Genomic DNA, 114,932 nt, shown 5'->3' on the forward strand with positions numbered 1-114,932 from the left:
CTTGGTGCCTTTCTTCTCGAGGGTCGATTTCACAGCGGTGGCGATGCCTTCACCGTACTGCTGTTTGTCGTGCAGCACGCCAACGATTTTCGGTTTGACGTGATCGGCAATGTAGTTACCGGCGGCAGGGCCCTGGGCGCTGTCGAGACCGATGGTGCGGAAGATCATTTTGTAACCACGGGCGGTGATGTCCGGGCTGGTGGCAGCCGGGGTGATCATGATCACGCCTTCGTCTTCGTAGATGTCCGAAGCCGGTTGAGTGGAGCTGGAGCACAGGTGACCAACCACGAACTTGACGCCGTCGTTGACGACCTTGTTCGCGACCGCTACCGCTTGTTTCGGATCGCAGGCATCGTCGTATTCAACGGCTTCGAGCTTCTTGCCGTCGACGCCGCCCTTGGCGTTGATTTGCTCGATGGCCATTTTCGCGCCACTGAACTGCATGTCGCCGTACTGGGCTACAGGACCGGTTTTAGGACCGGCGATACCGATTTTGATGGTGTCAGCTGCGAACGAATGGCTGGCAACCCCGGCCAGAACCATAGCGGCAAACAGTTTGGAAATCTGCTTAGTAGCCTTAGTCATAGTGCTCCACTCTTACTGTTGTAATTTTTTTGAGTTCTGGCGCCGTAGCAGCAGAACCGGGTCAGATATCTTTGCGATACCCTCCGGAAATGCCCCCGGCAACTGTACCGGTACAGTGTAGAGCGCCGGTTGTCAGCCTGGGAAGCGGGCGCCGAGGGGCAAAACTTCGGGGTGTCGCATTTTTGAATGAAAAAGACAGAATTGCGGCGGGGCGTTCGTGGGCATATATCCCAATCAGCAGCATTCCCTGGCGTTCCTGCTCTTTTCGTTCGGTGCAGCCATTTGCAACCGGGTTTTGCTGACGGACCACCGACGTTATTATTCGCGTCGATTTCTTTTCCGGACAGCACCCATGAATCAAGAACCTAGCACCCTCTATGCCAAGCTGCTTGGTGAAACCGCATCTATTACCTGGAAAGAGTTGGAGCCGTTCTTCGCCAAGGGTGCCCTATTGTGGGTCGACCCTGCGCTGGATTTGATCGCCGCTGCCGAGGCCGTGGCGTCGGATGATGGCGAGAAAGTGGCTGCCTGGCTGGCCGAAGACAAGGTCGCCAAGCTCTCTGAAACGCGGGCGCTGGATCTTTTCGAGCGCGATCCGTCGTTGTGGGCGGTGGTGGTTTCGCCGTGGATTATGATCCAGGAAAGGGCAGTCGCTGCTGACGTCGCACCGTGATAGTGCGACCAGCCATCAGCGAAAAGTGTGTAGCGGAGTAGCGTGATGGCACGTTGCCGTAGAGAAACACCACAAGCGCAGGCGGGCTCACGGTGACGTAAACGTAACGGGAACAGTTTAGTAAGCAGCCTAACGGCTGCTTAATTGTTTCTGGATATTGGAAAGGCCGAAATCTTCAGTGAATTTGAAGGCCTCTTCGCGAGCAGGCTCGCTCCCACATTTGGAATGTATTCCCCTGTGGGAGCGAGCCTGCTCGCGAATGGGGCGACTCGTTCTCAGATCAGACCGAAAACGACTTGCCGGTATGGTTATTGAGAGAAATAACCTTGGTCTTGCCAATCCGGTGACGGTAAATCTCGCGCAGGTACTTGATCGACTTCTTCACGCAATCACGCGACAAACGAATGTCGTTGATCGAGACAAACTTCTCTTTGTCGTTGATCAACTCGCGGTACTTCTTCTCGTACATCGGTTTTATTGCATACCAGTTAGTGTCGAGGATCTTCGCCGGGTTCTCGAATTCGTTGAGCAGGTCGTCGATGCGGTCTTCGTCGAACTCTTCGTTGATGATGAAATCGAGGATCGAGTTGTCCAGGGTCTCGTCGAAACGGTACGGGTTCTTCGCGAAGCAGCGCTTGATGAACGCCACGATCAAGGTCAGGAAGTCATCCGACAGGCACGGGCTCTTGGCGATCAACGTGGTCAGCGAGAGGTTGGCCGAGGCGCCGATCACCAGCGCGTAACGCTTGAGCGTGGTATTCGGGAACAGGCTGTTGAGGTGAGTCTTCAACCGGTTCAGGTCCATGTACGACAGCTTGTAGTCTTTCGGCAACGAGACAATCGAGACCACCGACGAGCAGTTCTTGAAGAAGTGCAGGTCGTGCAGTGCGGCGGCGTCGTAGCCGGAATTCTTGTACTGCTCCAGCGAAGCGCGATAACGCTTGGACTCGATCGGCAACAGACTGATGCCTTCAATCGCCTGGGTCACTTTGTTGAAGTGCGGCAGGTCGATCGAGCGGAAGAACAGGTCGTCGATGTTCAGGCGCTGCGGCTCTTTGTCGAACACCTTGAACTTGTCGCTGCTCGGCGGCGGGGTTTCCGGCACCACCGATTCGGCGTAGGCAATTGCCACCGGGCCGGCCAGACTCATGAACAGGTCGTTGGCGTCGAGACGAATGGTTTCGCCGATGTCGATGCCGGCGCGGCGGAAGTAGTTCTGGTCGTAGTCCGTGGTGACGGCCTGCGCTGTCAGAATGTTGAAGATCTGCTGCGAGATGTACTGGTTGGCGTGCTTCTCCATCGCATTGACATCAATGTTCTGGATGTTGCCGTCATCGCTTTCTTCGGCGTAACGCATGATGTCGTTGGAGATCAGCATCATCGCGTTCCAAGGGCGGATACGGCCCATGACGCTGGCTTCGCTGCTGTCTTCATTGGCGAAGTTGTAGGAGAAATCCCACTCCTCCGAAAGATATTTGCACAGCAGGCGACCGGCGTTGATGTGCAGCGCCTCGGACATTTCGCTGCGGTGATCGGAAATGTTCGGCAGCACGCAGATGCCGCTGGTGAAGATCGGTTCGAACACGAACGAATGCCCGCTCTTGCCGTCATGCTCATCCATCGGCTTGGTGTCGAACGTCTTGTTCATGTACGAGTGCTGCTGCGCCAGGCCGAATTCCGAGGCCATGCCGGAACCGGTACCGCCGCCGGCACTGAAGATCGAGAAATACAGGCGCGACTGGTTGGCCTTGATGCCGCAGCTGTCGATCAGGTACGAATGGATCATTTTCCAGTCAGGGCTGGAGAAGCGCTGGGTGTCCTTGTTGAGGATGATCTTCGCCAGATACTGGCCGAGGATCGGCGCGTTACCGGCGCCACCGGCGTGGACTTCGGACAAGTCCATGATCTTCATTTTGCTGTAGTCGCGCAGGAAGCCGCTTTTCTCGCCCTTGCGCGAGAAACGGATGCGCCCGGCGATGTCCTTGTCGAGGTCGCCGAGCATCACCAGCGGTTCGACCAGGAACACCGGTTTGGTCGATTTGTTCGGGCCGATCCGCAGGTTGTTCTTGATCCACTGGGCCGGGCTGTAGCCCTTGTCGGCCAGTCGGCGATCTGCCGCGCGGTCTTCGTTGTTGAATTCGTTGAGGTAGAACTTGCGCGCGTTGTACACCAGCTCCGCGACATCGAGCGCGATGTTGGAGCCGCAGCGACCGAGGCCGATCAGGCACACCGACGGGAATTCCTGATCGTTGTGCTGTTCGTTATCGCCTTCCAGGTGCGGCGGGCGCGGGAACACCAGATCACGCAAACCGTCGAGATTGTCGAGGATGCGGTCGGTATTGGTTTCGGTGAAGTACAGGTATTGCTGAGTCGACAGCGGGCGCGACGGCAGCAATGGCTTCGACGGTGACGGGCTGTTGGCGGCGGGGCTCAAAGTCAGATCGGATACCGCAGTGGCGGGATTGTTTTTAGAAGTCATTGTGCGCCATATACCTGGACTGGGTTGGCTCGCGGGCTTTTGCCTGCGAACCTCACGGAATAAGATCTCGCGTCTTTGTGCGCGAATTGAGCCCGAGCATCAGGTTTTTGGCCTGACTGTCGCTGGGGGGAATCCTTTCCTGATCGTTGATGAATCGGCCATTATTCGGCGATCTTTAATCGAAAAGAGGCAAAATGATGTCAACGCTACCTTCGTTGGGGTTCGCCGGAATCGGTCTGATGGGCCTGCCCATGTGCCGGCGTCTGTTGGCGGCGGGTTATCCGCTGACCGTGTGGAACCGCAACCCGGCCAAGTGCGGGCCATTGGTCGAGGCCGGCGCGCGACAGGTAGCGAGCCCCGCTGAACTGTGCGAACACGCCGACGTGGTGATGCTGTGTCTGGCCGACACGGCGGTGGTTCGCCAGGTGGTTTTTGGTGCTGAAGGTATCGCCGAAGGCGCGAAAAACGGCCAGTTGCTGGTGGACTTTTCCAGCCTTGAGCCGACCGCCACGCGCGAGATGGCCACAGAACTGGCGGAGAAAACCGGCATGGCCTGGCTGGATTCACCGGTGTCCGGCGGCGTGGTCGGTGCCGAGGTGGGCAGTCTGGCAATCATGGTCGGTGGTAACGCTGCGGATCTTGAGCGGGTGCGCTCGGTGTTGCTCAATCTCGGTCAGCGCGTCACGCACATGGGCGGAATTGGCGCAGGGCAGGTGACCAAGGCCTGCAATCAGATGATCGTCGCCTGCAATGCTTTGGTCATCGCTGAAGTGGTGGCACTTGCCGAACAGGCTGGAGTCGACGCGAGCCTGATCGCTGAAGCGTTGGCCGGCGGTTTTGCCGATTCGAAACCGCTGCAGATCCTCGCCCCGCAAATGGCTGACAGCCGTTTCGAACCGATCAAATGGCACGTGCGCACATTGCTCAAGGATCTCGACACCGCCGTCAAATTCTCCCGCGAACAGGGTTCGGCGACGCCGATCAGCGGATTGGCCGCACAACTGATGCGCCTGCATGGGGCGCAAGGCTATTTGGCGCAGGATCCAGCGACACTGGTGCAAATGTACCGCGCGCCAGAATCAGCGGATTGACGGTGTGTGAATGCTTGCGCTGATTGATTTCTTCCAGCACCGGGCGCAACTCGTCCAGCGGCACGGGGCGACTGAGCAGGTAACCCTGGATGAAATCGCAGCCCGAGCGTTCAAGGAATTCGTACTGCTCCAGACTTTCCACGCCTTCGGTCACCACCTGTAAATGCAGGGTGTGCGCCATAACGATGATCGCCTGGACGATCTCCATGTCGGCGGTCGCCGTGGGAATGTCGAGGATAAACGAGCGGTCGATTTTCAGTGTGTTGAGCGGCAGGCGTTTGAGGTAGGCCAGCGAGGAATAACCGGTGCCGAAGTCGTCGATCGACAGTGAGACGCCAAGCGCGCGGATCTGTCTCAGCAATACCAGGGTGTTGGCAATGTTGCCCATCAACGCGTTTTCGGTGACTTCCAGTTCCAGCCGTCCCGGCGCCACCCCGGCGGTGCGTAATGCGCTTTCGATTTCCGTGGCCAGTTCTTCCCGGGCGAGGTTGAGCGGTGAGCAGTTCCAGGCAATTTTCAGTTCTTCGCAGCCATGCCGCGAGAGTTCGCCCAGATCCTTGCAGGCCCGGCGCAGCACCCAATTATCCAGCTCGGCAATCAGGCCGTTATTTTCAGCGATGGAGATAAAGCGATCCGGGGTCAGCAACCCGTGCAGTGGATGCTGCCAGCGGATCAGTGCTTCAAGCTTGGTGACGCGGCCGGTCTTCAGTTCGAAGATTGGTTGGTAATACAGCGTCAGGCCGTTTTCTTCGCGCAAGGCGTGGCGCAATTCTTCTTCCAGTTGCAGCTCGAAGCTGGCGCGGGTCTTGAGGTTGCAACTGAAAAAATGCAGGCCGTTGCGCCCCGCGCCTTTGGATTGATACAGCGCCAGATCTGCGTGTTTGAGCAATTCTTCGCAGGTGCTGCCATCCTCCGGAAACAGACTGATGCCGATGCTGGTGGTCATCACCATGCGGCGTCCGGCCAGTTCGATCGGCTCCTTCATCTTGAGCATGATGCGCTGGGCCATGTTGCGGGCTTCTTCGCGATCACGCAGGTTGATGAGGATGCAGAACTCGTCGCCGCCGAAACGCGCGACCACGTCTTCATGGCTGCGCACCGAGCCTTTGATGTGCTGGGCGATGACTTTGAGCAGTTCGTCACCGGCGTCATGGCCGAGGCTGTCGTTGATCCGCTTGAAGTGGTCGATGTCGAGAAACATCACCGCGAGCATGCCGCCTTCGCTGGTTTTCTGGCTGAGTTTCTCGGCGAAGATCTGGTTGAAACCGCGCCGGTTGATCAGGTTGGTCAGTGCGTCGTAGTTGGCCGCTTGTTGCAGCGACATGCGCGCCTGATCGAGCTGGCTGAGCAGGGCGTTGACGCGGCGAAGGTCCTCTTCTTTGTTCTGCAGTTTCTTGTCGGCCAGCGCCGCACTGATCGCACTGCCAAGGATCAGCAGGATGATCAGCGCCACGGTCAGGCCCAGTTGCAGATGCCCGTTATCGCCGCCGCTCGCTATCAGGCCTCCCTCGGGAAGAACCAGATCCAGCGCAGCCATGCCGGTGAAATGCATGCTGATGATGCCGGCGCCGAGAATCAGCGCAGCGCCGTACTTGAGCAAATGATGCGCCACGCCGCTGCCTTCGCTCAGATAGCGGGCCACCCACAGCGCGGCGAAACTGGCGCCGATGGCGATCGCCACAGACAGCGCGAACAGTCCTGGCTGATAGTAGGCGGTGGCGCTCGACTTCATCGCCGCCATGCCAACGTAATGCATGCCGGCGATGCCCAGGCCGATGACAAACGCGGTTTTCAAGCAATGCAACGCACTCGGCTGCGCTTCGCTCAAAGTTTGCATGGCCAGCCAAGAGGCGAGCAGGGCGATCAGCAACGAGAAAAGGGTGATGCCAAGGTCGTACTGAATGTCGATCGGTGTCTGGAAAGCCAGCATGCCGATAAAATGCATGGCCCAGATGCCGCCGGCCAGGCAGGTCGCGCCTATCCAGCGCCAGCTCCGCCGCGATCCCGGATCTTCGGCATTTACAACGCGCTCAGCCATATCCAGGGTGGCGAAACTGGCTGCGCAGGCGACCAGATACGCAACCATCACCAGGAGAGGGTTGTGACTGCAATCGAGGATGACCTGCCCGCTCTCCGGCAGCTCGGCAACAAACTGCAAACCAAGCCACTCCATAGCATGCCCCGTCTCTGAAGTCGTCCCGAGTGCGCGTTGAACGCAGTTGAATGTCAGGAGTATAGAGGCCGATTTCGGCGTGCAAGCGGTAGTGGCACATTGGCGCTAATGATTTTGGCATTAGCGTCATAGCGATTGGCGCTAAAAGCTTAAGCGATCTGTTCGAAAGGGATTTGCGCCCAATCGGGTTGCAGGGGCGGCAAGCCGAAACGCGCGCGGGCCTTATCGCAATCGACATTCTGCTCGCCGTTTTCCCATGACGACTCGAATTCGCGGCAGGGGCTGGAGCGCAGTTCATAAATCGAGCACTTCACCTCGCTGCCGACTTCACCGACCAACGCCGTGCAACGCGGCGATTTGCAGTCGGTGCCGTTCATCGCCACCCGGCTGGGGCTGATCTGTGTGACCAGTTCATCAGGCACCGTGCCGCCGGAAGATGCGCACTCACCCCAAAAGAAAGACACGCGAAAATGGGAACAGCAGGCACCGCAATTCAGACACGGACTGACTTCAGACATGGGCGAGGGTATCAAAGGGATTGATCGGGAGATCCGGACGGATCCGGCGGCCATTCTAGGCTTTGCCGCAGACTTGGGAAGGGGGGCAGGAAACTATTTTTTTGTGGCAAGGTTTTGCCGCAAAAGCCCCGGTTTTCGGGGGATTGCAGACTTATCAAAGGCTTACGTTTCGTTACAGTGCCATGGGTCGATATCAGGCAGACGAATGATCACAGACAGCCTTTGCGCGGCTGACTAGATTGCAGGTTCCGGGCTCGGATGCGGTGGCAGTGAAGCCCTATAACAATAAAGAGACGGACCCATGCAGAACTCGACCCAAGCGGCGAATGCCTGGCGCATTCTGTTCCTGCTGTTCCTCGCCAACCTGTTCAACTTTTTCGACCGCACCATTCCGGCGATCATCATCGAGCCGATCCGCATGGAATGGCACCTCAGTGACTTTCAACTGGGCATCGTCGGAACCGCATTCACCATTGTTTACGCGATTGCCGGTCTGCCGCTGGGGCGGATGGCCGATACCGGTTCGCGCAGCAAGCTGATGGGCTGGGGCCTTGCGACGTGGAGTGCGCTGACGGCAGTCAATGGCCTGGTCGGCAGTTTCTGGAGCTTCCTGATCGTGCGCATGGGCATCGGCATCGGTGAAGCCAGTTATGCGCCGGCGGCCAATTCGCTGATCGGTGATTTGTTTCCGGCTCATCGTCGGGCGCGGGCGATGGGCATTTTCATGCTCGGTTTGCCGTTAGGGCTGTTGCTGGCGTTTTTCACCATCGGGGCGATGGTCAAGGCGTTCGACAGCTGGCGTGCGCCGTTCTTTATTGCCGCAGTACCAGGGCTGATCCTGGCGATTTTCATGTTCTTCATTAAAGAGCCAAAGCGCGGGGCGGCGGAAACCGTGCAGGTTTCGCAAGAAAAGGTCGACAAGCCGATCCGGCGGATTCTCGCAGTGCCGACCTTTCTCTGGCTGGTGATGGCCGGGTTGTGCTTCAACTTTGCCACGTATGCCTGTAACTCGTTTCTGGTGCCGATGCTGCAACGCTATTTCCTCATGCCGTTGCAGGAAGCGGCGGTGGCCACCGGAGTTATCGTTGGCGTGACCGGGCTGGTCGGCTTGACCCTGGGCGGCTGGATTGCCGACAAGATTCACCAGCGTGTGGCCAACGGGAGACTGTTGTTTGCCGCGTTCAGCCTGATCATTTCAACGCTGTGCACGGCGTGGGCGCTGCACGCCGGGCGTATCGAGATCGGTGTATTCGTGGCGGTGTTCAGTGTCGGCTGGCTGTTCGCCTACAACTTCTACACCTGCGTTTATACGGCGATTCAGGACGTGGTCGAACCGCGTCTGCGAGCGACGGCGATGGCGTTGTTCTTCGCCGGGTTGTATCTGCTGGGCGGCGGTCTGGGGCCGGTGGTGGTGGGGGGCTTGTCGGATCATTTTGCGCACACGGCGATGCTGGCGGCGGGGGCGGAGCAGATGACCGAAGGATTCAAGGCAGTCGGGCTGCATGATGCGATGTACCTGATTCCGGTGGCGCTGTTTTTGACCATGGTGTTTCTGTTTCTGGCGGCGCGGTGTTTTGTGCGCGATGCGCAGCGGATGAAGGAGGGGCTGGTTGCGGTGGTTGAGCCAGAAGTGGCTGCGGCGACTGCATAACCGCTATCGCGAGCAGGCTCACTCCTACAGGGGAACGCATTCCAACTGTAGGAGTGAGCCTGCTCGCGATAGAGCCATCAGCATCAACTAACAAATAACAGACAAACAATAAGGCCCGCATCACTGCGGGCCTTGTTGTTTTCAGCGATGGAGCAGGGCGGTTTAACCCGCCACCAACACCCGAATCGCTTCCAGTCGCAACGCCGCTTTATCCAGCATCGCCAGACCCTGCTCACGTTGCGTGCGCAACGCATCCAGTTCGCTGTCACGTACGGTCGGGTTGACCGCTTGCAACGCGGTCAGGCGCGCCAGTTCTTCGTCGGTGTCGGCGGCCAGACGGCGGCGGGCCTCGGCCACGCGCTCGGCGTGACGCGGAGCAATCTTGTCTTCACCGGCGTTGATCCGTGGCGTCAACTGATCGCGCTGGGCCTGGATGAACTTGTTGGCGCTGGCACGCGGCACGCTTTCCAGCTGATCGTTCAGGGTTTCAAACGAGACGCGAGCCGAGAGGTCGTTGCCGTTGGCGTCGAGCAGGCAGCGCAGGGCGGCCGGCGGCAGGTAACGACCCAGTTGCAGCGAACGCGGCGCGACCACTTCGCTGACGTAGAGCAGTTCCAGCAGCACGGTGCCCGGTTTCAACGCCTTGTTCTTGATCAACGCGACAGCGGTGTTGCCCATCGAACCGGACAGCACCAGATCCATGCCACCCTGCACCATCGGGTGTTCCCAAGTGATGAACTGCATGTCTTCGCGCGAGAGCGCCTGGTTGCGGTCGTAGGTGATGGTCACGCCTTCGTCGTCGCCCAGCGGGAAACTGGCGTCGAGCATTTTTTCGCTCGGCTTGAGGATAAGGGCGTTTTCCGAATGGTCTTCGCTGTCGATGCCGAACGCGTCGAACAGGGTTTCCATGTAGATCGGCAGGGCAAACTGATCGTCTTGCTCAAGGATCGCCTCGACCAGCGCTTCACCTTCGCCCGCACCGCCGGAGTTCAGCTCCAGCAGACGGTCGCGACCGGTGTGCAGCTCGGCTTCCAGACGCTCGCGCTCGGTGCGTGCTTCGTCGATCAGCGCTTGCCACTCGCTGTCGTCGGCTTCTTCGAGCAGCGGCAGCAGGCGCGGGCCGAACTGGTGCTGCAAGGCGTTGCCAGTCGGGCAGGTGTTGAGGAACGCGTTGAGCGCTTCGTGGTACCACTGGAACAGGCGCTCTTGCGGGCTGGTTTCCAGGTACGGCACGTGCAGTTCGATGATGTGTTTCTGGCCGATCCGGTCGAGACGACCGATACGCTGCTCGAGCAGGTCCGGGTGCGACGGCAGATCGAACAGCACCAGGTGGTGCGCGAACTGGAAGTTGCGACCTTCACTGCCGATTTCCGAGCAGATCAGCACTTGTGCGCCGAATTCTTCGTCGGCGAAGTAGGCGGCGGCGCGGTCACGCTCAAGGATGTTCATGCCTTCATGGAACACCGTGGCCGGGATGCCGGAACGCACGCGCAAGGCGTCTTCCAGGTCCATCGCGGTTTCGGCGTGGGCGCAGATCACCAGCACTTTGGTGCGCTTGAGCATTTTCAGCTGATCGATCAGCCATTCGACGCGCGGGTCGAATTTCCACCAGCGTTCTTCTTCGCTGGCGTCCGGCTGGGCCTGGAAGCTGACTTCCGGGTACAGCTCGGCGTGTTCGCCCAGCGGCAGTTCGAGGTATTCGTCCGGGCATGGCAGCGGGTACGGGTGCAGTTTGCGCTCCGGGAAACCCTGCACGGCGGCGCGGGTATTACGGAACAGCACGCGGCCGGTGCCGTGGCGATCGAGCAGTTCACGCACGAGGCGCGCGCTGGCTTCGCTGTCGCCATCGTTGACCGCGGTCAGCAAGGCTTCGCCTTCGTTGCCGAGGAAACCCTGAATGGTTTTGTGCGCTTTGGCCGAGAGACGGCCCTTGTCGAGCAGTTCCTGCACGGCTTCGGCCACCGGGCGATAGTTCTCGCTCTCGGCGCGGAAGGCAGCCAGGTCATGGAAACGGTTCGGGTCGAGCAGGCGCAGACGGGCGAAGTGGCTGTCCTGGCCGAGTTGTTCCGGGGTGGCGGTGAGCAGCAGCACGCCCGGAATGACTTCGGCGAGTTGCTCGACCAGCGAATATTCCGCGCTGGCTTTCTCTTCGTGCCAGACCAGGTGGTGCGCTTCGTCGACCACCAGCAAATCCCAACCGGCCGCGAACAGTGCGTCCTGGGCCTTCTCGTCGTCGACCAGCCACTCCAGCGCAACCAGCGCCAGTTGGGTGTCTTCGAACGGGTTGGTGGCATCGCTTTCGATGAAACGCTCTTCGTCGAACAGCGCAACTTGCAGGTTGAAGCGGCGGCGCATTTCAACCAGCCACTGGTGCTGGAGGTTTTCCGGGACGAGGATCAGCACGCGGTTGGCGCGGCCCGAGAGCAGTTGGCGATGGATCACCAGACCGGCTTCGATGGTTTTACCCAGACCCACTTCGTCCGCCAGCAATACGCGCGGCGCGATACGGTCGGCGACTTCGCGAGCAATGTGCAATTGGTGCGCGATTGGCTGAGCGCGAACGCCACCCAGGCCCCAGAGCGACGATTGCAGCTGGCGGCTGGTGTGTTCGAGGGTGTTGTAACGCAGCGAGAACCACGCCAGCGGATCGATCTGGCCGGCGAACAGACGGTCGCTGGCCAGACGGAACTGAATGAAGTTCGACAGCTGGGTTTCCGGCAGGGTGACGGCTTCGTTCTGCCCGTTGAGACCGTGATAGACCATCAGCCCGTCGACGTCGTCGACTTGCTGCACGGTCATTTTCCAGCCTTCGAAGTGGGTGATGCTGTCACCCGGCGAGAACCGCACGCGGGTCAGGGGCGCATTCCGTAGCGCGTACTGGCGGGTTTCGCCAGTGGCCGGGTAAAGCACGGTCAACAAGCGGCCGTCCTGTGCCAGAACGGTGCCTAAACCAAGCTCTGCTTCGCTGTCACTGATCCAGCGTTGCCCCGGTTGATACTGCTGCGCCATGCTGCCTGACTCCCACCTTGAAAAAGCGGGCTATCTTAACGGAATGCAGGCTTCAGGGCCAAAGATTACTGGCGTAGGCGCTGGCGTAGGCTGCGATCTTTTGATCTTTGAGAACCCTTGAGGTTTGAGCTGTCTGATGAAGATCGCAGCCTTCGGCAGCTCCTGCACGTGCCAAGTGCGTCACAGATTTTCGACCAGTGGCTCAAGGCGCCTTTGCCGCAGCCGATAGCCTGCAGACAGGAGACCCTATATATGTTGCCACCGATGCTCCCTCTGAGCGCTGTGCCGATCACTTCCCAGCAGGATCCGATCCGCCAGCGGCCGGACATTCCTCCGGTGGTGCCGGTGCAGGAAAGCTCCAACGAAAGCACGATCGATCTGCAAAAGCGCGATCCGGAAGAGGATCGCCTGCTGGCGCGTGAAGAACAACGCCGTCAGCAGGAGCGTGACCGACGCCGTCGCGAAGCCGACGAAGACCCGGAAGAACACCTCGCCGTGCCCGGCACCGAGCTCAACGCCGACAACACCGTGCCGGTGGTGCCACTGATGGAAGATCAGCCGCGTCAGGGCTTGTGGGTCGATATCGAGATCTGAGTCGTTGTACCGCGTGGGGCTCGCCGGCTGGTCAGCGCGCGGCTGAGGCTGCATTATTGGCGCAGTCCTGCCGCTGATGTGGCAGTTGTGATTCTTTCAAGTGATGTACTGACGCCATGAGCCAAGACGACAAACTGATTGACCTCAGCACTGAGCGCGCCAAGCGTGTGCATGACATTAAAGAGAAGCGCCTGAACGAGGTGCGCCAAGCGTTCGAGCAGGCGATGCCGTTGGGAAAAGCCAAGAAAAAGTCGAAAAACAAGCCGAAAAAGCGTTGATCTCCCCCTGCATCCGTTGATGCAGGTCATTTAATTTCCCTCCTTTATCCCCCTTCGTTGCTGGTATTGATCCCGGTCAATTTGTGCGCCTGTGTGTTTGGTAACTTAGTCCCATCGCAGCAGAGCAGGGGCCAGGAGGCCAGTCATGTTTTTCGATAACGTGGTGTTTGCCGGGGTCCTGACTGTAGGGCTGATGGTTCTGTTTTTTGCAGGGTTTGGATTTTTTATCTGGAAGGATGCGAATAAGCGCAAGAAGTGATTCTTCTGGATTGATGAGCACGCAAGGCATTTTGGGGCGACTTCGGTTGCCCCTTTTTTTTTGTGTCTTGGCGGCCTTTGGGCCGACCATGTTCTTGGGGTTTTGGGTGTATATCCGTTGCTTCGGGTGTTGCTGATTAGGGTTCCGCCCTTACGGCGGGTCACCTTTTTCAAACGCCAAAAAGGTAACCCAAAAGGCTTGCTCCTGCGTTCGGCCCTCGCAGGCTCGGGTTCCTTCGCTCCGGGATCGATCCGGGCGCAGCGGCTCCGGTTTGCTTCGCTGCACCTCCTTCCGCTGTGTTTGGCTTCGCCAAACGGTCGCTGCGCTCCCACGCCCGGATCAATCCCTCCACTCAGCCTTCCGACGTCGCTTTATAGATCAAGATCAAGAGCAGCAGCCGAGCTAACGCTCATCCTGTTGAGTGGTGAAGAGCGGGTGTTCGGCTTTGGTTTTGTGTTGGATTCGCTCCTCACCCCCAGCTCTCTCCCGGTGGGAGAGGGGGCCGATTTGTGTGCTTTTCAAAGCCTGAGTTCGACGCGGTACCGCACGTCGGCGTACCTCCCCCAAACACCTCGATCAGTCCCCTCTCCCTACCGGCGGTCCGACGTTTCGGGAGGGCCAGGGTGAGGGGCTTTTGATCTGTTTCAAAACCTGAGTTCAACACGGTATCGCACGTCGGCGTAGCTATGCCAAACACCACGGTCAGTCCCCTCTCCCTACGGGCGGTCCGACGTTTCGGGAGGGCTAGGGTGAGGGGCTTTTGATCTGTTTCATAATCTGAGTTCGGCTCGGTATTTCACGTCGGCGTACTTCGCCCAAACACCTCAATCAGTCCCCTCTCCCTCCGGGAGAGGGCTAGGGTGAGGGGCTCTTGATCTTGCTTTGGCTTTTGCTTTGGCTTTTGATCTTTTGCCCCATCGGCAGGCCGAGCGAAGGTGTTCATCCGGGGGTAGGCGCGTAGCGCCGTGCGGCGCAGCCGCATACATCGAGAGGAGGTGCAGCGAAGCAAACCGTAGGCGATGCCCCCGGATGGACACCGTAGCGAGGGAACACTGAGCCTCAGCGAAGTGCCGTACGCCAGGGGCAAAGCCTTTTGGTTCCTTTTTGGCGTTTGAAAAAGGGACTCGCTGTAAGAGCGAAACCGCCAGCGGCAACACCCGCAGCAACGGATATGCCCCCAATCCCAATCCCAATCCCAAAGCCCCAAACAAAAAAAAGGCGCGATCCTCTCGAATCGCGCCTTTCTCAAGTACCGCTATCTATCAACTACCCAACGCCTTCGACGCCAGCCAGAACAACCCGGCCGACAGCGCAACCGTCGCCGGCAAGGTCAACACCCAAGCCAACAGAATGGTGCGAACCGTGCCGCCCTGCAGGCCGCTCTTGTTAGCAACCATGGTGCCCGCCACGCCCGAAGACAGAACGTGAGTGGTCGACACCGGCAGGCTGAAAATATTGGCCATACCGATCAAGCTGGCAGTAGTGATCTGCGCCGACATGCCCTGGGAATAGGTCATGCCCTGCTTGCCGATCTTCTCACCGATGGTCAGTACCACGCGTTTCCAGCCAACCATGGTGCCCAGGCCCAGGGCCAGTGCAACCGCCAGAATCACCCAGAACGGCGCGTATTCGGTGGTGGTGGTCAGGTCTTTGCGCAGCTTGTCGAGGTCAGCCTTTTCACGGGCTTCCAGGCCAGGCAGCTTGCCAACCTTCTTCGCGGTGTCGTCCAGGCAGAGCAGGTAACGACGCACTTCGATGCGGCTGTCGGACGACAGCGAATGGTAGTCCGCTACGCCTTTAAGCGTGTGCAGCAGGGCGCTGATGGTCGGTTCGGTCTGCTGCGGGTTGCAGCGGAATTTCTCCGGCAGGTCGCCTTCCACGCTTTTGCCCAAGGCCAGGAATTCACCCAGCGAATCGGCGTTGCGCTGGTAGAACTGGCTCAGGTGCAGGGTCGCATCGCGAGTGCGTTCGATCTGGTACGTGGTGCTGTTCAGGTCAAGAACAAACTGCGCAGGCACGATACCGATCAACACCAGCATGATCAGGCCGATGCCTTTCTGGCCATCGTTGGAACCGTGCACGAAGCTCACAGCCATGGCCGAGATCACCAGGACCAAGCGGTTCCAGAACGGCGGGTGCTTCTTATCGTCGATCTTGCGGCGTTGTTCCGGTGTCTTGTGCATCTTCGACAGCGGGCGCCACCACTTCAGGCCGATCAGGATCAGCGCGGCGATCAGGAAGCCGGCCATTGGCGAGAACACCAGCGAGGCGCCGATGTCGATCGCTTTTTGCCAGTTCACGCCGTCGGCCAACGGAATGTCGTTGATCAGGGCGTTGGCCAGGCCGACACCGAGGATCGAACCGATCAGGGTGTGCGAGCTGGAAGCCGGGATACCGAAGTACCAGGTGCCCAGGTTCCAGGCGATTGCCGCGGCGAGCAACGAGAACACCATCGCCAGGCCATGGCCGGTGTTCACATTGATCAGCAGCTCAACCGGCAGCAAATGGACAATGGCATACGCCACGCCAACGCCGCCCAGCAGCACGCCGAGGAAATTGAACACACCGGAGAAGAACACCGCCAGGTGGGGCGGCATGGCTTTGGTGTAGATAACAGTGGCTACCGCGTTAGCGGTGTCATGAAATCCATTGATGAACTCGAAGGCGAGGACAAACGTCAGGGCGAGCAAGAGGCTCACAAGCACCCAAGCATCCAGTCCGCTGAATAAATCGATCATGAAGGTTTTCTGACCCGGTCGTAAGGGGGCGCGATTATGCCAGAAAAGACTGGAAATCGATCCCCTACCTGCTCATCGGTTACACACTTCTTCCATTTAATTTGTTGCAGCGCATGAAAACCAAGCGTGCCGCAGGGTTTTACAAGTGATTGATTTGCTTGATAAAAAGCTCTTTTCACAAGCGGATTTACCGATGCGCAGACGTCTCAAACGCTTGTCTGAAATATCTCTGAAACCTGTAGGACGCCCGCCCTCAGTCAGCCAGACCAGGTGATGGCCGCTGCCCGCGGGTAGCGGGCGCGCAAGGCATCGTCGCTCCACCGCGCTTGTAACCGGTGTGGACGCAAACCTTCAGAAGATCCGAAAAACGTCGCTCAAGGCTCTTCGGCTTTGAGTTCCTTTTCGATCTTTTCGATTTCTTGCTTGAAGACCTGATCCTGAACGGTAGGGCGTTTACGCCATGCTTTGCGTTCCGGTTCGGGCTGAGCGGCGTAGGTGGTGACTTCCCCGCCGTAAACTTCCTTGTAACGTTGTTCCTGGCGCTCAAGTTCCGCGCGCAGTTCGTCTTTCGTCACAGTGCTACCTGTATGAGTTGAGTTAAGTGTCTGGTGAAACGCACTGCAACGAATCGGTTGAACGGAGCCACCGCGAGTTCAACGCCCGGACAGGCATTGGTGTAAACGGTGGGGCGATCAAGACTTCCGTGTTACAGGCGGCTACGGCACCAGATAAAAACTGACGCAGCATCAGTTTCCTGTTTCAGCGAGCGCAGGCGTTGCATGAGTGATTCGCGTCAGGCGCTGGCCGGGCTGTTGGCGATGGACATCGCCGCAGCGGGTGACGACCTCCGCGATTAAAAACGAGGTGCCACTGAGCTGCATTATAGCGGTCGATTCAGGAATGACTATCTTTGCCAAGTTAAAAACGGTTCCGGATGTGTGATTGTTTTGTGACTCGCAACTTTTGTTACTAGTTGAAGTGCGTGTTGGCCCTTATTGGGTGGGTGATCTGTTTTTGGCGCCATTTAGTCGGACAACTAAAGCTGTGATTCTGATAATCGCAAAGTTTGGCTTGCCCTATAAATAGCTAGACGCCATCCCAACAGCTGATTGCGATTATCGGTCGACGGTTCGATAATCGCCCAATCTTGCAGCCCGACGCTTGTGCATTTGTCGGCGAGCCGCTTGTATAGCCCATTGATCCGTGCCGGATAAAAGGACAAGAAATGAACGATCAAATGCGCAACTCCTTCACCTCTGTGGCGCCGCCGATCGTCGCCTCGCCGGCCAAACGCATCCAGGCGCTGACCGGTGATCCGGACTTCATGACTTCGCTGGCTCGTGGTCTGGCGGTGGTGCAGGCGTTTCAGGAGCGCAAGCGCCATCTGACTATCGCCCAGATCAGCCACCGCACCGAGATTCCCCGCGCCGCCGTGCGCCGTTGCCTGCATACGCTGATCAAACTCGGCTACGCCACCACGGACGGTCGCACCTATTCCTTGCTGCCCAAAGTGCTGACCCTCGGCCACGCCTATCTGTCGTCGACGCCGTTGGCAGTGTCCGCTCAGCCGTACCTCGACCGCATGAGCGAGCAACTGCATGAAGCCTGCAACATGGCCACGCTGGAGGGCGACGACATCCTCTACATCGCGCGCTCGGCGACCACCCAGCGGCTGATTTCGGTGGACCTGTCGGTGGGCGGTCGCCTGCCAGCGTATTGCACGTCGATGGGGCGGATTCTGCTGGCAGCACTTGATGACACCTCGCTGCGTGAATACCTCGATCACGCCGAATTGGTCGCCAAGACCAGCCGCACGATTCACACCCCCGACGCGTTGCTCGAATGCCTGCAGGAAGTGCGGCAGCAAGGCTGGTGCATCGTCGATCAGGAACTGGAACAAGGCCTGCGCTCGATTGCCGTGCCGGTCTACGACGCGTCTGGCCAAGTGGTGGCGGCCCTCAACGTCAGCACCCACGCCGGTCGCGTCAGTCGTACCGAGCTGGAGCAGCGCTTCCTGCCGGGCCTGCTCAGCGCCAGTCGCGACCTCAGTGCGCAGTTGTTTGCCTGATGAAGTGTTCGATAAACGCACAGTGTTGCGTTTATCGAATTGACGCTAAAACCCTCGGATCATTAATGTCGCGGCAGCGTCATCCGGCGCTGATGTGAATGAGCCCGCCGGACTGCCGACTCCCATAATAATGACAAGAGGCAACTCACCATGCGCATGCTCTCCGACTGTCTCCGCCCCATCCGCTGTTGCCGGGTTCACCGCAACGCCTGATCCAGACCTTCTATTCTTGTGACCGTGCCGCTCTCTGGCCGGCCGCCGTTCGACTGCGTTTTTTGCGTGGAATAAAAATAATGAACCAGCCTCAGTCCGCTGTGGGTAACTGCCTCGACGTGCAGACCTTCATCAATGCCCAACCGATCTCGCGCTATCAGTGGCGCGTGGTGATCCTGTGTTTCCTGATTGTCTTTCTCGATGGCCTCGACACCGCCGCGATGGGGTTTATTGCCCCGGCGCTGTCGCAGGATTGGGGCATCGACCGGGCCAGCCTTGGCCCGGTGATGAGTGCCGCGCTGATTGGCATGGTCTTCGGTGCACTCGGCTCTGGCCCTTTGGCTGACCGCTTCGGGCGCAAAGTCGTGCTCGTCGGCGCTGTGGTGCTGTTTGGCGCCTTCAGCCTGGCGTCGGCGTATAGCAGCAACGTTGAACAGCTGCTGGTGCTGCGCTTCCTGACCGGTCTGGGACTGGGGGCGGGGATGCCGAATGCCACCACACTGCTCTCGGAATACACCCCGGAGCGCAAGAAATCGCTGCTGGTAACCAGCATGTTCTGCGGTTTCAACCTCGGCATGGCCGGCGGCGGATTCATTTCCGCCAAGCTGATTCCGGCGTTCGGCTGGCACAGTCTGCTGCTGATCGGCGGGATCCTGCCGTTGATCCTCGCTGTGGTGCTGCTGTTCTGGTTGCCGGAGTCGGCGCGTTATCTGGTGGTGCGCAATCGTGGCACGGACAAAGTGCGCAAGACCCTGGCGCCGATCGACCCGGTCACCGTCGCTCAGGCCTCGAGCTTCAGCGTACCGGAACAGAAAACCGTCAAGGCGCGCAACGTGTTCGCGGTGATCTTCTCCGGCACTTACAGCACCGGCACCTTGCTGCTGTGGCTAACCTACTTCATGGGGCTGGTGATTGTTTATCTGCTGACCAGTTGGTTGCCGACGCTGATGCGTGACAGCGGTGCGAGCATGGAGCAAGCCGCATTTATTGGCGCGTTGTTCCAGTTCGGCGGGGTGTTGAGCGCGGTCGCTGTGGGATGGGCGATGGACCGCTTCAATCCGCACAAGGTCATCGGCATTTTCTACCTGTTGGCCGGGGTGTTTGCCTACGCGGTCGGGCAGAGCCTGGGCAACATCACGTTGCTGGCGACTTTGGTGCTGGTGGCGGGGATGTGCGTGAACGGCGCGCAATCGGCGATGCCGTCACTGGCGGCGCGGTTTTATCCGACCCAAGGGCGGGCAACCGGGGTCTCGTGGATGCTGGGCATCGGCCGCTTTGGCGCGATTCTCGGGGCGTGGATGGGCGCAACGTTGCTGGGCCTGGGCTGGAATTTCGAGCAGGTGTTGACGGCGTTGGTGATTCCGGCGGCGTTGGCCACCACGGCGGTGGTGATTAAAGGCATGGTCAGTCATGCGGATGCGACCTGAGTTTCATGCGTAGGAATGTTCGTCGAATGTTCCGGCCCCTTCGCGAGCAGGCTCGCTCCCACATTTTGAAATGCATTCCAATGTGGGAGCGAGCCTGCTCGCGAATGAGGTGATAGTTAGGGGAGTAACAATCTGTTCGATAAACGAACACTCAGTCGATTATCGGATTGTTTGGCCATTTCCCCAGGCTTAATCTGCAGTGACTCCGGCGCTGAACCTCGCGCCTTTTTATCACTGGCGATTCATTACAAAAACAGGAGCCCGCTCCATGGCTGAGATCCTTTCGCTGCACGACGCGGTGAAGCAATTCGTCAACGACGGTGACACCGTCGCACTCGAAGGCTTCACTCACCTGATCCCTACGGCAGCGGGTCATGAAATCATTCGTCAGGGCAAGAAAGATCTGACGCTGGTGCGGATGACACCTGACCTGATCTACGACCAACTGATCGGCGCCGGTTGCGCACGCAAACTGATTTTCTCCTGGGGCGGCAACCCGGGTGTCGGTTCGCTGCACCGCCTGCGTGACGCGGTCGAGAAACAATGGCCACATGCTCTCGAAATCGAAGAGCACAGCCATGCCGACCTGGCCAATGCCTACGTCGCTGGCGCATCCGGCCTGCCGTTCGCGGTGCTGCGTGCCTATGCCGGTTCCGACCTGCCTAAGGTCAATCCACTGATCAAAACCGTGACCTGCCCGTTCACCGGTGAAGTGCTGGCGGCGGTGCCGTCGGTGCGCCCGGACGTGACCGTGATCCACGCCCAGAAAGCCGACCGCCAGGGCAACGTGCTGCTGTGGGGCATCCTCGGTGTGCAGAAAGAAGCGGCACTGGCGGCTAAACGCTGCATCGTCACCGTGGAAGAGATTGTCGACAACCTCAACGCGCCAATGAATGCCTGCGTCCTGCCGACCTGGGCCTTGAGCGCAGTCTGCCACGTACCCGGAGGCGCACATCCGTCCTACGCCCACGGTTACACCGAGCGTGACAATCGTTTCTACCAGGCGTGGGATCCGATCGCCCGTGACCGTGAGACGTTTACCGCGTGGATCAACGAATACATCCATGGCTGCGCTGACTTCAGCGCGTTCCAGGCCAAGCTGGCCGCTGCTTCGGAGGCCAAGTAATGACTTACACCACCAATGAAATGATGACCGTCGCGGCGGCCCGTCGCCTGAAGAACGGCTCGGTGTGCTTCGTCGGTATCGGCCTGCCGTCGAAAGCCGCCAACCTCGCGCGCCTGACCTCGTCGCCGGACGTGGTACTGATCTACGAGTCGGGCCCGATTGGCGCCAAGCCAAGCGTATTGCCGCTGTCGATCGGCGATGGCGAGTTGGCGGAAACCGCTGACACTGTCGTGCCGACCGGTGAGATTTTTCGCTATTGGTTGCAGGGCGGGCGCATCGACGTCGGTTTTCTCGGCGCCGCGCAGGTCGACCGTTTCGGCAACATCAACACCACCGTGGTTGGCGATTACTTCTCGCCGAAAGTGCGTCTGCCGGGTGCCGGTGGCGCGCCGGAAATTGCCGGTTCGGCAAAAAGCGTGTTGATCATCCTTAAACAGTCGGCGCGCTCGTTTGTCGACAAGCTCGACTTCATCACCTCGGTCGGTCACGGCGAAGGCGGCGACTCGCGTAAACGTCTGGGCCTGCCGGGCGCCGGACCGGTCGGGATCATCACCGACCTGTGCATCATGGAACCGGAAGAAGGCACCCACGAATTCGTGGTCACCGCACTGCACCCGGGCGTGACCCGCGAGCAAGTCATCGCGGCCACCGGTTGGGCGATTCGTTTTGCCGAGCAGGTTGAAGCGACGGCCGAGCCGACCGAAGTCGAACTGAGCGCGCTGCGCGATCTCGAAACACGTACTGCCGCCGCCCACGGCCAGGCACCGGGAGAAGCATGATGCGTGACGTTTATATCTGCGACGCGATTCGCACCCCGATCGGCCGTTTCGGCGGCGGTTTGTCCGCCGTCCGCGCCGATGACCTGGCCGCTGTGCCGATCAAGGCCCTGATGGAACGCAATCCATCGGTGGACTGGAATGCCATCGACGAAGTCTTCCTCGGTTGCGCCAACCAGGCCGGTGAAGACAACCGCAACGTCGCGCGCATGGCGCTGCTGCTGGCGGGCCTGCCGGAAAGCGTACCGGGCGTGACCCTCAATCGTCTTTGCGCTTCGGGCATGGACGCGATCGGCACCGCATTCCGCGCCATCGCCAGCGGCGAGATGGAGTTGGCAATTGCCGGCGGTGTCGAGTCGATGTCCCGCGCGCCGTTCGTGATGGGCAAGGCGGACGCCGCGTTTTCGCGCAACATGAAGCTGGAAGACACCACCATCGGCTGGCGTTTCATCAACCCGTTGATGAAGGCGCAGTATGGCGTCGATGCGATGCCACAGACCGCTGACAACGTCGCCGACGACTATAAAGTGTCGCGCGCCGATCAGGACGCTTTTGCCCTGCGCAGCCAGCAACGCACTGCTGTCGCGCAGGCTGCTGGTTACTTCGCCGAAGAAATTGTTGAAGTACGGATTGCCCACAAGAAGGGCGAAACCGTAGTCAGCCAGGACGAACATCCTCGTGCCGATACCACGATCGAAGCACTGACCAAGCTGAAGCCAGTCAACGGCCCGGACAAAACTGTTACCGCCGGTAATGCTTCCGGGGTCAACGACGGTGCTGCTGCACTGATTCTCGCCTCCGCCGACGCGGTGAAAAAACATGGCCTGACCGCCCGCGCCAAAGTGCTCGGCATGGCCAGCGCTGGTGTCGCACCTCGGGTGATGGGCATCGGCCCGGTGCCGGCGGTGCGCAAATTGATCGAGCGCCTGGGCGTCGCGGTCAGCGATTTCGACGTTATCGAACTCAACGAAGCGTTTGCCAGCCAGGGTTTGGCGGTGCTGCGCGAACTGGGTCTGGCGGATGACGCTGCGCAGGTCAACCCGAACGGCGGCGCGATTGCCCTTGGTCACCCGTTGGGCATGAGCGGTGCGCGTCTGGTGCTGACCGCACTGCATCAGTTGGAAAAGACCGGTGGCAAGAAAGGTCTGGCGACCATGTGTGTCGGTGTCGGCCAAGGTCTGGCCCTGGCCATCGAACGCGTCTGACGCAAGCCGTGACGAAATAGAACAGAGGAAAGCGACATGTCTGACAAGCCTGGTTACCGTCGTCCGCAGGAAGGCACTCAGCCTGAGTACCTGCACCCGACGTATCAATCCACCAACCTGCGCTCGCCGTCCAAGCCATTGGTGTTTCTGCCGCACTCGCTGTCGGAAATCACCGGGCCGACCATCGGCGCCGAGCGCGTGGGCGACACCGATAACGACCTGACCGCCCAGCATGAAGGCGAGCCGCAGGGCGAACGCATCATCATTCACGGCCGCGTGCTCGACGAAAACGGTCTGCCGGTGCCGGGGATTCTGGTGGAGATCTGGCAGGCCAACGCCGCCGGCCGCTATAACCACAAGCGCGACCTGCACGACGCGCCGCTGGACCCGAACTTCACCGGTACTGGCCGCACCGTCACCGACGCCGATGGCTGGTATCAGTTCCAGACCATCAAGCCCGGCGCCTACCCTTGGGGTAACCATCACAACGCCTGGCGCCCGGCGCATATCCACTTCTCGCTGTTCGGGCCGAGCATCCTCACGCGTCTGGTCACGCAAATGTATTTCCCGGGCGATCCGCTGCTGGCGTACGACCCGATCTACAACTGCGTGCCGGACACTTCGGCCAAGGAGCGCCTGATCGCCAGTTTCGATCTGGAAAAAACCATTCCGTCCTACGCCCTCGGTTATCGCTGGGACATCGTGCTGCGCGGGCGTGAAGCCACGCCGATGGAGAAATAAGATGACGCTGACTGCGACCACGTCCCACACCGTCGGGCCGTACTACCACATCGGCCTGACCTGGCTGAATCGCGAAAACCTCACCGTCGAGCAAACCCTTGGCGAGCGCGTCGCAATCACCGGTCAGGTGGTGGATGGCAACGGCGATGTCGTCAACGACGCCATGCTCGAAGTCTGGCAGGCCAACGCTGCCGGCAAATACGACCACCCGGAAGACGAGCAGGACAAACCGCTCGATCCGCACTTTGAAGGTTTTGGCCGGGTGCCGGTGGACGCTGAAGGGCGCTTCCGTTTCACCACGATCAAACCGGGCACGGTTGAGGGCCTGAAAGGTTCGACCCAGGCGCCGCATCTGGTGGTGCTGGTGTTTGCCCGCGGGTTGGTGAAGCACTTGCTGACGCGGATCTACTTTGAGGGCGAGCCGGCCAACGTTGATGATCCATTGCTGGAATGTGTGCCGGCTGAACGTCGTAGTACGTTGCTGGCCAAGCAGGATGCCTCGGGTGTTTACCAGTGGAATGTGATTCTGCAGGGCACCGACGCCGAGACGGTGTTCTTCGATTATTAAAAGAACACCACCAATTCCCTGTGGGAGCGAGCCTGCTCGCGAAAGCGGTGGGTCAGCCAACATAAATGTCGACTGACACTCCCTCTTCGCGAGCAGGCTCGCTCCCACAGGGGAGAACTGTGTTGCTGATGGAACTGTGGAACGGGACTGTTGCAAAGTATGTCTAGACTCTCACTGTCCCTATCGAGTGAAAAACAATGACAACGACCACCTCCCATTACACCGGCGAAGAGCGCAGCAAGCGCATCTTTGCCATTGTCGGCGCCTCGTCCGGCAACCTCGTCGAATGGTTCGACTTCTACGTCTACGCCTTCTGCGCGATTTATTTCGCCCCGGCGTTCTTCCCCTCCGACAACCCGACGGTGCAACTGGTCAATACCGCTGGCGTGTTCGCCGCCGGCTTCCTGATGCGCCCGATTGGTGGCTGGATTTTCGGCCGGGTCGCCGACAAGCACGGGCGCAAGAACTCGATGCTCATCTCGATTCTGATGATGTGCTTCGGCTCGTTGCTGATTGCCTGCCTGCCGACCTATAAGGACATCGGCGTCTGGGCACCGGTCCTGCTGTTGTTCGCACGCTTGCTGCAAGGCCTGTCGGTCGGCGGCGAGTACGGCACGACCGCCACCTACATGAGCGAAGTCGCCCTCAAGGGCCAGCGCGGATTTTTCGCCTCGTTCCAGTACGTGACGCTGATCGGCGGGCAATTGCTGGCCGTGTCGCTGGTAGTAGTGCTGCAGCAATTTCTCACTGAAGACGATCTGCGTGCCTACGGCTGGCGGATTCCGTTTGTGGTCGGTGCGGTGGCGGCGCTGATTTCGCTGTTCCTGCGTCGCAGCTTGAAAGAAACCACCAACAAGGAAACCCGCGCGCACAAAGACGCTGGCAGCATCAGCGCACTGTTCCGCGATCACAAAGCCGCGTTCATCACCGTGCTCGGTTACACGGCCGGTGGTTCGCTGATTTTCTACACCTTCACTACCTACATGCAGAAGTACCTGGTCAACACCGCCGGCATGCACGCCAAGACCGCCAGCTACATCATGACCGGCGCACTGTTCCTTTATATGTGCATGCAGCCGCTGTTCGGCATGCTTGCCGACAAGATCGGCCGACGTAACTCGATGCTCTGGTTCGGCGCGCTCGGTACGCTGTTCACCGTGCCGATTCTGTTGAGCCTGAAAAGCGTCAGCAGCCCGTTCCTCGCATTTGTGCTGATCACCGTGGCGCTGGCGATTGTCAGTTTCTACACCTCGATCAGCGGCCTGGTAAAAGCCGAAATGTTCCCGCCGGAAGTCCGTGCACTTGGCGTTGGTCTGGCCTATGCGGTGGCGAACGCGATCTTCGGCGGTTCGGCGGAATTCGTCGCCCTGAGCCTGAAGAACATCGGCATGGAAAACTCCTTCTACTGGTACGTTACGGCCATGATGGCGATCGCCTTCCTGTTCAGTCTGCGCTTGCCGAAACAGGCGGCGTATTTGCACCACGATCTCTAACCCGATGCGCGCGGGCCGTGATGGCCCGCGCCGGCAAGGACTTTTATGACTCAGCGACCGGGCAATCAATTGTTCGATGCCTATTTCACTGCCCGCGATATGCGTGAGGTGTTCTGCGATCAGGGCCGCGTGCAGGCCATGCTCGACTTCGAAGCCGCGTTGGCCCGGGCCGAGGCGCGGGTCGGGTTGATTCCAGCCTCCGCTGTGGCACCGATTGCGGCGGCATGCAGCGCTGGTCTGTATGACTTCGCGGCGCTGGGCGAGGCGATCGCCACGGCCGGCAATTCGGCGATTCCGCTGGTCAAGGCATTGGGCAAGCAGATTGCTGCCCGCGACGCTGAAGCCGAACGTTATGTGCATTTGGGCGCGACCAGTCAGGACGTGATGGATTCCGGGCTGGTGTTGCAATTGCGTCAGGCGCTTGAGTTGATCGAGAACGATCTCGCGCAACTCGCTGATTCCCTCGCGATCCAGGCGCAACGTCATGCGGCGACGCCGTTGGCCGGGCGCACGTGGCTGCAACATGCGACACCGGTAACCCTCGGCATGAAAATCGCCGGATGGCTGGGCGCTGTGACTCGCAGCCGTCAGCGCTTGCGTGAACTCAAGCCGCGTTTGCTGGTGCTGCAATTCGGTGGCGCTTCCGGAACCCTCGCCGCGTTGGGCGAACAGGCCTTGCCGATTGCCGAAGCGCTGGCTGAAGAACTGCAACTGACCTTGCCGGAACAGCCGTGGCACACCCAGCGTGATCGCGTGGTCGAGTTCGGCGCGGTGCTGGGTTTGATCGCCGGCAGCCTGGGCAAATTCGGCCGCGACATCAGCCTGTTGATGCAGACTGAAGCGGCTGAGGTGTTCGAGCCATCGGCGCCGGGCAAGGGTGGTTCGTCAACCATGCCGCACAAGCGCAATCCGGTCGGCGCAGCGGTGTTGATCGGCGCAGCGACGCGCGTTCCGGGTCTGGTCTCGACGCTGTTCAGCGCGATGCCGCAGGAGCACGAACGCAGCCTCGGTCTGTGGCATGCCGAATGGGAAACGTTGCCGGAAATCTGCTGCCTCGTTTCCGGTTCGCTGCAACAGGCGCGATTGCTTGCCGACGGTCTGGAAGTCGACGCCGCACGCATGGCCCGCAACCTCGAATTGACTCAGGGGCTGGTGTTGGCCGAAGCCGTCAGCATTGTCCTCGCCCAGCGTGTTGGCCGCGACGCCGCGCATCACCTGCTCGAACAATGCTGCAAACGCGCGGTGGCCGAGCAGCGCCATTTACGCGCCGTGCTCGGTGACGAACCGCAAGTCACCGCCGAGTTGAGCAGCGCTGAACTCGATCAACTTTTGAACCCCGCCCATTACCTCGGCCAGGCGAAAACCTGGGTCGAGCGCGCGGTGGCCGAACACAACGCATTGTCTGACTGAAAGGAGAGGGCTGTGGCTTTCGTTCAACTCGCCGATGGCGAACTGCATTATCAAATCGAGGGCCCGGTCGATGCGCCGGTGCTGGTGCTCTCCAACTCGCTAGGCACTGATCTGCACATGTGGGACGCGCAGATGCCGGCGTTTGCCGAGCATTTTCGCGTGCTGCGTTTCGATACCCGTGGCCACGGCGAATCGCTGGTTACGCCGGGTCCTTACAGCATCGAGCAACTGGGTCATGACGTGCTCGGTTTGCTGGATGCACTGCACATTGAGCGTGCGCATTTCTGCGGCCTGTCGATGGGAGGCCTGATCGGTCAGTGGCTGGGGATCAATGCCGGGCATCGGCTGCATAAGCTGATCGTCTGCAACACCGCGGCAAAGATCGGCGATCCGTCGGTGTGGAATCCACGCATCGAAACCGTGCTGCGTGACGGTGCGGCAGCGATGGTGGCCCTGCGTGATGCTTCGATTGCCCGCTGGTTTACCCCGGACTTTTCGGCTGCTCATCCGGCAGCGGCCAAGCAGATTACCGACATGCTCGCGGCCACCTCGCCGCAAGGTTATGCGGCTAACTGCGCAGCGGTGCGTGATGCCGATTTCCGCGAGCAACTGGCTTCGATCAACGTGCCGTTGCTAGTGATTGCCGGCACTGAAGATGCGGTGACGCCGCCGTCCGGTGGGCACTTTATTCAGGAACATGTACGCGGCGCCCAGTACGCTGAGTTCTACGCGGCGCATCTGTCAAACGTGCAGGCTGGCGCGGACTTCAGTGATCGTGTGTTGGCGTTTTTGCGGGCTAAGTGAGGAAGTTTTTGTGGACGAGAAACAACGTTACGACGACGGCATGCAAGTGCGTCGCGCGGTGCTGGGCGATGCCCATGTCGATCGCAGCCTGACCACGCTGACCGAGTTCAACTCGGAGTTTCAGGAAATGATCACCCGGCATGCGTGGGGCGATATCTGGACGCGACCGGGCTTGCCACGTCATACGCGCAGTCTGATCACCATCGCCATGCTGATCGGCATGAACCGCGAAGGCGAACTGAAACTGCACTTGCGCGCGGCGGCCAATAACGGCGTGAGCCGGGGTGAGATCAAGGAAGTGATCATGCAGAGCGCGATCTATTGCGGGATTCCGGCGGCGAATGCGACGTTTCATCTGGCCGAGTCGGTGTGGGATGAGCTGGGTGTTGAATCCAGGGATTGATGGTGCCTGAGCTGACGTCTTCGCGAGCAGGCTCGCTCCCACATTTGGAATGCGTTCCCCTGTAGGAGTGAGCCTGCTCGCGATAGCGATAGTGGCCGCGACAAATCAGACGGTGGCAACGATGAATATCCGCTTGAACGCAAACAACGTATGCCCGTCCGCCTCCTGCGGATAATGCTTATGCACCCGCATCAGGTAGTGATAGATAAACCGCGTCTGTTCCGCTGAATCCAGCGCCTGCATCACCGGCCGCAGCGCCGAGACCTTCACCCAGTCATAAATTGGCGATTTGCCGTCAACCACCTGCAACTGCTCGGTCTCCCAGATATCCAGCGACGTGGTCATGGGCGCGAGCAAACGGTAGTAATCCTCCAGCGCCAACAACGGCCGCGCGGCCATGCGCTGGCGCAGTTCAGGTGTGCCCATCGGCGTGCCATCGGGGCCGCCATTTTCGAGAGTGTCGAGCATCAGCCGATACCACAGCGCATCGCGCCAGTCCGGCATGTGCGCCGCCAGACAGCCGCCGGGATTCAGATAACCGAGCAGGTGCAGCAACAGCGTTTCATGGCCCTCGATAAAGTGCAGCACGGCGGCGGCGAGCAGTAGATCTGCCGGTTGCTCCGGTTGCCAATCGAGCAGATCGCAGTGTTTCCACGATGCCCTGAGCGGCAGACAGCGCGCTTCTGCGAGCATCTGTGCCGAGCTGTCGATCCCCTGCAACTGCGCGCGCGGCCAGCGTTTGGCCAACAACTGCGTGGCAATGCCGGTGCCGCAGCCCAGGTCGTAAATGCGTTGAGGATTTGGCAGGTCAACACGGTCGAGCAATTCATTGACCGGGCGTTGCCTGAGACGGGAAAACTGCTGGTACGCCTTGGCGTCCCAGTCGGGTGTTGCAAGACGAGAGATCATTGAGGTGGTCCTCCGGTGATCGTTGGTGTCTTCCGATGACAACCTGGCTCCCAGCTTGAGGACCGACTACGACGACGGAAGCGGAAAGGTGAAGCACCTGAGTCCTTCAGGTTTTGTCGCTTTATCTGTCGGCCGGCAAAGTGCCACTTCTCCTGACCAGTGGCGCAGATTCAAATGTAGGAGTGAGCCTGCTCGCGATAGCAGTGTGTCAGTCACCTTAAATGTCACTGACACACCGCTATCGCGAGCAGGCTCACTCCTACAGTTTGAAAGCGGTGTTTAGAGGAGGCTGATCGGGTAGCTAACGATGAGGCGGTTCTCGTCGAACTCGTTATTGCTGAAATCCCGGCGCATGGTCGAGTTGCGCCATCTGACGTTCAGATCCTTCAGCGCGCCGCTCTGCACGGTGTAGCCCAGTTCCGATTCGCGGCCCCACTCCTTGCCGTCGGTGATGGTCCCGGTGTGCACGTTGTCGCCGCTGATGTAGCGGTTCATCAGCGTCAGGCCGGGCACGCCCATGGCGGCGAAGTTGTAGTCGTGACGCAACTGCCATGAGCGTTCCTGCGCGTTGTCGTAGCTGGCGTTGTAGCTGTCGTTGGCCAACGTGCCGCCGCTGGTGCCGTTGACGCGCATCCACGCGCTGTCGCCGGTGAGTTTCTGCAGGCCGACGTAGAAGGTGTTGCCGCCGTACTTCGCCGAGAACATCCCCGACCAGGTTTTGTTGTCGAGATCGCCGGCACGGGCGCTGCCATCGTCCTTGCCGTAGAAGAAGCCGAGGTTGGCGCCCAGCGTCCAGTCGCCCAGCGGCTGGCTGTGGATCAGATTGACGTATTGCTGGCTGTAGATGTCCTTGAGTTCGGCGTTCCACAGGCCGATCTGTGTGCGTTTTTCGTTGAAAACGTATTCACCGCCCTGAAAGTTGAAGCGATCAGAGGTGAACGCCGCTTTGCCGGTCATCGACATGTCGCTCATGCTGCTGTCATCGCGCGGGCTATTGGCGCGGAACTGGCCGCCGTAGAGGGTCAGGCCGTCGATTTCTTTGGACGTGATCTGCCCGCCACGGAAGGTCTGTGGCAATGAGCGGCCATCGTCCGAACGCAGGATCGGCAGCACCGGCATCCACTCGCCGACCTTCACTTCGGTCTGCGAAAGCTTGGCTTTGAAAGCGACGTTGGTGCGGCCGAAGTTGTCCGCCGGACGACCGTCATGGTCCAGCGGCAACAACTGGGTGCCGCCCGTGCCTTTACCGCCATCAAGCTTTACCGAATACAGGCCCAGTACGTCCATGCCGAAGCCGACGGTGCCTTGGGTGAAGCCGGACTTGGCGTCGAGGATAAAGCTCTGCGTCCACTCTTCAGCCTTGCCCTGAGCCTTGGTCGGGTTGGTGAAGTTACGGTTGATGTAGAAGTTGCGCAGGTTGAGGTTGACCTTGGCGCCCTCGATGAAGCCGGCTTCTTCAGCCGCTGCGGGCAGCGCCGCGCCGGCCAGGGCCAGGGCGATCAGGCCGGGAATTGCGTAAGGCGCAGGGGAGGTTGTCATGGGCTCGGGTCTCTCTTGTTTTTTTCAGGCGAACAGGTGCGCTGACACCGGTTTTCGGGGTGCAGACATGAAAAGTGTTCAGAGGTGAAACGACGGCAATCAGCCGGACGGGGCAGGGCGCGGGAGCATGGTGTCGAACCTGTTGTTATTGGTTTTGTGGAGCGAATGGTGCGGGGGGCGGATGTTCGGATTCAATTGGGTAAAGCGGGTTTTGGGCGATTATCGAACGCAAGATTCAGTTGGGTTTTATGGTGTCTGTGAGGGCCTCTTCGCGAGCAAGCTCGCTCCCACATTTGGAATGCGTTCCCCTGTGGGAGCGAGCTTGCTCGCGAAGGGGCCAGCCCAGACAACACACCTTTCTGCCAGGCAACAAAAAGCCCACCAATCGGTGGGCTCCTTGTATTCAGCCGATGATCAGAACAACTTCATCTTCGGTGCTTCTTCTTTCAGCGGTTCGTTCTGCGCGGTTTGCGCATTCCAGCCACCGCCCAAGGCCTTGTACAGGTTGACCGCACTGGTCAACTGCGCGAGGCGGTCGGTGATCAGCGCTTGTTGCGCGCTGAACAGCTGACGCTGGGCATCGAGGAACGTCAGGTTGCTGTCGACGCCGATGCGGTAGCGACGTTCGGCCAGGCGGTAGTAATCCTGGTTGGCCGCGACGAAGTCACGCTGCGCTTGCAGCTGCTCGGTGTAGGTCTGGCGGGCGGCGAGGCCGTCGGCGACTTCCTGGAAGGCCGTTTGAATGGACTTCTCGTAGTTCGCCACGCCAATGTCCTTCTGGATCTTGGCGTAGTCGAGGCTGGCGCGCAGGCTGCCGGCGTTGAAGATCGGCAGGTTGATCTGCGGCTGGAACAACCACGTCCCCGAACCACCCTTGAACAGGCCGGACAGGTCCGGACTCAGGCTGCCCGCGTTGGCGGTCAGGCTGATGCTCGGGAAGAACGCGGCACGGGCCGCGCCAATGTTGGCGTTGGCCGCTTTCAGGTTGTACTCGGCTTGCAGAATGTCCGGACGACGTTGCAGCAGATCCGAAGGCAGACCGGCCGGGACGTCGCTGAGCAGGTCATCGGACAGCGGTTTGGCCGTTTGCAGATTGGCCGGGATACCAGTGCCGAGCAGCAGGGTCAGACTGTTTTCGTCCTGCGCGACCTGGCGGGTGTAACGCGCCAGTTGTGCACGAGCGTTCTCGACCGAGGTGCGCGACTGGGCCAGGTCCAGTGCCGAAGCCACACCGACTTCGTTGCTGCGGCTGGTCAGCTTGTAGCTTTCTTCAAAGGCACCGAGGGTGTCCTGGGTCAGCTTGAGCAGTTCCTTGTCCGCTTGCCAGGTCAGGTAAGCATTGGCGACGCTGGCGACCAGACTGATCTGGGTGCTGCGGCGTGCTTCTTCAGTGGCGAAGTATTGTTGCAGCGCTTGTTCGCTCAGGCTGCGAACGCGACCGAACAGGTCGAGTTCGTAGGCGCTGATGCCGACAGTGGCGGAGTAGGAGCTGGTGATGCTCGACTCGCCGGTTTGCGAGGCACGGGCCGGAACACGCTGACGGCTGCCGCTGGCATTGGCCGATACCGCCGGGAACAGATCGGCACGCTGGATGCGGTATTGAGCCGCGTAAGCGTCGATGTTCAGCGCCGCGACACGCAGGTCGCGGTTGTTTTCCAGGGAGACCTGGATCAGCTGTTGCAGCGCCGGGTCATGGAAAAACTGCTTCCAGCCTTGCTCGGCAGCGGCTTGCGCCGGTGCCTGGGCCGGCGAATAGGCCGGCCCCTGCGGGTACTGACCTGCGACCGGAGCCTCAGGCTGCTGATAATCAGGTATCAGCGAGCAACCGCTCAGCACGAAGGCGGCGACTGCGATGGAGAGTAGCGACTTGCTCATTGGCCAGCCTCTTTAGGAGTTTCTTTAGTGTCATCCGGATCGGCGATTTTACGCTGGCCCATGGACGAAACCGTAACGAAGAACAGGGGTACCCAGAAAATCGCGAGTACGGTGGCGGTGATCATACCGCCAATTACCACGGTGCCAATGGCGTGCTGGCTGCCTGAGCCGGCGCCTGTGGAAATTGCCAGAGGCACTACGCCGAGGATGAACGCCAGGGACGTCATGATGATCGGACGCAGACGCATGCGGCAAGCTTCGATGGCGGCGTCGCGCAGACTGGCGCCCTGTTCATGCAATTCCTTGGCGAACTCGACGATCAGAATGGCGTTTTTCGCTGCCAGACCGATGGTCGTCAACAGCCCCACCAGGAAGTACACGTCGTTGGACAGCCCGCGCAGACTGGTCGCCAGCAAGGCACCGATGATCCCCAGCGGAACCACGAGCACCACGGCAATCGGAATCGACCAGCTCTCATACAGAGCCGCCAGACACAGAAATACCATCAGCAGCGACAGCGCAAACAATGCCGGCGCCTGCGAACCCGCCAGACGTTCTTCATAGGACAGCCCCGTCCAGGAGATGCCTACGCCTTTCGGCAGTTTTGCGGCAATGGCTTCGACCTCGGCCATGGCTTCACCCGTGGAGTAACCTGGAGCCGGGGCCCCGAGGATTTCCACCGCTTCCACACCGTTGTAGCGCGAGAGCTTCGGCGAACCGTAGATCCATTCGCCCTTGGCGAATGCCGAGAACGGAACCATGGTGCCGGTGGCGTTGCGTACGTACCACTTCTTCAAGTCTTCCGGTTTCATGCGCGAATCCGGCTGGCCTTGCACGTACACCTTCTTCACCCGACCACGGTCGATGAAGTCGTTGACGTAGCTACTGCCCAAAGCAATCGACAAGGTGTTGTTGATGTCGCTGATGGTAACGCCCAGGGCGCTGGCCTTCTCGTCATCGATTTCGAGCTGGAATTGCGGCTCGTCATTCAGACCGTTCGGACGTACCTGCGACAACACTTTGCTTTGCGCCGCCATGCCGAGGAACTGGTTGCGTGCCTCCATCAGTTTTTCATGACCGATACCGGCGCGGTCCTGCAGGAACACGTCGAACCCCGTGGCGTTACCCAACTCCAGCACTGCCGGCGGGGCGAAGGCGAACACCATCGCGTCGCGGAAGGTAAAGAAGTGCTGCTGGGCGCGAGCCGCCAGCTTGAACACGCTGTTGTCGGCGTTACGCTCATCCCATGGCTTGAGCATGATGAATGCCATACCCGAGCTCTGACCACGGCCGGCGAAGTTGAAACCGGTCACGGTGAACACCGAGGCGACGGTGTCACCTTCACCGCCATCCTTGGTCGGACGCAGCAGGTATTCACGCATTTCATCCACGACTACCTGGGTGCGCTGGGCGCTGGAACCAGCCGGGGTCTGCACTTGAGCGAACAGTACGCCCTGGTCTTCTTCCGGCAGGAAGGAGGAGGGGATGCGCATGAACAACCAGATCATGCCGATCAGAATCAGCGCGTAGGCCAGCAGGTAAGGCACCTTCTGGCGCAGGATATTGCCGACGCCGCGCTCGTAGCTTTTGACACTGCGATCGAAGTTGCGGTTGAACCAGCCGAAGAAGCCTTTCTTCGGAACGCCGTGCTCACCATGGGGAATAGGCTTGAGCATGGTCGCGCAAAGTGCCGGGGTGAAGATCAGCGCGACCAGCACCGACAGGGCCATGGCCGAGACGATGGTGATCGAGAACTGCTTGTAGATCACACCGGTCGAGCCACCGAAGAACGCCATTGGCAGCAGAACCGCCGACAGTACCAAGGCGATACCGACCAGTGCGCCCTGGATCTGGCCCATGGATTTCTTGGTCGCTTCCTTCGGAGACAGGCCCTCCTCAGCCATGACTCGCTCGACGTTTTCCACCACGACGATGGCATCGTCCACCAGCAAACCGATGGCCAGTACCATGCCGAACATGGTCAGGGTGTTGATGCTGAAACCGGCGGCGGCGAGGATGCCGAACGTACCGAGCAATACCACCGGCACGGTCATCGTGGTGATGACGGTGGCGCGGAAGTTCTGCAGGAACAGGAACATCACCAGGAACACCAGCGCGATCGCTTCGACCAGCGTGTGAACCACACCTTTGATCGACTCGGTCACTACGGGGGTCGTGTCGTACGGGAACACCACTTCCATGCCAGGCGGGAAGAACGGCTTGAGGCTGTCGATAGTGGTGCGCAAGGCTTTGGCAGTATCGAGGGCGTTGGCGCCGTTGGCCAGTTTCACTGCCAGACCGGATGCCGGGCTGCCGTTGAACTGGGCACTGATGGCGTAGTTTTCGCCACCCAGGCCAACATCAGCCACGTCTTTGAGGCGAACCTGCGAACCGTCCTTGTTGACCTTGAGCAGGATTTCCTTGAACTGCTCGGCTGTCTGCAGACGGGTCTTGCCGATGATCGTCGCGTTCAGCTGCTGGCCCTGTACGGCCGGCAAGCCGCCGAGCTGGCCGGACGAGACCTGGACGTTCTGCGCCGCGATGGCAGTCTTCACGTCGATCGGGGTCAGGTTGAAGTTGTTCAGCTTGGCCGGGTCGAGCCAGATGCGCATCGCATACTGGGCACCGAAAACCTGGAAGTCACCGACGCCAGCAGTCCGCGAAATCGGATCCTGCATGTTCGACACGATGTAGTTGGACAAGTCGTCCTTGGTCATGCTGCCGTCACGCGAGACCACGCCGATGACCAACAGGAAGTTTTTCACTGCCTTGGTCACGCGGATACCTTGTTGCTGCACTTCCTGCGGCAACAGCGGGGTGGCGAGGTTCAGCTTGTTCTGAACCTGCACCTGCGCGGTGTCGGAGTTGGTGCCTTGCTCGAAGGTCGCGGTGATGGTCATGCTGCCGTCGGAGTTACTTTCCGAGGACACATAACGCAAGTTGTCGATACCGTTGAGCTGTTGCTCGATCACCTGGACCACGGTGTCCTGCACGGTTTGCGCCGAAGCGCCCGGGTAGGTCACGGAGATCGCAATGGCCGGTGGCGCAATGCTTGGGTACTGGTTGATCGGCAATTTCAGGATCGAAAGTGCCCCGACCAGCATGATCACCAGGGCAATTACCCAGGCGAAAATCGGACGGTCGATGAAGAATTTTGACATGGATTACTCCCCTTTGCCGCCGGCGGCTTTGTCAGCTGCCTGAGCGGGGGCCGGGTTCTTGGTGCCGACGTTGGTCGCTTCGGTCGGTTTGACCTCGACGCCCGGTTTGACGAATTGCAGCCCTTCGGTGATCAGGCGATCGCCGGACTTCAAGCCGTCTTCGATCAGCCATTGGCTGCCGACGGTGCGGCTGGCCTTCAACTGACGCAACTCGACTTTGTTGTCCGGGCCGACGACCAGTGCGGTCGGCGTGCCTTTGAGGTCACGGGTCACGCCTTGCTGCGGGGCGAGGATCGCGGCGCTGTTGACACCGGCCTGCAGCTGCGCGTGGACGAACATGCCTGGCAACAGGGTGTGATCCGGGTTCGGGAACACGGCGCGCAGGGTTACCGAACCGGTGGTCTGGTCGACCGACACTTCGGAGAATTCCAGCTTACCGTCGAGCTTGTATTGGCTGCCGTCTTCCAGAGTCAGCTTGACTGCGGCGGCGTTGTCACCAGCTTTCTGCAGACGACCGCTTTCCAGTTCGCGGCGCAGCTCCAGCAGTTCCACCGAGGACTGGGTGACATCAACGTAGATCGGGTCCAGTTGCTGGATCACGGCCATGGCGTCGGTTTGACCATTGCTCACCAAGGCACCTTCGGTCACCGAAGAACGGCCGATACGACCGGAGATCGGCGCGTACACCTTGGTGTAACGCACGTTGATCTGCGCGCTCTGCAGCGACGCTTCCGATTCCATGCGGTTGGACACGGCGGTGTCGTATTCCTGGCGGCTCACGGCCTGCTCATCGACCAGTTGCTTGTAGCGGTCAGAGATCGACTTGGTCGAACGCAGGTTGGCTTCGGCGCTTTTCAGGGTCGCTTCATAGACCGACGGATCGATCTGATACAGCTGCTGGCCGGCTTTGACATCGCCGCCTTCCTTGAACAGACGCTTGAGAATGATGCCGTTGACCTGCGGTCGAACTTCCGCGATGCGGTACGCACTGGTGCGGCCCGGCAGTTCGGAGGTGAGGGTAAACGCTTGTGGTTGCAGGGTGACGACGCCGACCTGAGGCGGTGGAGCGGCCGGTGCCGCTTCTTCCTTTTTACATCCGCTGAGCAGCGATGCCAGGGCGACGGCAGTGACCAGAGCGGTAACAGCTGGCTTGAATTGCATGAAGATCCTCGGGTCAGGCGCGCGAAAAGCGCACAAGAAGTGTGGAAGGGTAAAAATTGGGTACCGGGTGGATAAGTAGCTTGCTAAGGAATATACTTACGTTCATGGTTGTTTGTAAACACCTTTGCCACGTACCCACCCTGTTACAAAACTCGTCGCAAGGTTTGAAATTGTAGGCCGGGGAGCAGATCCGTGAGAGATCGCCCCCTCTTTATTCAGCGGATATTCAGCCATCCCTGAAACATCCTGTTTGAGGTTTTACTGTCATGGTCCGTCGTACCAAAGAGGAAGCTCAAGAAACCCGTAGCCAGATCCTGGAAGCGGCGGAGAAAGCCTTTTATGAAAGGGGCGTCGCTCGTACGACGCTGGCCGATATCGCGACAATGGCCGGGGTCACACGCGGTGCTATTTACTGGCATTTCAGTAACAAGGCCGATCTGGTCCAGGCCATGCTGGATTCGCTGCGTGAGCCGCTGGATGAATTGGCCAGGGCCAGCGAAAGTGAAGATGAACTCGATCCGTTGGGCTGCATGCGCCAACTGCTGATTCATTTGTTTCATCAAGTTGCGCTGGACCCGAAAACCCGGCGGATCAACGAAATTCTGTTTCATAAGTGCGAGTTCACCGATGAAATGTGCGATTTGCGCCAGCAGCGCCGGGACGTCAGTCTCGATTGCAACGAGCGCATCGCTCTGACGTTGCGTAATGCGGTCAATCGCGGCCAGTTGCCGGAAGATCTCGACACCGCCCGCGCGGCCATCAGTATTCACAGCTATATCGATGGCCTTCTGTATGGATGGCTTCTGGCGCCGGACAGCTTTGAGCTGCATGCCGAGGCCGAGCGTTGGGTCGATACAGGGTTGGATATGCTGCGCCTGAGCCCCAGCCTGCGCAAATGAAACAAAATGCGTAATTGACACCGCTTATGTCAATTGGCCTGCCTTTAAATAGCTTCGCAGCGGGGGAGTTTAAACGTAGCGAGCTAGGCATTTTGTAGGGAATTTGTGTCTTCTGTGTGAATGAGTGTGAGCCGCTTGCCCTCACCCTAACCCTCTCCCAGAGGTAGAGGGGACTGACCGAGGGGTTCTTTCGAGATACGCCGACCTGAGATATCCCGCCGAACTCAGGTTTCGAACATCCCCCAATCGGCTCCCTCTCCCTCGGGAGAGGGCTGGGCGGGCGGCGTTCCGATGAGGGGCTACATACTCAGCCGCACAATCACTTTCCAGGCGAACACAAAAAAGCCCCCAACTCTCACAAGTCGGGGGCTTTCGCGTTTCTGGGTGATGCCTTACAGCGCCGGATAGTCGATATAACCGACCGGCCCTTTAGCGTAAAACAACTCCGGACGCGCATCATTCAACGGCGCATCCGCCTTCAAACGAGCCGGCAGATCCGGGTTGGCAATGAACGGCACACCAAATGCCACGGCATCAGCCTTGCCGCTGGCCAGCCATTCATTGGCGCTGTCCTTGGTGAATTTTTCGTTGGCAATGTACGGGCCGCCGAACGCTTCTTTCAATTGCGGGCCGAGGCTGTCGGCGCCTTCTTTCTCACGGGAGCAGATGAACGCGATGCCGCGCTTGCCCAGTTCACGTGCGACGTAGGTGAAGGTTTCCGCCAGGTTGTCATCGCCCATGTCATGGGAGTCAGCGCGCGGTGCCAAGTGCACACCAACGCGACCAGCGCCCCAGACTTCGATCGCCGCATCTGTCACTTCCAGCAGCAGACGTGCACGGTTTTCCAGTGAGCCACCGTAGTTGTCGGTGCGCTGGTTGGTGCTGCTTTGCAGGAACTGGTCGAGCAGGTAACCGTTGGCGCCGTGGATTTCCACGCCGTCGAAACCGGCGGCTTTGGCGTTCTCGGCACCGGTGCGGTAAGCGTCGACGATGTCGGCGATTTCAGCGGTTTCCAGTGCACGCGGGGTTGGGTAGTCGGCCAGTGGGCGCACCAGGCTGACGTGACCTTTAGGCTGGATCGCGCTCGGTGCCACCGGCGCTTCACCGTTGAGGTACGACTCGTGGGAGATACGGCCCACGTGCCACAGCTGCAGGAATATCTTGCCGCCAGCAGCGTGAATCGCTTTGGTCACGTTGGCCCATCCACGCACTTGATCGTTGGACCAGATGCCCGGGGTGTCCGGGTAGCCGACGCCCATTGGCGTTACCGAAGTGGCTTCGCTGAGGATCAGGCCAGCGGACGCGCGTTGTACGTAGTATTCAGCCATCAGCGCGTTCGGTACGCGGCCTTCGTCGGCGCGGCAGCGGGTCAGTGGGGCCATGATGATGCGGTTGGCCAGCTCGACGTCGCCGAGTTTGATCGGATCAAAAATAGTTGCCATGTCTACAACCCTCGTAAGTGAAAGTTAATCAGTTGGTAGCAGGGGCCAGATCGGCATTGCCGTTCTGACGGAAAGTAATCAGGGTCACCAGCAAGGCGAGCACTGCCAGTGCGGCGGCTGCGAGCGGCACACTGGTCAGGCCGTAGCCGTGGGCGATGACGCTGCCGCCGACCCAGGCGCCGAGGGCGTTGCCGACGTTGAAGGCGCCGATGTTCAGGGTCGAAACCAGGTTCGGTGCGGCTTTGCCGAAGGTCACCACGTTGACTTGCAGCGCCGGCACGGCGGCGAAACACGCGGTAGCCCAGAGGAACAAGGTGATTTCAGTCGGGATCAGCGCAACGCTGGTCCAGGTCAGCACGGTGGAAACCACGGCCATGGCGATGAACACGCCGATCAGCGTGGCGGCCATGCCCTTGTCGGCGAGTTTGCCGCCGATAATGTTGCCGACGGTCAGGCCCAGGCCAATCAGCATCAGCGTCCAGGTCACGCCACGCGGCGACACGCCGGTGACCTCGCCGAGCAGCGGGGCGACGTAGGTGAATAGAGTGAATACGGACGCGGCGAACAGCGCGGTCATGCTCAGCGACAGCCAGATACCCGCACCTTTGAGGGCAGCGAGTTCGGCGCGCATGTCGAGTTTTTCTTCGTCACGCTTGGCCGGCAGGAAGCGGATCAAGCCGATCAGTGCGATCACGCCGATGACGGTCACCGCCCAGAAGGTCGAGCGCCAGCCGTATTGCTGACCCAGCGCAGTGCCCAGCGGCACACCGAGGACGTTGGCCAGGGTCAGACCGGTGAACATCAAGGCCACGGCTGAAGCGCGTTTGTTGGCTGGCACCAGATTGGCCGCTACCACCGAACCGATACCGAAGAAGGCACCGTGGCACAGCGCGGTGATCACCCGAGCGAACATCAGCACGTTGTAATCGCTGGCAATCGCACACAGCAGGTTGCCGACAATAAAAATGCCCATCAACGCCACCAGTGCTGCTTTTCGCGGCAGTTTGGCGGTGGCCATGGCCATGAACGGCGCACCGATGGCCACGCCGAGGGCGTAACCGGTCACCAGCCAACCGGCGCCGGGGATCGACACACCGAGGTCGGCCGCCACATTGGGCAGCAGGCCCATGATGACGAATTCGGTTGTGCCGATGGCGAAGGCGCTCAAGGCGAGGATGAGTAGCGAGAGGGGCATGCAGGTTTCCTTGTCGGCTGGCTGACGTTAAGGGTCAGAGCTCTTTACTGAGGGTGCTGAGGAACGCCTGGATCACGTCCTCGTTACGTTTGAAAAAGTGCCATTGACCGGCCTTCTGGCTGCTGATCAGGCCGGCGCGTTGCAACGTTGCGAGGTGTGCCGAAACAGTCGACTGCGACAGGCCGCAGCGCTGATCGATCTGCCCGGCGCAAATGCCGTACTCGTGGTTGTGCAACTGTTCCGGAAATTCGTTCTTCGGGTCTTTCAGCCAGTTGAGGATGTCTCGCCGTACTGGGTGCGCCAGGGCTTTTATTATTTCGTCGAGGTCGAGGTTCATGGCAGGGTGCTCACAATGTGTACAACGCTATATCGCGATGTGGCGAAATATAAATCGTTAGATCGCGATACACCAATATGATTTTGATCTGACGTCAGCATAAATTGGTATATCGCGTTATAACGATACGATGGTGTATGGATTGCGGGTCGCAGTGCTAAGCTGCGCCCATGAACTATCTCGCACATTTACACCTCGGTGGCCAGCGCCCCGGGCAACTGCTCGGCAGTCTGTATGGCGATTTCGTCAAAGGTCGGCTGCAAGGGCAGTTTGCGCCGGAGGTGGAAGCGGCCATTCAACTGCATCGGCGGATTGACGTGTTCACCGACCGCCATCCGCTGGTGGACATCGCGCTAGGGCGGTTTTCCGACACGCGTCGGCGTTACGCCGGGATCGTGCTTGATGTGTTTTTCGATCATTGCCTGGCGCGGGACTGGTCGCAGTATGCCGATCAGCCGCTGGAGCACTTCACCGCTGACGTGTATCGGGTGCTGTCCGGTGAACCGCAATTGCCCGAACGGCTGGCGAAGATCGCCCCGCACATGGTTGCCAATGACTGGTTGGGCTCGTATCAGGAATTTGAAGTGCTGGAGCAGGTGTTGCGCGGGATCTCGCGGCGGCTGACCCGGCCGGAAGAGCTGGCGGGGGCGATGCAGGAGTTGCGGCGGTTGTATGAGCCGCTCAGTGAAGACTTCCGCTTGTTCTACCCGCAACTCCAGGACTTCGCACAAAACCCGTCAATGACATAAAACCAATGTGGGAGCGAGCTTGCTCGCGAAGGCGGCGTGTCATTCAGCATCTATATTGGCTGAGACTCCGCTTTCGCGAGCAGGCTCGCTCCCACAGGGGAATGTATTTCAGGCGGCAATCAATTCGCCTGCACGACGCGGTTCGGCCGGTTTCGCCACCTCACCAAACAACGCCTTCTGCACTGCCTGCTGCGCTTCAAACGCCAATGCCGCCCGTTCACGACCCTGGCAGGCAAGCGGCTTGAGCAGATGCACTTCGACATCGCCGCAATCATTGCTGAACAGACGCATCAGGTGCGAGAGCAGATCATCGTCACCAATGAACGGCGCCAGCGCATCGATCTCGCCATCACGCAGATAACGGATCGCCACCGGTTGCAGCATCACCTCGGAATCAATCGCCGCCGCCAGCAAGCGACCATGAAAGGTACGCAGCGAGCGCCCATCGGTGGTGGTGCCTTCCGGGAACATCAGCAGGGCGTGGTCTGTTTGCAGGTGACGGGTCATCTGCTTGCGGATCAACTGGCTGTCGCCCGAACCGCGACGGATGAACAGGCTGCCAGCCTTCGCCGCGAGCCAACCGGCCACCGGCCAGGTGCGCACTTCGGCCTTGGACAGAAACGACAGCGGCGTGAGCATGCCGAGCAGCGGAATGTCGGTCCACGACACATGATTGCTGACCCACAGCATCGGCTGTTTCGGCAGCTCACCGTGAACCGTCACGCGAAAGGGCAGGGCATTGCTCAGACGCGCCATGAAGAAGCGCGACCAGCGCTGACGCCGTTCCATCGAATGCGCCAGACCAATCCGTTCAAATACGCCAAAGACAGTGGCCATGGTCAACCCCAGCGCCACCACCAGCAGCACCCGCGCGATCCGCGCGTACACGCGCAGCCGGCTCATCACACGGCCGCCTTGAAGTGCTTGGCGTAGCGCGGGCAGAGTTCGTCGCGCTTGAGCAGGATGAACACGTCGGCGACCTGGAAGTCTTCGTCCCAGCACGGCTCACCGCAGATCTTCGCGCCCAGGCGCATATAGGCCTTGAGCAGCGGCGGCATTTCGGCGATCACGTTGGAAGGAATATCCAGCGTCGGCAGCGGATTTTTCGGCTCGGCGCGCAGGTGTTCGGTGCACAGATAACGTTCGCGCAGGCGCTGCATGATCGCGTGGGCCTGAATGCCGCCGTCTTGCATCGGAATGCTCGCGCAACCCATCAAGTAGCTGTAGCCGCCCTGATTCAACACTTCGGCCAACTCGCCCCACAACACCGCAATGGTGCCGCCGTTGCGGTACGCCGGGTCGACGCAGGTGCGACCGATTTCGAGGATCGGGCCTTGTAGATGCGTCAGGCCGTGCAGGCTGAATTCTTCTTCGCTGTAGAACTTGCCGAGGCTGCTGGCGGCGGTGTGATCGAGCAGACGCGTGGTCGCCACCAGGCGCCCGGTGTTCAAGTCACGCACGCCGATGTGGCTGCAGTGAACATCATAATCATCCATGTCCAGACCCAGTTCCGCGCCTTTCAGTTTGGCGTTGAACTCGCCGCTGAAGACGTTGAAGCGCAAGGCCTGGGCTTGCTGCAAGGCCTCGGCGCCGATCAGGCGTTCGGCTTGCAGGCGGCGTTCATTGCCGGTGTCGCTGATGCGGGCGATCTGAGTCATGTGAATCTCCGTACGGGCCTTTAACCCGTCGTGGGTTGCAGCCGATCGACTTTCTTTATGCAGCCGTGTTGTGCAAAGTCAGGCTATGTAGCCCCGGTGTCATCGCCATGAACGTTCGGTGATGCTTATATGACAGCCCACAAGGAGCCTCTTATGCCCTGGCCAGATCTGCTGCACCGCCGTGACCGATTGCCCGCCGTTGCTGACCTGGCCGAGGGTTTTGCGACGTTGTTGCAGCAACTGGGCAACGTCACCCCATTCGAATTGGCGGTCGCGGGCGGGCGGCGGATGGCGACGCCGGGGCTGGCGTTTCTGGTCGGTTATCAGGCGGCATTGCGCATGTTGTGGCCGAGTGCACCGCTGAGCCTCGGTGCGTTGTGTGCGACCGAACAGCGCAGTTTGCGTCCGGCGGACATGCAGACACGGCTGACGGATTTGCGTCTGAGCGGACGCAAGGATTTTGTCACCGCCGGCGATGCGGCGGACTGGTTGCTGATCGCCGCGCGCAGTGAAGAATCCGGCGAAACGCCGCGCCTGAGTCTGGCGGTGGTGTATCCCGGCGAACCCGGCGTGACCGTGGAGAAGCTGCCGGCGCTGCCGTTGATGCCTGACATCAGCCATGGTCGGCTGCAGCTTGATAACGCGTTGTGCGAGTTGTTGGCCGGCGATGGTTGGGACGCTTACGTCAAACCGTTCCGCACCCTGGAGGACGTCTATGTGCTGAGCGCGATGACCGCGTGGCTGTTTGGCGTCGGCCAGGACAGTGACTGGCCGCAGGCGCTGCAATTGCGCTTGCTGGCGCTGTTGGCCGGGTGTGCGGAGGCGAGTCGGCAACCGCCGAACAATCCCGCCGGGCATGTGTTGTTGGGCGGGTTGTTTGCGCAGTTTGAAGCGTTGGAGGGGGAGGTGAGTCAGGCGTTGACTTACGGGCCGGCAGAATGGGCGCAGATGTGGCAACGCGATCAAGGCGTGATGCAGTTGGCCTCCGGCGCTCGGGCAAAGCGTCTGGCCAAGGCTTTGGCTGCGGGCTGAAGGGCCTCATCGCGAGCAGGCTCACTCCTACAGTTGATCGAGTTTCGTCAGTTGAAATGCGATCCCCTGTAGGAGTGAGCCTGCTCGCGATAGCAATCTAAATAACACCGCATACTTGTCATCAACCCCAACTAGTCTCACCAGGTTCATTCCCAGAGCCCTCATCATGTACAAAGGCCTGTCGCTGTTTCTGCTGCTGATCAGCTTCTCCGTCCACGCCGAACAATGGCCCGCTGAACAATGGTCAACCGGCCCGAAGGTCACCGGTCCGGCCGTCGAGGCGCTGGAGAATTACGCCTTCCCACCCCGCGATGACAACACCCGCCAAGGCATCCGCACCGACGCACTGCTGATCATCCGCGACGGCCAGATCATCTACGAACGCTACGCCGGCCCGACCACCGAACAAACCCCGCACCTGACCTGGTCGATCAGCAAAAGCCTGATGGCCACCGTCCTCGGTGTGGCGTACGGCGAAGGCCTGTTCAAACTCCAAGACCCGGCCGTGCAGTTTTACCCGCCGCTGGAACAACACCCGGCCATCAAAATCGCCGATCTGCTGCACTGGGCCTCCGGTATCGACTGGCAGGAAGACTACGAATACGCGCCACTGAAATCCTCGGTGGTGGCGATGCTCTACACCCGGGGCCAGCGCGACATGGCCGCGTTCACCGCCGATCACGATGCTTACGCCGAACCGGGGCAGGCCTTCCGTTATTCCAGCGGCGACAGCAACCTGCTCGCGGCGGCGTTGAAAAATATCGTCGGCCCGCAGCGTTATCCGGATTATCCGTGGACGGCGTTGTTCGAACCGTTGGGCATCCGCCACGCCGTGTGGGAGACCGATGCCAACGGCACGTTTGTCGCTTCCTCTTATGCCTACCTGACCGCGCGGGATCTGGCGCGGGTCGGTTTGCTGATGGCTCGTGACGGGCGCTGGCATGATAGGCAGTTATTGCCCAAGGAGTGGGTGGCGTTCAGCCGCACTCCCTTCGCCAGTTACAAAGCCCATCAGGACGAAGCTGTGCCCGGCGGCCAATGGTGGCTCAATCGTCCAGCCGATGGCGCTGAATCGCCATGGCCCGCTGCACCGCCCGACACGTTTGCCGCCCTCGGGCATTGGGGCCAGGCACTCTACGTGATCCCCAGTGAAAAACTGCTGATCGTGCGTTACGCCGATGACCGCGACGGCAGCTACAGCCATAACGAACTGCTCAAACACGTGCTGAAGGCGGTGCGGCCATGAAGCGCTTATTCCTGTTAATGCTGGTCCTGCTGCTCGGCTGGATCGTCTACGAGCGCGAAAACCTGTGGGCCTTCCCCGACATCATCAGCGCCTACACCGCCAAGGAATACTGTTCCTGTCGTTACGTGATGAACAATGATGCAGAGTACTGCCGTGGCTATGTAAAACAATGGCTGCCGACCAGCGCATTCACCGATGACAGCACCAACAAAACCATCACGGTCAGCGGCATGGGCCGCAGCAACCGCGCCCAGTGGCAAAGCGAACGGCAAGGCTGTCGCCTGAATCCCTGAAAACACCCGATGGTTTTTTGTGGGAGCGAGCCTGCTCGCGAATGCAATAGCAGGCGCACCTTCTCTGTTGAGGCAGATGACGTCTTCGCGAGCAGGCTCGCTCCCACCGGGTGTGATCTTCAGTTTGCAATAACGGTCTGGGCGGTTAAGGTTCGTGCAGGTTTATCGGCCCTACGAGTGTTCAATGTTCAACCGCTCTCTCTGTGCAACCCTGTCCAGTCTGCTGCTCGCCAGCGTCGCATTGCCGGCGCAGGCCAATTGGTATCTGGACGGCGAGTCGTCGCGGCTGTCGTTTGTCAGCACGAAAAACACCCATATTTCCGAAGTGCAGCGCTTTCTGGTGCTGCACGGCAAGGTCGACCCCAACGGTCGCGCCGAAGTCGAAGTCGAGATGGATTCGATCAACAGCGGCATCCCGCTGCGCGATGAGCGCATGCGCAAGGAGCTGTTCCAGATCGCGCAATTCCCCGAAGCGACCATCACCACCCAGATCGACCTGCGTCCGATCAACGATCTGGCCCCCGGTGCGCAGCTGGAATTGCGTCTGCCGCTGACCGTCAACCTGCACGGCAAGCAACACGAATACCCGGCTGAGCTGCTGGCGACGCGCCTCGATGACCGGCGTTTTCAAGTGGTCACCCTGGAGCCGCTGGTGATCAACGCCGAGGATTTCGATCTCGTGCCGGGGCTGGAAAGCCTGCGCAAACTTGCCGACCTGTCGGCCATCAGTCTGTCGGTACCGGTGGGTGCGGTGCTGATTTTCACGGCGCGCTGACATGCGCGGCGCGGTGTTTCCGTGGCGCGATGGCAACCGGTTCGAACTGTTGATCGATGGCCCGCAATTCTTTCCGCGCATGCTTGAGCAGATTGCTGGCGCGCAGGAGCAGATCGAACTGGAGTTGTATCTGGTCGAGGCTGGCGCTTGCGCCGAAACCATCGTGCAAGCGCTGGTGCTGGCCGCCGAGCGTGGCGTGCGCGTGCGTTGCCTGTTCGATGATTACGGCAGCCTCGCCTTTACGCTCAACCTGCGCCAGCGCCTGACGCACGCCGGCGTTGAACTGCGTTTCTACAATCGGCTGAACTGGCGGCGCTGGGTCGGCAATTTCTATCGTGATCATCGCAAGTTGCTGCTGGTCGATCAGCGTCTGGCGGTGGTTGGCGGCACCGGTGTCACCGATGAGTTCTGGACGCCGGGCCATGACACCAGCGAATGGCACGAAGTGATGGTCGAGATCAGCGGCCCGCTGGTGATCGACTGGCAATTGCTGTTTGATCGTCAGTGGATCGCCAATCGCTATCGCCGCGCCTGGCGTCCGGCCGCGCATTTCGGCTTGCCGCGATTACCACGGGTGCCGGACAAGGGCGAGGGCATGGGCCGAGTGGCGTATGCCGACGCCCGCCAGCATCGCGACATTTTGCAATCGCTGTTCCGCGCTTTGAACAGTGGGCAAAAACGCATCTGGATGGCCACACCGTACTTCCTGCCGACCTGGAAAATCCGCCGCTCCCTGCGCAAGGCTGCGGCGCGAGGTGTCGACGTACGCTTGCTGCTGACCGGGCCGCGCACCGATCACCCGTCAGTGCGTTACGCCGGGCATCGCTACTACCCGCGACTGCTCAAGGCCGGGGTGCAGATCTTCGAATACCAGCCGTGCTTCCTGCATTTGAAAATGGTGCTGGTGGATGATTGGGTGAGCATTGGCTCGTGCAATTTCGATCACTGGAACCTGCGTTTCAACCTGGAGGCGAATCTGGAGGCGCTGGATCCGTCATTGACGGCAGCGGTAGAGGCGAGTTTCGTGAAGGACTTCGGGCTGAGTCAGCAGGTGAGTCTGGAGGAATGGCAGCGCCGGCCGTTGTGGCGGCGGGTGAAGCAGCGGGTTTGGGGCTGGGTGGATCGGGTGGTGGTCAACATTCTCGATCGCCGCGGATAAACCCGATTTTGAATACACCCTAAATCCAATGTGGGAGCGAGCCTGCTCGCGAAAGCGGTGTGTCAGTCAGCAATTGTTTATCTGAATGACCGCTTTCGCGAGCAGGCTCGCTCCCACAGGGGTTTTGCGGTGTTGTTGCGGTTACAGCAATTCAAAGCTCTGCTGCGTGACGTCCTGGGAGTCCAGGCCGATCTGCACGTTGAACTTGCCAGGCTCCGCCGCGTACTTGAGCTGGGCGTTGTAGAACTTCAGGTCATCCTCGCTGATGGTGAAGTGCACGACTTTCTGTTCGCCGGCCTTGAGCATGATTTTCTGGAAGTTCTTCAGTTCTTTCACCGGGCGGATCATCGAGCCGGTGACGTCCTGAATGTACAACTGCACCACGGTTTCGCCGTCACGCTTGCCGGTGTTCTTGACCATGACGCTGGCGTCGAGTTTGCCGGTGGCGTTCAGGGTGGTCGACGACAGCGCCATGTCGCTGAGGGCGAATTGGGTGTAGCTCAGGCCATAACCGAACGGGAACAGCGGCCCGGTCGTGTCATCGAAATACTGCGAGGTGTAGTTGCCCGGTTTGCCCGGCGTGAACGGCCGGCCAATGCTCAGGTGGTTGTAGTAGGTCGGGATCTGGCCCACGGAGCGCGGGAAGGTCACCGGCAGTTTGCCCGACGGGTTGTAGTCGCCGAACAGCACGTCGGCGATGGCGTTGCCGCCCTCGGTGCCGCTGAACCAGGTTTCCAGAATCGCGTCAGCCGACTGGTTCTCTTCGAGAAGGGTCAGTGGGCGGCCGTTCATCAGCACCAGCACCAGCGGTTTGCCGGTGGCTTTCAGCGCGCGGATCAGCTCGCGCTGGTTTTCCGGGATGTTCAGGTCGGTACGGCTGGAGGATTCGTGGGACATGCCACGGGACTCACCCACCGCAGCCACGATCACGTCAGCGTCCTTGGCGGCTTTTACCGCTTCGTCGATCAGCACGTTGGCCGGGCGCGGGTCATCGACCACTTCCGGCGCATCGAAGTTGAGGAAGTTCAGGTAGTCGAGCACCTTCTTGTCGCTGGTGATGTTGGCGCCACGGGCGTAGATCAGGTTCGCCTTGTCGCCGATCACCGAACTCATGCCGTCGAACAGGGTCACCGATTGCGCCGGTTTACCTGCTGCGGCCCAACTGCCCATCATGTCGATCGGCGCTTTGGCCAACGGGCCGACCAGCATGACTTTTGCGTCTTTCTTCAGCGGCAGGGTTTCGTTCTGGTTCTTCAGCAGCACCAGACTGCGACGCGCCACTTCACGGGCCTCGGCACGGTGCAGACGGCTTTCGGCGTAGGTGTCGGCCGGATCGTCCTCAGCCTTGCCGATGCGCAGGTACGGGTCCTTGAACAGGCCCATGTCGTACTTGGCCGCGAGCACTTCACGCACGGCGTTGTCGATGTCTTTCTGTTCGATCTCGCCGGACTTGAGCAGCCCCGGCAGTTCTTTGCCGTACAGGGTGTCGTTCATGCTCATGTCGATACCGGCCTTGATCGCCAGCTTCGCCGCTTCACGACCGTCGCGGGCGACGCCGTGCTTGATCAGTTCGAAGATTGCGCCGTGGTCGCTAACCGCCAAGCCCTTGAAGCCCCAGTCTTTGCGCAGCAGATCATTCATCAGCCAGGTGTTGGCCGTGGCCGGAATGCCGTTGATCGAGTTCAACGCGACCATCACACCGCCGGCGCCGGCATCAATCGCGGCGCGGTACGGCGGCAGGTAATCCTGGTACATCTTCACCGGGCTCATGTCGACGGTGTTGTAGTCGCGACCGCCCTCGACCGCGCCGTACAGGGCGAAGTGCTTGACGCTGGCCATGATGCTGTCGGCCGCGCTCGGGGTGGCGCCCTGATAGGCGCGCACCATGACGCCGGCAATGCGTGAAGTCAGGTAGGTGTCTTCACCGAAGCCTTCGGAGCTGCGGCCCCAGCGCGGGTCGCGAGAGATGTCGACCATCGGCGCGAAGGTGATGTCGAGACTGTCGGCGGCGGCTTCCTTGGCGGCAACGCGCCCGGCCTGACCGATGGCGTCCATGTCCCAGCTCGAAGCGAGGGCCAGTGGAATCGGGAAAATCGTACGGTGACCGTGGATCACGTCGTACGCGAAAAACATCGGAATCTTCAGGCGACTGCGCATGGCAGCATCCTGCATCGGCCGGTTTTCCGGACGGGTGATCGAGTTGAACGTGCCGCCGATGTTGCCGGCGGCGATTTCTTTACGGATCAGCTCTCGGGGCATTTCCGGGCCGATGCTGATCAGGCGCAACTGGCCGATCTTCTCGTCGAGGGTCATTTGCTTCATCAGGTTGCTGATGAACGCGTCCTTGTTTTCCAGGGGTACCGGGGTCGTGGCGGCCAATACTTGATGACTGGCCAGGCTGACGAACAGACCCAGCAAACACAGCTTCTTCATGAATAGTTTTCTCAAGGGCCCAAGCGGCAATGCAACGCCGGCCAGCCAAAATTTAGGGAGCGACTATTGTTGTTCGGGTACAGGCTCAAAGAAACAGAGCCAAAAAACGGCAGCCGACACTTGGCCGCATGATCACGCAGGGCACTTTTTAGCCCATTGCCCCGTCGTAATCCAGCGACGCGGCCGATTATGCCCCAAGAGCCCGCTGAGAATGTTTCGCGCTCGGTTTTTATAATGATATGTGCCAAGGAGCATCACTGCGATGAATGTAAGCCCAACCAATCGCTCGCGTTTGCAGGTCGCCACACTGCTGGTGCTGGCCACGCTGTTGACCGCGTGCGGCATCAACAATATCCCGACCCTCGACGAACAGGCCAAAGCTGCGTGGGGCCAGGTGCAGAACCAGTACCAGCGCCGCGCCGACCTGATCCCCAACCTGGTGGAAACGGTGAAGGGTTATGCCAAGCATGAAGAGGAAACCCTCACGGCAGTGATTGAAGCGCGGGCGAAAGCGACCTCGATTCAGGTCGACGCCAGCACCCTCGACAATCCCGAGAAACTTAAGCAATTCCAGCAGGCGCAGGATCAACTGACCGGTGCATTGAGCCGCTTGATGGTGGTTTCAGAGCGCTATCCGGATCTGAAGGCCAACCAGAACTTCCTCGCCCTGCAATCGCAACTTGAGGGCACGGAAAACCGCATTGCCGTGGCTCGCCGCGATTTCATTCTGGCGGTGCAGAAATACAACACCGAGATTCGCACCTTCCCCGGTCGCCTCTGGCACAGCGTGATGTACAGCGATCTGCCGATCCGCGAAACCTTCGAAGCCACCACGCCCGGCGCGGAAAAGGCCCCGGAAGTGAAATTCTGATTCGAGGTTGTCCATGCGTGTGTTGAAAATGGGCCTGGTGCTGATGCTGTGGCTGTTCGCCGTCAGCGCCCGGGCCGAGTTGATGTTCCCGGCGCTGAGCGGGCGGGTGGTGGACGAAGCGCAGATGCTCGAACCCTCGGTGCGCACGCAACTGACCCAGCAGTTGCAGGCCCACGAACAGGCGACCGGCGAGCAGTTGGTCGTGGTCACGCTGCCGGATCTGCAAGGCACGACCATCGAGGACTTTGGCGTTCAACTCGGGCGTCATTGGGCGATTGGTCAAAAGGACAAGAACAACGGCGCGCTGCTGATCGTTGCCCGTGACGAGCGCAAACTGCGCATCGAAGTCGGTTATGGCCTGGAGGATCGGCTCACCGATGCGCAGACTTCAGTGATCATCCATCAAGTCATCACGCCCGCGTTCAAGAGCGGCAATTTCAGCAAAGGCATCAGCGACGGCGTGGCGGCGATGCTGGTGGTACTGGGTGGCAATCCGCTCGATGAACCGTCGACGGTGTATGAATCCACCGGTGATCCGTCCGATGATTTCATCTCGCGGCATCCGGGATTGTTCGTGTTTTTGGTGATGTTGTTCATCCTGACGGTGTTTGTCTGCCAGATGCTCGGTATCCTGCCTGCCGGCCGGGGCGGCTCTGGAGGAGGGGGCGGCTTCGGCGGTGGTGGCGGATTTGGCGGCGGCGGTGGAGGTGGAGGCTTCAGCGGCGGCGGGGGCAGTTTCGGCGGCGGTGGTTCGTCCGGCGGCTGGTGATATCAGAAGAATAATGAGCAGGCACTTTTCAACATGGCACTACTGACCGAACACGAACAACGCAAAGTCGCCGAGGCGATTGCCCGGGTCGAGCGCGACACCGACGCCGAACTGGTGACGGTGCTGGCCGCGCGCGCTGATGACTACGCGTACATCCCGCTGTTGTGGGCAAGCCTGTTGGCACTGGTGGTGCCGGGCGTCGTGCACTACCTGACCGGCTGGCTGACCCTGCGCAGTCTGCTGTTGGTGCAGTGGGGCGCGTTTATCGTGCTGTGTCTGCTGTTTCGTTTGCCGAAAATCACCTCTCATTTGGTCCCGCGTCGCGTGCGCCACTGGCGCGCCTCGAATCTGGCGCGGCGGCAGTTTCTAGAGCAGAACCTGCACCACACCGTGGGCAGTACCGGCATGCTGATTTTTGTTTGCGAGGCGGAGCGCTATGTGGAGATTCTGGTGGATGAGGGGATTTCCAAGCGGCTGGATAACAAGCGTTGGGATGCGATTGTCGCGGCGTTTACCGAGCAGGTCAGGCAGGGGCGCACGCTGGAGGGATTTGTGACGTGTATCGAGGCGTGTGGGGAATTGCTGAAGGTGCATGTGCCGGTGACGCAGGTGAGGAATGAGTTGCCGAATCGGTTGGTGGTGTTGGCCTGATAGCCTAAAAGCCAAAGCCCCTCACCCCAGCCCTCTCCCGGAGGGAGAGGGGGCCGACCGAGGTGTCTTGCGCTCGACATCGACCTGAAAGACCGAGGCGATTATGGATTCAAAACAAATCTTTCAAACTTGAGTTCGACTCGGTATTTCAGGTCGGCGTAGCTCGAGAAAACACCTCGGTCAGTCCCCTCTACCTCTGGGAGAGGGCTAGGGTGAGGGCCGCTTTAACCAACCGTTCGGTAAATAAGAGCGTGTCCCCAACCCCCATCCCCCCTAAAATACCCGCCATTCCCGATTCCGCCCGTCCGAGGCCGCTTTTTCATGTCCGTTACTGCCCCGTCCATCAAGCCTGCGCCCGATCACCACGCCCAGTTCATCGAGCTGCTGCAAGCCAGCCTCGAACAGAACGGCTTCATCAAACTGGTGCTGGCCAAATACGTCGGCGAAGAAGTGGATCTGCAGCGAGTCATCATCAAACCGGTGACGGTCAAGGCGCAGCCGAATCTGTCGTTCGTCTATCGCTACAAAACCCGCGACATCACCAAGAATCTGCCCTTGGCTGACGGCGTGGCGGCGATTGCCGAGCTGTTGCCGGTCTCTTTCAAAAATGCGCATTTACTCGCAGTCACTGATGAAGCCCAGCTCGAATACAGCAAAAAGGGCAAGAGCTCGCTGTTCAAGAGCAAACCTCAGCAATTGCGCGAAGCACCGTCCGCTGAGCACAACCGCGAGAAAAATCGCTTCCTCGAGTTGAGCCGACCGTTCCTCAAGGATCTGGGCGTAACCAATGCGCAACATGAGCTGATCCCGGCGATGTCACGCAAGTGGAAGCAGATCAACAAGTTCATCGAAGTGTTCAGCCATGCCCTGACCTCCTCGCCGCTGGCGCTGGACAAACCGGTGCGGGTGGCAGATTTCGGTTCGGGCAAGGGCTATCTGACGTTCGCCATTCACGATTACCTGCGCAATACGCTCAAGGCTGAAGGCGAGGTCACCGGCGTCGAGTTGCGTGAGGAAATGGTCAACCTGTGCAACGCCGCTGCTGCGAAACTCGATCACCCGGGGCTGGTGTTCAAGTGCGGTGACGTGCGCAGCGTGGCGCCGAGCGAGCTGGACGTGATGATCGCCCTGCATGCCTGCGACATCGCTACCGATTACGCGATCCACACCGGCATCCGTTCCGGCGCGTCGATCATCATGTGCTCGCCGTGCTGCCACAAACAGATCCGCCTGCAGATCCAGAGCCCAGCGTTGCTCAAGCCGATGCTGCAATATGGTTTGCACCTGGGGCAGCAGGCGGAAATGGTCACCGACAGCTTGCGCGCGCTGTTCCTTGAAGCCTGCGGTTACGAGACCAAGGTGTTCGAGTTCATCTCGCTGGAACACACCAACAAGAACAAAATGATTCTGGCGGTGAAGCGCGCCGAACCGGTGGACCCGGCGCAGTTGTTGGTGAAAATTCAGGAGTTGAAGGCCTTCTACCACATCAGCGAACACTGCCTGGAAACCTTGCTGCGCGCGGATGGTTACCTGGCTTGACACTGACCCTGTGGGAGCGAGCCTGCTCGCGAAGGCGGACTGACATTCAACAATGATATTGGCTGTTACGGACCCTTCGCGAGCAGGCTCGCTCCCACATTTGATTTCACCGCGGTTTTGCGGCCGAGCATGACGGTCGCAATCACGCCACACGCAAACACCCAGGTAATCGGCTCGACATGTTCACCAAAGAACAGCGCCGAAAACGCGATGGTGAAGAAAATCTGCAATAACTGGATCTGACTGACCCGGGCGATCCCGCCCATGGCCAGCCCTGCGTACCACGCGAAAAATCCGAGAAACTGCGAAAACAGCGCCACATACCCGAACGCCCACCAGGCCTTGGCCGACACCGCGCCCTGATGTTGCAGCGCCAGATACAGCACCGGCCCGATCAACAACGGCGTCGACAGCACCAGCGCCCAGCAGATCACCTGCCAGCCGCCCATCTCCTTGGCTAATCGACCGCCCTCGGCGTAACCCAAACCACCGACCGCAATCGCGCCGAGCATCAACAGATCACCCGCCTGAATACTGCCGGCACCGGTGTACAGCGCATATCCGAGCACCAATGCACTGCCCAGCGCCGCGCAGGCCCAGAAGGCTTTTGACGGACGTTCGTGGGACAGCCACGCGGCGTACAGCGCCACGCACAAAGGTTGCAGCCCATTGACCAGCGCACCGTGGGACGCCGGCAATGTCTGCATGGCCCACGCCGACAACACCGGAAAACCCAGAATCACCCCGGCGATCACCAGGCTCAGGCCTTTGACTTGCTGCCACGTCGGCCATTTCTCGCGCCGCCACAAAAGCAGCAGCGCCGCCGGAATTGCCGCGAACAACGCGCGGCCCAAACCGTTGAGCAATGGATGCAGTTCCTGCACCACGATGCGGGTGAAGGGCAGGGTAAGGCTGAAGATCACCACGCCGAGCAGGCCGAGGGCCATGCCGGTGTTTTCGCGCGAGGACATGATGGAGACCAGAATTGAAGGTGGCAGGGAATGACCTTCATAAAGCCATAAACCTTGCAGTTCGAGCTGTTACAGCTAGGCACAGACTTAGGCGTACAGTTTGCGGACGCCATCGCGAGCAGGCTCACTCCTACAGTTGAAATGCGTACCCCTGTAGGAGTGAGCCTGCTCGCGATGGCCTCAACTCGGTAGTAGCCCGTTGTTACCCGTCACTCTCGAATAGGTCTACCTTGAACACTCCCAGGTAATTTCCAGAGGAATCCCCCCATGGCCGCGAAAAAGATCCTGATGCTGGTCGGCGATTACGTCGAAGACTACGAAGTGATGGTGCCGTTCCAGGCCCTGCAAATGGTCGGTCACACCGTTCACGCCGTGTGCCCGGACAAGGCTGCCGGTAAAACCGTGCGCACTGCGATCCATGACTTTGAAGGCGATCAGACCTACAGCGAAAAGCCCGGTCACCTGTTCGCGCTCAACTTCGATTTCGCCAAGGTCAGCGAGGCCGATTACGACGCGCTGCTGATCCCCGGTGGTCGTGCCCCGGAATACTTGCGCCTCAACGAAAAAGTCCTCGATCTGGTGCGCGCCTTCGACAAGGCCGGCAAACCGATTGCCGCCGTCTGTCACGGCGCGCAATTGCTTGCGGCGGCGGGTGTACTTGAAGGCCGCGAATGCAGCGCCTATCCGGCCTGCGCGCCGGAAGTGCGACTGGCGGGCGGTACGTACATCGATATCCCGGTGACGGACGGCCACGTTCAAGCCAATCTGGCCACAGCCCCGGCATGGCCGGCGCATCCGAACTGGCTGGCCGGTTTCCTCGGCTTGCTCGGCACCAAAATCACCCTGTAACGAGGATCCGCCGATGTGCGAGCTCTACGTCAAGGCTGACCCGATTCTCTACGAATCACGCTCGCGTTCGCTGCGCATCTGCGGTGTGGTGACGACGTTGCGCCTGGAGAATCAGTTCTGGGACATCCTCAGCGAAATCGCCGAGGTCGACGGCATGACCACCAACCAGCTGATCGCCAAGCTGTATGAAGAGGTGATGGATTATCGCGGCGAAGTGGTGAATTTTGCCTCGTTCCTGCGGGTGAGTTGTACGCGCTATCTGAGTCAGCGGCGGGTGAATGCGCCGGAGTTGTCGGTGGTGCGGGCGGTGGTGAAATAGCCGGCACCGAGTTGCCTCATTCGCGAGCAGGCTCGCTCCCACATATCCTTGGAGAACTCGCTCTAAAGTGGGAGCGAGCCTGCTCGCGAAGAGGCCGGTTCAAGCGACAGATGTTCTGGACTGGTCTTTACTCATTGGCGAAAAACCTCTCAATCGCCAAGGAGAAACGCGCATGTCCGGATGGTACGAAATCAGTAAAAGCAGCAACGGCCAGTTCAGGTTCGTGCTGAAAGCGGCGAATGCCGAAACGATTCTGACCAGCGAGCTGTACACCACTCGCGCTGCGGCCGACGGCGGCATCGCTTCGGTGCAAACCAACAGCCCGTTGGAGGAGCGCTATGAGAAGAAGTCGACGAAGGACGGCCATCCGTACTTCAACCTGAAAGCGGCCAATCATCAGATTATCGGCAGCAGTGAATCGTATTCGTCGGAGGCGGCGTGCGATAAAGGCATTGCCAGTGTGAAGGCGAACGGACCGAGCAAAGTGATCAAGGACAAGACCTTGCCGGTGCTCTGACCTCACTTTCAAATCCACCAAAATCCCCTGTGGGAGCGAGCTTGCTCGCGAAAGCGGTGTATCAGTCAACATCATCATCGACTGATGCACCGTCTTCGCGAGCAGGCTCGCTCCCACATTAAATTTGCTTTGTGTCAGTGTGATCAGCGCAGGGACTTGAGGATCGCTTGCAGCTGGGTCTGGCCCGCTTCACTCAACGGAAATACCGGCAAACGTGGATCGCCCACCTCCAGCCCGGTCTGCCGCAACCCTGCCTTGATCGTCGCCGGCAAGCCACCCTTGAGGATGAAATCCAGCAGCGGCAACTGGCGATAGAACAGATCCCGCGCCCGATCCAGATCCCCAGCCTTAGCCGCGTCATAGAGATCTAGGTTCAACTGCGGGATCAAGTTCGGCGCCGCCGTGCACCAGCCTTTCGCCCCGGCCGCAAACGCTTCCAGTGCCAGCGGATTGCAGCCGTTGTAGAACGGCACCTGACCTTCGCCGAGCAATTGCAGTTTGTGCATGCGCTGAATATCGCCGGTGCTCTCCTTGACCATGGTCACGTTTTCCACGCCTTTGACGATGCGCAAAATCAGCTCCACCGACATGTCGGTGCCGCTGGTGGCCGGGTTGTTGTAGAGCATGATCGGCACGCCGATGCGCTCGCCGATGGCGCGGTAGTGGGCGAGGATTTCCGCCTCGGTGAGCTTCCAGTACGAAGCCGGCAGCACCATTACCACATCGGCACCGTGACCTTCGGCGAAACGTGCGCGGCGCACGGCTTTGGCGGTGGTCAGGTCAGACACGCTGACAATGGTCGGCACCCGTTTGGCGACGTGCTTGATGCTGAACTCGGCAACCTGATCCCACTCCGCATCGCTCAGGTAAGCGCCTTCGCCAGTGCTGCCCAACGGCGCGATGGCGTGGACGCCGCTGTCGATCAGGCGATCGATCGATTGCCCGAGCGCTGGCAGGTCCAGCCCTTCGCCGTTGGCGCCGAACGGGGTGATGGTGTAGCCGATGATGCCGTGAATAGTGGACATGGGAATCTCTCCGTAACAGGTTTCAGTTCAGGCAATCGGCGTGTTGGCGCAGGTTCTGCCGGGCGTAATAGTTGAAGGCAGCGGCGTGGCGTTTCGGCTTGGCGATCCAGTCGTGCGCCTCGCGGCCCAGCTCGGGAATGATCGGTTTGATCGTACCGGCCGCCATCGCCAGCAGTTGCAGTTTTGCCGCGCGCTCGATCAGTTGGGCGATGACACAGGCCTCTTCAATCGTTGTGCCGGTCGACAGTTGACCGTGGTGCGAAAGCACAATCGCGCGTTTGTCGCCCAGTGCACCGGCAATCAACTCGCCTTCTTCGTTACCCACCGGTACACCCGGCCAGCCTTCGAGAAACGCGCAGTCGTCGTACAGTGGGCACAGGTCCATGTGGGAAATCTGCAGCGGCACCTCCAGCATCGACAGCGCCGCGACGTGGGTCGGGTGGGTGTGGATGATGCAGTTCACGTCCGGCCGGGCGCGGTACACCCAGCTGTGGAAACGGTTGGCCGGGTTGGCCATGCCGTGACCTTCGAGGACTTCGAGATCCTCGTTGACCAGCAGCAGATTGCTCGCGGTGATTTCGTCGAAACCCAGCCCCAGTTGCTGCGTGTAATAGGTGCCGGGCTGCGGCCCACGGGCGGTAATTTGTCCGGCCAGACCGGAGTCGTGACCGTTCTCGAAGAGGATCCGGCAGGTCAGGGCCAGCTTTTGCCGGTCCGTCCACGTATTATCCGCCAGGCTTTTTTGCATCTGGGTCAGCGCTTGCTTGACCAGTTGGTCTTTGGGTAGTGCTAATGTCTTGGCCATGTCTGTGTCCTTTGGGTGATTGCAAATGACACGAAAGAGGCTATATGACACAAAGTGTCATTGGCAAGCACGAATCGTCGCTTCCTCCATGGAATAACTGCTGCGCATGTCTATCCGTTTGAAATTATTGAGAAAAAAACTTGGTGTAACCCTTGAGGCGCTGGCCGAAAAATCCGGCATGACCAAGAGTTATCTGTCCAAAGTCGAGCGCGGGCTGAACACGCCGTCGATTGCTGCTGCGTTGAAACTGGCGAAAGCGCTGAATGTGAAAGTCGAGGAATTGTTCTCCGAAGACAACGTCAGCCTCGACAGCTACAGCCTGGTGCGCAGCCATGAGCGCCAGTCACTGGCGGCGAATGACCAGAGTCCCGGGTACGCCGTGTTGGCCCATCAGGTCAGCGAGCGCAGTCTGCTGCCGTTCATCATCTACCCGCCGAGCGAGTTCACTGACAAAACGTTCAAGGAGCATTTGGGCGAAGAGTTTCTGTTCGTCCACGAAGGGCAGGTCGAAGTGGATTTCATGAACGAAAAGGTGCTGCTGGAACGCGGTGATGCGCTGCACTTCAATGCACAGAAACCGCACCGGATCCGCTCGGTGGGGGAGGTGCAGGCGCAGTTGCTGGTGGTGGTGCACAGCACCGAGGAATGAGTTGATTGGGCTAAAGCTATCGCGAGCAGGCTCACTCCTACAGTTGAAATGCGATCCCCTGTAGGAGTGAGCCTGCTCGCGATGGCGTCGGTAGCCTCGCCACTAAATCTCGACCGGCACCGACAACTTCGGATTGCCGAGCGCATGGCTCTTGGCATCAAAAAACCGCAACTCCACACCCGTGCCCTCAAACACCTGCGCGTAATGCCGCTTCTGATGCTGAACAAACGCCGCACTGCGCGGATAAATCGAGATCGCCACCACCTTCGGTTTCGCCAGGCGCAACGCCCGCACGATGTGCGCATCCTGCTCCCCCAACGCATGGCCAAAGATACACAAACTGCCGCCATGCCCCAATAACTGCTGATAACAGAACGACAGATAATCCGAGCTGCGAATGGTCTTGAGTTTGTCCGCACTCGGCCCTTCGGTGACGAACAGCGGCACGTCATCCAGCGTCTTGAGCGTGTTGTTGATTGCGAAGCTGCCGAGCAGCGTGCCCTCGGTTGAGGTCAGCTTGCGCGCGGTGCCGTCCTGATTGCGCACCAGATGCAGACCACCGTGCAGGTACAACAAGCGCGGTTTGTCGGTGGCAGTTTCGCTCAGATCAAAACTCGCGCTGGCGCCGTTGAACAGATCGTCAATGGCCGCGCTGTTGTGTTGCAGTGCCCAGTAGTTGAGCAGGTCGTAATTGGTGGTGAACACGGTGCGATAGCGCGCCAGTTCTTCGTTCACCGTCGCCAGCGTCGAAGGCTTCACCAGTCGCCACGGAATGTGTACGGCGTGCACGGTGTTGATCAGCGCTTCCTTGATCGCGTAGTAGCGATTGCGCGGTGCCGCCGAGCTGACGGCCAACGCCTTATTGACCCGGCTGGTGGTTTTCAGTGCGCCGAGTACCTGCTCGAAACTGCGCGTTTGCATGGCGTCGAACACCGCCAGTTCCGACGGGCTGAGTGGTTTCTCCTCGACGGTTCGGGCGTTTTCGAACAGCGAGTCATAGCCGAAGTCATCCCACACCGCACGACTGGCGCCATTGCCCACCAGCAGGCCGTTGAAGTCGCTGGTGGCGCGCAAGGCGTTCCAGTCTTCGAGAGTGGCGTCGACATCCAGAAAATCGGTCATTGCACAGGCGTCTCAAAACAAAGGGCTGATGGGCGGCGACTTTATCACGAGCGGGCATTGAGCCAGATCAACATCGGTCGTGACCGATCGGTCGATCCTGTGTGCATCCGCCGGATCGGCGCAGTCGATTCGGCCTCAGTCAGGAGATGCACGATGAGCAGCACCTTTTTCATTCCGGCGGTCAACATCATGGGCAGCGGCTGCCTCGACGAGGCCATGGTCGCGATCCGCAACTACGGTTTTCGCAAGGCGCTGATCGTCACTGACACAGGTTTGGCCAAGGCCGGCGTGGCGACCATGATCGCCGAGAAGCTGGCGATGCAGGACATCGACTCGGTGATTTTCGACGGCGCCAAACCGAACCCGAGCATCGCCAATGTCGAGTCGGGTCTGGGGTTGCTCAAGGAAAGTCGCTGCGATTTCGTCGTGTCGCTGGGCGGCGGTTCGCCGCACGACTGCGCTAAAGGCATTGCCCTGTGCGCGACCAATGGCGGGCAGATTCGCGATTACGAGGGCGTCGACCAATCGAGCAAGCCGCAACTGCCGCTGATCGCGATCAATACCACCGCCGGCACCGCCAGCGAGATGACCAGGTTTTGCATCATCACCGACGAATCGCGCCACGTGAAAATGGCCATCGTCGACCGTAATGTCACGCCGCTGCTGTCGGTCAACGACCCGGCGCTGATGCTCGCCATGCCCAAAGGCTTGACCGCCGCCACCGGCATGGATGCGCTGACCCACGCCATCGAGGCTTATGTCTCGACCGCCGCCAACCCGATCACCGACGCCTGTGCGCTGAAGGCCATGACCCTGATCAGCAACAACCTGCGCCTGGCCGTGCGCGACGGCAGCGACCTCGCCGCACGGGAAAACATGGCGTACGCGCAGTTCCTCGCCGGCATGGCCTTCAACAATGCTTCGCTCGGTTACGTGCATGCCATGGCGCATCAATTGGGTGGTTTCTACGACTTGCCCCATGGCGTGTGCAACGCCGTGCTGCTGCCCCACGTGCAGACCTTCAATGCGCTGGTGTGTGCCGAGCGGCTGACCGATGTGGCCCACGCCATGGGTGCGGATATTCGCGGTTTCAGTGCCGAAGAGGGCGCGCAGGCGGCGATCAACGCGATCCGCTGCCTGGCCAAAGATGTCGAGATTCCCGGAGGCTTGCGTGAACTCGGCGCCAAGCTCAGTGACATTCCGCTGCTCGCCACCAATGCCCTGAAAGACGCCTGCGGTTTGACCAATCCTCGGGCGGCGGATCAGCGCCAGATCGAGGAGATTTTTCGCAACGCGTTTTGAGCGGTCATGACGGGGGCAACGGGCTTGACTGCTAGGTTTTGCCCTTGTCTTTGTCCTCAGTGATCACCGTAAATGTTCGAACACGGCCCCAGTCTGACAATTCTCCGTTGATGTTGTGAATGGCGGATATTCGATACCTGCCTTTCGTTAGGGGGGGTGTAGCTTGAGTATGCCATTGCTCGCTGTCGACGCTGGCTCTGGCAATCTCCAGGTCGGTGTCCAAATCGATAATGCTAACGATGCCAATGGGCTTGGTGACATTGCCATAAAAGACCGGAACGGCATCTACCTCCGCTTCTTCCTCCGGTCCCATCACTATCGGAATGTTGACGGGGGGCACCAAGAGCGCCTTGTATTTGCGCACTTCACTCCAACCTGACATGACTCCATCCACCTCCTGGCGGGCCTTGATCCTATGCTCTCCCGGAAACTGGGCACCGCTGAAGCTAAACGCCCATCGTCCCTTTGCGCTGACCTGTCCTCCACCCAGCGAATGTGTCTCTTCAACGTTCCAGACCTGCACCAGAGCCCCCGGTATACCGCTGCCGAGAAACAGTGTTGCAACTCCCGTGTTCTTGTCCTCTTCGGGGTAGGTGATGGTCGGGGGCGGGACAGGTTGCGTATTGGGCTTGTCGGGAGTGCTCATTGTGCTTCTCGTTTCAGGCTGAATTTGAAACGAAACACTGGCACGGTGTGTCCCGTTTAGAACCTGTAAGAACTACCAGTTTTTTAGCTTTTTTTGCTTGGGCGGCAATTTCATTTTGTTCTAAAAAACTGTCATTTATGTCAGTTGTCTGGTGTGGCTGCTTCGGATCGAATGCTCTGACAACAGGGGTCGACTCCGATCGCCTTGAGGAGCACACGAACATGCCAAAAGCCAATGCACGTAAAGCACGATCAGCCGGTGAGTTGGATCAGACCTTTGCCCACTCGGGCCTGCAAACACTGCAGTTTCCAGCCGCGCGCAAAACCATCGGGAAAAGTGTCGCAGTGCTGCCTTCGGGACACATCATGGTCAGTACGACCGTCATCGATGCATCGGGAGCCTCGCATTACGGCCTGACGCGATTGCTCGCGGATGGTCATCTCGATACCAGCTTCGGCGAGGGCGGGTACCTTCGCGGTCAGTTTGTCAGGGGGCGATTGTCACAAGGCGGGAATCTGCTCGTCGGTGAGAGCGGCGTATTCTGGTTGTGCGCAGTGCTTGCAGATGCAGCAGGCAAGCTTGAGCAAATCATCGCTCGATTCAAACCGGACGGTACGCTCGATCCCGAATTTGGTGATGGACAGACAGGCTACCGAGTCGTGCCGATGCGTATTCCCGTGCTGAACAATGCCACGGGCGGCCGCTTGATATTGGCGCACTCCACTCCAGCGAAAGCGCTGCCGGACAGATTGCTTTTCGTCACCTCTCAAGGGGGCAGCGGGTTATTGACGCGTTTTTTTCTGGATGGCAAGGATGACCCGGAGTTTGCAGGCAAAGGCTGGATTCACCTGACGCTTTCCGGTGTGGCGATCACGTTGCACGGGGTTACGCAGTTGGACGATGGGCAGATTCTGGTCCATGGCAAGACTGAAGTGACCAACCAGGGTTTGGTCATGGCTTACGAGCGTTCCGGGCAGGATGCTGAGTCGTTCGGCGAGAAAGGCACGCTGCTGCTGGAACTGCAAAATGCGGGTGCACCGCTCGAAAGCTCGGTGAATCGCATCGTTGGGCAATCGGCGCAGCGCCTGTTGTTGATCGGATCGGCCGTCGAGTCGTCTGCCGGGGAAAAGCGTCAGCATGGCTTCATCAGCGGGATCACCCGCGACGGTGAGTTTGATCCAGCATTCAACGGCGGTGCGCCAGTCATTACTGCCGCAACGCGGCTACTGGATCTTAAAAGCTGGAGCGCAGGGTTCGCGCTGAATGCCTCCCCCGGCCCGAGAATCGTCACGGTCGGACAGACCTCGGACGGCGAACGACGCTTACTCACCGGAGGCTTTTTGGCCGATGGTGCCGTGGATCCGGCATTTGCTGTCGAGGGCGCCGCCGGTATCGAGTGGATTGCGCAGGACGCCTGTCTGCAGGGTTCGTCGGTGCTGGTGCTGGGGCAGCGAAATGAAGCCGCTCACCTGGTGCGATTGCTGACAGCGGCGAGCTGACGGGGCAGGTTCATCACATTTTCGGTGTGATTGAATTCCGGGCTATCCTGCCGACTCGGACGAACCCCAGTCAGCGAGCCCTCCATGCTGCAAAAAAGCCTGATCCGCCGCCTCGACCTGATCACCCTGCAACTGTTTGTCGCCGTGCACGAAGAGGGCACGCTGACCCGCGCGGCCTTGCGCGAAGCCATCGCGGTGTCGGCGGCGAGCAAGCGCCTGATGGAGCTGGAGGAGGCGCTGGGGATCAGCCTGTACGTGCGTCAGGCCAAGGGCATGACGTTGACCCCGGCCGGGGAAACGTTGTTGCACCATGCCCGGCAGATGCTGTTCAACGTCGAGAAAATGGGCCTGGAACTCGGCGAACACAGCCACGGTGTGCGGGGTTATGTGCGCATGCTGGCGAACCTCTCGGCGATCATTCAGTTTCTTCCCGAAGACTTGCGCGATTTTTCCGCGCAGCATCCGCAGGTCAAGACCGACCTTGAAGAACGGCCCAGCGCCGGGGTGATTCAAGGCGTGCTCGATGGCGTGGCGGATCTCGGTATCTGTTCCAACGACAGCGACACCAAAGGCTTGCACAGCGTGTTGTACCGTCAGGACAAACTGGTGGTGGTGATGCTGCCGGAGCACCCGTTGGCCGCTCGTGAATCGGTGGCGTTCGATGAAACCCTGGACACCGATTACGTCGGTTTGCACGCGGCCAGTTCGATCAATATGCGCACCCACGCGGCAGCGCGACAGGCTGGCAAGGTTCTGCGCATTCGCATTCATGTGCCGGGGTTCGATGCGGTGTGCCGGATGGTTCAGGCCAACATGGGTATCGGCATCTTGCCGCAGCGTGCTTATGAACTGTTTGGTCAGGCGCTGGGGTTGCACGCGGTGCCGTTGACGGATGACTGGTCGGATCGCGCGTTGATTGTGGTGGTGCGGGATGAGGCGCGGTTGTCGCCGGTGAGTCGGTTGTTGTTCGAGCATTTGCGGGGGCAGGGCGCATAGATCTCCAGTGAATGTTCCGGCCTCTTCGCGAGCAAGCTCGCTCCCACAGGGATTGGTGGCGGCTACAGATTCTGTGTTCAACACATATCCATTGTGGGAGCGAGCTTGCTCGCGAAGGCGGCCTTGAATCCACCACAAACCCCCCGAGCGTTCGCATTTCGCGAACGCCCATTGCCGAGACACGGCTGGATTGCCCGATCATCGTTCCTCTAGCCTTGGCGCATATTCCAAGAACAAGAGGTACCCCGCGATGACTGCCCCCTTGAGTGCGATCAAAGTGATCGAGATCGGCACCCTGATCGCCGCGCCGTTTGCCGCGCGCATGCTCGCCGAGTTCGGCGCCGAAGTGATCAAGATCGAAGCCATGGGTCAGGGCGACCCGCTGCGCAAATGGCGCAAGCTGCACGAAGGCACGTCGCTGTGGTGGTACCTGCAATCACGCAACAAGAAATCGCTGGCACTCAATCTGAAATCCGCCGAAGGCATCGAACTGGTCAAGCAACTGGCCAGCGACGCTGACGTGATCATCGAAAACCTGCGCCCCGGTGCGCTGGAGAAACTTGGCCTCGGTTGGGACGTGCTTCACGCGCTGAACCCCAATCTCACCCTCGTGCGCATTTCCGGCTATGGCCAGACCGGCCCGTACCGTGATCGTCCCGGCTTCGGCGCGATCGGTGAAGCGATGGGCGGCATTCGTTACACCACCGGCACCCCCGGTTCGCCACCGGCGCGGGTCGGCGTCAGCCTCGGTGATTCGCTGGCCTCATTGCACGCGGTGATTGGCGCGCTGATGTCACTGTTGCGGGTCAAGACCGGGCAGGGCGGCGGACAGATCGTCGACGTGTCGCTGGCCGAAAGCGTGTTCAACGTCATGGAAAGTCTGGTGCCGGAATACGACATGCAGGGCCATGTCCGCGAACGCAGCGGCGGCGCGTTGCCGGGTATCGCACCGTCCAATACTTACCTGACGGCTGACGGGGCCTATGTGGTGATTGCCGGCAACAGCGACCCGATCTACAAGCGTCTGATGCACACCATTGGCCGCGAAGACCTGGCTGACGCAGAGGAATTCGCCCACAACGACGGTCGCGCCGCCAAGAGCGGTTTGCTCGACGCCGCCATCACCCACTGGACCAGCAGCCTGCCGATCGACGACGTGCTCGCGGCGCTGGAAGCGGCTGAAGTGCCGGCCGGGCGCATTTATTCGGTGGCCGACATCGTTGCCGATCCGCACTATCAGGCACGCGACATGCTGCTCAGTGCCGAGTTGCCCGGCGGTGCAACAGTGAAGATGCCCGGCATCGTCCCTAAACTCTCGGAAACCCCCGGCGGCGTGAACTGGTCGGGGCCAAAACTCGGCCAGCACACCGACGGTATTCTTGCCGGCCTCGGCCTGACTGAACTCGATATCGAACGCCTGAAAAGCCAAGGGGTGGTGCAATGATCACGGACTATTCGCAAACCCTGATCGTCCAGGAAGTCTCGCCGCGCGACGGTTTGCAGATCGAGCCGACCTGGGTGGAAACCGCTGACAAGATCGCCCTGATCGATCAGCTGTCACTGGCCGGTTTCAGCCGTATCGAGGCCGGTTCGTTCGTGTCGCCGAAAGCCATTCCGGCGCTGCGTGATGGCGAGCAAGTCTTCAGCGGCATTCAACGCCAGCCTGGGGTGATTTACGTCGCGCTGATTCCCAACCTCAAAGGTGCGCAGCGTGCACTGGAGGCGGGCGCCGATGAACTGAATCTGGTGATGTCCGCCAGCCAGACGCACAACATGGCCAATATGCGCATGCGCTGTGACGACTCGTTGGCGGCGTTCGGTGACATCGTTTCGTTCGCCAGCGGTTCCGGTGTGCGCCTCAACGGTAGCATCGCCACCACGTTCGGTTGTCCGTTCGAAGGTCAGATCGACGAGGACCGCGTGCTGCAGATCGTCGACGCGTATCAGGAACTCGGCATTGCCGGCATCACCCTCGCCGACACCACTGGCATGGCCAATCCGCGTCAGGTAGATCGCTTGGTGCGGCGGGTGTTGCAGCGGGTCTCGCCGGCCGATCTGACCCTGCATTTTCACAACACCCGGGGTCTGGGGCTGTGCAATGTGCTGGCGGCTTACGAGGTGGGCGCGCGGCGTTTCGATGCCGCACTCGGTGGCCTTGGTGGCTGCCCGTTTGCGCCAGGTGCGTCGGGCAATATCTGCACTGAAGACCTGGTGAACCTGTGCGATGAAATCGGCATTCACACCGGCATCGACTTGCCGCTGCTGCTGAAACTCTCGCGAGGTCTGCCGGATCTGTTGGGCCACGAAGTCCCCGGTCAACTGGCCAAGGCCGGACGCAACTGCGACCTGCACCCGATCCCCACTTGAACACCGCTATTCCCTGTGGGAGCGGGCTTGCCCGCGATGAGGGCGTCACATCCAACGTGGATTTCGACTGATCTGACGCCATCGCTGGCAAGCCAGCTCCCACAGAAAAACGCTCCACAGTGAGCGTCATAACCAGACAACAAAAACAATCGGACGCCCACCGGCAGTCCGTCTGGAGAAAAGCTATGAGCCTCAATGTAATGGAGGCGGGCGCGAGTCCGTCCGTCGATCACGACGCCGAAAAAGCCCTGGTCAGCAAAGTCGCCTGGCGCCTGATGCCGCTGATCATGGTCTGCTATCTGTTCGCTTTCTTCGACCGCATCAACATCAGCTTCGCCAAGTTCCAGTTGCAGACCGACCTGAGCCTGAGCGACACCGCTTACGGCCTCGGTGCCGGGCTGTTCGTGGTCGGTTACGTGCTGTTCGAAGTGCCGAGCAACATGATGCTGTACAAAGTTGGCGCACGGCGCTGGATTGCCCGAATCATGATGTCCTGGGGCGTGGCGACGGCAGCGATGGTGTTCGTCAACAGCGAATGGCAGTTCTACGCGCTGCGCTTTGTGATCGGCGCGATGGAAGCCGGGTTTGCCCCGGGCGTGCTGTATTACCTGACGCTGTGGTTCCCGCAGCACTTCCGTGGGCGCATCACCTCGATGCTGTTTCTGGCTTCGGCGTTTGCCGGTCTGGTTGGTGCGCCGTTCTCCGGGCTGGTGCTGGAACACCTCGACGGTGTTCTGCAAATGCGCGGCTGGCACTGGTTGTTCCTGCTCGGCGGCGTGCCGTGTATCGGCCTCGGTTTTCTGGTGCTGATGCTGCTCAAGGATCGCATCGAGGACGCGCACTGGCTAAGCGCTGACGAGAAGAAACTGCTGTCCAGCCGCATCGCCCAGCATGAACCGCACAAGAACGGCGGCTCGTTGCTCGCGGCGTTGAAGATTCCCGGATTTTTGACCTTGGGGCTGATCTATTTTCTGATCCAGGTCGCGTCCTACGGCTTGAACTTCTGGGCGCCACAGTTGATCCGCAGCGCCGGTACCGAGAGCCCGGTGATGATCGGTCTGCTGACGGCCATTCCGTACATTTGCGGGGCGATCAGTATGGTGGTGATCGGGCGTTTGTCGGATGCCACCGGTGAGCGGCGCAAGTTTGTCGCCGGGCTGGTCATCGTCGGCGCGATCGGATTTTTCAGTGCGGGAATTTTCGCCAGTCACACCACGTTTTTGATCGTTGCTCTTGGCTTGCTTGGCGCCGGGATCATCGCCTCGATTCCGAGCTTCTGGACGCTGCCACCGAAGTTGTTGGCCGGTGCTGGCGCTGGTGCAGCGGGCGGGATTGCGGTGATCAACACACTGGGGCAGTTTGGCGGGATCGTCAGCCCGGTGATGGTCGGACGGATCAAGGATCTGACCGGCAGCACCACGCCGGCGCTGTATGTCATTGGCGTGGCGGCGCTGATCGCTGCGGCACTTTTGCTGTGGGCCTTGCCGCAGAAATTGCGCACGCTCGATAAGTTCTGAGATCTGCGGCGCCTGCAATGACGCTTTCGCGAGCAAGCTCACTCCCACATTTGAAATTCGATTCCCTGTGGGAGCCTGCTCGCGAAGACTGACTTCCAGACACTGAAAATCGTGGATTCATAACATCAGCTAACGGCCAGCCCATTCCTCTCACCCCCCCCCCCCCGTGGCACAAGCGTCGGGGTGGCGATCAGGCGTTGAACGGGTTCAATCGGACGATTGAGGAGGGGATTGCGCGCCCCTCATAAGTCGCTACTACCACGCCTTGGGTGGGAGCCGTCGGGTATGGAAAATACGCAAAACCTGCAATCGGCTTTGACGGACGCGATAAGGAATCAAATAGGGCCGATCAGGAACGACCCACTCCCGAGTGCCCGGAAGGCGGCCTTCGCGACCCGAAGAGGGAAATCGAGTGAGGTGATCAACGTTGGCGAAAATAGCCTGGACAAATTCTGAAGCAGCCTTCGGATTATCGAGAGCGATGTAGGCAGCTTCATCATCGAGATTTTTTAACGCAGTTTTTAGCCACTCAACTCGCATTGGCATTCCATTTTTCCGCGATGGCCCTGACTTCCTCATCAGTAGCGAAATCACCAGCGTCGGCTTCTTTCAGTGCTTTCTGAATTTCTTCGATTTGCCAGGCTTCGCGTGCGAGGTATTCACGCAATGCATCCACCGCCAAGTAAGACTTGGTGCGACCGGTTGCTTTGGCGAGGTTGGCGAGCGTGTCGGCAATTTCGTCTGGGATACGCAGGGACATGACGGACATGGAGAACTCGGTGTAGTGACGTGTAATACGGGAAACTACAGAGTAATACAGGGAGAAGCCAGTTCCGTTCGTCTTCAGGGTGGCAGAAATACGTTTTGGTCTACTGATGATTCGGTTGAAAGGGCCGATACAGCAGGGGATAGTGCGCGGCTGAAAAAGTAATCAAGGAGCGGGAAGTGACAATGAAGTCTGGCTGGATCGGATGTGCGGCATTGTGCGGGTGGTTGCTGGCGGGGCAGGCATTGGCCGATTGCACGCCGGCGCCAAAGGCGCATGAGATGGATTTTTCCGTCTGTAAGGACTGGCCGGCGTATCCCGGACTGACGCTTACCGCCGCCGCCAATTTCTCGCCCGATCCGGTGTATGGCGAGTCAGAGACTATAGGGCTTTACGATCTGCGTTTGGCCTTGGTGGCGAGCGCAGACTCGCAGCCGTTAGCGAGCTTTTATCAGCCATCCGCATTCTCTGTTGATGCCATCGCGCTGGACGAACTGAAATTCGATACCGCCCGCTATAAGCTCGCACCGCAATTGCAGGCCTTTGGCGTGCGAGTACGGTTCAAAGGCTCTTCGCGCGTGAATCCTGTGGATGAAGCCTGGTTGTCGCTCTATGTGAAAGACGGCAACGCATTGCGTCCTGTCATGGATCGGCTGGTGGTTTATGAATATGGCGGGGAGTGGGATGGCAATTGTGCGGGAGAGCGCTACGAGACTACGCGAACCGTGGCTCTGGCCAAGACCAGCAGCCATGGCTATGCCGATCTGATGATCAAAACGATCCGTAGTTCGACCGTTGGCGAGGGTGAGGGCGAGGCGTGTGTATCCAATACCGTCACGCAAAAACCGGTCTTGACGACACTTCGCTATGACGGCAAAAACTACGTAGTGCCTGAAGATTTCAAAGGCCTCTAAGACCGATGACTTTTACTCAAGGAAGAACAATGATTTCGCGTATCACCTTGCTAGGCTCTTTCATCGCAATGGGACTTTTAACGACAACCGTCCAAGCCCAGGCCGCCTGCCAGACCAAAGACTTCGACGGCAAATCCCTGTCGCGCTGCAAAGTCTGGCCCGCCGTGCAGAATCAGGCGATCGCAGTCAAATCCACCTACCTTGCCGACGCCGGCGGCGATGATGCCGGGGTGTTCGATCTGGATCTGTCGATCGTCAACGCCAGCACTTACAACCCCATCGCCACTTACCGTAAACCGGGTGCTTACAACTCCGATGCCGTGCGCTTTGAGGATCTGCGCATCGACACCGCCCGTTATCGACTGGCGCCGGAGGTTCGGGCTTTCGGTCTGCGTTCAAAGTTCGCGCACAGTTCCCACGCCATTCCCTACGAGAAAACCGATCTGGCACTGTATGTTCGCGAAGGCAATGAGTTGCGGCCGGTGCTGGAGGGCTTGGTGGTTGCCAAGAGCAACGGTGAGTTCATGAATGATTGCGAAGGCTACACAAAGACGATTCGCCGAACCGTCGAGATCGGTCCTTCCAGCCATCATGGTCTGGCCGATTTGATCGTTACCACCAGCGGCAGCAAAATGAAAAATACTCAATCGGGTAAAGAGTGCCTTTCCAAGACCACCCGCTTGAAGCAAAAACAGATCACCCTGACCTACGACGGCCAGCAATACATCGTCCCCGAAGACCTCAGAGGCTACTGACCCGATGCTCACCGGCCTCAACCACCTGACCCTCGCGGTCAGCGATTTGAATCGCAGCCTCGCCTTCTACCGTGATCTGCTGCAGTTGCGCGTCGAAGCCACGTGGGATGCCGGTGCCTACCTGTCGCTGCCGGGACTGTGGTTGTGCCTGTCGCTTGATCCGCTGCGTTCGAGTCAACCGTGCGCCGATTACACCCATTACGCTTTCAGCCTCAATGCAGCCGATTTCTCAACGTTCGTAGCAAAGCTAAAAGCGGCGAACGTGCGTGAATGGCGAGATAACCGCAGCGAAGGTGCGTCGTTCTACTTTCTCGATCCCGATGGCCACAAGCTCGAAGCCCATGTCGGCGATCTCGCTTCACGGCTGTCGGCGTGTCGGCAAAAACCGTACGCCGGCATGCGTTTTTACGACGAGTCATGATCAGACACATTTGTCTGTTATAGACTGGCGGCCACGTGTTCTGGCGCTGCAGGTTTTCCATGACTTCATCGTTGCTAATGGCCGTGCTGGCCTCGGGTTTCATTTACGGCATTACGCCAGGGCCGGGTGTGCTAGCGGTGTTCGGCATCGGTGCAGCCCACGGGCGGCGGGCCGGGGCGGGGTTTCTTTGCAGGCATCTGCTCGGCGATGTGGTCTGGTGCAGCACAGCGCTGATCGCGATTGTCGGCGCCCGCGAGATCGGCAGCACCGCGTTTGATGTGCTCGGTGTGCTCAGCGGTGTGTACCTGTTCTGGCTCGGCTGGCGCGCGGTGCGCGCCCAGCGTCGCAGCGGTGACGAGCCGCAGGGCGCGGCGCGCAATCCGTTCTGGCACGGCATTCTGTTTGGTTTGACCAATCCCAAGGCCTATCCGGTGGCGGTCGCAACGTTCACCGCGCTGCTGTCGAGCCGTGCCGAACTGCTCAACTGGTCGATGCTGCCGGCGCTGATTGCGCTGAGTTTCCTCGGTGGCTTGCTGGCCTACGCTATTCTCATCGGCGTGGTCGGCGCGCAGCGGGTACGCACGCTGTATCAGCGCCACGAACTGTTGATCACCCGGCTGTGCGGCGTGATGTTTATCGGTTTCGCCATCAACGCGCTGATGCATGCGCTGCCGGGGCTGATGCCGAACAAGGCTTGAAAGTGAGTGCAGGGAGGCGCAATCACGAGGTCAGGGAAGGTTGATCAGTGCTGCATTACCCGGACACCCACGCTGAACCATGGAAAGCCGAAATTCCGCGCCGCTGGCGAGTTTTATCGATCTGTTGCTGGACGCCGTTTGCGCGGTCGACAAGCAGGGGCGCTTTGTTTTCGTCAGTGCCGCCTGCGAGCGTGTTTTCGGCTATTCGCCTGAAGAGTTGATCGGCCGGCAAATGATCGAGCTGGTACACCCGGCGGATCGTCAGCGCACTCTCGCGGCTGCCAGCGAGATCATGGGCGGCGAACCCAAGCTCAACTTCGAAAACCGTTACTTGCGCAAGGATGGCAGCGTCGTGCATATCCTCTGGTCAGCGCGCTGGTCGGAAGTCGATCAACTGCGCATTGCCGTGGCGCGCGACATCACCGAGCGCAAGCAGGCCGAATCGCGCCAGGCTGCGCTCTATGCGATATCCGAAGCGGCCCATGCGGCTGAGGATCTGCTGGCGCTGTTCAAGCGTATTCATCTGATCATCGGCGAATGGCTGCCGGCGATGAATTTTTCCGTGGCGCTGTACGACGAGCACTGCGCACAACTGAATTTCCCCTATCACGTCGACGATGACGAATTGCAGCCCGAGCAACCGGGCACCGTCACCGGGCGGCTGTGCACGGAAGTTATCCGTAGCGGCCAGCCGATTCTTCTGACGCCGGACAGCCCGGATTCCCCAGCCGATTTCGCCGAACTGGTGGCCGGGCAGCACGCGCCTTGCTGGCTCGGCGTGCCTTTGAATTCGAAAAACGGCACCATCGGCGCCTTGATCGTCAAAAGCCTGCCCGGCGGCGAGCGCTACACCGAGCAAGACAAGGAATTGCTGCAATACGTTTGCGCTCAGGTCGCCACGGCCATCGAGCGTCAGCAATTGCACGCCCGCCTGCGGCGCATGGCGCAGTACGATCAACTCACGCAATTGCCCAATCGTGAATTACTGCGTGATCGCTTGAAAGCCGCGTTGGCCGGCGCGCGCGCGCAATCCGGGCACATGGCCTTGTTGTATGTCGACCTGGATCGCTTCAAACAGGTCAACGACACCTTCGGTCACGCGGTCGGCGACATGCTCCTGCAAACCGTGGCCAACCGCCTAAAAGGCTGCGTGCGGGAAACCGACACCGTGGCCAGAATTGGCGGCGATGAATTTGTCGTGCTGCTGCACAGCGTGCAGGTTTCGGAAGATGCTGACGGCGTGGCGGAAAAAATCCGACAGGTACTGGTACAACCAATGCGCCTCGATGGCCACAACCTGCACATCGAACCCAGCATCGGGGTCGCCCGCTATCCAGAGCACGGCAGTGAGGAACAGCAACTGTTTCGCCATGCCGATCAGGCGATGTACGCCGCTAAACGCTTGAACCATCACGCGCTCAATGGCTGAAAAAGCGGCGCCGTTCGTCGCAGCGACTGCAATTTTTCTAAACCTTTGGCGGTCAGAAAATTCTCAATCTAGGCGGGCACCTGCTCGCCACGATCATTACCAAGAGGTAGAGAATCATGCCTAATTCAAGAAACTCGAACTCGGGAAACTTCGCCAACGATCGAACGAAGGCCTCTGAAGCAGGTCGCAAAGGTGGGAAAACCACCACAACGACTGTCGACAAAGAGCCAAAACCAGACATGGGCCGCAAGCCCGCTCAGAAATCGAAGTAGTCGGTGAAGGTAGTTTTGATTGAGAGGCGGGGGCGTAAGCTCCCGCTTGAATTTCGCTAGGAAGGAGGGCGCGACCATGAGCCGGATGGCCACCCGTGTACGCATTATGAGTTTTGCATCGCTGTTGGGTCTGTTTGCCAGCAGTGCTTTTGCCCAGTCGCCCGCCGATTTCATCAACGATGCCTCGGCCAAAGGCATGGCCGACATCGAGGCCAGTCGTCTGGCCCACAGCAAGGCCGAATCGAAAGAGGTCAAGGACTACACCATCGTCGTCATCAACGACCGCACAACGGCCAACCAGCATCTGGCGAAAATCGCCAAGAAGCTTGATCTGCCGGTCGCGCCTCGTGAAGAACTGGCCGACAAGGCCAAAGAACTGATGCCGCCAGTGACCGACGGCGCCTCCTTCGATCAGGCCTATGCCGCCAGTCAGGTCAAAGCCACCGAGGAGGCCATCGAGCAGATTCAGCAGGAAGCGCAGACCACCGACGTGCCGGAGATCAAGGCGTTTGCCGACGAGACTTTGCCGAAGCTGCAAAGCCATCTGGAGAAGGCTCGCCAGTTACAGGCCAGCCGTTAACGACAAAAGATCGCAGCCTTCGGCAGCTCCTGCAGCCGTTTCTGTAGGAGCTGCCGAAGGCTGCGATCTTTTGATTTTAAATCCTCAGCACTCATTCAAATCCTGCTTCGACTTACTCTTCTCACCCAGCCCCTCAAGGTTAAACACCTCACCCTCGCCCAACGAGCGGTAGTGCCTGCGCAACGCCTCCAACTGCTTCAGATCCAGCGCCTCCAGCCCGAGCATCGCGTTTTGCGCCTCTTTGGTCACCAACAACAACTCATCGATCTTCAAATGCAGAATGTCGGTATCGCGGTTCTGTGTGTTCTGGATCAGGAACACCATCAGGAACGTGATGATCGTGGTCGAGGTGTTGATGATCAGTTGCCAGGTATCGTTGTAGTCAAAGATCGGCCCGCACAACCCCCACACTCCGATCAGGATCAATGCTCCCATAAAGGTCTTTGGACTGCCCGCCCACAAAGCGAGCTTCTGGGAAATCTTTGCGAATTTCATGGCCGTTTTCCTTATTGGGAAGAGTCTTGAAATTCAGACATCTGCGGCTGGTGGAAAATTCTAATTACAAATCCGCCCACGTCACTGGACGTTGGTAGGGCAGGCAGACGCGCCAGATAGCGGTATCGTGACCAACCGCTGAAATGCCCCCGACAGGAGAACGCAATGAGTTGGTCCGCCAAGCAATACGTCGCTTTCGAAGATGAACGCACCCGCCCGGCCCGCGATCTGCTGGCGGCGATACCCGCGGCTGAAGCGCGAACAGTGGTCGATATCGGTTGCGGTCCCGGCAACTCCACGGAATTGCTGGTACAGCGTTTTCACGGGGCGAAGGTCAGCGGGCTGGACAGCTCGGCGGACATGATCGATGCCGCACGCAAGCGCTTGCCGGATTTGCGCTTTGATGTCGCCGAGATTGATCAGTGGGCCGATGCAGGGCCATTCGATGTGATCTTCGCCAACGCCGTGTTGCAGTGGGTGCCGGATCACGCGACGTTGCTGCCGGCGTTGGCCAGCAAGTTGTCGGCCGGTGGCAGCCTGGCGATCCAGATGCCGGACAATCTTAATGAACCGTCCCATCGCTTGATGCGTGAAGTCGCCGCGAATGGTCCATGGGCGAGCAAGCTTTCAGGCGCTGCGGGACAGCGTACCGACATGGCGAGTGCCAGCGATTATTTCTCGATGCTGCGGCCGCACTGTGCGCGGGTCGATGTGTGGCGCACCACCTATCACCATCAGCTGTCTGGCGGGGCGGCGGGGGTGGTGGAGTGGTTCAAGGGCAGCGGGTTGATTCCGTTTTTGAGTCCGCTGACCGAGGCGGAAAAGGCACAGTACCTGGAGCAGTATCTGGCGGAGGTTGAGAAGGCTTATCCGGCATTGGCGGATGGCTCGGTGTTGTTGCCATTTCCACGGTTATTCATTGTCGCGACTCGCTGAAATGAGCTGGACGTGTTGTTCGGCTGGAGATTTCGGGTGCGTTTTCGGACGGGCCCCTCACCCCAGCCCTCTCCCGAGGGAGAGGGAGCTGACCGGTGTTGTATTCGAAACCGGAGTTCGGCTCGATATTTCAGGTCGGCGTAACCCTAGAGAACAACTCGGTCAGTCCCCTCTCCCTCTGGGAGAGGGTTAGGGTGAGGGCTTCTCAAGCTGCAAACCCGCTCAACGCTGCACCGCCACCAACATCATCATCGGCCGCTCCCGCTCTTCCGCCAGCGCCGGTTGCGCCGTCACTTCAGCATCGCTTGGCCCCCATTCATTGACATGTCGAATCGTGAATCCCGCATCGATCAGCGAATTGAGCAATGTCCCCACCGTACGATGCTGCTTGATCACACCCTCAGCCAACCAATTGGTCACCCGCTCGCCCTCCAGTTGATAGCTGTCCAGCGGCCAACGCTTGTTGCCTTCACTATCCACCAACCAGCCCGGATTACGCGGCGCCATGAAGATTGGATGCTCAATGGAAAACACAAAGTGCGAACCCGGTTTCAGCGCCGTGTACAGGCGCGCAAACAGCCCCGGCAGATCCTTGATGTAATGCAGCGCCAGCGAGCTGTAAGCCAGATCGAAACTGCAAGCGGGCAGGTCGAGCTGTTCCAGGTCGGCGCGCTCATAGCGAATATTCGCCGCCGTCGGGGTCGCACGCGCGCGCTCCAGCATCTTCTCCGAGACATCCAGCCCCAAGACACTGGCCGCGCCATTCTCAATGGCCCAACGACTGAACCAGCCATAACCGCAGCCCAGATCCACCACGTTCAAGCCGTGCATGGATGGCAACAGCGCCTTGAGCGCTGGCCACTCCGGCGCCGCGTCGAGGCCGCCGATGGAGCGGTTCATCTGGCTGTAGCCCTGGAAGAATTCGGGATCGTCGTAAATGTTTTGCGTCATGGTGAAGTGCTCTTTTGAGTTCGATCGTCAGCGGCAAAGTGGCCGCGATTGGAATCCCTCGAAAGTGATGGCGCGTATTCGTCGATGGCCGCGCAGGGGGAGGGTGGTGGCTGATAGGGAAATGCTAGTCGGTCGAGACGAAGGTGAAAATCGATGGAGTGTTGTGGATCTGTAATGTCAGAAAATGCTGCAAGGTTTTTGGCTGCTTAAACGCATTCGGTGGCAAGTGTTTATAAGCGTTCGGTGTTACGTCCTGAAGCCTACAAATCCTTGCGCCGTTGCCTACCGCTAAGCCAGAATCCGCCGGCTTGTGCGCTTGGAAGGCGGTCGGTAACTTGGTTCGCATCACTGATTTCCAGTGATCGGGTTTAGTAGCCCGGCATCCTCAATCTAAATAGCTGCATGAGTACCACTCAGTCAGGCGAATGCCTGCACCTGATGGTGGCTGTGCGCATGGCGCCCTCGGGTGCGCCGGATTTGGATTGGGGTCCGGTCTACTAACTTGCGCACAGCTGCCACCCATCCGTTTAGTAGCGAGATCGGTTGCGGCCTTACGAAAAGGTCTCAATCCAATGTTCAAAGTTACGCCCAATCCGCCGGAAACCGATCCGGCATCCCCCTACGAATCACCCAACTCAAAGAAATTCCACGAAGCCGCCGAACGCGCCCTCGACCACTATCTAAGCCCCACGGCCAGAATCATGGGTTCCACTCACGAACCCGAACCGATGTACCTCGCCAACCCTGCCTACGACACCGAGTCTCTGCTGGCCAACGCCAGCGAAACCCTCGGCTCGGCCACCACCATGCTCAACAACTTCGCCGCGCTGCTCGACACCTCACACCGCAAGACTGCACTCGGCATCGCGCAGGTCGTCATGTTGGGGGAATTGGCGGTGAATCAGGCACTGGATAAGGTTGTGCCGGCGGGTTAACCCGATCGCTTTAAGAAGCCAAAGAAACCGGCCAATGAGTGCCGGTTTCTTGAGACTGCTACGTGGCAGCACGAATTCAGGCAAGTAGCCCGATGTTTTGGTCGATGCGTTGTTGAATGGTGCGCAAGGTTTCCTGGGTGATCACGCCTGGATACAAACTTTCAGCCATGGCTGAGAATCGGCTAGCTACCTCGCAAAATCTGTCAATGATGTCGGCGGCCGTAGCGGCGTTTACTTCAGCCTCCACTGCAAGGTTGAGCAGGTGTTCTCTTCCAATTTCCAAGGCTTCACCCATCACGTCCATCTGGTGATAGCCTCCCGGCCCCTCGCAGAACGTGACGTCATAGGCCGGCGCTAATTTCCAGTCTCCGCCAGGCGACATGATGTAAGCAAAGTTCTTCGGATGGTCGTCTCGGTTATTGAATGCGACATTGAAGACGACCCGCTCAAACGCTACGGCTTTCTCTCGTACGTCATTGCTGCACTTATGAGTCGCACGCAAGAAGTTGACGTAGTCCAGCGCCCCTGGGGATCTGAAGTCCGCACCGGTAAAGGCTGCAAGACTCTGCATGGGCACCCGCAAGTCGTTTTGTCGGTCAAAGCGTTTGGTGGCAAAAGCGGCCATTCCCTCAGACAGGCTGAAATAACGAGTGTCAGGGGTTTGGATACCGCACAAGCGTAAACATTCGGCATAGACCATTTCGATGGCGCACACCTCGGGATGTTCTTGCTGAGCCGGAAACTTCACCAACCAGGCTTCGAAACCGGGAGTGGCAGCCGTAGTAAAGGCGTCAGTGTGCGGATCGCGATATACCAGCGCTTTTGGTCGGGCGCCTTGTGGAGAGCCTCCGACCAGTAGCAGCTTCTGGAGAAGCTCTCCACCTTTACCTTTGAGTACCTCCTGCACTTCGGACGCGAGCAACTCGATGGGAACATGCATTTGCGGTTCCAGCGCCTCGGGTGCAACAGGTTCAAACGACATGGCCCCCATGGCATTGTTGCCAATGTAGGCTAGCCGCTCCAAAGGACCTATTCGCGCGGGGTTGAGGCCTCGACGTTTGAACAATCGGTCCATCAGTAACATGCCCCAGCCATCCGGCAGCGAGTCATAAACCGGCCCAGGCAGTCCCAACTGATGTGACGGGAAATCCCGGTTTAACCTGGCTCCCTGTAATGGAAGCCTCAAGGACGAGAGTTCCAGCCCTCTGTTTTTTGCCTCATCGCTGTACTCAAACATGACCTGCGGGCGACCGGTCAGGGCTTTCGTCGAAGCAAGTGTGCCCCACCGCCAACGTTCACCCCAACCCTCGTAGTAGACGTCCACTTGTTCAAGCATTGTCGGCTTTCCTTTTGATGCGATGACGCTTGGCCGTTTTTTCGTAGCGAATGATATCGTCCAGAGTTTCGAGCCTTGGCAGAAACAACCCTTCGAGTTCCTTTTCGCGCCCGAGAACCATCGCCACTCGCACCATGTTGTCGAAACTCACATTACGACCGGCTTCAAGGTTTGACACTGTATTCGTCGCAATGCCCGCGCGAGCGGCCACGTCTGCCTGTGTCATCTCCAAAGCCAATCGTTCTGTGCGCAGGCGTTGGCAAATCCGTTTGACGATCTCGCTCGCGGTAGTGAGGCTTAAATCCAGCATGTCGTGTGTACCGTCGGCGTTCAGTTTTGATTGTCAGTACACAATATACTGTTGATTAAACCAGAAAATATAATTTAACTCACAAGAAAATGTAATTAGGTTTAATGGGTAGGATAGGCCAGCACGGGTTGACGCGCCAGGGTTCAACCCTGCTGCAAAACTTTCAGAGCCGCCGACGCCAGAAAGCCCGAGCGGCTTTTTTCTTCCGGGTGGTGCAACACATATTCGTCAATGCGGTTAAGCAAATGCCCCGGCAACGTGATGTTGAGTTTCTGGGCTTTACCCAAGTACTTCACGACATCTATATCGACCACGGCCCATGCACATCCTGCGTACTTCGGATTAGCGACGTTCACGCCCAGTTTGCTCGCAGGCGGGATCGGCGCACCGTCCTCCGCCAAAATTTCGAAATGCCCCTCGATGGCTTCGCGAGCCATGGCGACGGCATCATCCAGATCATCGCCAGCCGAAAAGCAGCCCGGAATGTCCGGCACCTCCACGCCCCAGGCGTGTTCCTCATCACCTATTGAAATCGCAATCGGGTAGAGCATATTCGTTTCCTCCTTCGTGCCGAAGACCTGAACAAGTCAGAGCAGCGCTTGTTGCAAAATACTGATGGCCGTTTTCTTCAACAGATTTTTCTTCGGATGCGGCACAGTGACCTGTCCAGGCTTGACTGGTTGTTTGAAGTGATGGTGGCTGCCTCTGACCCGCACTAAAGACCAACCGTCTGCGACGAGCTGGCCTATACCTACTTGGCTTTTGTGATCAATACTATAACCACCAAGTGATCATTGTCCGTCATTCGGCTCAGAGGTTTGAATCCCCAAGGATTCAGAGTGTGTTGCAGGTTTTTGCATTGTTTCGAAATGCAGCATCGGATTTTTTCAGGCACAAAAAAACCGGCCATCAAGGCCGGTTTTTTCTGTTCCTGCGTCTCCCGTCAAAAAACACAACGTGAGACCAATATTTGAGTGGAGCGGGTAGAGGGAATCGAACCCTCGTCGGAAGCTTGGGAAGCTACTGTTCTACCATTAAACTATACCCGCTCAGAGCGGCTGACTTTGTACCAGACTCGGCCACGGATTTGAAGTTTTTCTTTTACTCATGAACGCTTTGAATCACTGAAAACGGTCAATCGCGGGCGAGCGCTGCGGTGAGAAAAGCAAAATCCCAGCCCGGCAGCCTCGCTCGCGACGACACCCTTTCAAATAGCCAATGCATGTTGATCCTGAACAAACGAGTAACGCGTTCGGCTGGTCTGCTGTGCCGGTTTCAGAAAGCCGAGCAAGGCGTTCTGGCTGTCGCGGCAGGCAGCCTTGTGTTCCATGTCGAGGAAGTGCCCTGTGGCCTGCAGCGTGGTAAATGTGCTCTGCGCTACGTGGTTGCCGAACAGGCGTGCATCTTCGGCTGCGGTGTACTCGTCCCATTCGCCGTTTAGAAACAGCACTGGCACGTTGATCTTTTTCGCTGCATTCAGATAGCACTGCCGATCGCTGTGCAGCACGTCGCTGATGTGGAAGTGCATCTGCCCGTATTCGTGCTCGGCGAGGCTGCTGACGTGGCGATAGTTGAAGCGTTTGAACAACGACGGCAGGTGTTTGCCGATGGTGTTGTTGACCAGATGGCCGACGCGGTCGCCGTCGCGCTGGCCGAGGTAGTCGACGCCGCGTTCGAGGTAGTCGAGCATGTGCGCGTTGATTACTGGCGAGAACGAGCTGATCACCGCCCGTTCGATGCGCCGTGGCTGGTGGGCGAGGGCGACCAGGGTCGCGGCGCCGCCCCAGGAGAACGACAGTACGTGTTCGGCGGTGAAGTGGTCGATCAGCTCGAGCAGAATCTGCCCTTCGACATCCTTCGTCAGATGTTTCTCGTGGCGATTGTGGGCTTTTGACCGGCCCGCGTAGGGCTGGTCGTAGCAGACCACGTTGAATTGCGGGTGCAGATTTTTCACAGTCTGTGCAAACGACGCAGTCGTGGCCATCGAGCCGTTGACCAGGATGATGGTCTTTTCTGCGGCGTCTGCGCGATAGAACTCCGTGTAAACCCGATACTGACCCTGTATATCCAGCACAGCGATTTCTGGCCTCATGTCATAAGACTCCTGGCAAGCAAGCGGGTATGCGCGCAAATAGAGATTGCACGAGCTTTGTGACAGGTAGGCATACGCCTGGAATTTGCTTGGCCCATGTCGATCCATGACTGCGGTCGACGGGTATTGTTATTGGCGGGCAGTTTGCCGGCTGAGGCGGAGCCTTGAAGGCTCTCTACCGGCAAAAAGTTTCTTGGATGTATGTCGTGACTCATCGGTCACAATCTGGCCGACGTCCTGATTCAAGCAGGGGAGTCGGGATCGCGCAAGTGCCATTGGTAAATTGTTCGACAACTTCTGCTGAGCGGTCGCGGGCTTAGAACAAATGGATCTCTTCGGTGCGCAAAGCGCGGTACTCGCCCGGTTTTAGCGCGTTATCGAGGTGCAGAAGACCCATGGATTCGCGGTGCAGGCGCAGGACTTTGTTGTTGAAGAAACCAAACATGCGCTTCACCTGATGGTAGCGGCCCTCGACGATGCTCAGCCGCGCCGAGCATGGGCCGAGCAGCTCCAGGTGCGCCGGCTGCGTGGTCAGGTCTTCGAAGGCGAAGTAGATCCCCCCGGCGAAAGTACTCGCATAGTGCGCGCCAATCTCCTGCTCGGTCTCGACGTAGTAGACCTTTGGCAGTTTGGTCTGCGGCTGGGTCAAGCGGCGCGACCACGCGCCGTCGTTGGTGATCAGCATCAGGCCGGTGGTGTTGAAGTCCAGGCGTCCGGCGATGTGCAGGTCGTCCTTGTCCGGCTCATCGATCAGGTCGAGCACTGTCGGATGCTGCGGGTCACGCGTGGCGCTGACGCAGCCCGGCGGTTTGTGCAGCATGAAATAGCGTGCCGGTTTGCCGCTTTGCAGGACTTCGTCATCGACTTCGACACGGCTGAATTCCAGCACTTCGCTGTGCGGATCGCTGACGACTTTTCCGTCAACCCGCACGCGCTTTTCCACCAGCAACAGACGAACCTGCTGACGGTTGTAGCGGGGCAGGTTGCTGAGGAAACGGTCGACGCGCATGTTCAGGTTTCAGTGAGTGGCGGGGCGCGCATCTTACGGGATCGGCCGCTTGGCCGCTTGCAGTTGCGCCTCGACTTGCGCGCAACGCGGGCACAGGCAGGATTGGTTGCGCAGTTCTGGCGGCAGCGCTTCAAGCACGGCCGGATCGATGCTTACGCCATAGCACCAGCATTCGCGGTCGGCGGTGCGCGGGTCGGCCAGACTGCAGTCGTTGCGGGCGCCGCAGGCCGGGCAGTGGTCGGGTTTAACGTCGGAATCAGGCATAAGTCGAGTGAGGCATTTCCACGCAGGTGCGGTTGCGGCCGGTTTGTTTGGCCCGGTACATCGCATGATCGGCCCGCGACAGCAGGCTGTGCAAGGTGTCATCGCGTTGCAGGGTGGTGGCGCCGATGCTCACCGTCAGATTGAGGCTGTGGCCGTCGTAGGCATATTCGTGTTGTTCGACGTGTTGGCGGATCTTTTCGGCAATTTTCTGACCGGTATCGCCGTCGGTGTCCTTCAGTAAAACGATAAATTCCTCACCACCCCAGCGGCAGACAATGTCGGCATGGCGCAGGCAACTTTGCAGATCGCGGGCGAAACCGATCAGCACCTGATCGCCGGCCATGTGCCCGTAGGTGTCGTTCAACACTTTGAAGTGATCGAGGTCGAGCAGCAACGCGGTTAAAGGTTTGGTCTCGCGTCGGGCTTCGTGCAGGGCCTGCGCGGCGAGAATATCGAAGCCTCGGCGGTTGGGCAGCTCGGTGAGGCTGTCGAGTATGGCCTGCGCCTGGATTTTGCTTTGGTAGCGCTTGATCACGCGGTTGAGCAGCGCCAGCACAATCAGCGTCACCAGCAGGCAGATCAGTAGATTCAGATACAGCGACTGGCGGATCTCACTCAGCGCGCCGTCTTCGCGTTTATCGACAAACAGATACCAGTTCAACTCAGGAATAAACCGCACGTTGAGAAAGTGCCCCTGGCCGTGGGCGGAGTATTCGTAGCTGCCGCTGTGCGGTTTCGGCAACTGGCTGACCAGGCTTTTCATGCTCTCCAGTTCACTCAGGCTCTGACCGATGTGCGCGCTTTCAGGCCCGCCTTCGGCGCCGGTCAGGACCAACCGGCCAAAGGTGTCGACGAAGTACACGCTGCGTTGATAGCGCTGTTGATACTTGTCGATCAACTTGATCACCGCGTCCACGGTCAGACCGACGCCCGCCGCGCCGATGAAGCGGTTGTGGTAGTCGTAAACCTTGTAGTTGATGAAGAAGGTCAGGTTGTCTTTGTTGGCCAGATCCGGGTCGACGTTAATCTCATACGGAACCTTCATGTCGCGCACGCGGAAGTACCAGGCGTCGCGCGGTTCATCGACCTTGACCTGCTTGAGCACGCCTTTGGCGTGGTAGTAGGTGTGGGTGCTGTTGGAGACGAAAAACGCGGTGTAGGCGCCGTAGTGGGTCATGACCTCGTCGAGGTAGCGGGTCATCTGCTCGGGGTTTTGTTCGCCGTTGACCACCCAGTCGCGCATGAAGGTGTCGCGGGACATCATCGAGGAAATCAGGATCGGCCGTACCAGGTCTTTCTGGATTTCCGAGTACACCGTATCGGACGTCAGCGGCAGCTCGGTGTTGACGATGTTGTCGCGAATCGATGCGCGGGAGGCGTAGTAGCTGAGCAACGACGTGGCGAGGAAACCGGCGCCGAGCAGGGCGATCAGCGTCAGGACCAGCGAGCGTTGCGAGTACAGGGGAGAACGAAGCGGCATGGCGGTTCCGTTGGCAGTGGCCCGATGGCATGCATTCTAGTGGGATGGCCGGGAAAAGCCTGCGGGATTTATGCCTGAAATGGCGGGGGATGTGACGTAGAGGGTGTGTCAGGAGGATCGCTCCCTCACCCCAGCCCTCTCCCGGAGGGAGAGGGAGCTAGATTGTGGTGATTTCAAAAAGTGTGTTCGGCTCGGTATCACCGAATGGCAACCACCTGACAAACACCTCGGTCAGTTCCCTCTCTCACCTGGAGAGGGCTAGGCTGAGGGCTGGTTTCTGGATCAGTTCCAAGTTTCAAGATGCGCCCGCCATCCCACTCCCGGAGGGAGAGGGAGCTAGATTGTGGTGATTTCAAAAAGTGTGTTCGGCTCGGTATCACCGAATGACAACCACCTGACAAACACCCCGGTCAGTCCCCTCTCCCTCCGGGAGAGGGCTAGGCTGAGGGTTGGTTTCTGGATCAGTTCCAAGTTTCAAGATACGCCCGCCATCCCACTCCCGGAGGGAGAGGGAGCTAGATTGTGGTGATTTCAAAAAGTGTGTTCGGCTCGGTATCACCGAATGGCAACCACCTGACAAACACCCCGGTCAGTCCCCTCTCCCTCCGGGAGAGGGCTAGGGTGAGGGTTGGTTTCTGGATCAGTTCCAAGTTTCAAGATACGCCCGCCATCCCACTCCCGGAGGGAGAGGGAGCTAGATTGTGGTGATTTCAAAAAGTGTGTTCGGCTCGGTATCACCGAATGACAACCACCTGACAAACACCCCGGTCAGTCCCCTCTCCCTTCGGGAGAGGGCTAGGCTGAGGGTTGGTTTCTGGATCAGCTCCGAGTTTCAAGATACGCCCGCCATCCCCCCAAATGGCTGATGTCCAGCGCACCCTCCAGACCATACGGCTCGCAGATAAACCCGCTCTCCCAACGTCCGTCCGCCAGTTGCACTTTGCCCAGTCCCAGCGGCGCCGGAATCCCGGTCAGGAACGAGCCCAATTCACTGCTCGGCAATTCCCACACTTCCACCGCAATCGCCACGCCGCCATCCTTGACTCGCACCATCCCCGGCCGCAATGGCGGGCCGCCGGCCAACGCATACAGTTGATAGTCCGGCGAACTCAACGTCGTTTCCAGCAAGCGCCCACCCCGCTGGGTTAGTTGCCAGTTCAACGCCAACCCCTGCAGATGCGCGCCACACACCACAATGCGTGCGCGATCGTGACGTGCAACGTTCGCCGGTGTCGGCAGGTCGGAATCCAGCTGACGCTGCAGCGCATCGGCCACGCTCAGCAGGTATTGATCGGTGAACGCCCGGCCAAACAGCGTCACGCCCCACGGCAAACCGTTGGCCATGAACGCGCTCGGCACGGCGACGGCGGCGTAGTCGAGCAGGTTCATGAAGTTGGTGTAGTAACCCAGTTCGGAGTTGCGCAGTACCGGTTCGGCGTGCAGTTCGGCCAGCGTCACCGCACGGCCGATGGTCGGGCTCAGCACGCAGTCGAGGCCTTCGAGGGCCTGATCGCACAGGGCTTTCAGGGCTTGCAGCCGATACTGCGCACGGAAGGTCTGCACGCCGGTCACCGCCGGGGCTTTCGCCAGCACGGCTCGAATCACCGGTAACACCGCTTCGGGATTCTGCTCCATCAACTCACCCGCCACGCTATAGCGCTCGGCAACCCACGGCCCTTCGTAAAGCAGGCGCGCGGCTTCAAGGAAGGGCGACAGATCCAGTTCGACCGCTTCGCCACCCAATGCCTTGAGCCGGTCGATGGCATCGCCGAACAACAACGGGCCTTCGACGCAGCCGAAAAACTCAAGGTCCTGCGCGCGCGGCACACCGAAACGAAACGCCCGTGGCGCACCAAACGCCGAGCCGTCATTCCACGATGGATTGCGACGGCTGTACTCATCACGCGGATCTAGTTTGGCGGTCAGCGCCAGCAACTGACTGGCCTCACGCGCTGTGGCGGTGAACGTGGTCACGCAATCCAGCGTGCGGCAAGCCGGCAGCACGCCGGCCGTGGAGATCAACCCTTTGCTCGCCTTCAACCCGACCAGATTGTTCAGCGCCGCCGGCACCCGACCGGAGCCAGCGGTGTCGGTGCCCAAGGCAAAACTCGCCACGCCCAATGCCACCGCCAGCGACGAACCGGCGCTGGAACCGCCGGACGGATATTCCGTCAGCACACTGTTCGGACATGCGCCATAAGGCGAGCGGCTGCCGTTGAGGCCAGTGGCAAATTGATCGAGATTGGTCTTGCCCAGCGGAATCGCTCCCAAGGCGATCAACTGCTCGACGATGGTCGCCGAGCGTTCCGGCACATAAGCAAAGTCCGGACACGCGGCGGTGGTCGCAATCCCCGCCAGATCAATGTTGTCTTTGATCGCAAACGGCACGCCGTACAGCGGCAGGTTGTCGAGGTCACGACCGTCGAGGGCGGCGAGATACGGCTCCAGTTCGTCGGCGCTGAGCAGATGAATGAACAGGTGATAATCCGGGTTCAGCGCGGCGGCTTTTTCCCGTAGTTTCAGCAGCAGTTGACGCGGTGTGGTGTCGCCATTGCGATAGGCCTGGCGCAGAACATCGAGTTGCAGATTCATGAGTAGATCCTTATCCAATTGGCTTCAGTCGAGTTCCAGCACCACGACCCGTTGTCCGGCACGCACCGCCGAACCGGGCTGCACGCGGATCTCGCGCACCACCCCGGCCAGCGGCGCGAGTACCGGGATCTCCATCTTCATCGACTCGAGAATCACCAGCACATCGCCCGCCGCGACACGGCTGCCGGCCTCGACCTGCACCTGCCAGAGATTGCCGGCAATGTGGCTGTCGACGCTGTGTTCACCGTCGGCCAGTGGCGCATCCTCGGTCGATTCCGGCACGGCTTCTTCGCTGTCGAAATGCGCCTGACCGCTGGCGATCCAGCGTTCGCGCTCGGCATTGAAGGCACCCTGTTGTTGGGCGCGAAAGGCGCTGATGCCTTCGGCTTCGCGATTGAGAAAAGCCTGATAATCGGCAAGGTTGAGCTGGCTGTGTTCGATGTTGGGATCGAAGCGCCCCAGCGGAAAATCACGGCGGATGCGCAGCAGTTCTTCGGCGCTGACCGGGTAGAAACGAATCTGATCGAAGAAGCGCAGCAGCCACGGTTTGCCATCGAACGCGGCGACTTCGCGGTAGCGATTCCACATCTGCAGAGTGCGCCCGACAAACTGATAACCGCCGGGGCCTTCCATGCCGTACACACACATGTAGGCGCCGCCGATGCCCACCGAGTTTTCAGCGGTCCAGGTGCGTGCCGGGTTGTATTTGGTCGTCACCAAACGATGGCGCGGATCCAGCGGCGTGGCGACTGGCGCTCCGAGGTAAACGTCGCCAAGGCCCATCACTAGATAGCTGGCATCGAACACCGTGCGCTGTACTTCGTCGAGATTCGGCAGGTCGTTGATGCGCCGGATGAACTCCAGATTGCTCGGGCACCACGGCGCGTCCTTACGCACGGTGGTCATGTATTTCTCGATGGCCAACTGGCAAGCCGGGTCGTCCCACGACAGCGGCAAATGCACGATGCGCGACGGCACTTGCAGGTCGTTGGCGGCGCACACCGCGTCCCACTCGCCAGCGATGATGCCGAGCAGATCGGCCAGCGGCAGTTGCTCGGGCTGGTAGTGGATTTGCAGCGAGCGAATGCCGGGGGTGAGGTCGATCACGCCGTGCAGGGTTTTGTTTTCCAGTGCCTGCATCAGGGCGTGGGCGCGGAAGCGCAGAACCAGATTGAGTTCCGGCTCGCCGATTTCCAGGAGTAAATGAGTGTCGCCGGAAACCCGCGCAACCAAGCGCATATCGCCCTGACTCAACGTCAACACCACAGGCGACATCAAACCCTGTGGGAGCGAGCCTGCTCGCGAATGCATTGGGTCATTCAATACTGATGTTTCTGGAACACCGCTTTCGCGAGCAGGCTCGCTCCCACAGGGGAGATCCCATTTCAGAGCGAGATCGCGGGCGTCAGTGAGAGAGACAGGAATGAACTGGATTTTATCGCCCGCCTTGAGCTGCCCCAGTTGCCACAGATCCGCCTCGATCACCGTCACCGGGCAGACAAACCCGCCAAGGCTCGGGCCATCCGGGCCGAGGATCACCGGCATATCCCCGGTGAAATCCACCGCGCCAATGGCATACGGATTGTCGTGAATGTTCGACGGATGCAACCCCGCCTCGCCACCGTCGGCCCGCACCCATTCCGGCTTCGGCCCGATCAGCCGGACACCGGTGCGGCTGGAGTTGAAATGCACTTCCCACTGAGTTTGAAAAAAAGTGCTGATGTAGTTTTCAGTGAAGTATTCCGGTGCCGCGTGCGGGCCGTAAATCACCCGAATCTGCCGCACCGCCGGCAACGCGGTGATGTGCTGCTCGGCCAGTTGCTCACCAGCACTGCGATCCTTCAGCGCAGCGATATGCAACACGTCCCCGGCACGCAACGCCCGACCACCGTGCCCACCAAACTGACCCAGAGTGAAAGTACTTTTGCTGCCCAGGTAATCCGGCACCTGCAAGCCACCGCGCAGACACAGATAACTGCGTGCCCCGGCGCCGCTGATGCTGCCCAGATGCAACGTCGCACCAGCGGGGATCAGCAACGTGGTGTTCATCGGCACGCTTTCCCCCTCAAGTGTCAGGCCAATCGGCGCCCCCGTCACCGCGACCACCGCCGCACAATTGAAGCGCAGCAAAGGTCCGCTCATGGTGATTTCCAGCGCCGCCGCACCTTCAGGATTGCCGAGCAGACGATTGCCCAGACGCAATGCACGGCTGTCCATCGGCCCCGACGGCGGCACACCGACCGCCCAATAACCGAGGCGGCCGGGATAGTCCTGCACGCTGGTTTGCGTGCCGGCGCTGAGCACTTCGAAAGTGTTGGCGCGATAGACCAGATTCTCCAGACAACGGGTCCACGGCTCACCGCTGGCGAACGGCGTGTCGAGCAAAATCTGCCGCAGGTAATCGCGGTTGGTTTCCACACCGTACAACAGACTTTCGCCCAGCGCTTTATGCAGCTCGGCGCGCGCCTGTTCGCGAGTCGGCGCCCAAGTGATGACCTTGGCGATCATCGGATCGAAGTACGGCGGGATCTCGCAACCGGCCTCGACCCAGGTATCGATGCGCAGTTGAATGCCGTTGGCCGGCGGAAACTCCACCGCCGTCAGCAGGCCCGGGCTCGGCTGGAAATCGCGCCCCGGATCTTCCGCATACAACCGCGCCTGAATCGCATGGCCCTCGGGTTGCAAACCACATATGAGTTCGCTCAGCGGCGGCAGCTCACCCGCCGCCAGCTCAACCATCCAGCGCACCAGATCGACGCCCCAGACTTGTTCAGTGACGCCGTGCTCGACCTGCAAACGCGTGTTCACTTCGAGAAAGTAAAAACGCTGCGCCTCGCTGTCGAAGACGAATTCCACGGTTCCGGCGCTGCGGTAGTTCACCGCTTTCGCCAGCTTGATCGCCGCTGCGCACAGCTCTTCGGCCATTCCGTCCGGCAGGTTCGGCGCCGGGGTTTCTTCGAGGACTTTCTGATTGCGCCGCTGCACCGAGCAGTCGCGCACGCCGAGGGCGATGATTTCACCGCGACCGTCACCGAACACCTGCACTTCCAGATGCCGGGCGCGCTGAATGTACTTCTCGATGAACACGCCAGCGTCGCTAAAGTTGTTCTGGCCGAGACGTTTTACCGCTTCGAAGGATTCGCTCAATTCGCTGGCGCTGCGGCACACGCGCATGCCGATGCCGCCACCGCCGGCGGTGCTTTTCAGCATCACCGGGTAGCCGACCTGTTCGCCGGCAATCAGCGCGGCGTCGAGGCTGTCGAGCAGTTCGGTGCCTTCGAGCATGGGCACGCCGTGCTGTTTGGCCAGCGCACGGGCGGTGTGCTTGAGGCCGAATACGCGCAGTTGTTCCGGCGTCGGGCCGATGAAAGCGATGTTGTGCGCTGCGCAGGCTTCGGCGAACGCGGCGTTCTCCGAGAGAAACCCGTAACCGGGATGTATCGCCGTGGCGCCGCTTTGCTTGGCGATGGCGAGAATTTTGTCGACCGCCAGATACGTGCCGGCAGCGGCGCCTTCACCGAGGCTGTGCGCTTCATCGGCGTGCAGAATGTGCAGGCTGGCGGCGTCGGCTTCGGAATACACGGCCACGCCTTTGACCTGCAGTGAAGCAAGGGTGCGCAGGATGCGGCAGGCGATGGCGCCACGGTTGGCGATGAGGACTTTTTCGAACATGGCATAACCCCTGAAGGGGAAGCGGGCCGTCCCGCCGTTTTTCGACAGACATCCGGGCCGTCCCGGATGAAAAAACACTTCAGATCACCACCGATCCCTTGTAGGAGTGAGCCTGCTCGCGATAGCGTCGGATCAGTCAAAACTGATGTGTCTGACCCACCGCTATCGCGAGCAGGCTCACTCCTACAATTGGGTCTGTGGTGGATTCACTTTTTCAGGCACTGCCCGGAACGCGCCTGACACAGTGCAAACAACCAACGGCGTAAACGGCGGATAGTCAGTTCCATACCAGTAGCTCCGCAGGTGTCGGGTTATAGGCGTTGCACGGGTTGTTCAACTGCGGGCAGTTGGAAATCAGCACGATCACGTCCATCTCCGCGCGTAAATCGACGTACTTGCCCGGCGCCGAAATCCCGTCCTCGAAGGTCAGCCGGCCATCCGCCGTCACCGGCACATTCATGAAGAAATTGATGTTCGGCCCGATGTCGCTTTTGCCCAGTCGCCCATCATGGGCACAAGCGCGCAGGTAGTTGTCGCGGCAGCTGTGCATGTAGCGTTTTTCCAGGGCGTAGCGCACGGTGTTGCTCTCTTGTGCACAGGCACCGCCGAGGGTGTCGTGGCGTCCGCAAGTGTCGGCGACGATGGTCAGCATCGCGTGGCCGAGGTTGGAATACAGCACGCTGCCGGTGCTCAGGTAGACGCTGTTCTGCCGACGCAAGGTGCGCTGCACGTCGTAGCGTTCCTTGGGATTGGCGAGGCTGTAGAACAACGTATCGATGGCCTGATTACCTTCCAGATCGAGGATGCGCAGGGCCTGGCCGGCCTTGACCTCCATCAGCCAGGGTTCACCGGCCGGGATCGTGGCGCGGTACACCGCTGTGTCGGGTTGGTTTTGCGAAGTGGCGATAGCAACTGACATGGCAGCGATCCTCAGGCGAACAAACGGTCGGTATTGATAAAGCCGCGCTCATTTTCCGGGCGCGAGGTGCGGCAGTGTTCGGCGACGCTGGCGTCGGCGTTCATCCAGCTCAGCTTCAGTGGTTTCGGTGCGTATTCCGGCGCCGGATCCATCGGGTGCTGCAGCGCAGTGAGCACCACCAGCGTGTCCATCGGCGCGTACAGTTCGATGTAATCGCCGGCCTTGGAATTGCCTTCGACGAAGTGGAAACGCCCGGCCTCGTCGACGTTGACGCGACTGAACAGATTGAGCGTCATCAACAGGTCGGAGAGGCCCAGGCCCCACTTGCCGAGTTCCACCAGCAGGTTGTCGGTGCCGTTGCGGAAGAAGCCGTTGCGCAGTTCCTGATAGCGGCCCTGGCCGTACTTCTGCGCGACTTCTTCGGCGCAGAGCACGCCACCGAGGCTGTCACTCCAGCCGCAGGTGTCGGCGGAGATCGCGGCGAGGACGCGGCCCATGTCCGAGTACAGGCAATGGCCGCTGGTGAGCTTGGCGGTGTGTTGGCATTTGAGGCTGTCGGGCAGGTTCAGCCGTTCGGTTTTTTCATTGGCGTTGAGCAGGGTCAGGCTGACGTTGGCGCCACCGCGCAGATCAGTCAGGCGCAGCAATTGACCGCGCTTCAACACGAAGGAACGGTGGCCGCCACCGGGGAGCATTTCTTCGGCAAACGGTGGGAACAGTTGAGTCGAATCGGTCATCGGCTTATTCATTGAAGAAGTCCTCTCAAGCGGTGCGAAGGGCGCCTGCCAGTGGCAACGGCAGGGCGTCGACGGCGGCGCGTTGGGCGCGGCGGTCGCTGTTCAAAGGGATGTCGTAGGTGATGCGCGCGCCATAGGCGCCGGGGGCGTGCGGGTCGAGGCGAACCTTGTCGAACACCAGCAGACGCGTGCCGAGGCTGAAGCCTTCGGACAGGTCATGGGTGACCATGAACACCGTCAGTTTGGTTTCGCGCCACAGCTCCAACAGCAAGGCGTGCATGTCTTTGCGGATGCCCGGATCGAGCGCGCCGAACGGTTCGTCGAGCAGCAGCACGCGCGGTTTCATGATCAGTGCCTGGGCAATCGCCAGCCGTTGCTGCATGCCGCCGGACAGCTGCGCCGGGTACTTGTCCAGCGCATGGCCGAGGCCAACTTTATTCAGCAATGCTGCCGCTTGTTCGCGAGCTTCACGTTTGGCGCTGCCGAACAGCCGACCGAGCAATGGCGCACGCGGCAGTTCGAGGCCGAGGGCGACGTTGTCGAGCACGCTCAAATGCGGGAATACCGAGTAGCGCTGGAACACCACGCCACGGCTGGCATCCGGCTCGCTAGCGAGCGCTTGGCCGTCGAGCAGAATCTCGCCGCGACTCGCCGTTTCCTGGCCGAGCAGCAGACGCAGGAAGGTCGATTTGCCGCAACCGGACGCGCCGACCAAGGTGCAGAACTCGCCCTCGTTGACGCTCAGGTTCAGGCCTTCCAGCACCACCTGGTCGGCGTATTGCTGCCAGACGTTTTTCACGGTGATGAAGCTCATTTGGCCGCCCCCTCATACCAAGGGAATGCGCGACGGGTTAGGTATTTCAGGCCCCAATCCATCAGCCAGGCGAGGAGGGTGATCCACACCACATACGGCAGGATTACGTCCATCGCCAGATAACGCCGGACCAGAAAAATCCGGTAGCCGAGGCCGTCGGTGGAGGCGATCGCTTCGGCGGCAATCAAAAATAACCACGCCGAGCCGAGCATCAGCCGCAGCGAGATCAGCAAGCGTGGCAGCAGTTGCGGCAGCACTACGCGCAGCATCAGTGTCCAGGTCGAGGCACCGAGGGTCTGCGCTTTGATCAGCAGTTCGACGGGGATTTCCCGCGCACGCTGTTCAAGGTCGCGAGCGAGCGCCGGGGTGATGCCGATCACGATCAGCATGACCTTCGACAACTCGCCCAGACCGAACACGATGAACAGAATGGGCAGGATCGCCAGCGGTGGCACCATCGACAGCACCGTCAGCAGCGGCGACAACGGCGCACCGAACAGCGGCAGCGTGCCGGCAGCAATGCCCAGGCACAGCCCGGCCAGCGCGGCGATGCCAAGGCCGATAGCCAGACGCCGCAGGCTGGAAGCCGTGTCCTGCCATAACAGGTAGTCACCGGTGCGACTGTCGGCATTGAAGGCCAGGCGTTTGACCGCGTCGGTCATCTGTACGGCGCTCGGCAGCAGTTTGTCGTTGGGGTTGTCCGCCAGGCGCTCGGCCGAGCCCATGAAGTAGGCAAACAGCACCAGGGCGAACGGCAGGATCACCAGCAACAGGCGACTCGGGCGATCCGGGTGGCGATTGATCAGGCGCATGGCCAAATCCTCCGTGGCTTACAGCTTGGCGTCGGCGGCCATCTGCACGTAGGTCGGATCGAAACGCAGCTTGAGGTTGCCGGTATCGCCACTGGTCACGCCGTTGGCGAAGGCCATGCCGACCGCGCTGGTGTCTTTCGCGCCTTCGCCGAGCAAGCCGTGCTGGAAGGAGAATTCGGCGACCTTGCGCATGGTTTCCGGCAGCTGTTTGCTGGTGGCGAAACTCAGCGCTTCGCTCGGGGTGGCGAACAATTTGGTGGTGTCGAGTTGTGCCTGGAATCCGGCCAGATCGGTGCCCGAGGCCTTGGCCATGTGCTCCAGCGCAGTCTTGCTCGCGGCGTTCTTGGCGTTCATCAGCTCGACCACTTCGAACCACGCGCCGGTCAGCGCTTTGCCCAGCGCCGGGTTGTCTTTGAGAGTGGCGCTGTTGACCACCATCATGTCCATGATCTCGCCGGGAATCTGACTGGAGTTGAACACTTCGGTCACGCCCGGCTTGGCCTTGATGTCCGAGAGCATCGGGTTCCAGGTAGTGACGGCGTTGACCTGTTCGGTGTTGAAAGCGGCGGAGATATCGGCGTCGGAAGTGTTGACCACTTTCAGGTCTTTCTCGGTCAGATCGACCGAATCCAGCGCGCGGGCCAGCAGGTAGTGCGAGACCGACAGTTCGACCAGATTGACGTCCATGCCCTTGAGATCGGTGACCTTTTTGCCGTCGCCCTTGAGGACGATGCCGTCGTTGCCGTTGGAGAAATCGCTGACAATCAGCGCCGTGCTGTCGACGCCGCCGGCGGCCGGAATGGTCAGCGCATCCATGTTGGTCATAGTGCAGCCGTCGAACTGGCCGGCGGTGTACTGGTTGATCGATTCGACGTAATCGTTGAGCTGCACGACGTCGATCTTGATCCCGTACTTCTTCGCCCATTTGTCGACTATGCCTTGGCTGCCGGCGTATTCCCAGGGCATCCAGCCGGCGTAAATCGTCCAGCAGACGCTGAAATGGTCTTTCTGGGCGGCGGGGGATTGCGTGCTGATGAGCGCGGCGAACGCAGCGGCGAGCAGGGCGGGCAAACGTAGTCGGGTCATGGTGGATTCTCCAGTTGATCAAGGGCGGACAGGAAGGCAACGCGGCACCGCGAACGGTGGCTTGTCTCCCGGGCTTTTGTCCCGCCGTGTAACCTCAACTGGAGGTCGCCAACTCTCGGACCAGCCACTCGCGATTGCGAGCCGGAACCCTAGTCAGCCATTGCAAATTGTGGTGCCGCGAACCTGTGATGACTCCTGCACGGGTTTGCTAAAGCGAGACGCGTGCCAAGTCGCGTCAGGCGCTCTGGCACGGGCACGCGGGTTGCCTAGGGTTGGTGGTGAAGCTGCTGGGGCGCTTTGAGTTGGTGCGCGGCTGCACCGTGATGCAGCGTGTTTGCCGCTGATCCGATGATTTTGCGCTGTTGGCACTCGGTCTGGTTTTGCCAGTCAAAACAGATGTCAGCCGGTCTGTGCCGACTGCTGTCGCGGGTCTTTCAGGAGGCCGCCATGCTTATTCAAAAAACATTGCGAAGGGTGCTGCTGGGAGCGGTGCTCGGTTTGGGTCTGTCCGGTTGTTACTACTACGCCGGACCCTACGATGCTTATCCGTCTACCTACTACTATCCCGGCTATTACTCACCTTATTCCTACGGTGGTTATTACGCTCCGCGCTACTACGGCGGCGCGCGTTATTACCACGGTGGCTACGGCTATCGAGGCGGTTACGGACGGGGTTATCACGGCGGCGGATATCACGGTGGGCACCATTAATCAGCGGCTGAATGACAGCGTTTTCCAAATGAACAGGATTTCATCAATCACTTGTTTCAACTTGTTGCAGGAACGCACCAGATGCCGAAAACGCTGTCTGATTTTTCGACAGTCACCGATTAAATGACTGTCGCCTGCCAGCGTCGCTGGTGCGGCCAACCCGCGGTCCAGGAGGCCGCCATGTATAGACGAATTCTTCTACTTGCTGCGATGATGTTTTCCGTTGCCGGTTGCGTCCCGTACTCCTACGCGGACTCGTATTACAGCTCAGAGGTCTACACATCACCCGCACCGGCCTACTACAACACGGGCGGCACGTATTACAACGGTGGCAGCACGTATTACGCGCAGCCTCGCTACTACCAGCCAGCCCCGCGGTATTACCAGCAACCGCGCTATTACCAATCGGCGCCGCGTTACTACCAGCCGGCTCCACGTTATTACGAAAGCCGTCGCTGGCACGACAACGATCGCGGGCGTTGGGATGGCCATCGTCGCGGCGGTTGGGATAACGATCACCGCGGTCGCGGTAACTACGACCGACACAGCGGGCGTGGCGACCATAACGGACGTGGCAGCCGCTGGTAATCACCCGCAAATGAAAGGCGGCGCTTGAAGCGCCGCTTTTTTGTGCCCGGGAATATCGTCAGGATTAAGGCGCCACTGTACAGCACACCCACGGATCAATGGCCGTCGGCGCTTTGACGCCTCAACGGGCAGTCAGCGACCAGGGTCCTGTTTAACCGCTATATCAGGTACGGGCTGATAGAGCAGGCCGTAATCCATCAGTAATTCATCACCCTTGCTGATGTCCTCTAGCGCCACGTAGAACGTCAGGTTTTTTCCCGCGGCAATGGAAATGACGTTGTTAGACTTCCATGCCGGCTCATTGCCCAGTTGCGAGGTATTGATCAGGCTCAGGGTATTGCCCGTGTGCAGCCCACTCACCGAGCGATTGCCCGAGCGTGTGCCGAACAAGTAAGTCAGCACTGCCCGTGAACCTTGTTTGCGTATCTCCTGAAACAACGACGCATCTGATTCATGAAACTTGCCTGCGTACGGTCCTAGCACTTCAAATTTGGCAATATCGCGTCGTGCCCACACTGACGCGCCGCGATTGGGTCCACCGTCATCCAGAGCCGTGAACACTTCCAGAGTTTGATCAAACCGCGATTGATGCTGTCCTTCGGTACGCAACCAGTCTTTGATCGATTCCTTGATCTGGCTTGAAACGTTTTTTTTGCTTGCGTTATCGAGACCGTCAAGCAGGCCATTCCAGTGGGCGATACGGATGTCATCTATCGGCCCCTCTAATGCATCGGTCAAACTGAGCCTGGGGTTCTTTGGGTCCTGCAGGATTGGCAATGTGTTGTCGACCTGATGAGGCAATGACGAGGACGTTCCGGTTTCAACCTTGATTGCGACAGGCAGGATGTCCGAGGAGGGACCGGGAGCCTGTTCTGAGTTTTGTGGTGTGTCGGCAGACTTCTTCGGCTGGGTCGGGTCGACAGATTCCTGTGCTGGCCGCTTTTGTCCCGAACTTGTCTCGATTTGTTGAGGCGCGGGAGACAATGTGGTGTTTCTCCCTGCATGTTCGAGACGCCGCACAGCAGTATCTTTTAAGAGTCCATTAGCTCTGACAAGTCGTCGCCAAGAGTTGGGGCTTAATCCGTGCTGGCGTACGAATTCTTCTACTGTGACTGTGTTGCCCGACTTCTCGAAGAGCATTTTCCACTGGCTTAGATGCTCATCTCTAATCGAGTTGTAAGCAACGCCTGCCGCCCTGTTCAACATCGCTTCACCGGCAGGTGCCAGGCTTCCATTTTGCCGGACAATACTTTTAAACAAACCCGGATGAAGGTGATGAAGACCGGCAAATCCCTCCATGGTCATTGCATCACGCAACGGTTGTGTCATGGCTTGCCAATCACGAATATGCGCCACGGTCACCTGATTGACGGGTGTGCCGGCGGGGCGTTCACGCACGATCATGCCCGCGGCGCTCAACTGTCCGTCAGGCTCCACGTAGTACGCAAAGGTTTTGCCGGATAGACCTTTCTGGCGGGAAAAACCCTCGCGGGTGAGCGACAGCCGTTCTGCTCGCGGTAATGCTTCCCAAGCCAACAAGTGCTCAGCAGTAATTAACTCACTACGCCGGCTTGGCAAATGAGCCGGCAGGCTCGCACTTGCATCAGGTTTTTGGGGCGCGGAGGCGAGTAGAGCGACGTCGTGCCCAGCTGGATAGAGACGCTGCGCAGTGGCATCTCGTAAAGATCCATTAGCTCTTACTTGCGCATGCCAAGAGGTTGGGCTAAATCCGTGTTGACTGACGAACTCCGCTGCCGTGACCAAATTATCCGGTTGCCCGAATTGCCGGCTCCACTCGCGTAGATGATCATCGGTAATCGCGTTATAGGCGGTGCCCGTTGCCCTGTTCAATAGCGCTATACCGGCAGGCCCCAAGCTGCCATTGCGCCGCACAAAACTTTTGAACGTCCCCGGATGAAGGTGGTGATGACCGGCAAATCCCACCATGGTCATTGCGTCACGCGCTATTTGCGTCATGTTTTGCCAATGATCGATATGCGTTTGGGTCACCTTGTTGAAGGGGGTATTGGCGGGGCGGTTGCGCACAATGGCGCCCGTAGCACTCAGTTGGCCGTCAGGTTGCACGTAGTATTCAAAGGTTGTCTGGGACAGGTTATGTTGCCGGGCAAAGTCTGCACGACTCGTGTTCCCCTGTCTGTTACGCGACACCGCCTCCCAATTCAGTAGATGCTCGGCAGTGATCTTCTCCTCCAGTCCCCCCGGAACCCGCGCCGGCAGACGGGCTGGCGTGGCAGCGACAGGCACGGCGGACGTTTGCCGAGCTTGATCAAGACGCTGCACAGTCTCATCTTTCAGGGTGCCATCAACTTTAACGTGATGTCTCCAAGAGTTCGGGCTGAGCCCGTGTTCACGTATGAACTCTTGCGGTGTGACCGAGTTGTCCGGTTTCTCGAACAACCCTTTCCACGTGCGTAAATGGTCATCGGTAATCGCGTTGTAAGAGCTGCCGGCCGTCCTGTTCAGCAGCGTTTCACCAGCGGGCCCGAGCCCGTCGGCTCGCACATAAGTTTTGAACGAGATCGGATTAAGGTGGTGGTGGCCGGCAAATCCTTCCATGGTCATTGCGTCACGCGCCGGCTGTGTCATGGTTTGCCAATCACGGACATGTACATGAGTCACCTTGTTGAAAGGGGTGTTGGCGGGTCGGTTACGCATGAGCAAGCCGGCAGCGCTCAATTGCCCCTCGGGTTCTACGTAGTACGCAAAGGTTTTGGCCGACACTCCGTTCTGTCGCGCAAAGCCCCGAATGGTCAGCCTCTTCTGTTCCGCTTGCGGCAACGCCTCCCAGGCCCGCAAGTGATCCGCCGTGATCTGCCCCCCACCAAACAATCCCAGTCGTTGCCACTGATCACCCTGGAGATGCTGGACCAGCAGACTGGTTTGCCGGTTGTCGTGATACACCCGCGCACGCACGACGCCGTCTTCCGTGCGAGTGACTTGCCTGACCTCGTACACCGCCGTGGTACCGCTGCCATCGGTATGGCGTATGTGGGAGAGGTGTCCGTCGGCGGCAACATACACCCCTTGGCTGTTGCGAGAGAGCCCGGCGATTCTGGAATCGGGCACACTGTAGCGGCTGAACAGGGTATGGCTCAGTTCGTCCCACCCATCGATGTGTGCAGCGAGCACTTCTCCGGCGACCGCCTGGGTGGCGACAGCGAATTCCTCGAGCGGGCTGCCGTAAGGTCGCATCGTGTCGGCATCAAATGAATACCATTGACCGCTCTTCAGCACGGCCGCCCCCTCCACAGTCTGGCCAGTTACTTTTACGGTGCCCGTTGCCGCCGCGTCATACTGTTTGCTGAGCGCTTTCAAGACATCGTAACTGTCGGCGGTCCCCCTGAGCCGGTTGACGGCTTTGGCGCCTCTGGATAGCAGATAAAGGCCACCGGTGCCCACGAGTCTGGCCAGATCACTCAAGCCACCCACCGGGTTGAGCACATCAATGGTGGCGACACCGATGACATGGGCGGTCTTCAATGCCTTGGCGCCGGTGGACAGAGCAGTCCTGCCGATTCTGATCAGTTTCCCTGCCGTGGCGACGCCCGCCGTGAGAAAACCGAATACATCCACGGTGAGATCAAACACCGCCTCGCCGTAGTTGCCCTTCTGGAAATTGACAATGGCGGATCTGAAGGGGATCAAGTTCAACAAAAACTCACCCAGCGGTTTGGGCCGGTAATATTCGTCCATGGGGGTTTGCCCGCGTGCGAGCTCTTTGATTGCGAGGTCATCCAGATCCAGATGTTGCACAAAGGCGTCGGCAATCGCACGGGACCGCGCGCTGCTGAAACTGCTCACCAGTGATTCGCTTAAAGCGAGCTCGCGACCCAGTTCATTTGCCGCTTCACGGGGGACAAGCTCTTTGGTCGTGAAGTATTTGTTGGCCTCCCTTGATTCCTGTTGCTTTGCCTTGTGCAGCGCCGTCCGTTCAATCGTGTCTTTATTGATGTTGATTTCATACGCCTGGAACGTGCCGCTCAGCTCCGTCCTGATGAGCAGCCCGGGCTCGTTGGGGCAAGGGGTATGATTGAAAAATCCATCCGAGACAAATGAACCTTGTTGGAAAAAGCTGACTTTTCCAAACCCGAAGTTCTTTTTGTCTTCTAGTGGGAGCAGGGAGATCATGTGCCTGATCGTTGTATTGACGGCGGCCTTTTTATCCAGAATTGAGCGGGCGAACTGCCGGTCGAAGGCTTCCCGCACACCGAACGTCGGGTTGTTATTCAATGCCTCGAGTGGGAGGCGGGTATCACTTGATGCAAGTGGACGCGGATTCGGCAAGTCCATCATTGCGTAATCCAGAAGCGAATGGATGCCACTGAAACCCGTCTGTCCACTCTCGCCACGATACGTATCCGTGTGGAGAGCCTTGACTTCGAAAAGCGTGCCCAAATCGCTAAACCGCTCTATCAGCAGGGCCAGGGCAATTTCTTTTCGTGTCGGTAATGCTTTGTCCAGAATCCTGGCGGCAGCAAGCCGCTCTTCAAGCTCTTGGTTAAATGTCGCTCTTATCGTTTCGAGTTGTCCGTCGGTGTAGGCGTCATCGTTTCTTTTCAGGATGATTTCGTTGGTGACAGCCCAATCGCGTAATACGGCTGTCTGAATGCGTTGAGTCGATGCCGGGTCAGCCCGGCGAGCACTTTCAGCCTTGCTCATGACTTGGGCAAACGTCAGTCCGGGGACTTTGCCAGGTGTTTGTGCCTCGATGGCCATTGCCGCCATGGTCAGGTTGGCCCAGGCCAGACTGCCAACTTTCACATTTCGGGGAATGTCTGCAATCAGAAACTGCGGTGCCGACCTGCCTAGCAAAAGGTAGGCGCCGGTTTTCGCCAGGGCAGCGCTGGTTCTGCCTTCACGGCTTAAGTGTTCGGCGAGGTCATCGATGACTGCAGATGCATGCCGGCCGCAATGTCGATTGCTGGCCAGATCGAAGCCAGCTGTCTTGTTGCGAAGGGGGGCGGTGATCGACTCAGGATCCATCTGCAGTGCGATCCCCGCCAGCAGGTAATCCATAACGCTGCTATCGCTGTCGATGCCTTGCATTCTCTGTTGCAGCGTTTTGCCCATCAGTTGCCCTTGCGGGGAGCGGAGCAGCGCGTCGAGCATCTTTGCAGGGTCGTCTGTCACGTTCTCGGGAATAGGGTGGTCATAACGCAAGAACTCCAGCACACCGCCCTTGATCTGCATCACCAGCGGCTGGTCGCCCAAATGGTGTGCATGGCTCATGGTGATCAGACGCAAGCGGCGTTGTTCGTCCGCACTCAGGGGAATGGGCCAGGACAACGCCCCACCCAAGTTAGCCAGGGGAGTAGCCGGGGAGTCGATGTCATCAGGTCCAGGCGTGGATTGATCGTCAGGGGAGAGCCGTTGAGTCTGCGAAGGTGTGAGTACGAGGGTGTTGCCCGTCATGAGACTGTCCATAGTCAAAGAGTCATCCTTGGGAGCGCGCAGGTTGGCGCTTCCAGCGTTCACGAGTGTAAGAACACTCCGTGAATAAACGCCATAAACCAAGTATGAGTCTTTGCGTACAGGTCAAATGAGCCCTGCGCCGCTTTTTATGCCCGTCGAAAAAGTCGCCCCGTTAGCCATCTCCTAGGGCATTCCCAGACACTTCCTACAGTTTCATTTCCTTGCATTTGTTAGCGTCTGTTCGTGCCGATCAAGGTGAGCAAAACTCAGTTCAACAGCGGCGAATAAAAGGACGATGCCGCTATGAAGCTTCTTGTGATTCACCAAAACTTTCCGGGCCAGTTCCGTCATGTGGTGCTGGCGGCGATTGACAGGCGTTATGAGGTTTTGGCGATAGGTCGGGATACGGCGCCGGGTATCGCTGGGGTGAAAATATATCGATACCGCGCTGCCAGCCGAGCACCGGGCGGTATTCACCCCTACCTGACCCGTTACGAACAAGCGGTGACTGATGGACAGAAGGTTTCTGAAATTCTGAGCCGGCTGAAACATTCGGGTTATCGGCCGGACGTGATTCTCGCTCATCCCGGATGGGGGGAAACGCTGTTCGTCAAGGATGTCTATCCTGACGCGCCGCTTATTCACTATTGCGAATATTACTATCGGGCGCAGGGCGCAGATTCCGGGTTCGACCCTGAATTCCCGCGAGCCACAACAGAGTCATCAAGGCTGCGAGTGCTCAATTCGCTGCATCTTTTGAATCTTGAGCAATGTGACATTGCCATTGCGCCCACGCGGTGGCAGCGCAGTCTGTTTCCTGCAGCTTATCAGTCGGCCATTCGGGTTATTCACGAGGGCGTCATTCAAAGTTCCTGTTTGGCGAAAGTTGGGGCCGTCAGGTTGCCCAATGGCGTCGAACTGAGAGCCGGGCAGCCGATCGTTACTTATGTCGCGAGGAATCTTGAGCCTTATCGCGGGTTTCACAGTTTTATGCGAGCGATCCCGCATATCCAGGCTGAGTGTCCCGGTGCGCAGATAATCATAGTGGGCGGTGATGACGTCAGTTATGGGGGTAAGCCGGTTGGCTATGCAAATTGGCGCAGCAGGATGGAGGCAGAGGTAAGTTTCGATCATTCCACCGTTCATTTCACAGGGAAGCTTCCTTACCAGACTTACCGGGCAGTTCTGGACTGTTCAAAGGTTCATGTTTATTTGACGTATCCGTTTGTTATGTCGTGGTCGTTACTGGAGGCGATGGCGGCTGGGTGTGTGGTAGTAGCGTCGGATACGGCTCCGGTAAGGGAGGTGATCGTCGATGGTCACAATGGAATGCTGGTGGATTTCTTCGATCATCACGGTATCGCCAAACGTATTGCCAAGGTTCTTGATTCCGTTGATGAGTACGACTGCCTTCGTAGCGCTGCGAAGTTGACGGCGAGCAGATTTGATGTGGCGTACGGCACGAAACACTACTTTGACGTATTTGAAAGCGCGATGTTCGGGCATCTCAAGAAACAGCCTGCTCGTCAGTTTGACAGGGAGATTTGAAATGCTCCGTATGTCGCGTAAGCCATGGGTTAAATGGTTTAAGAAGTTGTTGAAATACGGCTTGTTTATTTATGCCTGTTATTGCGTGGTGGATTTTTATATCCGTGAAGAACAAGTCGCCGAGGCGATGGCAATCTATTACGCGGATCAGGAGGCCTGTCAAAAGAAGCTGGCGAGCATGAAGCAGGTGCCCATACTGGGCGGCAGCTATGTGGATAAGACTCTGGTGCCGGAGTTTTATGTGGGCATGCCTGAACTGGCGAATAAGAAAGCGTGTCTGGCCAATACGCTCAAGGGGCATTTCTGGTGGACCGGGACGGAGATACGGTCGTACCACGATCAGAGTGTAAAGCCGATTCCTGAAAGTTGGCGTCTTTATAAACTGAACGCTGGGCTTTATACAAAAAAAGAAAGCACTGAACCCCATGAACGGGGCTATCGACACGTCAACTGGCCGGATGAGTTGATTGTAAAGCTAAAAAATTATCCGGGACTGGAGCTTTGGCTTAATGCACCTCCGCCGCATTTCAAGAATGAGGGGGTCGTTAGAACGTTTGTCATTACTGGCTGGTCGCGGCGTGATGGAACCCCTCGATTAATAAATTGTGACGGCTTGATACGTCCGTCTTCCGAGGAAGAACTGACTGGCAAGAAACTGGCAAAGTTCAGCAGAACTGAATTGGAAAACCTGGATTTTGGAAAGTTGAGTTTTTTTTGCACAGTGGAGCTGCATAGCTTTGATTTTTCCGGGGGGCACGGTCGCGTAAGTCTCCGACTTTCCTCATTACGCGAAGCACCTGGGATGCTCAAGTTTCTCAGTGATTATATTTCACACGCTGTTATTACAAGGAAGTAACGATGAGTTATGTATTTAGCGATATGGAAAAAACAGAAATCTTTAATGCGGCCAATATTTGCGAAGGGATGAGGCTGCGCTCAGAAGAGCTTCAATACGAAGCGCTGGAGTTGGCTGGGGCTGGCTGCGCTCCGCTGTATCAAAAGCTGTTTGATATTATCGATGGAAGAGTTTCTGAAATTTTAGCTGTTGATGAAGAGACTGCAAAAGTTCTGAAAAGCGCCAGGCTCTGGCTTGCCGTGGCCATTGATGCCAACGGGGGAAACGGTGCCTACTCCGCCCTGATTCGCGGCTACACCTCGCGCCAAGGCGAATTGAGACTGAATAAAATCTTCAGTGAAGACCTGATGCAACTGTCATCCAATCAGGTCGCCGTCAATTTCATCAATACCCTGATCGACGGATCCCTCGCTGATCGATTGGCACCCTGGACGGTTCCATCCATCAGCCAGATCGCAGAAATCGATGCGAGCGCAATTGGCGAGGCTCTGTTTAGTAAGGTTTGCGGGGAGGACGATACAGCCGTGAAACGCAATGCCGGTTGGTCGGGGACAGTCGGATTCAGCCTGTTGGGTGGAGCGCCGCCTTATGAAACCTGGAGATTGATCTCTGCGGGTGATGCGCAAGGGGAAGATGGCGGCCCGCCGACTCAAACAAAAGCCAACAGGCTCGATGACTATAAAAATATTCTGTTCGCCATCGATTCCTACAGTGTCGGCCTGCGAGCGGCGATCAGCAATTTCGGCGTCAATCCATTGCAAAGTCTGCTTTCCGTCGTGCCAGAGCAAATCAATATCGCGCTCGCCAGTGGCAGCCTCAATCCGCTGATTCAGCATGTCGTTAAAGGCACGCCAGTTTCCGCCGTGGTCGACCTGATATTGCGCTATGGCCAGAATGAATTCCTCGACATGTTCAAGCGCACCTACGACGGCGATTCAGCAGCGCCATCTACCACCGATGCAACCTTCGCCACCAACGCTTACGCATTCTTCTCGGCATTTTCACCGGAGCAGTCCCAAAGCATCGTCACCCGGTCAATAGGTGAATACGGAAACGCCAATTCATGGGCAAAACTGGCTGGCGAGTCGACACCCATCGGCCTGGCGTTGCGCAATTCCCTGAAGCAACTCAGTGAAATCGTCATCGAACGCGATGACGGTTACCCCGCACGCGGACTGGAACTCTACGATCCGCTGACCGGCGAAGGTTTCATCACCGCGCAATGGCTTGCCGATCGTGCGCAGATGTTGGCCCGGTTGATTGCCCGAACCCAGGGCTCGTTTGGAGAACACTCGCTGCAGAAGTTTTCCTACTCCGATCTCGCCTCAGCCAAACAGGCGCCGATGACCACCGGTGTGTTGAATCCGCTGGTCATGTTCGGCGATGACGGTGCGCGGTCTTTCGCGGGCGGTGCGAACACTGATCATCTGTATGGCGGCGCGGGCAATGACACGATCAACGGACTGGCAGGTCACGATGTCATCGAGGGTGGACGCGGCAACGACTTGCTTGGCGGAGGCGACGGCAATGATGCGCTGTACGGAATGGCCGGTGATGATGTTCTGGTCGGAGGAAAGGGTAACGACTCTTTGAACGGTGGCGAAGGCAACGACCGCTATGAGTTTTCCAGCGGTGATGGCATTGATGAGATCTTCGACGCCAACGCCAATGGGCAGCTGTGGATCAACGGTTCGCCGATTCCTTCACTCAAACGCCGAGCCCCTTTGAGCAATATCTGGTCGACCGAGGATCAGGCCATCACCCTGACCCTCATCGAAGAACTCACTGAACCCACCCTCAACATCAAATATGGCCTGAACGACCTCGTCGTTATCAAGAACTTCCGCCCCGGGATGCTTGGCATCCGACTTCCTGAACACCAAGACCCTACGTTCTCTGCTCCCGATCTGGTTCTCCAGGGCGACTGGAAAGCGAAAGATATCGACCCCAATGTTCCCGGTGATCAGTTCTCATACGATGAGTTGGGCAACGCCTTGCTATTGCCCAACGTAAAACAGAGAAACAAGGCCGATGTGCTCTACGGCTCTGCAAAAGACGACATCATTCTCGGACTTGGTGGATCAGACCGATTGTTCGGCAAGGACGGAAACGATCAGTTGTTTGGGGATAAACAGACGACGCTCGAAAAAGCCATGGCCGCTGGCGACTCTAAAGGGAAAGCCGCTCGAGGCGATTGGCTTGATGGCGGGGCAGGTCACGATTTGCTCATCGGTACGGCATCCCAGGACGTGCTTCTGGGCGGTAACGATCGGGATACGCTGATTGGAGGTGCGGGAGATGACGTTTTATCAGGGGATGAAACGACGGGCGCGCTGGAGCAGAAATGGGGATTCAAACGCGTCGACGTTCTTATAGACGGTGGTGTCACCAGTCACCGAACTGTCTTTTCAAAGGCCTCCTTTAATAGTTCGACGCAGGGCGATAACGATGTTCTCTACGGCCAGGGCGGTCGCGATGTTCTCAATGGCGGATGGGGCGAGGATCTGCTTGATGGCGGAACTGAAGATGATCTTCTTGGAGGGGATGGGGGGGATGACACGCTGGCCGGAGGAAGCGGTAACGACACGATAATGGGAGACAACCTCGATTGGGGCGGGGGACTGCAAAGCAAACACCATGGCAACGATGTATTGGACGGTGGCAGTGGCGATGATCGGCTCGCTGGTAACGGTGGAAACGACGCGATTTATGGTGGTCCAGGCAATGACACGCTCAAGGGCGATGACGATGTACTGAACGGTGTTGCCGGTGACGCCGCCCACTTTTTTGGAAGTGACCTGCTCGACGGTGGTGCGGGAGACGACACACTCTGGGGCGGTGGGGCGGATGATCTGCTGTTCGGAGGTGAGGGTAACGACGCGCTGGCCGGGGATTATGCCGAGCATCCAATTCGGTACCACGGCAATGATTTACTTGATGGTGGAGCGGGCGATGACACACTTCAGGGAATGGGGGGCTCCGACACCCTGATCGGTGGAGCAGGAGCTGACGCGCTGGATGGTGATGTGTCCAACCTGCAGTCAGGTGGAATCAACAATGATTACCTTCAAGGCGATGAAGGAAACGATACCCTTCTGGGAGGCTTGGGCGCCGACACGCTTTATGGCGGCGCAGATGATGACATTTTATCCGGCGACTACGCGCAGACAGCCGAAGCCGAACATGGCGCAGATTATCTGGACGGTGGTTCAGGCAACGATACCTTGCTGGGCGGTGGTGGCAACGACACGTTATTGGGCGGGGAGGGTGTAGACCACCTTCGTGGGGATTCCGGCAATAACGTTTTTGATGGCGGGGCCGGTAACGACGTGATGGAGGGCCATGACGGCGCTGATGTTTACTATTTCGGGGTGGGTGATGGTCTTGACGTTATCACCGATTCCGGTGGCTGTAATGTCATCAAGTTCGGTGCCGGGTTCTCTGCGGAAAGTTTGAAAGCCGACATTATTGATGTTTCCGTAGGCCGGGTATTGCGGCTGGCCAATGGCGCGGGCGACGCGATACTCATCAGGAGTCACGAGCAGTGGAAGGATTCCACATTCAGTTTCAGCGATGGCGTTGTACTTGGTTATGAGGATGTCCTGCGCAAAACATTGCCGCCGATAAAGGTGCTCGAGTCACCTGTACCGGAAGTTGTAACCGCCTCAGGAATCCAGCAAAGCAAAGTTGAAGATCCGGTTCAGCCAGACGATGTAACCACCGCGGCGCAACGTCCTGTGGCATCTGATCACCCCGTTGACTGGACTGAAAAATTCCTCGCGCAAATCAAATCCAGGCGCTCCGCCCGCAAACACGCCACAGGTTTCACCTTGAGTGATCAAGGCGTCTGGGTTCGCAGTCATATCACGACTAGCGACACCGGTTACATCACTCACACCGAGCTGAGCGATGACGGCGTCGAAGCGGGAACACTGTCTGAAACGCCGCCATGGATGAAGGTTGATGCCGGGCATGCCGTGGTCAGTGAAAGGCAGTCGAAAACCACAACCCGTGTCGAACATAAACAGGTGAAAGCCGATGGGACGATAGCCTCTTCACGTCAGGCGCCTCGCTATTATCGATCCGGCTCGGCCAACGGCTTTTCATTCAATACGGGAGATGTATTGGTTGAAGACCGTAAGGAATCCGGCGCGCTTGAGGGCTGGTACATCTATCCGGCAGCAAGCTTCGGTTCGGGGGAAACGGTGCCCAAGGCGTTTCGCTGGGATGTCACAACTGAAACGATCAAACGCAAAATCGTCCCAGGCGACGATGCCGGCGGGCGAGTCAACGTCGAAGTGGAAAACGTTTTCCACGGCGGCGCGGGAGACGATCTGATTGTCGCTTATGCAGGCTCCCCACTTGACTACGGCACTGTCGGCGACAGAACACCGGGCGCGTTTCTATCCGCAGGTGCAGGTGACGATACCTTGCTGGGCTCCGAGGGCGCCGACTATCTGGTCAGCGGGGCAGGGGATGATTGGCTTTACGGTGAAGACGGTGCCGATACCTACATCGTGCAAGCGCACGCCGGAGCAACTACCACGATTGCGGATGTGCCGAACCCTGTTTTCCACCGAGCAGAAGTTGGCGCAGTGGGGTGGAAAGACGAGTACGGGTTGATCGATCAGGACACGGTCGTCCTTCCAGCAGATGCGCAGTGCGATGCACTGCAATTGAGCTGGGGTGCTGCGCTGATAGAAACCACACATGTCGAGCTGGAACCCAACCCAGGTCGCGGGGCACACCGCAATCCGCCAAGAGCGAAAATGCTCCATCCGACACTCGATATCAATTGGGGTGGGATACAGAAAGTTCGCATCGTCTTGCCCCTCAATGGTGAACTTGAGGGGGCCGGGATTGAGCTCTTGAATTTCGCCGATGGGTCGGTCGTGAGTTTGAAACAACTCTTGGAGTCAAGTCAGCTGGGCCCTGCGCCCGAGACTTTTCATACGGGTGTAACCGTTCACAATTCAACGCGTTTTACGTCTCTGCGAGACGGACGGGCGCTGCCGTTAGTCGGTGGTCGAGGCAACGACACGATAAGCGGCGCGGGGGAAATTCGAGGCATGGAAGGGGATGACGTGCTCACGGGCAGCCCCGGTGATGATCTGCTGTTGGGTGGGCCGGGCAATGACACGCTAACCGGCGGCGCCGGAAATGATATCTACCGATACGATGGCCTCGGCAGGGACGTGATCATCAATCGCGGAGACGGCCTTGACGGGATCGACTTTTCCGAACGCAGGCTGACGATCGACAACTTGAAGTTTCACCGTGAGCGCGATGATCTGGTGATCGTGGTGGATTACGGCATGGCACCGAAAATCCGGGTTTCCAATCATTTTGCCGCAGGCGAAAGCGCTATCGGCTTCATAAGAGTCAGCGAAGGAACAGCGACTCAAGACTACAGCGCGATGCAGATTGCTGAACGTCTGCATCCTCTTCCGCCATTGAGGGATGTCGAAGACATTTTGATAAAGGGCGACGAAGAAGCGCAGCGGGCGATGACGGAGATCATTCAGTTTTACGAGCTGAATGTCTGAGTCTTATGGCGACCGATTGAGCCAGCTCGCGATGGGAATCCAGTTGTCATCGCGAGCATCGCGTCAGTTCAATACTGCGTCAGATCCGCCAACGGATGTCGGCCCTCCCAAACCTTGTGAAAGTGCGCCTCGACCACCGCATCCGGCACGCTGCTGACGTCCGGCCAATGCCAGTGCGGCTTCTGATCCTTGTCGATCAACCGCGCGCGAACCCCTTCGCTGAATTCCGGATGCCGGCAGCAATTGAGACTCAGGGTGTATTCCATCTGAAAGACTTCGGCCAGCGACATATGGCGGGCGCGGATGATCTGTTCCCAGACCAGATGCGCGGTCAGTGGCGAGCCTTCGCTCATGGTTTTCGCTGCCCGCGCGATCAACGGATCGCTGCTGTCGCGTTGCAGGCTGATGGCTTTCCAGGCGCAGGTCACGTCGCTGACGTCGAGCAGTTCGTCGATCTGCTGACGACGTGGCAACCACTGTGCCTCGGGCATCTGCGCCACGGCTTCCTGCTGCAGGGCCTTGAGCAGACTGTTGAGTTGCATGTCGGTCTGTTCCTGCCAATTCAGTTGCAGCAGGCCTTCGATCAGTTGCGGCTGTTGTTCGTCAAGCAGGAAGCGATCAGCCAGATCCAGATCGATCGCATCACGACTGTTCATGTGCGCACCGGTCAGGCCCAGAAACAAACCGAGTTTGCCCGGCAGCCGCGCGAGAAACCAACTGGCGCCGACGTCCGGATACAGACCAATGGTGATTTCCGGCATGGCCAAACGGCTGCTCGGTGTGACGATCCGCGTACTCGCGCCTTGCAACAGGCCCATGCCGCCGCCGAGCACATAGCCATGGCCCCAACAGATCAACGGTTTCGGATAGGTGTGCAGGCTGTAATCCAGGCGATATTCCGCGCTGAAAAACTGCGCAGCCAGCGGCGGGACTTCGCCGGGATGGGCGCGACAGGCCTCGACCAGGCTGCGCACCTCGCCGCCGGCGCAGAAGGCCTTGGCGCCGTTACCGCGCAGCAGGACGCAGACGATTTGTGGATCCTTGGCCCAGGCGTTTAGCTTGTCGCTGAGGGCGTTGATCATTGGCAGGGACAGCGCATTCAGCGATTTTTCAGCATCCAGGCTGGCGATACCGATGCGGGCGCCGTCGGTGCCGGTGAGTTCTTCGACGTGCAGATTCATCGTGACCTCGATCGGGAATTTGAACGATCAGTATGATCGTTGTGTGGGAAAGTGCCGGATCTGCATCAGATCAATTGACAAGCGTGGTCGGCTTTCCTAGGGTTCGCCCCATTGTTTTTGCCGGGTATGACCATGACTGCTGACGACCGTATCAAACTCGAACCGAGCTGGAAGGAGGCACTGCGTGCTGAGTTCGACCAGCCTTACATGGCAGAGTTGCGCCAGTTTCTGCAGCAGGAGCGGGCGGCCGGCAAGGAAATCTATCCGCCGGGACCGATGATTTTCAACGCGCTGAACTCGACGCCGCTGGATAAAGTGAAGGTGGTGATCCTCGGCCAGGACCCGTATCACGGCCCGGGCCAGGCCCACGGCTTGTGCTTCTCGGTGCAACCGGGCGTGCCGGCGCCGCCGTCGCTGGTCAACATCTATAAAGAGTTGAAGCGCGACCTGAACATCGATATTCCCAATCACGGCTACCTGCAGAGCTGGGCCGATCAGGGCGTGTTGATGATCAACACCACCATGACCGTCGAGCGCGCCAACGCCAATGCGCATAAAGACAAGGGCTGGCAGTTTTTCACCGACCGGATCATTGAACTTGTCAGCGAGCGCCAGCCGCATCTGGTGTTCATGCTCTGGGGCGCGCACGCGCAGAGCAAGCAGAAGCTGATCGATGCGACCAAGCATCTGGTGCTGACGTCGGTGCATCCGTCACCGTTGTCGGCATATCGCGGGTTCTTGGGTTGTGGACACTTCAGCCGGACCAACAAGTTTCTCGAGCAGAATGGCGAGACACCGATCGAGTGGCGTTTGCCGTCGATCTAAAAAGCATCGCGAGCAGGCTCACTCCTACAGTTGAAATGCGCTCCCCTGTAGGAGTGAGCCTGCTCGCGATGGGGGCAACTCGGTCTTACTCGGGATTACGATTCCAGTACTTGAACAACGGCTCCGCCAGAAACAGCACAAACAGCAACCGCATCACCTGCATCGCCGTCACCAACGGCACCGACAATTGCAGCGTCTCCGCCGTCAGACTCATCTCGGCAATCCCGCCGGGCATCATGCCCAGCGTCAGCGAACGCAGATCCAGATGGGTCAAAGCACTCAACCCCAACGCCGCCAGTGTCGCAATCAACATGGTCAACGCCGTGCCGATCAATGTCCGCCCCATGAATGAAGGCGCACGGCGGAAAAACTGCCGATTGAAGTGACAACCCAAACCGCTGCCAATCAGCCACTGGCCAATCTGACCGCCGCCATTGGGCAAACCAATGTGCAAATCCCAGCCAATGCTCACCGCCGCACTCACCAGCAACGGCCCGAACAGCCACGGATTGGGTTGGCGCAAACGCTGCCAGAGCCACGCAAGCAAACCGCCCGCCGGAAACAGAATCGCCAGCCAGCGCCAATCGACGCTGCCAGCGTGGGAAATCGGTGTGCCGTCGCCGAGCAAATATTTGAACGCCGCCGGCACACACAGCACCACCACCAGCACCCGCAAACTTTGCCCCGCCGCGACGTGGCTGAGCATCGCGCCGTTGCGGGCGCCGAGGTTGACCATCTCCCCGGAACCGCCCGGCATGCTCGAGAAAAACGCCGTGGCGCGGTCCTCGCCGGTGCGGCGCATCAGCCACACGCCGACTACCGCCGAGACACTGGTGACCAGTGCGCCGAAGAAGATCAAACCGAAATGACTGAGCACCTGCTCCATCACCACCGGGGTGAAGTGCAGGCCAATCCCGATGCCGACGATCCACTGACCGCACTTGCGGCCGCCAGGGATTTCCGTCAGTTGCCACGGGGTCAGGCAGCGCACGAGGATGATCGCCAGCAACGAGCCGACCATCCACGGCAGTGGCCAGCCGATCTGGCTGGCGAGGTAACCGCCAAGCAGACCGACCAGCGGGGTTCCCCACCAGGATTTCAGTGAAGCACGATCAAACATCGGCAATGGCGCGGCGCGCGACCGAGCGTTTGCGCCAGATACGGATGATCGGCATCAGCAGCATGATCGCCGTCAGCACCCAGACACCGAGGGTGATCGGGCTCGACCAGAGGATTTCCAGTGCACCATTGGAGATCGACAGGGCGCGACGCAGGTTCTGCTCCATCAACTCACCGAGGATGAAGCCCAACAGCAACGGCGACAGCGGGAAGTCCAGCTTGCGCAGGATGTAACCGAAGATGCCGATACCGATCATCAGGAACAGGTCGAACGTAGTGGCGTGCACCGCGTAGACGCCGATCCCGGTGATGATCGCGATCACTGGCACCAGTGCCCAGTTCGGCACGGCAAGGATGCGGGTGAAGATGCGGATCATCGGGATGTTGAGGATCACCAGCATGATGTTGGCGATGAACAACGAGGCGATCAGGCCCCAGACGATGTCCGGTTGTTGCTGGAACAGCAGCGGGCCCGGGGTAATGTTGTACAGCGACAGAGCGCCGATCATCACCGCCGTGGTGCCCGAGCCGGGAACGCCGAGGGTCAGCATCGGCACCAGCGCACCGCAGGCTGCGCCGCCAATCGCGGTTTCCGGCGCGGCGAGGCCACGGGGGTCACCTTCACCGAACTTGCCGCTGGCGCCGGCCAGACGTTTTTCGGTCATATAGGCCACGGCACTGGCGAGGGTCGCGCCGGCACCCGGCAACACGCCCATGATGAAACCCAGCACGCCGCAACGGACGTTGACCACAAATACCGAGGCCGCTTCCTTGAAGTTGAACATCATCCGGCCGGTGGCTTTCACCGCTTCCTGGCCGTGGTGGGTTTTTTCCAGCAGCAGAAGAATTTCGCTGATCGAGAACAGACCCAGCACCAACACGACGAACTGAATGCCGTCGGTGAGGTGAATGTTGTCGCCGGTGAAGCGGTACACACCGCTGTTGGCATCGATGCCGACCGTTGACAGGAACAGACCGATCAACGCGGCAATGAATGTTTTCAGCGGACGGTCACCGGCCATGCCGCCGAGACAGACGATCGCAAACACCATCAGCACAAAATATTCCGCAGGGCCAAAAGCAATCGCCCATTTCGCCAGCAACGGTGCGAAGAGGACCATGCCGCAGGTGGCAATGAACGCGCCTATGAACGAACTCCACGCCGACAGCGACAGCGCCACACCGGCCAGGCCTTTGCGGGCCATCGGGTAACCGTCGAGGGTGGTCATCACGGTGGAGGCTTCGCCTGGAATGTTCAGCAGGATCGAACTGATCCGGCCGCCGTATTCGCAGCCCAGATACACCGCTGCCAGCAGGATCAGCGCCGACTCCGGTGGCAGGCCGAGGGCAAATGCGATCGGGATCAGCAATGCTACGCCGTTGATCGGGCCCAGGCCCGGCAATAGGCCGACGACGGTGCCGATCAGTGTGCCGCACAGCGCGGTCACCAGGTTGTACGGGCTCAGCGCGACGCCGAAACCCTGACCCAAATAGCCAAGAGTATCCATATCAGTTCTCCAGAACGCTGAGCAGGCCGAGAGGCAGCGGAACGTCCATCACACGGTCGAACAGCAGGTAAAGACCGATCGCCATCAGGCTGATGATCACCACACTCGGTAGCCAGCGGCCGCCGTACAGGCGAGCCATCGGAACGCCGGTGATGATGCTGGCGATGATGAAACCCAGTGGTTCGAACGTGCCGGCGAATACCAGCAGCAGGACGACGCAAGCGGCGATCTTGATCAGGGTTTCGCGATCCAGTGGCGGCTCGTCATCGCTGTGTTTGATCGGTGCCGGGCGGAACACCATGTACAGCAGCGCCGCGCCCATCAGGCCGAGCATCAGCAGAGGGAAGGCGCGCGGGCCCACCGGTTCGTAGGAAAAAGCCGCTTGGTACGGCCACGCCATCAGTGCCAGGCCGGCACAGACCAGCAACAGCACTGAGGCGAAAATGCGTTGAATAAGCATGGGAGCTCCTGTGCCGCGTCCCCGTCACCGGGAACGCAGCCGCTAGACAGAGGCGATCACTGGATCAGGCCGAACTCTTTGGCCAGCACTTTGTAGTCCGCCACCTGCTTCTTCACGTAGGTGTCCAGTTCCGGGCCGGTCATGGCGAACGGGAACAGTTCACGCTGATCGCGCAGCTTGGCGAAATCCTCGGAGGCCAGCAGTTTGTCGAACGCGTCTTTCCACCAGGCGTAGTCTTCATCGCTGACTTTTGGCCCGAGGTAGAAGCCGCGCACCACTGGCCAGACAATGTCATAGCCTTGCTCGCGAGCGGTCGGGATGTC

At 59.3% G+C, this 114,932-nt stretch carries 101 protein-coding genes, 1 tRNA gene and 1 riboswitch (2 of these 103 only partly in view); of the genes, 53 read left to right on the top strand and 49 right to left on the bottom strand.

Annotated features, from left to right (window positions below; all coding sequences use genetic code 11):
- Positions 1-585: the 5' portion of a branched-chain amino acid ABC transporter substrate-binding protein gene (locus HU754_RS07770; RefSeq protein WP_016986598.1), read on the bottom strand. The gene continues 543 nt to the left of window position 1, outside the view; 585 of the gene's 1,128 nt are visible here — the first part of the coding sequence; the start codon lies at positions 583-585; its stop codon lies off the left edge, out of view.
- Positions 586-937: 352 nt separating this feature from the next.
- Between HU754_RS07770 and HU754_RS07775 the strand changes: the two genes are divergently transcribed.
- A complete protein-coding gene (locus HU754_RS07775) occupies positions 938-1,258 on the top strand; it encodes a DUF2288 domain-containing protein (RefSeq protein ID WP_186623706.1) in 321 nt (106 codons plus the stop codon).
- Between the two features lie 280 nt (positions 1,259-1,538).
- On the opposite strand, the gene HU754_RS07780 is transcribed toward HU754_RS07775, so the two are convergent.
- On the bottom strand, positions 1,539-3,737 hold the full coding sequence (locus HU754_RS07780) for a hypothetical protein (protein ID WP_095049146.1): 2,199 nt from the start codon (positions 3,735-3,737) through the stop codon (positions 1,539-1,541).
- Positions 3,738-3,931: 194 nt separating this feature from the next.
- On the opposite strand from HU754_RS07780, the gene HU754_RS07785 reads away from it, so the two are divergent.
- Positions 3,932-4,828: an NAD(P)-dependent oxidoreductase gene (locus tag HU754_RS07785; protein ID WP_186623708.1), complete on the top strand. Its 897-nt coding sequence runs from the start codon at positions 3,932-3,934 to the stop codon at positions 4,826-4,828.
- Here HU754_RS07785 and HU754_RS07790 read toward each other — a convergent pair.
- Together HU754_RS07790 and HU754_RS07795 are read right to left on the bottom strand one after the other, a co-directional pair.
- Positions 4,719-7,001 carry a putative bifunctional diguanylate cyclase/phosphodiesterase gene (locus HU754_RS07790; RefSeq protein ID WP_186623710.1) on the bottom strand — a complete coding sequence of 761 codons (2,283 nt, stop codon included), beginning with the start codon at positions 6,999-7,001 and terminating at the stop codon, positions 4,719-4,721. The genes HU754_RS07785 and HU754_RS07790 overlap by 110 nt on opposite strands.
- Before the next feature lie 149 nt (positions 7,002-7,150).
- Positions 7,151-7,519 carry a YkgJ family cysteine cluster protein gene (locus HU754_RS07795; protein ID WP_034155003.1) on the bottom strand — a complete coding sequence of 123 codons (369 nt, stop codon included), beginning with the start codon at positions 7,517-7,519 and terminating at the stop codon, positions 7,151-7,153.
- Positions 7,520-7,820: 301 nt separating this feature from the next.
- Between HU754_RS07795 and HU754_RS07800 the strand changes: the two genes are divergently transcribed.
- A complete protein-coding gene (locus tag HU754_RS07800; RefSeq protein WP_186623712.1) occupies positions 7,821-9,170 on the top strand; it encodes a spinster family MFS transporter in 1,350 nt (449 codons plus the stop codon).
- A 162-nt stretch (positions 9,171-9,332) separates the two neighbouring features.
- Here HU754_RS07800 and rapA read toward each other — a convergent pair whose 3' ends face one another.
- Positions 9,333-12,179 (bottom strand): RNA polymerase-associated protein RapA, encoded by a 2,847-nt coding sequence (gene rapA / locus HU754_RS07805; RefSeq protein ID WP_186623714.1) that lies wholly within the window; start codon positions 12,177-12,179, stop codon positions 9,333-9,335.
- Between the two features lie 252 nt (positions 12,180-12,431).
- Between rapA and HU754_RS07810 the strand changes: the two genes are divergently transcribed.
- From HU754_RS07810 to ccoM, 3 genes are all read left to right on the top strand, one after another.
- Positions 12,432-12,773, top strand: coding sequence for a hypothetical protein (locus HU754_RS07810; protein ID WP_003222394.1), 342 nt, complete (start codon positions 12,432-12,434; stop codon positions 12,771-12,773).
- 116 nt (positions 12,774-12,889) lie between these two features.
- Positions 12,890-13,051: a hypothetical protein gene (locus tag HU754_RS07815; RefSeq protein ID WP_007918490.1), complete on the top strand. Its 162-nt coding sequence runs from the start codon at positions 12,890-12,892 to the stop codon at positions 13,049-13,051.
- Between the two features lie 145 nt (positions 13,052-13,196).
- Positions 13,197-13,310 (top strand): cytochrome c oxidase subunit CcoM, encoded by a 114-nt coding sequence (gene ccoM, locus HU754_RS29630; protein ID WP_003222396.1) that lies wholly within the window; start codon positions 13,197-13,199, stop codon positions 13,308-13,310.
- 1,262 nt (positions 13,311-14,572) lie between these two features.
- On the opposite strand, the gene HU754_RS07820 is transcribed toward ccoM, so the two are convergent.
- Entirely contained in the window at positions 14,573-16,048 is a 1,476-nt protein-coding gene (locus tag HU754_RS07820; RefSeq protein ID WP_064119763.1) for an inorganic phosphate transporter, read from the bottom strand.
- Positions 16,049-16,422: 374 nt separating this feature from the next.
- Complete coding sequence (locus HU754_RS07825; protein ID WP_008080067.1) at positions 16,423-16,623, bottom strand: hypothetical protein; 201 nt, start codon at positions 16,621-16,623, stop codon at positions 16,423-16,425.
- Between the two features lie 650 nt (positions 16,624-17,273).
- On the opposite strand from HU754_RS07825, the gene pcaR reads away from it, so the two are divergent.
- The 11 genes from pcaR to pcaC all read left to right on the top strand — a co-directional run bounded on the left by pcaR (position 17,274) and on the right by pcaC (position 28,282).
- The gene (gene pcaR / locus HU754_RS07830; RefSeq protein ID WP_007917109.1) at positions 17,274-18,116 is read left to right on the top strand and encodes a pca regulon transcriptional regulator PcaR; all 843 of its coding nucleotides are present in this window, start codon (positions 17,274-17,276) and stop codon (positions 18,114-18,116) included.
- Positions 18,117-18,409: 293 nt separating this feature from the next.
- Positions 18,410-19,756, top strand: a complete 1,347-nt coding sequence (pcaK, locus tag HU754_RS07835; RefSeq protein ID WP_093438668.1) for a 4-hydroxybenzoate transporter PcaK — start codon at positions 18,410-18,412, stop codon at positions 19,754-19,756.
- Between the two features lie 268 nt (positions 19,757-20,024).
- Positions 20,025-20,882, top strand: a complete 858-nt coding sequence (locus HU754_RS07840) for a CoA transferase subunit A (protein WP_077571457.1) — start codon at positions 20,025-20,027, stop codon at positions 20,880-20,882.
- Positions 20,882-21,661, top strand: a complete 780-nt coding sequence (locus HU754_RS07845) for a CoA-transferase subunit beta (RefSeq protein WP_116254508.1) — start codon at positions 20,882-20,884, stop codon at positions 21,659-21,661. Before HU754_RS07840 ends, HU754_RS07845 begins: the two co-directional genes overlap by 1 nt.
- Positions 21,658-22,863, top strand: coding sequence for a 3-oxoadipyl-CoA thiolase (pcaF, locus tag HU754_RS07850; RefSeq protein ID WP_175559655.1), 1,206 nt, complete (start codon positions 21,658-21,660; stop codon positions 22,861-22,863). Before HU754_RS07845 ends, pcaF begins: the two co-directional genes overlap by 4 nt.
- A 36-nt stretch (positions 22,864-22,899) precedes the next feature.
- Positions 22,900-23,604 (top strand): protocatechuate 3,4-dioxygenase subunit beta, encoded by a 705-nt coding sequence (gene pcaH, locus HU754_RS07855; RefSeq protein ID WP_008080089.1) that lies wholly within the window; start codon positions 22,900-22,902, stop codon positions 23,602-23,604.
- A 1-nt stretch (position 23,605) separates the two neighbouring features.
- A complete protein-coding gene (gene pcaG, locus HU754_RS07860) occupies positions 23,606-24,172 on the top strand; it encodes a protocatechuate 3,4-dioxygenase subunit alpha (RefSeq protein ID WP_102902710.1) in 567 nt (188 codons plus the stop codon).
- 197 nt (positions 24,173-24,369) lie between these two features.
- Positions 24,370-25,665, top strand: coding sequence for an MFS family transporter (locus tag HU754_RS07865; RefSeq protein WP_034153075.1), 1,296 nt, complete (start codon positions 24,370-24,372; stop codon positions 25,663-25,665).
- Positions 25,666-25,710: 45 nt separating this feature from the next.
- Positions 25,711-27,075: a 3-carboxy-cis,cis-muconate cycloisomerase gene (locus HU754_RS07870; RefSeq protein WP_186623716.1), complete on the top strand. Its 1,365-nt coding sequence runs from the start codon at positions 25,711-25,713 to the stop codon at positions 27,073-27,075.
- 12 nt (positions 27,076-27,087) lie between these two features.
- The gene (gene pcaD, locus HU754_RS07875) at positions 27,088-27,879 is read left to right on the top strand and encodes a 3-oxoadipate enol-lactonase (protein ID WP_186623717.1); all 792 of its coding nucleotides are present in this window, start codon (positions 27,088-27,090) and stop codon (positions 27,877-27,879) included.
- A 10-nt stretch (positions 27,880-27,889) separates the two neighbouring features.
- Positions 27,890-28,282 (top strand): 4-carboxymuconolactone decarboxylase, encoded by a 393-nt coding sequence (gene pcaC / locus HU754_RS07880; RefSeq protein ID WP_007957838.1) that lies wholly within the window; start codon positions 27,890-27,892, stop codon positions 28,280-28,282.
- Positions 28,283-28,387: 105 nt separating this feature from the next.
- Here pcaC and HU754_RS07885 read toward each other — a convergent pair whose 3' ends face one another.
- The 5 genes from HU754_RS07885 to emhA form a co-directional block, all read right to left on the bottom strand.
- A complete protein-coding gene (locus tag HU754_RS07885; RefSeq protein WP_186623719.1) occupies positions 28,388-29,191 on the bottom strand; it encodes a methyltransferase domain-containing protein in 804 nt (267 codons plus the stop codon).
- A 279-nt stretch (positions 29,192-29,470) separates the two neighbouring features.
- Positions 29,471-30,730, bottom strand: coding sequence for an OprD family porin (locus tag HU754_RS07890; RefSeq protein ID WP_186623720.1), 1,260 nt, complete (start codon positions 30,728-30,730; stop codon positions 29,471-29,473).
- Between the two features lie 414 nt (positions 30,731-31,144).
- On the bottom strand, positions 31,145-32,605 hold the full coding sequence (emhC, locus tag HU754_RS07895; RefSeq protein WP_093438633.1) for an efflux RND transporter outer membrane subunit EmhC: 1,461 nt from the start codon (positions 32,603-32,605) through the stop codon (positions 31,145-31,147).
- On the bottom strand, positions 32,602-35,766 hold the full coding sequence (locus HU754_RS07900) for an efflux RND transporter permease subunit (protein ID WP_186623722.1): 3,165 nt from the start codon (positions 35,764-35,766) through the stop codon (positions 32,602-32,604). Before HU754_RS07900 ends, emhC begins: the two co-directional genes overlap by 4 nt.
- 3 nt (positions 35,767-35,769) lie before the next feature.
- A complete protein-coding gene (gene emhA, locus HU754_RS07905; protein WP_186623728.1) occupies positions 35,770-36,927 on the bottom strand; it encodes an efflux RND transporter periplasmic adaptor subunit EmhA in 1,158 nt (385 codons plus the stop codon).
- A 266-nt stretch (positions 36,928-37,193) separates the two neighbouring features.
- On the opposite strand from emhA, the gene emhR reads away from it, so the two are divergent.
- Positions 37,194-37,826, top strand: coding sequence for an efflux system transcriptional repressor EmhR (emhR, locus tag HU754_RS07910; protein ID WP_016982806.1), 633 nt, complete (start codon positions 37,194-37,196; stop codon positions 37,824-37,826).
- 392 nt (positions 37,827-38,218) lie between these two features.
- Here emhR and HU754_RS07915 read toward each other — a convergent pair whose 3' ends face one another.
- From HU754_RS07915 to HU754_RS07925, 3 genes are read right to left on the bottom strand one after another with little or no spacing between them, the layout of a single operon-like run.
- Positions 38,219-39,268 (bottom strand): alkene reductase, encoded by a 1,050-nt coding sequence (locus tag HU754_RS07915; protein WP_186623729.1) that lies wholly within the window; start codon positions 39,266-39,268, stop codon positions 38,219-38,221.
- A gap of 28 nt (positions 39,269-39,296) precedes the next feature.
- Entirely contained in the window at positions 39,297-40,463 is a 1,167-nt protein-coding gene (locus HU754_RS07920) for an MFS transporter (RefSeq protein ID WP_007917078.1), read from the bottom strand.
- A gap of 34 nt (positions 40,464-40,497) precedes the next feature.
- Positions 40,498-40,800, bottom strand: a complete 303-nt coding sequence (locus HU754_RS07925) for an ArsR/SmtB family transcription factor (RefSeq protein ID WP_007917068.1) — start codon at positions 40,798-40,800, stop codon at positions 40,498-40,500.
- Between the two features lie 170 nt (positions 40,801-40,970).
- Between HU754_RS07925 and HU754_RS07930 the strand changes: the two genes are divergently transcribed.
- A complete protein-coding gene (locus tag HU754_RS07930; RefSeq protein ID WP_186623731.1) occupies positions 40,971-41,549 on the top strand; it encodes an acyl carrier protein phosphodiesterase in 579 nt (192 codons plus the stop codon).
- A 108-nt stretch (positions 41,550-41,657) separates the two neighbouring features.
- Here HU754_RS07930 and HU754_RS07935 read toward each other — a convergent pair whose 3' ends face one another.
- Both HU754_RS07935 and olsB read right to left on the bottom strand, forming a co-directional pair.
- Complete coding sequence (locus HU754_RS07935; RefSeq protein ID WP_095049164.1) at positions 41,658-42,452, bottom strand: lysophospholipid acyltransferase family protein; 795 nt, start codon at positions 42,450-42,452, stop codon at positions 41,658-41,660.
- Positions 42,452-43,207, bottom strand: a complete 756-nt coding sequence (olsB, locus tag HU754_RS07940) for an L-ornithine N(alpha)-acyltransferase (RefSeq protein WP_093438600.1) — start codon at positions 43,205-43,207, stop codon at positions 42,452-42,454. Before olsB ends, HU754_RS07935 begins: the two co-directional genes overlap by 1 nt.
- A 153-nt stretch (positions 43,208-43,360) precedes the next feature.
- Between olsB and HU754_RS07945 the strand changes: the two genes are divergently transcribed.
- From HU754_RS07945 to HU754_RS07965, 5 genes are all read left to right on the top strand, one after another.
- The gene (locus HU754_RS07945) at positions 43,361-44,239 is read left to right on the top strand and encodes an acyl-CoA dehydrogenase family protein (RefSeq protein WP_186623732.1); all 879 of its coding nucleotides are present in this window, start codon (positions 43,361-43,363) and stop codon (positions 44,237-44,239) included.
- A gap of 166 nt (positions 44,240-44,405) precedes the next feature.
- Positions 44,406-45,485 (top strand): serine hydrolase domain-containing protein, encoded by a 1,080-nt coding sequence (locus HU754_RS07950; protein WP_186623733.1) that lies wholly within the window; start codon positions 44,406-44,408, stop codon positions 45,483-45,485.
- A complete protein-coding gene (locus tag HU754_RS07955; protein ID WP_186623734.1) occupies positions 45,482-45,778 on the top strand; it encodes an amidase in 297 nt (98 codons plus the stop codon). The genes HU754_RS07950 and HU754_RS07955 overlap by 4 nt, the downstream gene beginning before the upstream one ends.
- Positions 45,779-45,962: 184 nt before the next feature.
- Positions 45,963-46,553, top strand: a complete 591-nt coding sequence (locus HU754_RS07960; protein ID WP_186623737.1) for a YceI family protein — start codon at positions 45,963-45,965, stop codon at positions 46,551-46,553.
- Position 46,554: 1 nt separating this feature from the next.
- The gene (locus HU754_RS07965) at positions 46,555-47,712 is read left to right on the top strand and encodes a phospholipase D-like domain-containing protein (RefSeq protein ID WP_186623738.1); all 1,158 of its coding nucleotides are present in this window, start codon (positions 46,555-46,557) and stop codon (positions 47,710-47,712) included.
- Positions 47,713-47,853: 141 nt separating this feature from the next.
- On the opposite strand, the gene bglX is transcribed toward HU754_RS07965, so the two are convergent.
- Complete coding sequence (bglX, locus tag HU754_RS07970) at positions 47,854-50,145, bottom strand: beta-glucosidase BglX (protein WP_186623739.1); 2,292 nt, start codon at positions 50,143-50,145, stop codon at positions 47,854-47,856.
- Positions 50,146-50,407: 262 nt separating this feature from the next.
- Here bglX and HU754_RS07975 point away from each other — a divergent pair, with 262 nt between their 5' ends.
- The 4 genes from HU754_RS07975 to HU754_RS07990 all read left to right on the top strand — a co-directional run bounded on the left by HU754_RS07975 (position 50,408) and on the right by HU754_RS07990 (position 53,975).
- Positions 50,408-51,016 (top strand): LemA family protein, encoded by a 609-nt coding sequence (locus HU754_RS07975; protein WP_093438567.1) that lies wholly within the window; start codon positions 50,408-50,410, stop codon positions 51,014-51,016.
- A 13-nt stretch (positions 51,017-51,029) separates the two neighbouring features.
- Positions 51,030-51,785 carry a TPM domain-containing protein gene (locus HU754_RS07980; protein WP_186623745.1) on the top strand — a complete coding sequence of 252 codons (756 nt, stop codon included), beginning with the start codon at positions 51,030-51,032 and terminating at the stop codon, positions 51,783-51,785.
- A 33-nt stretch (positions 51,786-51,818) separates the two neighbouring features.
- Positions 51,819-52,436, top strand: coding sequence for a TPM domain-containing protein (locus HU754_RS07985; RefSeq protein WP_186623752.1), 618 nt, complete (start codon positions 51,819-51,821; stop codon positions 52,434-52,436).
- 321 nt (positions 52,437-52,757) lie between these two features.
- Positions 52,758-53,975, top strand: coding sequence for a class I SAM-dependent methyltransferase (locus HU754_RS07990; RefSeq protein ID WP_186623753.1), 1,218 nt, complete (start codon positions 52,758-52,760; stop codon positions 53,973-53,975).
- Between the two features lie 65 nt (positions 53,976-54,040).
- On the opposite strand, the gene HU754_RS07995 is transcribed toward HU754_RS07990, so the two are convergent.
- Positions 54,041-54,946, bottom strand: a complete 906-nt coding sequence (locus HU754_RS07995; protein WP_077571479.1) for a DMT family transporter — start codon at positions 54,944-54,946, stop codon at positions 54,041-54,043.
- 267 nt (positions 54,947-55,213) lie between these two features.
- On the opposite strand from HU754_RS07995, the gene HU754_RS08000 reads away from it, so the two are divergent.
- The 3 genes from HU754_RS08000 (at position 55,214) to HU754_RS08010 (ending at position 56,631) form a co-directional block, all read left to right on the top strand.
- Positions 55,214-55,795, top strand: coding sequence for a DJ-1/PfpI family protein (locus HU754_RS08000; protein ID WP_186623754.1), 582 nt, complete (start codon positions 55,214-55,216; stop codon positions 55,793-55,795).
- Positions 55,796-55,808: 13 nt separating this feature from the next.
- Entirely contained in the window at positions 55,809-56,114 is a 306-nt protein-coding gene (locus HU754_RS08005; RefSeq protein WP_099758220.1) for a ribbon-helix-helix domain-containing protein, read from the top strand.
- Positions 56,115-56,286: 172 nt separating this feature from the next.
- Positions 56,287-56,631: a YegP family protein gene (locus HU754_RS08010; RefSeq protein ID WP_186623755.1), complete on the top strand. Its 345-nt coding sequence runs from the start codon at positions 56,287-56,289 to the stop codon at positions 56,629-56,631.
- 143 nt (positions 56,632-56,774) lie between these two features.
- Here HU754_RS08010 and HU754_RS08015 read toward each other — a convergent pair whose 3' ends face one another.
- Positions 56,775-57,656: a dihydrodipicolinate synthase family protein gene (locus tag HU754_RS08015; RefSeq protein ID WP_186623757.1), complete on the bottom strand. Its 882-nt coding sequence runs from the start codon at positions 57,654-57,656 to the stop codon at positions 56,775-56,777.
- A 22-nt stretch (positions 57,657-57,678) separates the two neighbouring features.
- Positions 57,679-58,461: an aldolase gene (locus HU754_RS08020; RefSeq protein ID WP_077571483.1), complete on the bottom strand. Its 783-nt coding sequence runs from the start codon at positions 58,459-58,461 to the stop codon at positions 57,679-57,681.
- A 106-nt stretch (positions 58,462-58,567) separates the two neighbouring features.
- Between HU754_RS08020 and HU754_RS08025 the strand changes: the two genes are divergently transcribed.
- Positions 58,568-59,110, top strand: a complete 543-nt coding sequence (locus HU754_RS08025; RefSeq protein ID WP_093438526.1) for a helix-turn-helix domain-containing protein — start codon at positions 58,568-58,570, stop codon at positions 59,108-59,110.
- A gap of 102 nt (positions 59,111-59,212) precedes the next feature.
- On the opposite strand, the gene HU754_RS08030 is transcribed toward HU754_RS08025, so the two are convergent.
- Complete coding sequence (locus tag HU754_RS08030; protein ID WP_186623759.1) at positions 59,213-60,232, bottom strand: DUF4917 family protein; 1,020 nt, start codon at positions 60,230-60,232, stop codon at positions 59,213-59,215.
- Positions 60,233-60,385: 153 nt separating this feature from the next.
- On the opposite strand from HU754_RS08030, the gene yiaY reads away from it, so the two are divergent.
- Positions 60,386-61,534: an L-threonine dehydrogenase gene (yiaY, locus tag HU754_RS08035; RefSeq protein WP_186623761.1), complete on the top strand. Its 1,149-nt coding sequence runs from the start codon at positions 60,386-60,388 to the stop codon at positions 61,532-61,534.
- A gap of 31 nt (positions 61,535-61,565) precedes the next feature.
- Here yiaY and HU754_RS08040 read toward each other — a convergent pair whose 3' ends face one another.
- A complete protein-coding gene (locus tag HU754_RS08040) occupies positions 61,566-62,180 on the bottom strand; it encodes a hypothetical protein (RefSeq protein ID WP_186623763.1) in 615 nt (204 codons plus the stop codon).
- A gap of 221 nt (positions 62,181-62,401) precedes the next feature.
- Here HU754_RS08040 and HU754_RS08045 point away from each other — a divergent pair, with 221 nt between their 5' ends.
- The 5 genes from HU754_RS08045 (at position 62,402) to HU754_RS08065 (ending at position 68,559) form a co-directional block, all read left to right on the top strand.
- Positions 62,402-63,679, top strand: coding sequence for an NHL repeat-containing protein (locus HU754_RS08045; RefSeq protein WP_186623765.1), 1,278 nt, complete (start codon positions 62,402-62,404; stop codon positions 63,677-63,679).
- A gap of 84 nt (positions 63,680-63,763) precedes the next feature.
- Entirely contained in the window at positions 63,764-64,675 is a 912-nt protein-coding gene (locus tag HU754_RS08050; RefSeq protein ID WP_186623767.1) for a LysR family transcriptional regulator, read from the top strand.
- A gap of 250 nt (positions 64,676-64,925) precedes the next feature.
- Positions 64,926-66,119 (top strand): CaiB/BaiF CoA transferase family protein, encoded by a 1,194-nt coding sequence (locus HU754_RS08055; protein ID WP_186623769.1) that lies wholly within the window; start codon positions 64,926-64,928, stop codon positions 66,117-66,119.
- A complete protein-coding gene (locus HU754_RS08060) occupies positions 66,116-67,042 on the top strand; it encodes a hydroxymethylglutaryl-CoA lyase (protein WP_186623771.1) in 927 nt (308 codons plus the stop codon). Before HU754_RS08055 ends, HU754_RS08060 begins: the two co-directional genes overlap by 4 nt.
- A gap of 185 nt (positions 67,043-67,227) precedes the next feature.
- Entirely contained in the window at positions 67,228-68,559 is a 1,332-nt protein-coding gene (locus HU754_RS08065) for an MFS transporter (RefSeq protein WP_186623773.1), read from the top strand.
- A 255-nt stretch (positions 68,560-68,814) separates the two neighbouring features.
- On the opposite strand, the gene HU754_RS08070 is transcribed toward HU754_RS08065, so the two are convergent.
- Both HU754_RS08070 and HU754_RS08075 read right to left on the bottom strand, forming a co-directional pair.
- The gene (locus tag HU754_RS08070) at positions 68,815-69,099 is read right to left on the bottom strand and encodes a type II toxin-antitoxin system RelE/ParE family toxin (protein ID WP_186623775.1); all 285 of its coding nucleotides are present in this window, start codon (positions 69,097-69,099) and stop codon (positions 68,815-68,817) included.
- Positions 69,089-69,328, bottom strand: a complete 240-nt coding sequence (locus tag HU754_RS08075) for a CopG family ribbon-helix-helix protein (RefSeq protein ID WP_186623784.1) — start codon at positions 69,326-69,328, stop codon at positions 69,089-69,091. The genes HU754_RS08070 and HU754_RS08075 overlap by 11 nt, the downstream gene beginning before the upstream one ends.
- 176 nt (positions 69,329-69,504) lie before the next feature.
- Between HU754_RS08075 and HU754_RS08080 the strand changes: the two genes are divergently transcribed.
- The 7 genes from HU754_RS08080 (at position 69,505) to HU754_RS08110 (ending at position 74,394) form a co-directional block, all read left to right on the top strand.
- Entirely contained in the window at positions 69,505-70,239 is a 735-nt protein-coding gene (locus HU754_RS08080; protein ID WP_496198607.1) for a PA3715 family protein, read from the top strand.
- A gap of 29 nt (positions 70,240-70,268) precedes the next feature.
- Complete coding sequence (locus tag HU754_RS08085; protein ID WP_186623788.1) at positions 70,269-70,994, top strand: PA3715 family protein; 726 nt, start codon at positions 70,269-70,271, stop codon at positions 70,992-70,994.
- 4 nt (positions 70,995-70,998) lie between these two features.
- On the top strand, positions 70,999-71,415 hold the full coding sequence (gene fos / locus HU754_RS08090; protein ID WP_099758231.1) for a fosfomycin resistance glutathione transferase: 417 nt from the start codon (positions 70,999-71,001) through the stop codon (positions 71,413-71,415).
- A gap of 59 nt (positions 71,416-71,474) precedes the next feature.
- Positions 71,475-72,113, top strand: a complete 639-nt coding sequence (locus HU754_RS08095; RefSeq protein ID WP_186623790.1) for a LysE family translocator — start codon at positions 71,475-71,477, stop codon at positions 72,111-72,113.
- 79 nt (positions 72,114-72,192) lie between these two features.
- A complete protein-coding gene (locus HU754_RS08100) occupies positions 72,193-73,542 on the top strand; it encodes a sensor domain-containing protein (protein ID WP_186623793.1) in 1,350 nt (449 codons plus the stop codon).
- A gap of 116 nt (positions 73,543-73,658) precedes the next feature.
- Complete coding sequence (locus tag HU754_RS08105; RefSeq protein ID WP_007911485.1) at positions 73,659-73,814, top strand: KGG domain-containing protein; 156 nt, start codon at positions 73,659-73,661, stop codon at positions 73,812-73,814.
- A 76-nt stretch (positions 73,815-73,890) separates the two neighbouring features.
- The gene (locus tag HU754_RS08110; RefSeq protein ID WP_186623795.1) at positions 73,891-74,394 is read left to right on the top strand and encodes a DUF4142 domain-containing protein; all 504 of its coding nucleotides are present in this window, start codon (positions 73,891-73,893) and stop codon (positions 74,392-74,394) included.
- An 84-nt stretch (positions 74,395-74,478) separates the two neighbouring features.
- Here the strand turns inward: HU754_RS08110 and HU754_RS08115 are convergent, their stop codons facing one another.
- Positions 74,479-74,889 (bottom strand): low affinity iron permease family protein, encoded by a 411-nt coding sequence (locus HU754_RS08115; protein WP_186623797.1) that lies wholly within the window; start codon positions 74,887-74,889, stop codon positions 74,479-74,481.
- A 165-nt stretch (positions 74,890-75,054) separates the two neighbouring features.
- Here HU754_RS08115 and tam point away from each other — a divergent pair, with 165 nt between their 5' ends.
- The gene (gene tam / locus HU754_RS08120; RefSeq protein WP_186623799.1) at positions 75,055-75,825 is read left to right on the top strand and encodes a trans-aconitate 2-methyltransferase; all 771 of its coding nucleotides are present in this window, start codon (positions 75,055-75,057) and stop codon (positions 75,823-75,825) included.
- A gap of 222 nt (positions 75,826-76,047) precedes the next feature.
- Here tam and HU754_RS08125 read toward each other — a convergent pair whose 3' ends face one another.
- Complete coding sequence (locus tag HU754_RS08125; protein ID WP_186623801.1) at positions 76,048-76,776, bottom strand: class I SAM-dependent methyltransferase; 729 nt, start codon at positions 76,774-76,776, stop codon at positions 76,048-76,050.
- A 572-nt stretch (positions 76,777-77,348) separates the two neighbouring features.
- Here HU754_RS08125 and HU754_RS08130 point away from each other — a divergent pair.
- A complete protein-coding gene (locus tag HU754_RS08130; RefSeq protein WP_093438463.1) occupies positions 77,349-77,711 on the top strand; it encodes a DUF6124 family protein in 363 nt (120 codons plus the stop codon).
- Between the two features lie 76 nt (positions 77,712-77,787).
- Here the strand turns inward: HU754_RS08130 and HU754_RS08135 are convergent, their stop codons facing one another.
- The 16 genes from HU754_RS08135 to HU754_RS08210 all read right to left on the bottom strand — a co-directional run bounded on the left by HU754_RS08135 (position 77,788) and on the right by HU754_RS08210 (position 94,834).
- Entirely contained in the window at positions 77,788-79,047 is a 1,260-nt protein-coding gene (locus tag HU754_RS08135; RefSeq protein WP_150773831.1) for a type II toxin-antitoxin system HipA family toxin, read from the bottom strand.
- Positions 79,040-79,357, bottom strand: a complete 318-nt coding sequence (locus tag HU754_RS08140; protein ID WP_095119135.1) for a helix-turn-helix domain-containing protein — start codon at positions 79,355-79,357, stop codon at positions 79,040-79,042. The genes HU754_RS08135 and HU754_RS08140 overlap by 8 nt, the downstream gene beginning before the upstream one ends.
- 143 nt (positions 79,358-79,500) lie before the next feature.
- Positions 79,501-79,908 (bottom strand): type II toxin-antitoxin system HicB family antitoxin, encoded by a 408-nt coding sequence (locus HU754_RS08145; RefSeq protein ID WP_186623803.1) that lies wholly within the window; start codon positions 79,906-79,908, stop codon positions 79,501-79,503.
- Positions 79,909-79,944: 36 nt separating this feature from the next.
- Positions 79,945-80,106 carry a type II toxin-antitoxin system HicA family toxin gene (locus tag HU754_RS08150; RefSeq protein WP_320337446.1) on the bottom strand — a complete coding sequence of 54 codons (162 nt, stop codon included), beginning with the start codon at positions 80,104-80,106 and terminating at the stop codon, positions 79,945-79,947.
- 226 nt (positions 80,107-80,332) lie between these two features.
- A tRNA-Gly gene (locus HU754_RS08155) sits at positions 80,333-80,406 on the bottom strand.
- 158 nt (positions 80,407-80,564) lie between these two features.
- Positions 80,565-81,449 carry an alpha/beta fold hydrolase gene (locus HU754_RS08160; RefSeq protein WP_186623805.1) on the bottom strand — a complete coding sequence of 295 codons (885 nt, stop codon included), beginning with the start codon at positions 81,447-81,449 and terminating at the stop codon, positions 80,565-80,567.
- Positions 81,450-81,765: 316 nt separating this feature from the next.
- Positions 81,766-82,458: a pseudouridine synthase gene (locus HU754_RS08165; protein ID WP_186623807.1), complete on the bottom strand. Its 693-nt coding sequence runs from the start codon at positions 82,456-82,458 to the stop codon at positions 81,766-81,768.
- A 33-nt stretch (positions 82,459-82,491) separates the two neighbouring features.
- Complete coding sequence (locus HU754_RS08170) at positions 82,492-82,722, bottom strand: cysteine-rich CWC family protein (RefSeq protein ID WP_064119704.1); 231 nt, start codon at positions 82,720-82,722, stop codon at positions 82,492-82,494.
- The gene (locus tag HU754_RS08175) at positions 82,715-84,202 is read right to left on the bottom strand and encodes a sensor domain-containing diguanylate cyclase (protein WP_186623809.1); all 1,488 of its coding nucleotides are present in this window, start codon (positions 84,200-84,202) and stop codon (positions 82,715-82,717) included. Before HU754_RS08175 ends, HU754_RS08170 begins: the two co-directional genes overlap by 8 nt.
- Positions 84,203-85,021: 819 nt before the next feature.
- Positions 85,022-86,794 carry an allophanate hydrolase gene (gene atzF / locus HU754_RS08180; protein ID WP_186622650.1) on the bottom strand — a complete coding sequence of 591 codons (1,773 nt, stop codon included), beginning with the start codon at positions 86,792-86,794 and terminating at the stop codon, positions 85,022-85,024.
- A 24-nt stretch (positions 86,795-86,818) separates the two neighbouring features.
- Positions 86,819-90,466, bottom strand: coding sequence for an urea carboxylase (gene uca / locus HU754_RS08185; protein ID WP_186622655.1), 3,648 nt, complete (start codon positions 90,464-90,466; stop codon positions 86,819-86,821).
- Between the two features lie 277 nt (positions 90,467-90,743).
- Positions 90,744-91,385 (bottom strand): urea amidolyase associated protein UAAP2, encoded by a 642-nt coding sequence (locus HU754_RS08190; protein WP_186622657.1) that lies wholly within the window; start codon positions 91,383-91,385, stop codon positions 90,744-90,746.
- 11 nt (positions 91,386-91,396) lie between these two features.
- On the bottom strand, positions 91,397-92,122 hold the full coding sequence (locus tag HU754_RS08195; RefSeq protein ID WP_186622797.1) for an urea amidolyase associated protein UAAP1: 726 nt from the start codon (positions 92,120-92,122) through the stop codon (positions 91,397-91,399).
- A 25-nt stretch (positions 92,123-92,147) separates the two neighbouring features.
- Positions 92,148-92,936 (bottom strand): ABC transporter ATP-binding protein, encoded by a 789-nt coding sequence (locus HU754_RS08200; protein ID WP_077571512.1) that lies wholly within the window; start codon positions 92,934-92,936, stop codon positions 92,148-92,150.
- Positions 92,933-93,748 carry an ABC transporter permease gene (locus HU754_RS08205; protein ID WP_016984721.1) on the bottom strand — a complete coding sequence of 272 codons (816 nt, stop codon included), beginning with the start codon at positions 93,746-93,748 and terminating at the stop codon, positions 92,933-92,935. Before HU754_RS08205 ends, HU754_RS08200 begins: the two co-directional genes overlap by 4 nt.
- 18 nt (positions 93,749-93,766) lie before the next feature.
- Entirely contained in the window at positions 93,767-94,834 is a 1,068-nt protein-coding gene (locus HU754_RS08210) for a putative urea ABC transporter substrate-binding protein (RefSeq protein ID WP_186622659.1), read from the bottom strand.
- A gap of 63 nt (positions 94,835-94,897) precedes the next feature.
- A riboswitch (guanidine-I (ykkC/yxkD leader) is annotated at positions 94,898-94,998 on the bottom strand.
- 283 nt (positions 94,999-95,281) lie between these two features.
- Between HU754_RS08210 and HU754_RS08215 the strand changes: the two genes are divergently transcribed.
- Entirely contained in the window at positions 95,282-95,545 is a 264-nt protein-coding gene (locus HU754_RS08215) for a hypothetical protein (RefSeq protein ID WP_093438415.1), read from the top strand.
- A 180-nt stretch (positions 95,546-95,725) separates the two neighbouring features.
- Positions 95,726-96,133 carry a hypothetical protein gene (locus HU754_RS08220; protein WP_186622661.1) on the top strand — a complete coding sequence of 136 codons (408 nt, stop codon included), beginning with the start codon at positions 95,726-95,728 and terminating at the stop codon, positions 96,131-96,133.
- Positions 96,134-96,265: 132 nt separating this feature from the next.
- Here the strand turns inward: HU754_RS08220 and HU754_RS08225 are convergent, their stop codons facing one another.
- A complete protein-coding gene (locus tag HU754_RS08225) occupies positions 96,266-101,566 on the bottom strand; it encodes an SET domain-containing protein-lysine N-methyltransferase (protein WP_186622663.1) in 5,301 nt (1,766 codons plus the stop codon).
- A gap of 303 nt (positions 101,567-101,869) precedes the next feature.
- On the opposite strand from HU754_RS08225, the gene HU754_RS08230 reads away from it, so the two are divergent.
- From HU754_RS08230 to HU754_RS29585, 3 genes are read left to right on the top strand one after another with little or no spacing between them, the layout of a single operon-like run.
- A complete protein-coding gene (locus HU754_RS08230; protein ID WP_186622665.1) occupies positions 101,870-103,114 on the top strand; it encodes a glycosyltransferase family 4 protein in 1,245 nt (414 codons plus the stop codon).
- Between the two features lies 1 nt (position 103,115).
- A complete protein-coding gene (locus HU754_RS08235; RefSeq protein WP_186622667.1) occupies positions 103,116-103,970 on the top strand; it encodes a hypothetical protein in 855 nt (284 codons plus the stop codon).
- Between the two features lie 2 nt (positions 103,971-103,972).
- Positions 103,973-109,516 carry a calcium-binding protein gene (locus HU754_RS29585; RefSeq protein ID WP_186622670.1) on the top strand — a complete coding sequence of 1,848 codons (5,544 nt, stop codon included), beginning with the start codon at positions 103,973-103,975 and terminating at the stop codon, positions 109,514-109,516.
- 68 nt (positions 109,517-109,584) lie between these two features.
- Here HU754_RS29585 and dspII read toward each other — a convergent pair whose 3' ends face one another.
- Complete coding sequence (gene dspII, locus HU754_RS08245) at positions 109,585-110,697, bottom strand: enoyl-CoA hydratase/isomerase DspII (protein WP_186622672.1); 1,113 nt, start codon at positions 110,695-110,697, stop codon at positions 109,585-109,587.
- A 132-nt stretch (positions 110,698-110,829) separates the two neighbouring features.
- Between dspII and ung the strand changes: the two genes are divergently transcribed.
- Positions 110,830-111,522, top strand: a complete 693-nt coding sequence (gene ung, locus HU754_RS08250; RefSeq protein ID WP_026000577.1) for a uracil-DNA glycosylase — start codon at positions 110,830-110,832, stop codon at positions 111,520-111,522.
- 85 nt (positions 111,523-111,607) lie between these two features.
- Here ung and HU754_RS08255 read toward each other — a convergent pair whose 3' ends face one another.
- The 4 genes in view from HU754_RS08255 to HU754_RS08270 are tightly spaced (at most 56 nt apart) and all read right to left on the bottom strand, a layout consistent with a single transcriptional unit that may run on beyond the window.
- Positions 111,608-112,642, bottom strand: a complete 1,035-nt coding sequence (locus HU754_RS08255; protein WP_186622675.1) for an AbrB family transcriptional regulator — start codon at positions 112,640-112,642, stop codon at positions 111,608-111,610.
- Entirely contained in the window at positions 112,635-114,149 is a 1,515-nt protein-coding gene (locus tag HU754_RS08260; protein ID WP_016984709.1) for a tripartite tricarboxylate transporter permease, read from the bottom strand. Before HU754_RS08260 ends, HU754_RS08255 begins: the two co-directional genes overlap by 8 nt.
- 1 nt (position 114,150) lies before the next feature.
- On the bottom strand, positions 114,151-114,609 hold the full coding sequence (locus tag HU754_RS08265) for a tripartite tricarboxylate transporter TctB family protein (RefSeq protein ID WP_016984708.1): 459 nt from the start codon (positions 114,607-114,609) through the stop codon (positions 114,151-114,153).
- Between the two features lie 56 nt (positions 114,610-114,665).
- Positions 114,666-114,932 carry the end of a Bug family tripartite tricarboxylate transporter substrate binding protein gene (locus HU754_RS08270; protein WP_016984707.1) on the bottom strand. 711 nt of this gene lie beyond the right edge of the window, so only the last 267 of its 978 coding nucleotides appear in the window; its start codon lies beyond the right edge, outside the window; it ends in the stop codon at positions 114,666-114,668.

Source organism: Pseudomonas zeae, from assembly GCF_014268485.2.
Classification (GTDB): Bacteria; Pseudomonadota; Gammaproteobacteria; order Pseudomonadales; family Pseudomonadaceae; genus Aquipseudomonas; species Aquipseudomonas neuropathica.

What these genes read in the sequence shown, in the direction of transcription:
- HU754_RS07775 (WP_186623706.1), top strand. Translation starts at nt 938, where the DNA reads ATGAATCAAGAACCTAGCACCCTCTATGCCAAGCTGCTTGGTGAAACC.
- HU754_RS07780 (WP_095049146.1), bottom strand. Translation starts at nt 3,737, where the DNA reads ATGACTTCTAAAAACAATCCCGCCACTGCGGTATCCGATCTGACTTTG.
- HU754_RS07785 (WP_186623708.1), top strand. Translation starts at nt 3,932, where the DNA reads ATGATGTCAACGCTACCTTCGTTGGGGTTCGCCGGAATCGGTCTGATG.
- HU754_RS07790 (WP_186623710.1), bottom strand. Translation starts at nt 7,001, where the DNA reads ATGGAGTGGCTTGGTTTGCAGTTTGTTGCCGAGCTGCCGGAGAGCGGG.
- HU754_RS07795 (WP_034155003.1), bottom strand. Translation starts at nt 7,519, where the DNA reads ATGTCTGAAGTCAGTCCGTGTCTGAATTGCGGTGCCTGCTGTTCCCAT.
- HU754_RS07800 (WP_186623712.1), top strand. Translation starts at nt 7,821, where the DNA reads ATGCAGAACTCGACCCAAGCGGCGAATGCCTGGCGCATTCTGTTCCTG.
- rapA (WP_186623714.1), bottom strand. Translation starts at nt 12,179, where the DNA reads ATGGCGCAGCAGTATCAACCGGGGCAACGCTGGATCAGTGACAGCGAA.
- HU754_RS07810 (WP_003222394.1), top strand. Translation starts at nt 12,432, where the DNA reads ATGTTGCCACCGATGCTCCCTCTGAGCGCTGTGCCGATCACTTCCCAG.
- HU754_RS07815 (WP_007918490.1), top strand. Translation starts at nt 12,890, where the DNA reads ATGAGCCAAGACGACAAACTGATTGACCTCAGCACTGAGCGCGCCAAG.
- ccoM (WP_003222396.1), top strand. Translation starts at nt 13,197, where the DNA reads ATGTTTTTCGATAACGTGGTGTTTGCCGGGGTCCTGACTGTAGGGCTG.
- HU754_RS07820 (WP_064119763.1), bottom strand. Translation starts at nt 16,048, where the DNA reads ATGATCGATTTATTCAGCGGACTGGATGCTTGGGTGCTTGTGAGCCTC.
- pcaR (WP_007917109.1), top strand. Translation starts at nt 17,274, where the DNA reads ATGAACGATCAAATGCGCAACTCCTTCACCTCTGTGGCGCCGCCGATC.
- pcaK (WP_093438668.1), top strand. Translation starts at nt 18,410, where the DNA reads ATGAACCAGCCTCAGTCCGCTGTGGGTAACTGCCTCGACGTGCAGACC.
- HU754_RS07840 (WP_077571457.1), top strand. Translation starts at nt 20,025, where the DNA reads ATGGCTGAGATCCTTTCGCTGCACGACGCGGTGAAGCAATTCGTCAAC.
- HU754_RS07845 (WP_116254508.1), top strand. Translation starts at nt 20,882, where the DNA reads ATGACTTACACCACCAATGAAATGATGACCGTCGCGGCGGCCCGTCGC.
- pcaF (WP_175559655.1), top strand. Translation starts at nt 21,658, where the DNA reads ATGATGCGTGACGTTTATATCTGCGACGCGATTCGCACCCCGATCGGC.
- pcaH (WP_008080089.1), top strand. Translation starts at nt 22,900, where the DNA reads ATGTCTGACAAGCCTGGTTACCGTCGTCCGCAGGAAGGCACTCAGCCT.
- pcaG (WP_102902710.1), top strand. Translation starts at nt 23,606, where the DNA reads ATGACGCTGACTGCGACCACGTCCCACACCGTCGGGCCGTACTACCAC.
- HU754_RS07865 (WP_034153075.1), top strand. Translation starts at nt 24,370, where the DNA reads ATGACAACGACCACCTCCCATTACACCGGCGAAGAGCGCAGCAAGCGC.
- HU754_RS07870 (WP_186623716.1), top strand. Translation starts at nt 25,711, where the DNA reads ATGACTCAGCGACCGGGCAATCAATTGTTCGATGCCTATTTCACTGCC.
- HU754_RS07885 (WP_186623719.1), bottom strand. Translation starts at nt 29,191, where the DNA reads ATGATCTCTCGTCTTGCAACACCCGACTGGGACGCCAAGGCGTACCAG.
- HU754_RS07890 (WP_186623720.1), bottom strand. Translation starts at nt 30,730, where the DNA reads ATGACAACCTCCCCTGCGCCTTACGCAATTCCCGGCCTGATCGCCCTG.
- emhC (WP_093438633.1), bottom strand. Translation starts at nt 32,605, where the DNA reads ATGAGCAAGTCGCTACTCTCCATCGCAGTCGCCGCCTTCGTGCTGAGC.
- HU754_RS07900 (WP_186623722.1), bottom strand. Translation starts at nt 35,766, where the DNA reads ATGTCAAAATTCTTCATCGACCGTCCGATTTTCGCCTGGGTAATTGCC.
- emhA (WP_186623728.1), bottom strand. Translation starts at nt 36,927, where the DNA reads ATGCAATTCAAGCCAGCTGTTACCGCTCTGGTCACTGCCGTCGCCCTG.
- emhR (WP_016982806.1), top strand. Translation starts at nt 37,194, where the DNA reads ATGGTCCGTCGTACCAAAGAGGAAGCTCAAGAAACCCGTAGCCAGATC.
- HU754_RS07915 (WP_186623729.1), bottom strand. Translation starts at nt 39,268, where the DNA reads ATGGCAACTATTTTTGATCCGATCAAACTCGGCGACGTCGAGCTGGCC.
- HU754_RS07920 (WP_007917078.1), bottom strand. Translation starts at nt 40,463, where the DNA reads ATGCCCCTCTCGCTACTCATCCTCGCCTTGAGCGCCTTCGCCATCGGC.
- HU754_RS07925 (WP_007917068.1), bottom strand. Translation starts at nt 40,800, where the DNA reads ATGAACCTCGACCTCGACGAAATAATAAAAGCCCTGGCGCACCCAGTA.
- HU754_RS07930 (WP_186623731.1), top strand. Translation starts at nt 40,971, where the DNA reads ATGAACTATCTCGCACATTTACACCTCGGTGGCCAGCGCCCCGGGCAA.
- HU754_RS07935 (WP_095049164.1), bottom strand. Translation starts at nt 42,452, where the DNA reads ATGAGCCGGCTGCGCGTGTACGCGCGGATCGCGCGGGTGCTGCTGGTG.
- olsB (WP_093438600.1), bottom strand. Translation starts at nt 43,207, where the DNA reads ATGACTCAGATCGCCCGCATCAGCGACACCGGCAATGAACGCCGCCTG.
- HU754_RS07945 (WP_186623732.1), top strand. Translation starts at nt 43,361, where the DNA reads ATGCCCTGGCCAGATCTGCTGCACCGCCGTGACCGATTGCCCGCCGTT.
- HU754_RS07950 (WP_186623733.1), top strand. Translation starts at nt 44,406, where the DNA reads ATGTACAAAGGCCTGTCGCTGTTTCTGCTGCTGATCAGCTTCTCCGTC.
- HU754_RS07955 (WP_186623734.1), top strand. Translation starts at nt 45,482, where the DNA reads ATGAAGCGCTTATTCCTGTTAATGCTGGTCCTGCTGCTCGGCTGGATC.
- HU754_RS07960 (WP_186623737.1), top strand. Translation starts at nt 45,963, where the DNA reads ATGTTCAACCGCTCTCTCTGTGCAACCCTGTCCAGTCTGCTGCTCGCC.
- HU754_RS07965 (WP_186623738.1), top strand. Translation starts at nt 46,555, where the DNA reads ATGCGCGGCGCGGTGTTTCCGTGGCGCGATGGCAACCGGTTCGAACTG.
- bglX (WP_186623739.1), bottom strand. Translation starts at nt 50,145, where the DNA reads ATGAAGAAGCTGTGTTTGCTGGGTCTGTTCGTCAGCCTGGCCAGTCAT.
- HU754_RS07975 (WP_093438567.1), top strand. Translation starts at nt 50,408, where the DNA reads ATGAATGTAAGCCCAACCAATCGCTCGCGTTTGCAGGTCGCCACACTG.
- HU754_RS07980 (WP_186623745.1), top strand. Translation starts at nt 51,030, where the DNA reads ATGCGTGTGTTGAAAATGGGCCTGGTGCTGATGCTGTGGCTGTTCGCC.
- HU754_RS07985 (WP_186623752.1), top strand. Translation starts at nt 51,819, where the DNA reads ATGGCACTACTGACCGAACACGAACAACGCAAAGTCGCCGAGGCGATT.
- HU754_RS07990 (WP_186623753.1), top strand. Translation starts at nt 52,758, where the DNA reads ATGTCCGTTACTGCCCCGTCCATCAAGCCTGCGCCCGATCACCACGCC.
- HU754_RS07995 (WP_077571479.1), bottom strand. Translation starts at nt 54,946, where the DNA reads ATGTCCTCGCGCGAAAACACCGGCATGGCCCTCGGCCTGCTCGGCGTG.
- HU754_RS08000 (WP_186623754.1), top strand. Translation starts at nt 55,214, where the DNA reads ATGGCCGCGAAAAAGATCCTGATGCTGGTCGGCGATTACGTCGAAGAC.
- HU754_RS08005 (WP_099758220.1), top strand. Translation starts at nt 55,809, where the DNA reads ATGTGCGAGCTCTACGTCAAGGCTGACCCGATTCTCTACGAATCACGC.
- HU754_RS08010 (WP_186623755.1), top strand. Translation starts at nt 56,287, where the DNA reads ATGTCCGGATGGTACGAAATCAGTAAAAGCAGCAACGGCCAGTTCAGG.
- HU754_RS08015 (WP_186623757.1), bottom strand. Translation starts at nt 57,656, where the DNA reads ATGTCCACTATTCACGGCATCATCGGCTACACCATCACCCCGTTCGGC.
- HU754_RS08020 (WP_077571483.1), bottom strand. Translation starts at nt 58,461, where the DNA reads ATGGCCAAGACATTAGCACTACCCAAAGACCAACTGGTCAAGCAAGCG.
- HU754_RS08025 (WP_093438526.1), top strand. Translation starts at nt 58,568, where the DNA reads ATGTCTATCCGTTTGAAATTATTGAGAAAAAAACTTGGTGTAACCCTT.
- HU754_RS08030 (WP_186623759.1), bottom strand. Translation starts at nt 60,232, where the DNA reads ATGACCGATTTTCTGGATGTCGACGCCACTCTCGAAGACTGGAACGCC.
- yiaY (WP_186623761.1), top strand. Translation starts at nt 60,386, where the DNA reads ATGAGCAGCACCTTTTTCATTCCGGCGGTCAACATCATGGGCAGCGGC.
- HU754_RS08040 (WP_186623763.1), bottom strand. Translation starts at nt 62,180, where the DNA reads ATGAGCACTCCCGACAAGCCCAATACGCAACCTGTCCCGCCCCCGACC.
- HU754_RS08045 (WP_186623765.1), top strand. Translation starts at nt 62,402, where the DNA reads ATGCCAAAAGCCAATGCACGTAAAGCACGATCAGCCGGTGAGTTGGAT.
- HU754_RS08050 (WP_186623767.1), top strand. Translation starts at nt 63,764, where the DNA reads ATGCTGCAAAAAAGCCTGATCCGCCGCCTCGACCTGATCACCCTGCAA.
- HU754_RS08055 (WP_186623769.1), top strand. Translation starts at nt 64,926, where the DNA reads ATGACTGCCCCCTTGAGTGCGATCAAAGTGATCGAGATCGGCACCCTG.
- HU754_RS08060 (WP_186623771.1), top strand. Translation starts at nt 66,116, where the DNA reads ATGATCACGGACTATTCGCAAACCCTGATCGTCCAGGAAGTCTCGCCG.
- HU754_RS08065 (WP_186623773.1), top strand. Translation starts at nt 67,228, where the DNA reads ATGAGCCTCAATGTAATGGAGGCGGGCGCGAGTCCGTCCGTCGATCAC.
- HU754_RS08070 (WP_186623775.1), bottom strand. Translation starts at nt 69,099, where the DNA reads ATGCGAGTTGAGTGGCTAAAAACTGCGTTAAAAAATCTCGATGATGAA.
- HU754_RS08075 (WP_186623784.1), bottom strand. Translation starts at nt 69,328, where the DNA reads ATGTCCGTCATGTCCCTGCGTATCCCAGACGAAATTGCCGACACGCTC.
- HU754_RS08085 (WP_186623788.1), top strand. Translation starts at nt 70,269, where the DNA reads ATGATTTCGCGTATCACCTTGCTAGGCTCTTTCATCGCAATGGGACTT.
- fos (WP_099758231.1), top strand. Translation starts at nt 70,999, where the DNA reads ATGCTCACCGGCCTCAACCACCTGACCCTCGCGGTCAGCGATTTGAAT.
- HU754_RS08095 (WP_186623790.1), top strand. Translation starts at nt 71,475, where the DNA reads ATGACTTCATCGTTGCTAATGGCCGTGCTGGCCTCGGGTTTCATTTAC.
- HU754_RS08100 (WP_186623793.1), top strand. Translation starts at nt 72,193, where the DNA reads ATGGAAAGCCGAAATTCCGCGCCGCTGGCGAGTTTTATCGATCTGTTG.
- HU754_RS08105 (WP_007911485.1), top strand. Translation starts at nt 73,659, where the DNA reads ATGCCTAATTCAAGAAACTCGAACTCGGGAAACTTCGCCAACGATCGA.
- HU754_RS08110 (WP_186623795.1), top strand. Translation starts at nt 73,891, where the DNA reads ATGAGCCGGATGGCCACCCGTGTACGCATTATGAGTTTTGCATCGCTG.
- HU754_RS08115 (WP_186623797.1), bottom strand. Translation starts at nt 74,889, where the DNA reads ATGAAATTCGCAAAGATTTCCCAGAAGCTCGCTTTGTGGGCGGGCAGT.
- tam (WP_186623799.1), top strand. Translation starts at nt 75,055, where the DNA reads ATGAGTTGGTCCGCCAAGCAATACGTCGCTTTCGAAGATGAACGCACC.
- HU754_RS08125 (WP_186623801.1), bottom strand. Translation starts at nt 76,776, where the DNA reads ATGACGCAAAACATTTACGACGATCCCGAATTCTTCCAGGGCTACAGC.
- HU754_RS08130 (WP_093438463.1), top strand. Translation starts at nt 77,349, where the DNA reads ATGTTCAAAGTTACGCCCAATCCGCCGGAAACCGATCCGGCATCCCCC.
- HU754_RS08135 (WP_150773831.1), bottom strand. Translation starts at nt 79,047, where the DNA reads ATGCTTGAACAAGTGGACGTCTACTACGAGGGTTGGGGTGAACGTTGG.
- HU754_RS08140 (WP_095119135.1), bottom strand. Translation starts at nt 79,357, where the DNA reads ATGCTGGATTTAAGCCTCACTACCGCGAGCGAGATCGTCAAACGGATT.
- HU754_RS08145 (WP_186623803.1), bottom strand. Translation starts at nt 79,908, where the DNA reads ATGCTCTACCCGATTGCGATTTCAATAGGTGATGAGGAACACGCCTGG.
- HU754_RS08160 (WP_186623805.1), bottom strand. Translation starts at nt 81,449, where the DNA reads ATGAGGCCAGAAATCGCTGTGCTGGATATACAGGGTCAGTATCGGGTT.
- HU754_RS08165 (WP_186623807.1), bottom strand. Translation starts at nt 82,458, where the DNA reads ATGCGCGTCGACCGTTTCCTCAGCAACCTGCCCCGCTACAACCGTCAG.
- HU754_RS08170 (WP_064119704.1), bottom strand. Translation starts at nt 82,722, where the DNA reads ATGCCTGATTCCGACGTTAAACCCGACCACTGCCCGGCCTGCGGCGCC.
- HU754_RS08175 (WP_186623809.1), bottom strand. Translation starts at nt 84,202, where the DNA reads ATGCCGCTTCGTTCTCCCCTGTACTCGCAACGCTCGCTGGTCCTGACG.
- atzF (WP_186622650.1), bottom strand. Translation starts at nt 86,794, where the DNA reads ATGAATCTGCAACTCGATGTTCTGCGCCAGGCCTATCGCAATGGCGAC.
- uca (WP_186622655.1), bottom strand. Translation starts at nt 90,466, where the DNA reads ATGTTCGAAAAAGTCCTCATCGCCAACCGTGGCGCCATCGCCTGCCGC.
- HU754_RS08190 (WP_186622657.1), bottom strand. Translation starts at nt 91,385, where the DNA reads ATGTCAGTTGCTATCGCCACTTCGCAAAACCAACCCGACACAGCGGTG.
- HU754_RS08195 (WP_186622797.1), bottom strand. Translation starts at nt 92,122, where the DNA reads ATGACCGATTCGACTCAACTGTTCCCACCGTTTGCCGAAGAAATGCTC.
- HU754_RS08200 (WP_077571512.1), bottom strand. Translation starts at nt 92,936, where the DNA reads ATGAGCTTCATCACCGTGAAAAACGTCTGGCAGCAATACGCCGACCAG.
- HU754_RS08205 (WP_016984721.1), bottom strand. Translation starts at nt 93,748, where the DNA reads ATGCGCCTGATCAATCGCCACCCGGATCGCCCGAGTCGCCTGTTGCTG.
- HU754_RS08210 (WP_186622659.1), bottom strand. Translation starts at nt 94,834, where the DNA reads ATGACCCGACTACGTTTGCCCGCCCTGCTCGCCGCTGCGTTCGCCGCG.
- HU754_RS08215 (WP_093438415.1), top strand. Translation starts at nt 95,282, where the DNA reads ATGCTTATTCAAAAAACATTGCGAAGGGTGCTGCTGGGAGCGGTGCTC.
- HU754_RS08220 (WP_186622661.1), top strand. Translation starts at nt 95,726, where the DNA reads ATGTATAGACGAATTCTTCTACTTGCTGCGATGATGTTTTCCGTTGCC.
- HU754_RS08225 (WP_186622663.1), bottom strand. Translation starts at nt 101,566, where the DNA reads ATGACGGGCAACACCCTCGTACTCACACCTTCGCAGACTCAACGGCTC.
- HU754_RS08230 (WP_186622665.1), top strand. Translation starts at nt 101,870, where the DNA reads ATGAAGCTTCTTGTGATTCACCAAAACTTTCCGGGCCAGTTCCGTCAT.
- HU754_RS08235 (WP_186622667.1), top strand. Translation starts at nt 103,116, where the DNA reads ATGCTCCGTATGTCGCGTAAGCCATGGGTTAAATGGTTTAAGAAGTTG.
- HU754_RS29585 (WP_186622670.1), top strand. Translation starts at nt 103,973, where the DNA reads ATGAGTTATGTATTTAGCGATATGGAAAAAACAGAAATCTTTAATGCG.
- dspII (WP_186622672.1), bottom strand. Translation starts at nt 110,697, where the DNA reads ATGAATCTGCACGTCGAAGAACTCACCGGCACCGACGGCGCCCGCATC.
- ung (WP_026000577.1), top strand. Translation starts at nt 110,830, where the DNA reads ATGACTGCTGACGACCGTATCAAACTCGAACCGAGCTGGAAGGAGGCA.
- HU754_RS08255 (WP_186622675.1), bottom strand. Translation starts at nt 112,642, where the DNA reads ATGTTTGATCGTGCTTCACTGAAATCCTGGTGGGGAACCCCGCTGGTC.
- HU754_RS08260 (WP_016984709.1), bottom strand. Translation starts at nt 114,149, where the DNA reads ATGGATACTCTTGGCTATTTGGGTCAGGGTTTCGGCGTCGCGCTGAGC.
- HU754_RS08265 (WP_016984708.1), bottom strand. Translation starts at nt 114,609, where the DNA reads ATGCTTATTCAACGCATTTTCGCCTCAGTGCTGTTGCTGGTCTGTGCC.